97 protein-coding genes, 7 tRNA genes, 1 other RNA gene and 1 pseudogene (2 of these 106 only partly in view) are annotated in these 115,343 nt (G+C 71.4%); 49 read left to right on the plus strand and 57 right to left on the minus strand.

The window, feature by feature from the left end; all coding sequences use genetic code 11:
• The 10 genes from DFJ68_RS12960 to DFJ68_RS13000 all read right to left on the minus strand — a co-directional run.
• Window positions 1-213, minus strand: partial view of a DNA topoisomerase IB gene (locus DFJ68_RS12960; protein ID WP_170165767.1) — the 5' portion only. It extends 825 nt beyond the left edge of the window; only the first 213 of its 1,038 coding nucleotides appear in the window; its start codon is at window positions 211-213; the stop codon falls past the left edge of the window.
• Between the two features lie 84 nt (window positions 214-297).
• Window positions 298-456, minus strand: a complete 159-nt coding sequence (locus DFJ68_RS18325; protein WP_170165768.1) for a hypothetical protein — start codon at window positions 454-456, stop codon at window positions 298-300.
• A gap of 122 nt (window positions 457-578) precedes the next feature.
• Window positions 579-1,715 (minus strand): WD40/YVTN/BNR-like repeat-containing protein, encoded by a 1,137-nt coding sequence (locus DFJ68_RS12965; protein WP_121033818.1) that lies wholly within the window; start codon window positions 1,713-1,715, stop codon window positions 579-581.
• Window positions 1,716-1,875: 160 nt separating this feature from the next.
• Entirely contained in the window at window positions 1,876-3,147 is a 1,272-nt protein-coding gene (locus tag DFJ68_RS12970) for an aspartate kinase (protein ID WP_121033820.1), read from the minus strand.
• A 163-nt stretch (window positions 3,148-3,310) separates the two neighbouring features.
• Complete coding sequence (locus tag DFJ68_RS12975; RefSeq protein ID WP_121033822.1) at window positions 3,311-3,874, minus strand: DUF5063 domain-containing protein; 564 nt, start codon at window positions 3,872-3,874, stop codon at window positions 3,311-3,313.
• An 87-nt stretch (window positions 3,875-3,961) separates the two neighbouring features.
• The gene (gene recR / locus DFJ68_RS12980; protein WP_121033824.1) at window positions 3,962-4,561 is read right to left on the minus strand and encodes a recombination mediator RecR; all 600 of its coding nucleotides are present in this window, start codon (window positions 4,559-4,561) and stop codon (window positions 3,962-3,964) included.
• 9 nt (window positions 4,562-4,570) lie between these two features.
• The gene (nicT, locus tag DFJ68_RS12985; protein WP_245963638.1) at window positions 4,571-5,749 is read right to left on the minus strand and encodes a Nickel transporter NicT; all 1,179 of its coding nucleotides are present in this window, start codon (window positions 5,747-5,749) and stop codon (window positions 4,571-4,573) included.
• 56 nt (window positions 5,750-5,805) lie between these two features.
• On the minus strand, window positions 5,806-6,474 hold the full coding sequence (locus DFJ68_RS12990; RefSeq protein ID WP_121033826.1) for a lysophospholipid acyltransferase family protein: 669 nt from the start codon (window positions 6,472-6,474) through the stop codon (window positions 5,806-5,808).
• Window positions 6,475-6,573: 99 nt separating this feature from the next.
• Entirely contained in the window at window positions 6,574-7,377 is an 804-nt protein-coding gene (locus tag DFJ68_RS12995; protein ID WP_121033829.1) for a class I SAM-dependent methyltransferase, read from the minus strand.
• 106 nt (window positions 7,378-7,483) lie between these two features.
• Complete coding sequence (locus tag DFJ68_RS13000; protein ID WP_121033831.1) at window positions 7,484-10,270, minus strand: DNA polymerase III subunit gamma and tau; 2,787 nt, start codon at window positions 10,268-10,270, stop codon at window positions 7,484-7,486.
• Between the two features lie 153 nt (window positions 10,271-10,423).
• Here DFJ68_RS13000 and DFJ68_RS19105 point away from each other — a divergent pair.
• The 5 genes and pseudogenes from DFJ68_RS19105 to DFJ68_RS13025 all read left to right on the plus strand — a co-directional run.
• A pseudogene (locus tag DFJ68_RS19105) lies at window positions 10,424-11,082 on the plus strand (L-histidine N(alpha)-methyltransferase); the annotation flags it as partial.
• A 223-nt stretch (window positions 11,083-11,305) separates the two neighbouring features.
• Entirely contained in the window at window positions 11,306-11,767 is a 462-nt protein-coding gene (locus DFJ68_RS13010; RefSeq protein ID WP_121033833.1) for a DUF3817 domain-containing protein, read from the plus strand.
• A 230-nt stretch (window positions 11,768-11,997) separates the two neighbouring features.
• A complete protein-coding gene (locus DFJ68_RS13015; protein ID WP_121033835.1) occupies window positions 11,998-12,654 on the plus strand; it encodes an ABC transporter ATP-binding protein in 657 nt (218 codons plus the stop codon).
• A complete protein-coding gene (locus tag DFJ68_RS13020; RefSeq protein WP_121033837.1) occupies window positions 12,651-14,111 on the plus strand; it encodes a hypothetical protein in 1,461 nt (486 codons plus the stop codon). The genes DFJ68_RS13015 and DFJ68_RS13020 overlap by 4 nt, the downstream gene beginning before the upstream one ends.
• Before the next feature lie 32 nt (window positions 14,112-14,143).
• Window positions 14,144-15,388 carry a GNAT family N-acetyltransferase gene (locus DFJ68_RS13025; RefSeq protein WP_121033839.1) on the plus strand — a complete coding sequence of 415 codons (1,245 nt, stop codon included), beginning with the start codon at window positions 14,144-14,146 and terminating at the stop codon, window positions 15,386-15,388.
• On the opposite strand, the gene DFJ68_RS13030 is transcribed toward DFJ68_RS13025, so the two are convergent.
• Complete coding sequence (locus DFJ68_RS13030; RefSeq protein WP_121033841.1) at window positions 15,372-16,598, minus strand: MFS transporter; 1,227 nt, start codon at window positions 16,596-16,598, stop codon at window positions 15,372-15,374. The two genes, DFJ68_RS13025 and DFJ68_RS13030, sit on opposite strands and share 17 nt — an antisense overlap.
• A gap of 167 nt (window positions 16,599-16,765) precedes the next feature.
• On the opposite strand from DFJ68_RS13030, the gene DFJ68_RS13035 reads away from it, so the two are divergent.
• Window positions 16,766-17,848: a LacI family DNA-binding transcriptional regulator gene (locus DFJ68_RS13035; RefSeq protein WP_121033844.1), complete on the plus strand. Its 1,083-nt coding sequence runs from the start codon at window positions 16,766-16,768 to the stop codon at window positions 17,846-17,848.
• A 61-nt stretch (window positions 17,849-17,909) separates the two neighbouring features.
• On the opposite strand, the gene ffs is transcribed toward DFJ68_RS13035, so the two are convergent.
• Window positions 17,910-18,008: signal recognition particle sRNA small type (ffs, locus tag DFJ68_RS13040), an RNA gene on the minus strand.
• A gap of 156 nt (window positions 18,009-18,164) precedes the next feature.
• Between ffs and DFJ68_RS13045 the strand changes: the two genes are divergently transcribed.
• Together DFJ68_RS13045 and argF are read left to right on the plus strand one after the other, a co-directional pair.
• Window positions 18,165-18,249: transfer RNA gene (locus DFJ68_RS13045), tRNA-Ser, on the plus strand.
• Between the two features lie 118 nt (window positions 18,250-18,367).
• Window positions 18,368-19,537 (plus strand): ornithine carbamoyltransferase, encoded by a 1,170-nt coding sequence (gene argF / locus DFJ68_RS13050; RefSeq protein WP_121033846.1) that lies wholly within the window; start codon window positions 18,368-18,370, stop codon window positions 19,535-19,537.
• A gap of 128 nt (window positions 19,538-19,665) precedes the next feature.
• Here argF and DFJ68_RS13055 read toward each other — a convergent pair whose 3' ends face one another.
• Together DFJ68_RS13055 and DFJ68_RS13060 are read right to left on the minus strand one after the other, a co-directional pair.
• Window positions 19,666-20,196, minus strand: a complete 531-nt coding sequence (locus DFJ68_RS13055; protein WP_121033848.1) for a LytR C-terminal domain-containing protein — start codon at window positions 20,194-20,196, stop codon at window positions 19,666-19,668.
• Between the two features lie 129 nt (window positions 20,197-20,325).
• Entirely contained in the window at window positions 20,326-20,622 is a 297-nt protein-coding gene (locus DFJ68_RS13060) for a type II toxin-antitoxin system VapB family antitoxin (protein WP_121035358.1), read from the minus strand.
• A gap of 43 nt (window positions 20,623-20,665) precedes the next feature.
• Between DFJ68_RS13060 and DFJ68_RS13065 the strand changes: the two genes are divergently transcribed.
• Entirely contained in the window at window positions 20,666-22,243 is a 1,578-nt protein-coding gene (locus DFJ68_RS13065) for a helicase HerA-like domain-containing protein (RefSeq protein ID WP_420823660.1), read from the plus strand.
• Between the two features lie 39 nt (window positions 22,244-22,282).
• Here the strand turns inward: DFJ68_RS13065 and DFJ68_RS13070 are convergent, their stop codons facing one another.
• The 6 genes from DFJ68_RS13070 to DFJ68_RS13095 form a co-directional block, all read right to left on the minus strand.
• Window positions 22,283-22,819 carry a VanZ family protein gene (locus DFJ68_RS13070; protein ID WP_121035359.1) on the minus strand — a complete coding sequence of 179 codons (537 nt, stop codon included), beginning with the start codon at window positions 22,817-22,819 and terminating at the stop codon, window positions 22,283-22,285.
• Between the two features lie 78 nt (window positions 22,820-22,897).
• Window positions 22,898-23,899, minus strand: coding sequence for an aldo/keto reductase (locus DFJ68_RS13075; RefSeq protein ID WP_121035360.1), 1,002 nt, complete (start codon window positions 23,897-23,899; stop codon window positions 22,898-22,900).
• 142 nt (window positions 23,900-24,041) lie between these two features.
• The gene (locus DFJ68_RS13080; protein ID WP_170165769.1) at window positions 24,042-24,908 is read right to left on the minus strand and encodes a helix-turn-helix transcriptional regulator; all 867 of its coding nucleotides are present in this window, start codon (window positions 24,906-24,908) and stop codon (window positions 24,042-24,044) included.
• A gap of 185 nt (window positions 24,909-25,093) precedes the next feature.
• Window positions 25,094-25,450 carry a hypothetical protein gene (locus DFJ68_RS13085; protein ID WP_211333362.1) on the minus strand — a complete coding sequence of 119 codons (357 nt, stop codon included), beginning with the start codon at window positions 25,448-25,450 and terminating at the stop codon, window positions 25,094-25,096.
• A gap of 165 nt (window positions 25,451-25,615) precedes the next feature.
• Window positions 25,616-25,705, minus strand: a tRNA-Ser gene (locus tag DFJ68_RS13090).
• Window positions 25,706-25,716: 11 nt separating this feature from the next.
• On the minus strand, window positions 25,717-26,202 hold the full coding sequence (locus DFJ68_RS13095; RefSeq protein ID WP_245963641.1) for a nucleoside deaminase: 486 nt from the start codon (window positions 26,200-26,202) through the stop codon (window positions 25,717-25,719).
• 17 nt (window positions 26,203-26,219) lie between these two features.
• Between DFJ68_RS13095 and upp the strand changes: the two genes are divergently transcribed.
• Window positions 26,220-26,858: a uracil phosphoribosyltransferase gene (upp, locus tag DFJ68_RS13100; protein WP_121033856.1), complete on the plus strand. Its 639-nt coding sequence runs from the start codon at window positions 26,220-26,222 to the stop codon at window positions 26,856-26,858.
• A gap of 10 nt (window positions 26,859-26,868) precedes the next feature.
• Here upp and DFJ68_RS13105 read toward each other — a convergent pair whose 3' ends face one another.
• Window positions 26,869-27,852 carry a small ribosomal subunit Rsm22 family protein gene (locus DFJ68_RS13105; protein WP_121035362.1) on the minus strand — a complete coding sequence of 328 codons (984 nt, stop codon included), beginning with the start codon at window positions 27,850-27,852 and terminating at the stop codon, window positions 26,869-26,871.
• 167 nt (window positions 27,853-28,019) lie between these two features.
• Between DFJ68_RS13105 and DFJ68_RS18330 the strand changes: the two genes are divergently transcribed.
• The 4 genes from DFJ68_RS18330 (at window position 28,020) to DFJ68_RS13120 (ending at window position 32,134) form a co-directional block, all read left to right on the plus strand.
• Entirely contained in the window at window positions 28,020-28,187 is a 168-nt protein-coding gene (locus tag DFJ68_RS18330; protein ID WP_170165770.1) for a hypothetical protein, read from the plus strand.
• A 24-nt stretch (window positions 28,188-28,211) separates the two neighbouring features.
• Window positions 28,212-29,189: a PH domain-containing protein gene (locus DFJ68_RS13110; protein WP_245963642.1), complete on the plus strand. Its 978-nt coding sequence runs from the start codon at window positions 28,212-28,214 to the stop codon at window positions 29,187-29,189.
• Window positions 29,190-29,389: 200 nt separating this feature from the next.
• Window positions 29,390-30,895, plus strand: coding sequence for an amino acid permease (locus tag DFJ68_RS13115; protein ID WP_121033858.1), 1,506 nt, complete (start codon window positions 29,390-29,392; stop codon window positions 30,893-30,895).
• Between the two features lie 318 nt (window positions 30,896-31,213).
• Window positions 31,214-32,134 carry a PDDEXK family nuclease gene (locus DFJ68_RS13120; protein WP_147431581.1) on the plus strand — a complete coding sequence of 307 codons (921 nt, stop codon included), beginning with the start codon at window positions 31,214-31,216 and terminating at the stop codon, window positions 32,132-32,134.
• Window positions 32,135-32,403: 269 nt separating this feature from the next.
• Here the strand turns inward: DFJ68_RS13120 and pntB are convergent, their stop codons facing one another.
• From pntB to DFJ68_RS13135, 3 genes are all read right to left on the minus strand, one after another.
• Window positions 32,404-33,783: a Re/Si-specific NAD(P)(+) transhydrogenase subunit beta gene (pntB, locus tag DFJ68_RS13125; RefSeq protein WP_121035364.1), complete on the minus strand. Its 1,380-nt coding sequence runs from the start codon at window positions 33,781-33,783 to the stop codon at window positions 32,404-32,406.
• A gap of 12 nt (window positions 33,784-33,795) precedes the next feature.
• Window positions 33,796-35,358: a Re/Si-specific NAD(P)(+) transhydrogenase subunit alpha gene (locus DFJ68_RS13130; RefSeq protein ID WP_121033862.1), complete on the minus strand. Its 1,563-nt coding sequence runs from the start codon at window positions 35,356-35,358 to the stop codon at window positions 33,796-33,798.
• A 252-nt stretch (window positions 35,359-35,610) separates the two neighbouring features.
• Window positions 35,611-36,564, minus strand: a complete 954-nt coding sequence (locus tag DFJ68_RS13135) for a sugar-binding transcriptional regulator (protein ID WP_245963803.1) — start codon at window positions 36,562-36,564, stop codon at window positions 35,611-35,613.
• 163 nt (window positions 36,565-36,727) lie between these two features.
• Between DFJ68_RS13135 and DFJ68_RS13140 the strand changes: the two genes are divergently transcribed.
• From DFJ68_RS13140 to xylB, 5 genes are all read left to right on the plus strand, one after another.
• Window positions 36,728-38,116, plus strand: a complete 1,389-nt coding sequence (locus tag DFJ68_RS13140; RefSeq protein WP_245963643.1) for an ABC transporter substrate-binding protein — start codon at window positions 36,728-36,730, stop codon at window positions 38,114-38,116.
• Complete coding sequence (locus tag DFJ68_RS13145; protein WP_121033868.1) at window positions 38,113-39,063, plus strand: carbohydrate ABC transporter permease; 951 nt, start codon at window positions 38,113-38,115, stop codon at window positions 39,061-39,063. The genes DFJ68_RS13140 and DFJ68_RS13145 overlap by 4 nt, the downstream gene beginning before the upstream one ends.
• Window positions 39,060-39,959 carry a carbohydrate ABC transporter permease gene (locus DFJ68_RS13150; protein WP_121033870.1) on the plus strand — a complete coding sequence of 300 codons (900 nt, stop codon included), beginning with the start codon at window positions 39,060-39,062 and terminating at the stop codon, window positions 39,957-39,959. Before DFJ68_RS13145 ends, DFJ68_RS13150 begins: the two co-directional genes overlap by 4 nt.
• Window positions 39,956-41,509: a mannitol dehydrogenase family protein gene (locus DFJ68_RS13155; RefSeq protein ID WP_420823661.1), complete on the plus strand. Its 1,554-nt coding sequence runs from the start codon at window positions 39,956-39,958 to the stop codon at window positions 41,507-41,509. The genes DFJ68_RS13150 and DFJ68_RS13155 overlap by 4 nt, the downstream gene beginning before the upstream one ends.
• Before the next feature lie 225 nt (window positions 41,510-41,734).
• Window positions 41,735-43,147, plus strand: coding sequence for a xylulokinase (xylB, locus tag DFJ68_RS13160; RefSeq protein WP_121033872.1), 1,413 nt, complete (start codon window positions 41,735-41,737; stop codon window positions 43,145-43,147).
• Between the two features lie 78 nt (window positions 43,148-43,225).
• Here xylB and DFJ68_RS13165 read toward each other — a convergent pair whose 3' ends face one another.
• The 6 genes from DFJ68_RS13165 to DFJ68_RS13190 form a co-directional block, all read right to left on the minus strand.
• Window positions 43,226-44,248, minus strand: a complete 1,023-nt coding sequence (locus tag DFJ68_RS13165) for a DUF4328 domain-containing protein (RefSeq protein WP_147431582.1) — start codon at window positions 44,246-44,248, stop codon at window positions 43,226-43,228.
• 71 nt (window positions 44,249-44,319) lie between these two features.
• Entirely contained in the window at window positions 44,320-46,080 is a 1,761-nt protein-coding gene (argS, locus tag DFJ68_RS13170) for an arginine--tRNA ligase (protein WP_121033876.1), read from the minus strand.
• 79 nt (window positions 46,081-46,159) lie between these two features.
• Window positions 46,160-47,875, minus strand: a complete 1,716-nt coding sequence (locus tag DFJ68_RS13175) for a sunset domain-containing protein (protein ID WP_121033878.1) — start codon at window positions 47,873-47,875, stop codon at window positions 46,160-46,162.
• A 123-nt stretch (window positions 47,876-47,998) separates the two neighbouring features.
• Window positions 47,999-49,735 (minus strand): AMP-binding protein, encoded by a 1,737-nt coding sequence (locus DFJ68_RS13180; RefSeq protein ID WP_121033880.1) that lies wholly within the window; start codon window positions 49,733-49,735, stop codon window positions 47,999-48,001.
• Window positions 49,736-49,973: 238 nt separating this feature from the next.
• Window positions 49,974-52,922, minus strand: coding sequence for a S8 family peptidase (locus tag DFJ68_RS13185; RefSeq protein WP_147431583.1), 2,949 nt, complete (start codon window positions 52,920-52,922; stop codon window positions 49,974-49,976).
• A gap of 220 nt (window positions 52,923-53,142) precedes the next feature.
• Window positions 53,143-53,215, minus strand: a tRNA-Arg gene (locus DFJ68_RS13190).
• Between the two features lie 452 nt (window positions 53,216-53,667).
• Here DFJ68_RS13190 and DFJ68_RS13195 point away from each other — a divergent pair.
• Window positions 53,668-55,503 carry a phosphoenolpyruvate carboxykinase (GTP) gene (locus DFJ68_RS13195; protein WP_121033885.1) on the plus strand — a complete coding sequence of 612 codons (1,836 nt, stop codon included), beginning with the start codon at window positions 53,668-53,670 and terminating at the stop codon, window positions 55,501-55,503.
• Between the two features lie 263 nt (window positions 55,504-55,766).
• On the opposite strand, the gene DFJ68_RS13200 is transcribed toward DFJ68_RS13195, so the two are convergent.
• Window positions 55,767-55,856, minus strand: a tRNA-Ser gene (locus DFJ68_RS13200).
• 267 nt (window positions 55,857-56,123) lie between these two features.
• Between DFJ68_RS13200 and DFJ68_RS13205 the strand changes: the two genes are divergently transcribed.
• Entirely contained in the window at window positions 56,124-57,716 is a 1,593-nt protein-coding gene (locus DFJ68_RS13205) for an LCP family protein (RefSeq protein WP_121033887.1), read from the plus strand.
• 301 nt (window positions 57,717-58,017) lie between these two features.
• Here DFJ68_RS13205 and DFJ68_RS13210 read toward each other — a convergent pair whose 3' ends face one another.
• The 3 genes from DFJ68_RS13210 to DFJ68_RS13220 form a co-directional block, all read right to left on the minus strand.
• Entirely contained in the window at window positions 58,018-58,221 is a 204-nt protein-coding gene (locus tag DFJ68_RS13210) for a cold-shock protein (protein ID WP_121033889.1), read from the minus strand.
• Window positions 58,222-58,522: 301 nt separating this feature from the next.
• Window positions 58,523-59,488 carry a dihydropteroate synthase gene (folP, locus tag DFJ68_RS13215; protein WP_245963644.1) on the minus strand — a complete coding sequence of 322 codons (966 nt, stop codon included), beginning with the start codon at window positions 59,486-59,488 and terminating at the stop codon, window positions 58,523-58,525.
• Window positions 59,489-59,824: 336 nt separating this feature from the next.
• Complete coding sequence (locus DFJ68_RS13220) at window positions 59,825-60,430, minus strand: histidine phosphatase family protein (RefSeq protein WP_121033891.1); 606 nt, start codon at window positions 60,428-60,430, stop codon at window positions 59,825-59,827.
• A 160-nt stretch (window positions 60,431-60,590) separates the two neighbouring features.
• Between DFJ68_RS13220 and DFJ68_RS13225 the strand changes: the two genes are divergently transcribed.
• Window positions 60,591-60,824, plus strand: coding sequence for a CbtB domain-containing protein (locus DFJ68_RS13225; RefSeq protein ID WP_121033893.1), 234 nt, complete (start codon window positions 60,591-60,593; stop codon window positions 60,822-60,824).
• Between the two features lie 31 nt (window positions 60,825-60,855).
• Window positions 60,856-61,794: a CbtA family protein gene (locus tag DFJ68_RS13230; RefSeq protein ID WP_121033895.1), complete on the plus strand. Its 939-nt coding sequence runs from the start codon at window positions 60,856-60,858 to the stop codon at window positions 61,792-61,794.
• A 77-nt stretch (window positions 61,795-61,871) separates the two neighbouring features.
• On the opposite strand, the gene DFJ68_RS13235 is transcribed toward DFJ68_RS13230, so the two are convergent.
• Window positions 61,872-61,959, minus strand: a tRNA-Ser gene (locus tag DFJ68_RS13235).
• 162 nt (window positions 61,960-62,121) lie between these two features.
• Here DFJ68_RS13235 and DFJ68_RS13240 point away from each other — a divergent pair.
• Window positions 62,122-62,874: a heme peroxidase gene (locus DFJ68_RS13240; protein WP_121033898.1), complete on the plus strand. Its 753-nt coding sequence runs from the start codon at window positions 62,122-62,124 to the stop codon at window positions 62,872-62,874.
• 20 nt (window positions 62,875-62,894) lie between these two features.
• On the opposite strand, the gene DFJ68_RS13245 is transcribed toward DFJ68_RS13240, so the two are convergent.
• The 3 genes from DFJ68_RS13245 to cysK all read right to left on the minus strand — a co-directional run bounded on the left by DFJ68_RS13245 (window position 62,895) and on the right by cysK (window position 66,305).
• Entirely contained in the window at window positions 62,895-64,559 is a 1,665-nt protein-coding gene (locus DFJ68_RS13245; RefSeq protein WP_121033900.1) for a nuclease-related domain-containing DEAD/DEAH box helicase, read from the minus strand.
• A gap of 36 nt (window positions 64,560-64,595) precedes the next feature.
• Window positions 64,596-65,177, minus strand: a complete 582-nt coding sequence (gene epsC, locus DFJ68_RS13250) for a serine O-acetyltransferase EpsC (RefSeq protein ID WP_121035367.1) — start codon at window positions 65,175-65,177, stop codon at window positions 64,596-64,598.
• 198 nt (window positions 65,178-65,375) lie between these two features.
• Window positions 65,376-66,305 (minus strand): cysteine synthase A, encoded by a 930-nt coding sequence (gene cysK / locus DFJ68_RS13255; RefSeq protein WP_121033902.1) that lies wholly within the window; start codon window positions 66,303-66,305, stop codon window positions 65,376-65,378.
• Between the two features lie 311 nt (window positions 66,306-66,616).
• On the opposite strand from cysK, the gene DFJ68_RS13260 reads away from it, so the two are divergent.
• Both DFJ68_RS13260 and DFJ68_RS13265 read left to right on the plus strand, forming a co-directional pair.
• Complete coding sequence (locus DFJ68_RS13260; protein WP_121033904.1) at window positions 66,617-68,983, plus strand: (Fe-S)-binding protein; 2,367 nt, start codon at window positions 66,617-66,619, stop codon at window positions 68,981-68,983.
• Between the two features lie 18 nt (window positions 68,984-69,001).
• Window positions 69,002-69,727 (plus strand): thermonuclease family protein, encoded by a 726-nt coding sequence (locus DFJ68_RS13265; protein WP_121033906.1) that lies wholly within the window; start codon window positions 69,002-69,004, stop codon window positions 69,725-69,727.
• Window positions 69,728-70,728: 1,001 nt separating this feature from the next.
• On the opposite strand, the gene rpmG is transcribed toward DFJ68_RS13265, so the two are convergent.
• The 6 genes from rpmG to DFJ68_RS13295 form a co-directional block, all read right to left on the minus strand.
• On the minus strand, window positions 70,729-70,896 hold the full coding sequence (rpmG, locus tag DFJ68_RS13270; protein ID WP_121033908.1) for a 50S ribosomal protein L33: 168 nt from the start codon (window positions 70,894-70,896) through the stop codon (window positions 70,729-70,731).
• 175 nt (window positions 70,897-71,071) lie between these two features.
• Window positions 71,072-71,992, minus strand: a complete 921-nt coding sequence (locus DFJ68_RS13275) for an ABC transporter substrate-binding protein (protein WP_121033910.1) — start codon at window positions 71,990-71,992, stop codon at window positions 71,072-71,074.
• Between the two features lie 76 nt (window positions 71,993-72,068).
• Window positions 72,069-72,833, minus strand: a complete 765-nt coding sequence (locus DFJ68_RS13280; protein ID WP_121035368.1) for an ABC transporter permease — start codon at window positions 72,831-72,833, stop codon at window positions 72,069-72,071.
• Window positions 72,830-73,468, minus strand: a complete 639-nt coding sequence (locus DFJ68_RS13285) for an ABC transporter permease (protein WP_121033912.1) — start codon at window positions 73,466-73,468, stop codon at window positions 72,830-72,832. The genes DFJ68_RS13280 and DFJ68_RS13285 overlap by 4 nt, the downstream gene beginning before the upstream one ends.
• Window positions 73,465-74,625, minus strand: coding sequence for an ABC transporter ATP-binding protein (locus DFJ68_RS13290; RefSeq protein ID WP_121033914.1), 1,161 nt, complete (start codon window positions 74,623-74,625; stop codon window positions 73,465-73,467). The genes DFJ68_RS13285 and DFJ68_RS13290 overlap by 4 nt, the downstream gene beginning before the upstream one ends.
• A gap of 82 nt (window positions 74,626-74,707) precedes the next feature.
• A complete protein-coding gene (locus DFJ68_RS13295) occupies window positions 74,708-75,343 on the minus strand; it encodes a maleylpyruvate isomerase family mycothiol-dependent enzyme (protein ID WP_121033916.1) in 636 nt (211 codons plus the stop codon).
• 86 nt (window positions 75,344-75,429) lie between these two features.
• Between DFJ68_RS13295 and DFJ68_RS13300 the strand changes: the two genes are divergently transcribed.
• Entirely contained in the window at window positions 75,430-75,867 is a 438-nt protein-coding gene (locus DFJ68_RS13300) for a MarR family winged helix-turn-helix transcriptional regulator (protein ID WP_245963645.1), read from the plus strand.
• An 18-nt stretch (window positions 75,868-75,885) separates the two neighbouring features.
• Here the strand turns inward: DFJ68_RS13300 and DFJ68_RS13305 are convergent, their stop codons facing one another.
• Entirely contained in the window at window positions 75,886-76,629 is a 744-nt protein-coding gene (locus DFJ68_RS13305; protein ID WP_245963646.1) for an alpha/beta hydrolase, read from the minus strand.
• A complete protein-coding gene (dcd, locus tag DFJ68_RS13310) occupies window positions 76,626-77,204 on the minus strand; it encodes a dCTP deaminase (RefSeq protein ID WP_121033918.1) in 579 nt (192 codons plus the stop codon). Before dcd ends, DFJ68_RS13305 begins: the two co-directional genes overlap by 4 nt.
• Window positions 77,205-77,328: 124 nt before the next feature.
• Between dcd and DFJ68_RS13315 the strand changes: the two genes are divergently transcribed.
• From DFJ68_RS13315 to DFJ68_RS13380, 14 genes are all read left to right on the plus strand, one after another.
• A tRNA-Gly gene (locus DFJ68_RS13315) sits at window positions 77,329-77,402 on the plus strand.
• A gap of 129 nt (window positions 77,403-77,531) precedes the next feature.
• The gene (locus tag DFJ68_RS13320) at window positions 77,532-78,857 is read left to right on the plus strand and encodes a tyrosine-type recombinase/integrase (RefSeq protein WP_170165771.1); all 1,326 of its coding nucleotides are present in this window, start codon (window positions 77,532-77,534) and stop codon (window positions 78,855-78,857) included.
• Window positions 78,858-78,951: 94 nt separating this feature from the next.
• Window positions 78,952-79,263: a helix-turn-helix domain-containing protein gene (locus DFJ68_RS13325; protein ID WP_121033922.1), complete on the plus strand. Its 312-nt coding sequence runs from the start codon at window positions 78,952-78,954 to the stop codon at window positions 79,261-79,263.
• 1,178 nt (window positions 79,264-80,441) lie between these two features.
• On the plus strand, window positions 80,442-82,511 hold the full coding sequence (locus tag DFJ68_RS13335) for a type I restriction-modification system subunit M (protein WP_245963647.1): 2,070 nt from the start codon (window positions 80,442-80,444) through the stop codon (window positions 82,509-82,511).
• 38 nt (window positions 82,512-82,549) lie between these two features.
• On the plus strand, window positions 82,550-83,713 hold the full coding sequence (locus DFJ68_RS13340) for a restriction endonuclease subunit S (protein WP_170165772.1): 1,164 nt from the start codon (window positions 82,550-82,552) through the stop codon (window positions 83,711-83,713).
• A complete protein-coding gene (locus DFJ68_RS13345) occupies window positions 83,710-84,642 on the plus strand; it encodes a restriction endonuclease (RefSeq protein ID WP_121035372.1) in 933 nt (310 codons plus the stop codon). Before DFJ68_RS13340 ends, DFJ68_RS13345 begins: the two co-directional genes overlap by 4 nt.
• A gap of 256 nt (window positions 84,643-84,898) precedes the next feature.
• Window positions 84,899-85,678 carry a DUF932 domain-containing protein gene (locus DFJ68_RS13350; protein WP_170165773.1) on the plus strand — a complete coding sequence of 260 codons (780 nt, stop codon included), beginning with the start codon at window positions 84,899-84,901 and terminating at the stop codon, window positions 85,676-85,678.
• Between the two features lie 12 nt (window positions 85,679-85,690).
• A complete protein-coding gene (locus DFJ68_RS13355; RefSeq protein ID WP_121033929.1) occupies window positions 85,691-88,753 on the plus strand; it encodes a type I restriction endonuclease subunit R in 3,063 nt (1,020 codons plus the stop codon).
• A 42-nt stretch (window positions 88,754-88,795) separates the two neighbouring features.
• Window positions 88,796-90,034 (plus strand): hypothetical protein, encoded by a 1,239-nt coding sequence (locus DFJ68_RS18140; protein WP_147431584.1) that lies wholly within the window; start codon window positions 88,796-88,798, stop codon window positions 90,032-90,034.
• Between the two features lie 32 nt (window positions 90,035-90,066).
• Complete coding sequence (locus DFJ68_RS13360) at window positions 90,067-90,867, plus strand: hypothetical protein (protein WP_121033932.1); 801 nt, start codon at window positions 90,067-90,069, stop codon at window positions 90,865-90,867.
• Window positions 90,868-91,284: 417 nt separating this feature from the next.
• Entirely contained in the window at window positions 91,285-91,653 is a 369-nt protein-coding gene (locus tag DFJ68_RS13365; RefSeq protein ID WP_121033934.1) for a hypothetical protein, read from the plus strand.
• Window positions 91,654-91,672: 19 nt separating this feature from the next.
• Complete coding sequence (locus DFJ68_RS13370; RefSeq protein WP_121033936.1) at window positions 91,673-94,453, plus strand: tetratricopeptide repeat protein; 2,781 nt, start codon at window positions 91,673-91,675, stop codon at window positions 94,451-94,453.
• Window positions 94,454-94,866: 413 nt separating this feature from the next.
• Entirely contained in the window at window positions 94,867-95,040 is a 174-nt protein-coding gene (locus DFJ68_RS13375; protein ID WP_121033938.1) for a CsbD family protein, read from the plus strand.
• A gap of 122 nt (window positions 95,041-95,162) precedes the next feature.
• A tRNA-Gly gene (locus DFJ68_RS13380) sits at window positions 95,163-95,236 on the plus strand.
• A 108-nt stretch (window positions 95,237-95,344) separates the two neighbouring features.
• On the opposite strand, the gene DFJ68_RS13385 is transcribed toward DFJ68_RS13380, so the two are convergent.
• The gene (locus tag DFJ68_RS13385; protein ID WP_121033940.1) at window positions 95,345-95,560 is read right to left on the minus strand and encodes a hypothetical protein; all 216 of its coding nucleotides are present in this window, start codon (window positions 95,558-95,560) and stop codon (window positions 95,345-95,347) included.
• A 178-nt stretch (window positions 95,561-95,738) separates the two neighbouring features.
• Between DFJ68_RS13385 and DFJ68_RS13390 the strand changes: the two genes are divergently transcribed.
• Window positions 95,739-97,601, plus strand: a complete 1,863-nt coding sequence (locus tag DFJ68_RS13390; RefSeq protein ID WP_121033942.1) for an acyl-CoA dehydrogenase — start codon at window positions 95,739-95,741, stop codon at window positions 97,599-97,601.
• A 96-nt stretch (window positions 97,602-97,697) separates the two neighbouring features.
• Here DFJ68_RS13390 and DFJ68_RS13395 read toward each other — a convergent pair whose 3' ends face one another.
• Both DFJ68_RS13395 and DFJ68_RS13400 read right to left on the minus strand, forming a co-directional pair.
• A complete protein-coding gene (locus DFJ68_RS13395; RefSeq protein WP_121033944.1) occupies window positions 97,698-99,101 on the minus strand; it encodes an acyltransferase family protein in 1,404 nt (467 codons plus the stop codon).
• Window positions 99,102-99,225: 124 nt separating this feature from the next.
• Window positions 99,226-100,269, minus strand: coding sequence for a zinc-dependent alcohol dehydrogenase family protein (locus tag DFJ68_RS13400; RefSeq protein WP_121033946.1), 1,044 nt, complete (start codon window positions 100,267-100,269; stop codon window positions 99,226-99,228).
• Between the two features lie 158 nt (window positions 100,270-100,427).
• On the opposite strand from DFJ68_RS13400, the gene DFJ68_RS13405 reads away from it, so the two are divergent.
• Window positions 100,428-100,865 carry a helix-turn-helix domain-containing protein gene (locus tag DFJ68_RS13405; protein WP_121035374.1) on the plus strand — a complete coding sequence of 146 codons (438 nt, stop codon included), beginning with the start codon at window positions 100,428-100,430 and terminating at the stop codon, window positions 100,863-100,865.
• The gene (locus tag DFJ68_RS13410) at window positions 100,862-101,266 is read left to right on the plus strand and encodes a VOC family protein (RefSeq protein WP_121033948.1); all 405 of its coding nucleotides are present in this window, start codon (window positions 100,862-100,864) and stop codon (window positions 101,264-101,266) included. Before DFJ68_RS13405 ends, DFJ68_RS13410 begins: the two co-directional genes overlap by 4 nt.
• A gap of 29 nt (window positions 101,267-101,295) precedes the next feature.
• On the opposite strand, the gene DFJ68_RS13415 is transcribed toward DFJ68_RS13410, so the two are convergent.
• From DFJ68_RS13415 to DFJ68_RS13435, 5 genes are all read right to left on the minus strand, one after another.
• The gene (locus DFJ68_RS13415) at window positions 101,296-101,772 is read right to left on the minus strand and encodes a YqeB family protein (protein ID WP_147431585.1); all 477 of its coding nucleotides are present in this window, start codon (window positions 101,770-101,772) and stop codon (window positions 101,296-101,298) included.
• Window positions 101,773-101,887: 115 nt separating this feature from the next.
• On the minus strand, window positions 101,888-102,871 hold the full coding sequence (locus DFJ68_RS13420; RefSeq protein WP_121033952.1) for a hypothetical protein: 984 nt from the start codon (window positions 102,869-102,871) through the stop codon (window positions 101,888-101,890).
• A gap of 4 nt (window positions 102,872-102,875) precedes the next feature.
• Entirely contained in the window at window positions 102,876-104,765 is a 1,890-nt protein-coding gene (locus tag DFJ68_RS13425) for an NHL domain-containing thioredoxin family protein (protein ID WP_121033954.1), read from the minus strand.
• The gene (locus DFJ68_RS13430) at window positions 104,762-105,568 is read right to left on the minus strand and encodes a carbon-nitrogen family hydrolase (protein WP_121033956.1); all 807 of its coding nucleotides are present in this window, start codon (window positions 105,566-105,568) and stop codon (window positions 104,762-104,764) included. Before DFJ68_RS13430 ends, DFJ68_RS13425 begins: the two co-directional genes overlap by 4 nt.
• A 134-nt stretch (window positions 105,569-105,702) precedes the next feature.
• The gene (locus tag DFJ68_RS13435) at window positions 105,703-107,748 is read right to left on the minus strand and encodes a bifunctional copper resistance protein CopD/cytochrome c oxidase assembly protein (RefSeq protein WP_245963648.1); all 2,046 of its coding nucleotides are present in this window, start codon (window positions 107,746-107,748) and stop codon (window positions 105,703-105,705) included.
• Window positions 107,749-107,873: 125 nt separating this feature from the next.
• Here DFJ68_RS13435 and DFJ68_RS13440 point away from each other — a divergent pair, with 125 nt between their 5' ends.
• Window positions 107,874-108,785, plus strand: a complete 912-nt coding sequence (locus DFJ68_RS13440) for a maleylpyruvate isomerase family mycothiol-dependent enzyme (protein ID WP_245963649.1) — start codon at window positions 107,874-107,876, stop codon at window positions 108,783-108,785.
• A gap of 12 nt (window positions 108,786-108,797) precedes the next feature.
• Here DFJ68_RS13440 and DFJ68_RS13445 read toward each other — a convergent pair whose 3' ends face one another.
• Complete coding sequence (locus tag DFJ68_RS13445) at window positions 108,798-109,151, minus strand: type II toxin-antitoxin system HicB family antitoxin (protein ID WP_121035376.1); 354 nt, start codon at window positions 109,149-109,151, stop codon at window positions 108,798-108,800.
• A gap of 394 nt (window positions 109,152-109,545) precedes the next feature.
• On the opposite strand from DFJ68_RS13445, the gene DFJ68_RS13455 reads away from it, so the two are divergent.
• Window positions 109,546-109,920: a hypothetical protein gene (locus DFJ68_RS13455; protein WP_147431586.1), complete on the plus strand. Its 375-nt coding sequence runs from the start codon at window positions 109,546-109,548 to the stop codon at window positions 109,918-109,920.
• Here DFJ68_RS13455 and DFJ68_RS13460 read toward each other — a convergent pair.
• Entirely contained in the window at window positions 109,888-111,213 is a 1,326-nt protein-coding gene (locus DFJ68_RS13460; protein WP_276330704.1) for an FAD-dependent oxidoreductase, read from the minus strand. The two genes, DFJ68_RS13455 and DFJ68_RS13460, sit on opposite strands and share 33 nt — an antisense overlap.
• A 204-nt stretch (window positions 111,214-111,417) precedes the next feature.
• Here DFJ68_RS13460 and DFJ68_RS13465 point away from each other — a divergent pair, with 204 nt between their 5' ends.
• The gene (locus DFJ68_RS13465; RefSeq protein ID WP_121033963.1) at window positions 111,418-112,260 is read left to right on the plus strand and encodes a sigma-70 family RNA polymerase sigma factor; all 843 of its coding nucleotides are present in this window, start codon (window positions 111,418-111,420) and stop codon (window positions 112,258-112,260) included.
• Between the two features lie 62 nt (window positions 112,261-112,322).
• Here the strand turns inward: DFJ68_RS13465 and DFJ68_RS13470 are convergent, their stop codons facing one another.
• Entirely contained in the window at window positions 112,323-113,096 is a 774-nt protein-coding gene (locus DFJ68_RS13470; protein WP_121033965.1) for a GAF and ANTAR domain-containing protein, read from the minus strand.
• A gap of 218 nt (window positions 113,097-113,314) precedes the next feature.
• Between DFJ68_RS13470 and DFJ68_RS13475 the strand changes: the two genes are divergently transcribed.
• Entirely contained in the window at window positions 113,315-113,857 is a 543-nt protein-coding gene (locus DFJ68_RS13475) for a MarR family winged helix-turn-helix transcriptional regulator (RefSeq protein WP_121033967.1), read from the plus strand.
• Between the two features lies 1 nt (window position 113,858).
• Window positions 113,859-115,343, plus strand: partial view of an MDR family MFS transporter gene (locus DFJ68_RS13480; RefSeq protein WP_121033969.1) — the 5' portion only. It continues 333 nt past the right edge of the window; only the first 1,485 of its 1,818 coding nucleotides appear in the window; it begins with the start codon at window positions 113,859-113,861; its stop codon lies beyond the right edge, outside the window.

Consider the following 115,343-nt stretch of genomic DNA (forward strand, 5'->3'; position numbering starts at 1 on the left):
CCCGGCGTCGTCGGTGCCGACGGCCTGGATGTGGCCGTTGGGGTGGGGCGCGATCCACACGCCCTTCCACGCCGGCGGGACGACGAGCGCCTTGGCCCGCTCACGGCTGCCCGCGTCGACGGGCGTGCCGTCGTCGCCGACGTACGACCACCCCTTGCCGCGGCGCACACGATGGATGCCGGGTCCGTCGATCGTGCTCCGTCGCAGTCTCACGCCGGTCAGATACCCCGACGACGCCCTCGACCCAACCGTCGAGAGGCCACGTCCCGACGCACCGGGCGCCCGTGAGGGGCGGGGTCAGGTCTCGGTCGGTGCGGCCGCCGGCTCGGGGGCGGTCGACGACACCCGGATCTCGGGCACGACGATCTCCGGCGCACCGGGCGGTGGCGGCGGGTCGGGGGTGACGGGAGGGAAGACGGTTCCGTCGTCCTGCAGCTTCGACTGGTAGATGTCCACGTGTCGTGCCTCTTCGCCCCGAGCGTTGCGGTCGATGTGGTGCCGGGAGCGTACCCCTGCCTCCCGGACGACGAACGGGTGTCTCGTCGCCGAGACACCCGTTCGTCGTCACGTGGTGCCGCTCAGTGCTGCAGGATGCCGACCCGGCCGAGCTCGCCACTGGCCCAGCACGCCCCGTCATTGGTGCACTCGACGGAGTCGAAGCTGCCGGCGTCGAACGGGGCCCACGTGCGGCCACCGTCGGTGGTGACGTCGGAGCCCGACGGCCCGACCGCGAGGGCCGTGCCGTAGGCGCCGGGCACCCAGTCGGAGCCGGAGCGGTAGCCGCTCGGGTTGCTGCGCGACTTCTGCCACGTCTTGCCCCCGTCACGCGTGAAGGCGGCGTTGTCGGCGGCCTCGTCCGGCTTGAGGTAGTCGCCGCCGACGATGATCCCGAGCCGCGGGCCGCGGTAGGCGATCGAGAAGATGCCGGCGGCGGCGCCACCGGGGATGGGGCTGTCGGCGACGGTCCAGGTGCGACCGGCATCCTTCGAGCTGAACACCCGACCCGGGTCGGCGCCGCCGCTGACGAGGTACATGCGCTGACCGGCACCCTCCTGCAGGCACGTGCCGCTGGCTGCGAAGGCGAACTCGCCGGGCTTGGCGTCGGGCATGCCGGCGCGGCTGACCTGGCTCCACGTGCGCCCGCCGTCGGTGGTCTTGACGAGGCGGAACTTGCCGTCGACCGGGTCGCTCATGGCCACGCCGTCGCGCGGCGAGGTGAAGGCCATGCAGTCGTAGAAGGCGGACGGCGTGCGGTTGCGGAAGGTCTCGGTCCACGTGGCGCCGCCGTCGTCGGTGACGAGGATGCGCGAGTCGGTGCCCTCCCCGATCGACAGGATGACGGCACGGCGGGCGTCGAAGGCCTCGATATCGCGGAACTGCAGCTCGTCGGTGCCCAGACCGACCGGGCTCACGTCGGTCCACGTCGAGCCGCCGTCGGTGGTGCGCAGGACGGTGCCCTCGGTGCCGCTGACCCAGGCGACGTCCTTCGAGACGGGGGCCAGGCCGCGGAAGCGGGCCTCCGAGCCGGTGGCCGAGAGCGACCACGAGTAGTCGTCCGCCGCCATGGACGGGGCGGACGGGGCGGACGGGGCGGACGCGACGGCCGGGCGGGCCGTGGGTGATGCTGCCGGCGAGGCGGTGGAGGCCGCCGCGGCGCCGGCGACGAGCGCGGCGGTGGCGGCGGTGACGGACAGGGTGCGCGAGAGGGTCGTCATGTCAGAGCAACCTAGTGCCGCAAGGCCGCCCGCGGGCGTCCCGGCATCCGGCATTGACCTCTCGACGGGGTTCAAATGGCCTTTCGACGGAAAGCGCTTACCGTCGAGAGGCCAAATAGGGGTCGTCGAGAGGTCAGTGCCCCCGGCCCCTGGCGTCGGGTCAGCGGCCGGTGCCGCCGTAGACGATGGCGTCCTCGGTCGAGTCGAGGCCGAAGGCCGTGTGCACGGCCCGCACGGCGTCGTCGAGCTGCTCGGCCCGCGTCACCGCCGAGACGCGGATCTCGCTGGTCGAGATCATCTCGATGTTGATGCCGGCCTCGGCGAGGGCGCCGAAGAACTTCGCAGAGACGCCGGGGTGGCTCTTCATGCCGGCACCGACGAGAGCGATCTTGCCGATCTTGTCGTCGAGCCGGAGGTCCTCGTAGCCGACCTCGTCGCGGATGGCCTGCAGCACCTGCATGCCCCGGGCCCCGTCGGCCTGCGGCAGCGTGAACGAGATGTCCGTCTTGGCCGTGGCCGCCGCCGACACGTTCTGCACGATCATGTCGATGTTGATGCCCGACTCGGCGATGGCGCCGAAGATCTTCGCCGCCACCCCGACCCGGTCGGGCACCCCGACGATGGTGATCTTGGCCTCGCTGCGGTCGTGGGCGATGCCGGCGATGATCGGTGCTTCCACAGCGCCTTCTCCTTCGTAGGGGTTGTCCTTGATCCACGTGCCGGGCCGCTGCGACCACGACGAGCGCACGTGGATGGGGATGCCGTAGCGGCGGGCGTACTCGACGCAGCGCAGGTGCAGGATCTTGCTGCCGTTGGCGGCGAGGTCGAGCATCTCCTCCATCGACAGCACGTCGAGCTTGCGGGCGCTCGGCAGCACCCGCGGGTCGGCGGTGAAGACGCCGTCGACGTCGGTGTAGATCTCGCAGACGTCCGCCTCGAGCGCGGCGGCGAGGGCGACGGCCGTCGTGTCCGACCCACCGCGACCGAGCGTCGTGATGTCCTTCGTCGTCTGGCTCACGCCCTGGAAGCCGGCGACGATCGCGATGTGACCGGCATCCAGTGCGGTCTTGATGCGCCCGGGGGTCACGTCGATGATGCGGGCGGCGCCGTGGGCGTCGTCGGTGATGACGCCGGCCTGGCTGCCGGTGAACGAGCGCGCCTCCGAGCCGAGCTGCGCGATCGCCATGGCCACGAGCGCCATCGAGATGCGCTCGCCCGAGGTGAGCAGCATGTCGAGCTCGCGCGCCGGCGGGGTGGGCGTGACCTGCTCCGCGAGGTCGAGCAGCTCGTCGGTCGTGTCACCCATGGCCGAGACGACGACGCAGACACGGTGGCCGGCCTTCTGGGTCTCGACGATGCGGCGGGCGACGCGCTTGATGGCCTCGGCGTCGGCCACGGACGAACCGCCGTACTTCTGGACGACGATGCTCACTCTGGCTCCGGTCTGGTCGGTCTGCTCGGTCTGCGGTGTCTCTCGAGGCGCCGGCCGGGGCCGGGCGAGCCGATTCTAGGCACGCGGGCAGGGCGACCGACATCCGGTCACGATGGTGAGAACTGCACCTGCGAGGCCACCGCGCCGCAGGACTTGCGCCCCATCAGGGGTGCAGCGCGTCGAACTCCGCCTCGCCGACGATTTCCTCGTCGGCGTCGAGGCGCAGGTGCCCGAGGATGCTGTGCAGCACCCGCAGCGCGCAGATCGCGCGGTCGCCCCACGCGGAGAGGTAGCTGTACTGCCACCACCACAGGGCCTCGTTGGTACGACCCGCCGCGTAGTGCTTGAGCCCATGGGTCAGCGCGAGCGCGACGTCGGCCACGTCGCCGGAGATGGTGGCTGCCGCGCGCTCCGTCGAGGTGAGCGGGTCGAGCACGTAGACGTACTCGTCGACGCCGGCCAACACGTTGGCGAGGCCGTCGCGCAGCGGGTCGACGTCGTCGTCGTAGCCCGGGTCGGCCTCGAAGCGCTCGTCGGGCACGACGTCCTGGATGGCACCGAGGCGCACACCGGCCGCGATGACCTGCGAGAGCGCGAGCGAGAGCACGGGCAGCGCGGTGGCGGGCGAGGTGCCCGAGGCCACCTCCGTCACGGAGGTGAGGAAGATGCTCGCCTCCTGCGCCGTGAGGTCGGCCAGTCCGGTGAGCTCGTCGATGTCATGGGTCATGCGGGTCCCCTGGGGTGCGGTGCGGGATGCCGGCCGGTGGTCTCCAGCTGCATGCGCGCGGTGGGTGCCAGTCTGCCCCAGCCGCCGTCAGGCGTCGACGCGGCGCCGGCCCTCGAAGGCCCGCCCGAGGGTGACCTCGTCGGCGTACTCGAGGTCGCCGCCCACGGGCAGCCCGGAGGCGAGGCGGGTGACGGTGACCCCGAGGTCACGCAGCAGCCGCGAGAGGTAGGTGGCGGTCGCCTCGCCCTCGAGGTTGGGGTCGGTCGCGATGATGACCTCCTGCACCTCGTTCGAGGCGAGGCGGGTGACGAGCTCGCGGACGCGCAGGTCGTCGGGGCCGACGCCGTCGATGGGGCTGATCGCCCCGCCGAGCACGTGGTAGGTGCCGCGGAACTCGCGGGTGCGCTCGATGGCGACGACGTCCTTCGGCTCCTCGACGACGCAGATCGCCGTCTGGTCGCGGCGGGGGTCGGCGCAGATGCGGCAGCGCTCGGCCTCGGCGACGTTGCCGCAGACCTCGCAGAAGCGCACTCGGGCCTTGACCTCGGTCAGGGCGGAGACGAGCCGGGCGACGTCCTCGGAGTCCTGCTGCAGCAGGTGGAAGGCGATGCGCTGGGCGCTCTTGGGCCCGACGCCGGGTAGGCGGCCGAGCTCGTCGATCAGGTCCTGGACCGCGCCTTCGTACACCCCCTGAGCCTAAGCCCCGCGCGGCCCGCTGCCGTGCACGTCGCCCGGCAGGGCCCACCGCTCCTCGATCCGGCCGAGGCGCCACACCGCGAGGGCGAGCAGCCACGTGACGACGAAGAGCCCGACGATCCAGAAGCCGACGTCGCCGAGGTCGATGCCGCCCACCCACGCCACCGGCCCGGTCGTGATGTCGAGGCGCTCGGTGAGGATGGAGACGATCTCGATGCCGCCGATGACGAGGGCGACGGCCACGGACAGCGCCGTGACGGTGAGGTTGTAGTAGATCTTGCGCACGGGCTTGCTGAACGCCCACCCGTAGGCGAAGTTCATGAACGAGCCGTCGATCGAGTCGAGCAGCGACATGCCGGCGGCGAAGAGCACCGGCAGGGTGAGCACGGCGTACCAGGGCAGGTTCGCCGCGGCGGCGCCGCCGGCGATGACGAGCAGCCCGACCTCGGTGACGGTGTCGAAGCCCAGGCCGAAGAGCAGCCCGACGGGGTACATGTGCCACGGCTTCGTCACGGCGCGGGTCACCCGGCCGAGCACCCGGTTGAGCAGCCCCCGGTTGTCGAGCTCGCGCTCGAGGTCGGCCTCGGTCGCCTCGCCCGAGCGCATCCGCCGGAAGACCCGCACGATGCCGACGAGGGCGACGAGGTTGATGACGCCGATGAGCAGCAGGAACACGCCCGAGACCGACGTGCCCCAGAGGCCGGTGGCCTGCTGCAGCGTCGACTGGTCGTCCTCGATGGCGCCGGCGAGCGCCCGGATGCCGAGGGCGAGCAGCATGACCATGATGAAGACGACCGAGCTGTGGCCGAGGCTGAACCAGAAGCCGACGCTCATCGGCCGCTGACCCTCGGTCATGAGCTTGCGGGTCGTGTTGTCGATCGCCGCGATGTGGTCGGCGTCGAAGGCGTGGCGCATGCCGAGGGTGTAGGCGGTGACCCCGAGCCCGACGCCGAAGAGCTGCCCGGCGACCTGGTACTGCTGCGGCGCGACGACCCAGACGAGCAGGCCCCACCCGACGACGTGCAGCAGCAGGACGAAGAGCGACATCCCGAGGATGCTGCGTCGCTCGGCCCCGCTCAGCCGCGTCCGCCACGCGCCCACGGGCCCGACCCGGCCGGCGCGGGCAGCGCCGTCACGGTCTCGGGGCGCGGGTACGGCGGGCGTGGGGGTGGAGGGCACGGCGACACGCTAGACGCGCCCTAGGACGGTGGCAAAGACGTCCGCGGGTGGCTCGTTCAGGCCGCGGACCCCGGGACGTCGTTGTACGTGTCGGCCATCTGCTGCCCGCTGAGGGCGGCGATGGCGGCCATGACCTCGTCGGTCAGCTCCCTGCGGGCCCGGCCGGCCGGCATCCCCCGGTAGCGCTCGACCCCGATGGGCTCGCCGAAGCGCACCGTGACCTTGGCCAGCTTCGGGAAGCGGGCCCCGACGGGCTGGATCTCCTCGGTGCCGATGAGGCCGACCGGCACGACCGGCACGTCGGCGGTGAGGGCGAGCCAGGCGACGCCGGTGCGGCCGCGGTAGAGCCGTCCGTCGCGCGAGCGGGTGCCCTCGGGGTAGATGCCGAAGGCGTCACCGGCGCGCAGCACCTCGAGGGCCTTGTCGAGGCTCTCCTGCGCGGCGCTCGTCGAGTGCCGGTTGACCGGGATCATGCCGACCGCGGTGAAGAAGCCCTTGCGCAGGGCGCCGCCGACACCGGGCCCGGTCCAGTACTCCTCCTTGGCGAGGAAGCGCACCTGCCGCGGGCTGGCCAGGGGGATCGCGAAGCTGTCGATGAACGACACGTGGTTGCTCGCGACGACGACCCCGCCCGTGCGCGGCATGTTCTCCTTGCCCTCGATCGTGGGCCGGTAGAGCGCGTGGGACAACGGATACAGCACGTTGCGGCCCAGGCTGTAGAACATGCGCCCACCCTAGGCCGCGCGGCAGCCGGGCGAGCGCGACGACCACCGGTCGGTTCGCGCGCGGTGGGCCGGTGGCGTCACGACCCCGTCACGACCCCGTCACGACCCCGGGACCCGGGCGCGCACCGCCCACGCCCTCGCCCGCACCGGCGCCGGCGGGTCGCCGAGCCGGTCGAGGCAGCGCCGGCGCACGGCCTCGACCGTCGCGGCGTCGGCCTCGGCCACGAAGTCGCCGGCCGGCCCGACGCCGAGGGTGTACGGCTCCCACCACTGCGCGAAGGACGGGTGGTCGACCCTCACCTCGACCGACCCCTCGTCGACGACGACGAGGCCCGCCTCGACGCACAGCCGCCCGAGGTCGCCCTCCGTGGCCCCGGGGCGGACCGACTCGTCGGGCGCGTCCGGCGCCACGTCGTGCACCGCCGCCCAGAACGGGCTGAGCGGCCCGCTGGCGCCGGCCAGGTCCCAGACGCACGCGGCGACGGTGCCCCCCGGGCGGGTGACGCGGCCCATCTCGCGCAGGCCGCCGACGGGGTCGGTCATGAAGTGGACGACGAGCTGCGCCAGCGCCACCTCGACCGTGTCGTCGGGCCACGGCAGTGACTCGGCGCCGGCCTGCACCACCTCGACGCCGGGGCACCGTTGCCGGGCGGCGGCCACGAAGGGGGCCGACGGGTCGGCGGCCAGGACGCGCGGCGCCCCGACCCGGTGCACGAGCTCGGCGGTCAGCGCCCCGGGCCCGCAGCCGACGTCGAGCACGCGGTCGGTGGAGGCGTGGGCAGACCGGGCCTTCGTGACGTGGGCGCCGGCGACGACGCCGGCGAAGTCCGCGAAGCGGGGCGCGAGCGGCACGGAGTAGCGCCCCATGAAGCGGTCGTAGGCGTCGGCGACCTCGAAGGCCATCGCCCGAAACTACTCCCGCGGTCCGGTGACGGCCAGCCCTTCGCGAGGCCGCTTCGGACGGCAACTCGGCCGTCCGCGGCGACGACCGGGCCCAGCTCGGGCGGGCCTACTCGGCCGAGTCGGACAGCACGCGCCCGCCGAACACCCTCTCGACGACGCTGCGCCCGACGTCGCCCGACACCTCGATGTCCTCGTCGTCGTCGCTCACGGCCGAGTCGTCGCCCCGCGCCTCCGGCGGGGCGGCGGCCTCGGATGCCGGTGCGCTGGGCCCGGCGCCCGCGCCCGCCTTGCGGGCCTGCGCGAACGACTCGCGGACCGCGCTCACCCCGCTGCGGGTCGTCGCGGCCTTGACCGTCGGGGAGGGGCGGCCCGCGCCGTCGGCGGGCTGGTCTTCGGCCCCGTCGCCGGACCCGACCGGGGCTCGGGTGGGAGCCGCCGGCGGGGCGCTCATGGCCGCACCGCCCGACGTGGACGGGGCGGACGGCGGCGCGGACCGGGAGGGCGAGGCGGACGGGCCCGACGGGCCCGCCGGAGGCGCCGTCGCCCAGTCGGGCGCCGGGCCGGAGGTGCTGCCCCAACCGGCGTTGGTCTGCAGGGAGCGCGTCGGCTGCTCGGCGCGGCTGCCGCCGCCCGAGACGTTGCCTCCACCGTTGGACGGCGCGCCCTGGTCTCGCGTGGGCGCGGCACCAGCGCGGGGCGCGGTCATGCCCGGGTTCTGGGCCGCGTCGGGCGCGGACCACGTCGACGGGCCCGCCCCCGGTGCGTCGGCGCCACGACCGGTGCCGGCGTGGCCGCCGCCGCCGTCGGTCGGGGCCGACGAGCCGACGAGGATGCCGAAGCCGCTGGAGCCGCTGCGGTCACCGAAGTCGCCGGAGGGACTGCCGGGGCCGAGGTCGGGGTCGCCCGACCCGGCGTCGGGCAGGGGCACCCCGTCGACCCGGGCGTCGACCCCGAGCTCGTCGATGAGGGCCTGGCGCACGAGCTCGGCGTGGTTGCCCGAACGGAACGTGTTGGTCAGCCCGACGGTTCCGATGCCGAGCGTGAGGACAGAGCCGTCGTAGCCGAGAACCTGGGCGTGCTGGGAGACGAAGGTCCACGTCGCCCGGCGCATGCCGAAGATGCGGCCGAGCACATCGGGCCAGGCCCGGCGGATCGCGTCGGTGTCCATGCCCCCGGAGGCCGCGGCCGCTCCCCCACCGGACGGCGCCGTCGCACCGGCCTGGTGCAGGGCCGCGTCGTCGTCGGTCAACGAGGGCCCGCCGACGGACTCGGTCGGCGCCGCCACCGGTGGCGCCCCCACCTCGGCCCGCGCCGCGGCGATGTCGGCGGCCTGCTCCGGCGACACCGGCGGCTGTTCACCGCCGTCGCCGCGGTGGGAGCCCGGACCACCCGGGCCGCTGGGGGCGCTCCAGCCGGCACCCGGCCGGCGGTCGCCCGTGGGCTCGCCCGTCCCGGCCCCGTCACGGGTGGCCTCCCGACGCGTCGCCTCGGGGCTGAGCGCGCCGGCCGTGACGGCGGCGTGCGGGGGCGTGAAGTCGGTCGTCGTGCGGCGCGGGGCGGTGACCGCGCCGTCGTGCCCGCCGCGCTCACCGGCATCCTGACCGGGCGCCCCCGCACCGCCGGGCTGACCGCCGGACGGGGAGCCCGGGGCACCACCGTGCGGCGCGGGGCTGACCGGCATCCGCGGCGGTGAGGTGGGATGGCCCTGCCCGGCAGCGGGCGACGGCACCCCGCCGACGTCGAGGCGACGCTCGAGGCGGTCGAGCCGGGCGGCGTAGCCCTGCTCGCCCGACGACGCAGGCAGCAGGATGCGCGCGCAGATGAGCTCGAGCTGGAGGCGCGGCGAGCTGGCGCCGGTCATCTCGGTGAGGCCGGCGTTGACGATGTCGGCGGCCCGCGACAGCGCGCCCTGGCCGAAGGCCGCCTGCTGCACACGCATGCGCTCGAGCTGGTCGTCGGGCACCCCACGCAGCACCTGGCCGGCGCCGTCGGGCACGGCGGCCACGACGATGAGGTCACGGAGGCGCTCGAGGAGGTCCTCGACGAAGCGGCGCGGGTCGTGGCCGCTCTCGATGACCCGGTCGAGCTGGCGGAAGGTGGCGGCGCCGTCACCCGCCGCGAGGGCGTCGACCGTGGCGTCGAGCAGCTCGCCGTCGGTGAAGCCGAGCAGCGAGACCGCCCCGTCGTACGTCAGGCCCTGCTCGCCGGAACCCGCGATGAGCTGGTCGAGCACCGACAGCGAGTCGCGCACCGAGCCGCCGCCCGCGCGCGTGACGAAGCTGAGCACGCCCGGCTGCACCGCGACGTGCTCGTGCTCGAGCAGCCGCTCCATGTACGCCGTGAGCTTGGCCGGCGGCACGAGCCGGAAGGGGTAGTGGTGGGTGCGCGAGCGGATCGTGCCGATGACCTTCTCGGGCTCGGTCGTCGCGAAGATGAACTTCACGTGCTCGGGCGGCTCCTCGACGATCTTGAGCAGCGCGTTGAAGCCCTGCGGCGTCACCATGTGCGCCTCGTCGATGATGTAGATCTTGAAGCGGCTCTGCGCCGGGCCGTAGCTGGCCCGTTCACGCAGGTCGCGGGCGTCGTCGACACCACCGTGGCTGGCGGCGTCGATCTCGATGACGTCGACCGAGCCGGCGCCCCCGCGGGCGAGGGCCACGCACGAGTCGCAGACACCGCACGGCTCGGGGGTCGGGCCCTGCTCGCAGTTGAGGCAGCGCGCGAGGATGCGCGCGCTCGTCGTCTTGCCACAGCCGCGTGGCCCGCTGAAGAGGTACGCGTGGTTGACCCGCCCCGTGCGCAGCGCCTGCATGAGCGGCTCGGTGACGTGCTCCTGGCCGATGACGTCGGCGAAGCTCTCGGGCCGGTAGCGGCGGTAGAGGGCGGTGGCCATTCCCGAACCCTAACGGCCCCCACCGACCGCGGCGGATGCCGTCGTGGTGCCCTGTGCACGACCCGTCGGTGACGGGTGGGTGACGTCTCACCCGCCGCAGGTGCGCTCGACGGGCGACTGTCACCGGGGCTGCCCAGAGTCGAGAGACGCTCGATGCGGCACCCGCCTGCGACCGCCAGGCCGAGGAGGCCCGATGCCCGTGACCAGCACCGCCCCCGCCCCTACCCCGCCCCCGCCCCTACCCCGCCGCTGCCCCTGGCCCCGCCGGAGTACTACCCGAACGAGAGCGAGCGCAGCATCCTGCAGGCGCACGCCGACGACATCGTCGCCGCCTGTGACGCGACGACCGTCGTCGAGCCGGGCAGCGGCACGAGCGACAAGGCGCGCACGCTGCTCGACGCCTTCGCCGAGCACGGCCGGCCCGAGCGGTTCGTGCCCGTCGACGTCTCCGAGCAGACGCTGCGCGACGCCGCCATGCTGTCGCGGCGCTACCCGGCCTCGCGGTCGAGGCCCTCGTCGGCGACTTCACCCTCCACCTCGGGCGCCTGCCCCGGGGCGGCCGCAGGCTCGTCGCCTTCTTCGGCGGCACCATCGGCAACGTCTACGTCGAGGAGCGCGCCGCCTTCCTCGGCGCGCTGCACGACAGCCTCGAGGCCGGCGACTGGTTCCTGCTCGGCACCGACCTCGTCAAGAGCGCCGACCGGCTCATCTCCGCCTACGACCACAGCCGCGGGGTGACCGCCGCCTTCGTCACCAACGTGCTGCACGTCGTCAACCGCGAGCTGGGGGCCGACTTCGACGTCGACGCCTTCTCGTACGTGCCGTTCTGGGACCCGCACGAGCAGCGCATGGACCTGCGCCTGCGGGCCGAGCTGGCCGCCGGCCGGGTTCGCCGTCAACCGCGTCTTCACCGACCCCGACGGCGACTTCGCCCTCACCCTCGCCCGGCGGGAGGGCTGAGCACCGGTTCAGCCGGCCGGGCCGTCTCTGCGACACTGGTGCCGCCAGTACGACGCACCGTAGGAGACGCCCGGCATGACCCCTCGCACGCTCTACCGCCGCATCGCCCTCGCCGAGGTGGTGACGTGGTCGCTGCTGTTGATCGGCATGGTCCTCAAGTACGTCACGAAGACGACCGACGTCGCCGTCAGCGTCTTCGGGCTCGCCCACGGCGTCGTCTTCATCGCCTTCTGCCTCGTGACGGTCGTGCTCTGGGTCAACCAGCGGTGGTCGCTGCGCACCGGCATCCTGGGCCTGCTCAGCGCGGTGCCGCCCCTGCTCACCGTCTGGTGGGAGCACCGGCTGGAGCGCCGCGGCCTCCTCGAGGGCGGGTGGCGCCTCGCCCCCGGCGGTGACACCCCCCGCAACCCCGCCGAGCGCGTCGTCGCCGCGCTCACCGCCCGACCGGCCGTCGCCGCAAGCGTCCTCGTCGTCGCCGTGGTCGCCCTCACCGCGGTCGCCCTCCTCGTCGGCCCACCCGTCGGCTCCCAGGGCTGAGTCAGACCCTCCGTCACACGCTCGGCCGTCCGAGCGGTCGCGCGACCGCGCGACCGGGCCGGATGCCGGGTGGCCCGGTCCCCTCGCAGCCGCACGGCCTACGGTGGGCGCGACAGGCGTCGCACGGGTCGACGCCGGTCGGCACGCATCGGCATCCATCGGCACGCATCGGCACGCATCGGCACGGGAGCGACACGGGTCGTCACGAGCCACCACCGGGAGGCAGGTAGATGGGCACGGTCGCGGTACTCGTCGGCGAGGTGCGGGCGGACGGCGTGGGCCGCACGGTCGACACCACCACCCTGCTGGTCCCCACGACCGTCCACGCGGACCCCGGCGAGTGCGTCGTCCTGCGCGGCCCCAACGGCTCGGGCAAGACGACGCTGCTGCGCATCGTCGGCGGGCTGCTGGCCCCGACGGTCGGCACCGCGACGATCGGCGGCCGCGAGGCCGACGAGCGCGACCGGGCGGTCCGCGCGGCGGTGGCGGCCCTGCTCGGTGCCCCGACGACCTACCGCGACCTCACTCTCATCGACCACCTCGTGCTCGTCGACTCGACGTGGGGCGGCGACCCCGACACCTCCGACGACCGCGGCCTCGAGCTGCTCGGCGCCCTTGGCATCGACCACCTCGACGACCGCTTCCCGCACGAGCTGTCCTCGGGCCAGGAGCAGCTGTTCCGCCTCGCCCTGACCTTCGCCAGACCCTCGAGCGTGCTACTGCTCGACGAACCGGAGCAGCGGCTCGACACGGTCAAGCGCCAGGTCGTCGCCGGTCTCGTCGAGCGGCGCACCGCCGAGGGGACCACGGTCGTCATGGCCTGCCACGACCCCGAGCTGACGCAGCGGCTGGCCACCACCGTCGTCGACGTCGCCCCCGCACGATGAGCAGGTGGCCCCGCCGCGCCGGATCCGAGCCCGACGATCCCGCCGGGGGGCTCGCCGCCGACGAGAGTGACGAGCCCGACACGGAGGTCGTCACGCTCGACGACGCGGCCCTGCTCGCGGAGGCCGACTGGGTCATCGGGGGTGAGGAGGCGCAGAAGGCGCGCCGCCAGGCCCTCTACGTCGCCTACGTCGTCGTGCTCCTCTCGGCCTTCTACGGCTTCCCGTTCGTGCAGGCCGTCTTCCGCACGACGGACCAGCAGACCCTGCGCGACCAGCTCACCTCGCCCGTCGCCCTCGTCGTGCTGGTCGCCGCCGTCGCGGGGATGCTGCTGGCCGCCCTGTGGGTGGGACGGTTCCGCGGGCCCGTCGTGCCCCCGCTGCCGTGGATCGACCTCGTCGTCACCGCACCGGTCGACCGGGCCCGGTCGGTGCGGCGCTGGTGGCGCTACGCGCTCGCCGGCTCCGTCTTCGTCGGGGTCCTCACCGGGACGGTGCTGGGCGGTGGGCTGGCCTTCGCGGGCGCGACGAGCCCGGTGGCCGTCGCCGTGGGCGCCGGCGCGGGACTGCTCGTCGGCGTGCTCGTCGCCCACCTGTGGCTGCACGCCCAGGTGCGCTCGTACCCCAGCCCCAACCTGCGGCTGGGGCTCGTCTGGCAGGTGCCCGACTCGCTGCGCGAGCTGCACGTGGAGAGCCTGCGCGCCCACTCGGCCAACACCTCGACGCTCTCCGGCTCGGCCATGACCGGCAACCTGCGCACGGCCCGACTCGCCCTGGCCCGCCCGGTCCGCTTCGCCCGGGCCACCCGTCTGCGCCCCGGCCGTCCGTTCCCGACGCTCGTGCGCCGCGACGCGCTCGGCATGCTCCGGGCGCCCAGCTCGTTCGGCGCTGGGCTCGGCCTCGCCGCGCTCGGTGCCGCCGTGACCGTCTGGGGCCTGATCACCCCCGCGGCGCCCGGCATCGCCGTCACCATCGGCATCGTCCCGCTCTACCTCGGCTTCGGCGCGTGGTCGGAGGGTCTTCGGCTGCAGGCCGACAACGTCGGCACCCCGTCGCTCATCGGCACCGGCCCTCGCACCGAGGCCGTGGCCCACCTCGTCGTGCCCGCCGCCTTGACGACCCTCGTGCTCGCCGCGGCGACCGCCCTCTCGGCACTGTCGCGGACCCCCGCCCCCGCGGCGCTGCTCTGCCTCGTCGCGCTCGTGCCGCTGCTCGCCGGCGGCCACCTGCTCGCCGCCTTCCGCGGCACCGCCGCGCCGACCGTGCAGTCGAAGCCGCAGGCCCTGCTGTTCTGGTACCTCACCCCGGCCCTCGTCGTGCTGCTGCTCGCCTCGCTGCTCGCGTTCATCGAGAAGTCCGACCTCGACAACCTGCTCGTCGCCGTCTTCTGGCTCGTCTACGGCACGGTGGCGTGGGGCCTGCACCGGGTGCGCCGCCTCACCCACGAGCACCGCGGCTGACGGGCCGTCCGCGCGTCGCTAGGTTCGCCCCCATGACCGTCGAACCTCGCCCCTTGGCTGCACGCGCCCGCCTGCGCACCCGCGACGCCGTGGAGGCCGACCTGCCCGCCATCCTGTCCATCCGCAACCGCTCGTTCGGCCCGCTGCGCACCGGGGAGCACGAGTGGTGGCAGCGCGTCGCCGCCGAGACCCTCGGCGGTCGCATGCTCGTCGTGGTCGACGACACCGACACGGTCGTGGCGAGCGGGCGCATCCGGCCCTTCGAGCAGGCGTGGGGCGGGCGCGTGCAACCGATGGGTGGGGTGGCCGGCGTCTACGTCGAGCCCGGCGCCCGCGGCGGGGGTGTCGGCACGACCCTGACCCGGGCCCTGCTCGCCCGCATGGCCGAGCTCGGGGATGCCGTGTCGTGCCTCTACCCGACGACCGCGGGCCTCTACCGGCGGTCGGGCTACGAGGTGGGGGGCGTGCAGCAGCGGCTCACGTGGCCCGGCCACGCGCTGAGGTCGCTGGCCCGCGGACCGGGCACCGCGGCATCCGGGCGGGTGCGGCCGGCGCGCCCCGACGACGCCGCCGGCCTCGCCGCCCTGCACCGACGCGCCCTCGCCCGTGACCGGGCCAGCGGGCCGATGCCGCCCACCGAGGCGGTGTTCGCGCGCCACCTCGCCGACCCCGACACCATCGCCTACGTCGCCGACGACGGCTTCGTCGTCTACGAGCTCGACGGCTCCGCGGTCACGTTCGAGCACCTCGTGGCCGCCGCGCCCGACACCGCTCGCGCGCTGTGGTCGCTCGTCGGATCGGGCTCGTCGGCGGCGCCGACGGTGCACGCGTGGCTCGACCCGAGGGACGCCGTCGGGCTCGTGCTCGACGAGCTGCCGGCGACCGAGGTGCGCCAGGTGCCGTGGATGGCCCGGGTCGTCGACGTCGAGCGCGCCTTCGCGGCCCGCGGGTTCGCCCCACACCTCGAGATCGAGGCCGTCGTCGCGGTGACCGACGACGTGGTGCCGGCCAACTCGGGCCGGTGGCACCTGCGGGTCAGCGGCGGCGAGGGCACCGCGTCACGGGTGGGTGGCCCCGACGACGCCGGTCACGACGACACGACGGATGCCGGCCCGCTGCGTCTGGGCGCCCGCGGCCTCGCGGCGCTGTGGTGCGGCTGGACGGTGTCGCGGCTGCGGCTCGCTAGCCTCGGCGACGGCGGCGACGGGGGTGGGTCGGACGACGACGCGCTCGACGCGATCTTCGCCGGCGCGCCCCACCTCACCGAGTACTTCTGACCTCGTCGGTCGCGGCGGTCTGCGGCTCGCGCACCGACGGCAGCACGAGCAGCGCGACGACGGCCATGGCGCCGACGACGAGGAGCGACTCGAGCACGCCGACGTGGTCGCCGAGGAAGCCGAGCAGCGGCGGCCCGCCGAGGAAGGCGGTGTAGCCGATGGTCGACACGACGCTCATCCGGGCGGCCGCGCGACGGGGGTCGTCGGCGGCCGCGCTCATCCCGACGGGGAAGCCGAGGCTCGCGCCGACACCCCAGACGGCCGCGCCGACGAAGGCGAGCCAGGGCCCGCCGAAGACGACGAGGAGGCAGCCGGCGACGGCGGCGACGAACATGATGCGCAGCACCGGCACCCGCCCGTGGCGGTCGAGCAGCCGCGTGCCGAGCAGGCGACCGGCGGTCATGGCGGTGAGGAAGACAGCGAAGCCGAGCACGCCGGCCCAGCGCGGCAGGGAGTAGCCGTCCGAGAGCGCGACGGCCACCCAGTCGTTCGCGGTGCCCTCCGTGAAGGCGGCGGCGAGCACGACGACCCCGATGAGCAGGGTGCGCGGCTCGCGCCAGGCCGCCCCGAGACCGGCCTTGCCCGACGACTGCTCGCCGTCGTCGCCGACCTCGACCTCGCGCGGCAGGAAGGCCCGCAGGAACCACGGCACGACGCAGGCCATGAGCACGACGACACCGACGAGGTGGGCGACGATCGGCACGTGCAGGAAGGAAAGGCCGGCGCCGATGAGGGCGCTGACGACGGTGCCGCCGCTGAAGGCGGCGTGGAAGTGGGGCATGATCGCGCGCCGCAGCGCTCGTTCGACGGCCGCTCCCTCGAGGTTCATGCCGACGTCGAAGATGCCGGTGCCGATACCGACGAGGAAGAGGCCCGCCATGACGGCGGCCCGGTTGTGCAGCGCGTCGACGCCGAGACCGAGCCCGACGAAGCCGACGGCCTGCACCGCGGCCGCGCCGAGAAGCGTGCGGGCCGCGCCGAAGCGGTGCACGAGCCCGCCCGAGAGGGGCAGCCCGAGCACCGAGCCGGCCGAGGCGGCCAGCAGCGTGAGACCCAGCTCGCCGGCCGAGAGACCCAGCTGGAACTTGACGTCGGGCACGCGTGACGCGAAGGCCGCGAAGGCCGCGCCGTTGACGGCGAAGGCGACGAACACCGCCGTGCGGGCGGTGCGCACCTGCGCGCTCGGCGAGGTGGGGGTGGGGCTGGACATGCGCGAACCTCGGGATGGGAGTGCGGGGCGGGCGGGTCGGGCGGGTCGTCTGACGACGGCCGGACGGTCGTGGTGCGGGGCGGCAGGTGACGCCGGACGCCGCACGACTGGCGTCAAGCGTAGCGCTCGAATCGTTTCGGTTCGAATCGTTTCGATACACTCGCCCCATGCCCACCCGCGGTCGACCCCGACCCACCCGGCCCACCCTGCGCGACGTCGCCGACGCCGCCGGTGTGTCGGTCTCGACGGCTTCCCTCGCCTTCAGCGGCAAGGGCCCGGTGGCGACCGCGACGGCCGAGCGCGTCCGGGCGGCGGCCGGCTCGCTCGGCTTCACCGGCCCCAACCCGCTCGCCGCCTCGCTGCGGCAGGGACGCTCCGGCGTGGTGGCCGTGCTCGTCGAGGGCCGACTGCGCACCGCCTTCCGTGACCCCTTCGCCATCGCCGTGCTCGACGGCCTGGCCGAGGCCCTCGAGGAGCTGCCGGCGGGCATGCTGCTCGTGGGCCAGCCCACCGACGAGGGCGCCTCGGTCGTCCCCCGTCTCGCACCCCTCGCCCTCGACGCCGTCGTCTTCTCGCTCTGCGGGCCGGGCGAGAACCCGGCGGTCGAGCACCTCGCGGCCCGCGGGGTGCCCATGTTCAGCACGGGCGTGCCGGGCGACCGCCGGGTCACCCAGGTGCGCATCGACGAGCGAGCCGCCGGCGTGCTCGTCGCGCAGCACGTCCACGACCTCGGCCACCGCCGCGTCGCCCACGTCGCGCTGCCGATGCACCCGTCGAGCACGGCCGGGCCGGTGCTCGACGCGGAGGCGACGCCCGACCAGGTCACGGTGCCGTCGGTCGGTCGCCTGCTCGGCTACCGCGACGTCTTCGGCCCCGACGCTCCCGCGGTGCAGACCGGCGACGGCTCGTCGTTCGAGGGCGGCCGCCTGGCCGGTCGGGCGCTGCTCGACGTCCCGCCCGGACGGCGCCCCACCGCCGTGGTCGCACAGTCGGACGTCATCGCCGCCGGGGTCATCGTCGCGGCGGAGGAGCTCGGCCTGCGCGTGCCCGACGACCTCAGCGTCACCGGGTTCGACGGCGTCGAGCTGCCGTGGCTCCCCCACCGCATCACGACCGTCGACCAGCAGGGTCGCGAGAAGGGCCGACGGCTCGGCGAGCTCGTGCGACGACGACTGACCGGGTCACGGCCGCGGTCGGTCACGCAGCCGGTGTCGCTGCGTCCCGGCACCACGACGGCGCCGCCGCCCTGACGGGGAGGCCGGCCCACCGGCATCCGCGCACCGACACGGGGACCACCACCGACAGCGGGCGGACATGGGGACACCCCACGTACCTGGAAGAGCCCTCCTACCCTTGCTGCATTCCTGCCCTGGGGGAGTTCGGAGAGGTACCACCACGCGGGGTGCCGACGACGAGTGTATGCGCCGTCGGGCCGCGGGGCGAAACCGGCCGACCGGCCGCGGTGGCGGTGGCGCGTGCCGGCCACGACGCCCGGCACGCGTCGACGGCGGGTGGGCCGCCCGGGCGATTTCTTGTCGCCGGACGCCCTCCGGTAGCCTCCCCCACGGAGGATTCGCATAGTGGCCTAGTGCGCACGATTGGAAATCGTGTTGGGATAAAACCCTCGGGGGTTCAAATCCCCCATCCTCCGCCCGTCGAGGGCCCCGCTCGCCCCTGGCGACGGGGCCCTCGCTCGTTCCCTGCCGGACCGGCGGCCCACGTCACGGACCGCGTTGCCGCGCCGCGCGGCCACCTGACAGCATCGCCTGATGAACGGCTCCACCACGACCACCGGGACCACTGGGACCACCGGCACCCTCGGCACCCCCGGCAGCACCCCGGGCGACGACCGTGACGGTACGGCGGCGGAGGCCGGCGACGGCACGTCCGCGGTCACCGCATCCGACACCTCGCCCGTCCTCGACGCGCTCGCCCGCGTCGAGTCGCTGCGCGGACGCAACCTGCTGCGCGAGAGCGAGCTGACCGCCGACGAGTTCCGCGGCCTGCTCGACCTCGCCGCCGCCCTCAAGACGGCGAAGCGTGAGCGGCGCGAGCCGCGCCTGCTCGAGCGGCGCAACATCGCCCTCGTCTTCGAGAAGACCTCGACCCGCACCCGCTGCGCCTTCGAGGTGGCCGCCGCCGACCAGGGCGCGGCGACGACCACGCTCGAGCCGAGCGGCACCCAGATCGGGCACAAGGAGTCGGCCAAGGACACCGCGCGCGTGCTCGGGCGGTTCTACGACGGCATCCAGTACCGGGGCACGGAGCAGGCCGTCGTCGAGACGTTCGGCGCGTGGTCGGGCGTGCCCGTCTGGAACGGCCTGACCGACGACTGGCACCCGACGCAGTCGCTGTGCGACATGCTGACGATGCGCGAGCACTCCGGCAAGCCCGACGGCGAGATCTCCTTCGCCTACGTCGGCGACGCCCGGTTCAACATGGGCAACTCGCTGCTCGTCACCGGCGCCCTGCTCGGGATGGACGTGCGCATCGTCGCGCCGCGGCCGCTCTGGCCGGCTGACGAGGTCGTCGCCCTCGCCGGTCGCCTTGCGGCAGAGTCCGGTTCGCGCGTCACCGTGACCGACGACGTCGCCGAGGGCGTGCGGAGGGTCGACTTCGTGCACACCGACGTCTGGGTCTCGATGGGCGAGCCCGCCGAGGTCTGGGGCGAGCGCATCGAGACGCTGCAGCGCTACCAGGTGAACGCCGGGCTGCTCGCCGCGACCGGCAACCCCGAGGTGCGCTTCATGCACTGCCTCCCGGCCTACCACGACCTCGAGACCGAGGTGGGGCGACAGGTGCACGAGCAGTTCGGCCTGAAGGAGCTCGAGGTGACCGACGACGTCTTCGAGTCGGCCGCCTCCGTCGTCTTCGACCAGGCGGAGAACCGCATGCACACCATCAAGGCCCTCATGGTCGCCACGCTGGCCGACGTCTGAGCGGACCGGCCTCTGCCCTCGTCTCAAGCCGAACGGGCCGTGGCCCGCTCGTGGACGGCCGGATGCCGGGCAGCCGGCCCCGCGCCGGCCGTCATGTCCGCGGCGGACCGGGCCCACCGGCATCCGGGCTACGGGGTGACCGTCGGGCAGATCGGGGCGCCGGAGGTCGCGGTCGCGGCGGGCGGCTCGGCCCGGATCGCCTTGAAACCGTTGCCGAGGACGAGGTCGACGCTGTCGTCGGCGCGCTTGTCGTTGACGAGCACCGCACCAGCGACGCGCGACTGGACGAGCCGGGCGGACGCGGCACCCGAGGGCCCGAAACGGATCTGCGCCGACTGCTTGATGCTCGCCTTCTTCGGGTCGTTGGCGACGGCCTTGACCTTGAACCCGCGCTCGCGCACGACCTTGGCGGTGCTCGAGGCGAGTCCCTTGCGGGTGGTTGCGTTGTAGACGTTGAGCGTGACGTCGATCGGCTTCAGTACCGGGGCGGGGACGACCGTCGTGCACGGCACGGCCTGGGGCGTGGTGTCGCGGAAGTAGGTCGACGCGTAGTAGAACGCGCCGGCGAGTGCGAGCAGCACCACGATGACGACGATGGTCGACCGTCGTTGGCGGCGCACCCGGTAGGGGGTGGCCTCGCGTTCCTGGGTCTGGGTCATCCGCTCGCCTTGCCTCGTCGCGTCGGGCGGCGGCGCCGACGGTCCGGAGGGGTCTCAGGTGGGGCGGGCTGGGGGTCCCGCCGGGTACGGCGGCCCCACACCACCCTCCCGGTCGAGACCGAGGGTACGTCAGTCGAGCACGAGAACGCGGGCGTGCAACACCGGGCGTCCGGCCAGGGCCGCGCGCAGGGCCCGGTGCAGACCGTCCTCGAGGTAGAGCTGCCCCTCCCACTCGACACAGTGCGGGAAGAGGTCGCCGTAGAAGGTCGAGTCGTCGGCGAGCAGGTCACGCAGGTCGAGCGTGGCCTTCGTCGTGATGAGGTCGCCGAGCTGGACCACCCGGGGTGAGACGTTCGACCAGTCCTTCGTGCTCTCGACGCCGTGGTCGGGGTACGGGCGGGAGTCGCCGACGGCCTTGAAGATCACGCCGGACAGCATAGACACCGCTGCGCAGGGCCCGACGACTACAGTGCGAGAGGTGACTGACGCACCGGCAACCAGGTCCCAGATCGACGAGATCCGCGACGGCTACGCGAGCTCCGACGGCGTGCTCAAGCTCGGCGCCGCTGTCATCGACGGCACGGCGTATGCCGACGCCCCCGTGCAGATCCCGCTCAGCGTGCTCAACCGCCACGGCCTCGTCGCGGGCGCCACCGGCACCGGCAAGACGAAGACGCTGCAGCTCATGGCCGAGCAGCTGAGCGAGCAGGGCGTCCCGGTGTTCCTCGCCGACATGAAGGGCGACCTCTCCGGCATCGCGACCCCGGGCGAGAGCGGCGACAAGATCACCGAGCGCGCCACCGACGTCGGGATGCCGTGGACCGCGTCGGGCTACCCCGTCGAGCTCTACACGTTGGGCGGCAAGGGAACCGGCATCTCGATCCGCTCGACCATCACGAGCTTCGGGCCCACGCTGCTGGCGAAGGTGCTGGGGCTCAACGCGACCCAGGAGAGCAGCCTCGGCCTCATCTTCCACTACGCCGACAAGAACGGCCTGGCGCTACTCGACCTCAAGGACCTGCGGGCGGTCATCAGCCACCTGACGAGCGACGAGGGCAAGGCCGACCTCAAGGAGCTCGGTGGCCTGTCGAGCGCGACGGCCGGCGTCATCCTGCGCAACCTCATCACGTTCCAGGACCAGGGGGCCGACGCCTTCTTCGGTGAGCCCGAGTTCGACACCTCCGACCTGCTGCGCACGGCCTCCGACGGTCGCGGGATCGTCTCGTGCCTCGAGCTGCCCGGGGTGCAGGACCGCCCCCAGCTCTTCTCGACCTTCCTCATGTGGCTGCTCGCCGACCTCTTCCACGACCTACCGGAGGAGGGCGACGTCGACAAGCCCAAGCTCGTCTTCTTCTTCGACGAGGCGCACCTGCTCTTCAACGACGCGAGCAAGGCGTTCCTCGACTCGATCGAGCAGACCGTCCGACTCATCCGCAGCAAGGGCGTCGGAGTCTTCTTCGTCACGCAGTCGCCGAAGGACGTCCCCTCGGGGGTGCTGGCCCAGCTCGGCAACCGCGTGCAGCACGCCCTGCGCGCCTTCACCCCCGACGACGCCAAGGCCCTCAAGCAGGCCATCGCGACCTACCCGCACACCGAGTACGACATGCAGAAGCTGCTCACCAGCCTCGGCACCGGCGAGGCCGTCGTGACGGTGCTCTCGGCCAAGGGCGTGCCGACGCCGGTCGCGTGGACGCGCATGAAGGCGCCGAACTCGCTCATGGACCCCTCGCCCCAGGCCACCCTCGACGCCCTCGTGGCCGACTCCCCGCTCAAGGCCAAGTACGCCGACGTCGTCGACCGCGAGTCGGCCTACGAGCTGCTGACCAAGCGCCTGGAGGCGCAGACCCCGGCGGACGCGCCGGCCACACCGGCCCAGGAGCCCGCTCCGACGGCCGCCGAGCCCAAGCCCGCCCGCGCGCCCAAGGAGGAGCCCGGCCTCATCGCCCAGGTCGCCGGCAGCTCGGCCTTCAAGTCGATGCTGCGGTCGGCCGGCACGGTGCTCGGCCGCGAGATCACACGCAGCATCTTCGGCACGCGAAAGCGCTGACAGGGCAGGGATGCTCGCAGCCGGAGAGGTGTCCGGTTCTCAACGCCAACGAAACCGGTCGACCAGTCCGCGCACCGCGGGGATACGGGTCGCCGTCGACAGCAGCACGTAGCCCACCGCGCCGCCGACCACGTTCGAGGCGAGGTCGTCGACGTCGGCGATGTGACCGCCGCCCAGCACGTTCGCGGCGACGTACTGGGTCGTCTCGATGGCCAGGCTGGTCACGGCCGTGACCGACAACACGCGCCACCACGAGGGCCTCGTGAGCACGAGGGACACCAGCATCCCGAGCGGGACGAAGAGCGCGACGTTGAGCAGCGCGTCGGAGACCTCGTAGTCGGCCAGTGGCGCCAGGTCGAGGAACGCCGACCACGGCACGTCCCTGTCCGTCTTCCCGACGAAGACGGGGAACACGGTGTTCGCGATGATCCCGCCCAGGTAGACGCACAGCGCAGCGGCCACGGCGGCGCGGGGCACGGTCAGCCGTCCGCGTCGCCGCAGACGCCAAAGCAGCACGACGAACGCCGTGAGGGCGACGGGGAGCACGACCGGCAGGGCCGGTACCTCATGGAACACGGTGCTCCGGTCCTCGGTTCGGCTCACGGCGACGGACAGGCCGACGGACGGCCAAGGACGGGCGGCCCACCCGCCGGGTCACCAGCGGGGGTGGATGCTCTCGCGCAGGTGCTTGTCGTAGATGCGGCGCACACCGCCGTCGAATCCCTTTCCGAGAGCGTCGATCTCGCCCGCAGCCGCGTTGGCGCGGGCCTGCTCGACGTTGCGAGCGCCGGGGATGACCGACGACACCTGCGGCTGCTGCGCGAGCCAGGCGATGGCCGCCTGCGCCGGCGTCGTGCCTTCGGGCGCCTCGGCGCGGACGAGGTCGGCGAACTCCCGAGAGGCCCGCACCCCCGTCTCGAAGTCGACGCCGGAGAACGTCTCGCCGACGTCGAACGCGCTGCCGTCGCGGTTGTAGCTGCGGTGGTCGTCGGCGGCGAAGGTCGTGTCGAGGTCGTACTTGCCGGTGAGCAGCCCCGACGCGAGCGGGACCCGCGCGATGATGCCGACGCCGGCCTCGGCCGCGACGGGCAGCACCTCGTCGACCGGCTTGAGCCGGAAGGCGTTGACGATGATCTGCACGGTCGCGACGTTCGGTCGGGCGATGGCGGTCAGGGCCTGGTCGACGGTCTCGACGCTGACGCCGTAGTGCCGCACGGCGCCGCTCGCGACGAGCTCGTCGAGGGCCTCGAAGACCGCGTCGTCGGTGAAGACGTCGCTCGGGGGGCAGTGCAGCTGCACGAGGTCGAGGGTGTCCACCCCGAGGTTGCGCCGCGAGCGCTCCGTCCAGGCCCGGAAGTTCTCGGCCGTGTAGTTCTCGGCGACCTGGTCGACGCGCCGGCCCATCTTCGTCGCGACGGTGATGCCGGATGCCGGCCCGCCCCGGCCGGCGAGGAAGCGCCCGATGAGCTGCTCGCTGCGCCCGTCACCGTAGACGTCCGCGGTGTCGAAGAACGTCACCCCCGCGTCGGCCGACGCCTCGAGCACGGCGAGCGCGTCGGCATCCGACACCTCGCCCCAGTCGGCGCCCAGCTGCCACGTGCCCAGCCCGACGACCGACACCTCCGCGCCCGTGCGCCCGAGAACCCGCTGCTGCATGTGTCCGCCCGTCATCGTGGTGGTCATCGTGGTGGTCATCGTGTGGTCGTGGTGGCCCCGAGGGATCCCTCGGCGATCGGTGTGACCCCGGCCCACAGGGCCACGTACCCGGATGCCGGGTCGCGGCCCTCGTGACGCCGGCTCAGATCTCGTCGAGCTCGTCCAGGTCGTCGAGCTCGTCGGGGTCGACGCCGTCGGGGTCGCCGTCGGCATCGGCGAAGTAGCTGATGACGCGGATGTCGGGGGTGTCGCTGACGAGCATGACGAGCTGGACGAGCTTGACCACCTCGCCGCTGTCGAGACGGATCCGCTTGGTACGACCGCGGGTCGGGTCGGTGTCGTGCCGTTCCCACCAGTCGACGGCGGCGGGGTTGTCGGCGAAGACCTGGTCGAGCAGCGCGCTGAAGCCGGGGTCGTCAGGGTGGCGGGCGTAGGCCTCGCGGAAGAGCGCGAGCTGGTCGGCCGCCTCCTGCTCCCAGTCGACGAAGAGGGAGCGCGCCGCCGGGTCGCAGCAGTAGTACCAGAGCAGGTTGCGCTCGTGCTTCCGGCGCCGGCCCTCCCAGTCGCTGAAGAGCTGACGGGCGGTGTGGTTGGCCCCGAGCACGTCCCACCGGGCGCCGACGACGTAGGCCGGGTTGGGGTCGATGGCGTCGAGCAGCTCTTCGAGCTCGTCCGTCAGCATTTCGGGTTCGCTGCCCAGGCGCGGTGTGTCGCCGCTCGCGAGCGCGTGCAGGTGCGTGCGCTCGTCGGCCGTCAGGCGCAGCGCTCGGGCGAGCCCGTCGATGACCGACCGGCTCGGGTGCAGGTCCCGCCCCCGCTCGATGAGGTCGTAGTAGGCCACCGAGATGTTGGCCAGCTCGGCCACCTCGGTGCGGCTCAGACCCACCCGCCGGCGCCCCTTGTCGCGGCGGATGCCGACCTCCTCCGGCGCGATCTCGTGCCGTCTGGCGCGCACGAACTCCCCCAGCAGGGAGGGGGTTCGCACGCTGAGCGGGACCTCGGTCGTCATGGCGCACATCCTGCCAGCACGGCCACCACGGCGGGGGGCCGCTCACCCGGGTGACGCGGCCCACCGGCATCCGGCCCGCACGGCGTCTGGGCCCCGCGACGCGACAGGGGTGGTGAAGGGTTCGCGCCCCCCTGGGGGCCCATTCCCTTCACCACCCCTCCGGCCGCCACCGTCCGGCGTCCGGCTCAGCGACCGAGGTGCACCTCGGCGCCCTCGACGGCCTTGGCCAGCTGCCGCCCGAGGTCCTGCACCTGCGACTGCAGCACGTCGCGGACGGTGTCGTCCTCGACGGTGGAGACGATGTCGGCGACCGCGGACAGCCGGGCGACGTCCTGCGCCCACCGCGCCGGCTCACCGTCGATCTCGATGGTCGGGATGACCCGGGGGTCGAAGAGGTCCGAGAAGCGGTACGGCCCCGGGTCGGGGTCCGGGCCCGGCCAGGGCCACTTCCGCTGGACCTCCACGTACAACGGGATGCACACCCGCCTGCCGTCAGGCAGGTCGAAGCAGACCTTGCTCGCCATGACTTCCCCTTTCGTCACGGGTCGTTCGTGACCCGTGACGACAGAGGCGCGGCCACCCCGCGCTGATACCGGCGGCCCCGGGCGTGCCGGCCCACCGGCATCCGGCGTGTGGTCGGTGAGACGACGAGAGCCGGGCCCACACGCGGGTGGGCCCGGCTCGTCGGCGATGCGAAGGCATCGAGCTGGCGGTGGCGGTGGGATTTGAACCCACGGTGGAGTTACCCCCACACACGCTTTCGAGGCGTGCTCCTTAGGCCGCTCGGACACGCCACCGAGAGGAGACCTTACCGGAGCCTGCGGCCGGCGAAGAAATCGCCCAGCAGGTCGGCCGACTCCCGTTCGCGGATGCCGCCGACGACCTCGACGCGGTGCAGAGACAGGGGGTCGCGGGTGAGGTCCCAGACCGAGCCGCACGCACCCGCCTTGGCGTCCCAGGCCGCGAAGACGACGCGCGAGACCCGCGCCGCCATGGCCGCGCCCGCGCACATGACGCACGGCTCGAGGGTGACGACGAGGGTGCAACCGTCGAGCCGCCACGCACCGAGCGAGGCGGCGGCGTCGCGCAGTGCGACCACCTCGGCGTGGGCCGTGGGGTCACCGAGCCGCTCGCGGGCGTTGCGGCCCCGCCCGACGACGTCGCCGTCCGCGTCGACGACGACCGCACCCACCGGGACGTCCTCGCCGGCGAGCGCCTCCTGCGCCTGGGCGAAGGCCTCCCCCAGCCATACGGCGTACGCGGTCTCGTCAGGGGTCCGGGGGCCAGGGGTCACGCGCTAAGTTTCCACCCATGGACGTCCACGTCGCAGACCACCCGCTCATCGCCCACAAGCTGACGTACCTGCGCGACAAGCGGACCGACAGCCCGACGTTCCGGCGTCTCGCCGAGGAGCTCGTCACCCTCCTCGCCTACGAGGCCACCCGCGAGGTGCGCGTCGAGCCCATCGAGATCGAGACGCCCGTCGCCGCGACGACCGGCATCAAGCTGGCCAACCCCAAGCCGATCATCGTGCCCATCCTGCGCGCCGGCCTCGGCATGCTCGACGGCATGGTCAAGCTGCTGCCGAGCGCCGAGGTGGGCTTCCTCGGCATGGTGCGCGACGAGGACACCCTCGAGGTCACGACGTACGCCAACCGCCTGCCCGACGACCTCACCGGTCGCCAGGTCTTCATCGTCGACCCGATGCTCGCCACCGGCAACACCCTCGTCATGGCGGTCGACTACCTCGCCGGCAAGGGCGCGCGCGACATCACCGTCGTGTGCCTGCTCGCGGCGCCAGAGGGCATCGCCCACCTCGAGAGCGAGCTGGCGTCGACCGACATCCCGGTCAAGGTCGTCGTCGGCACGGTCGACGAGCGCCTCGACGAGAAGGGCTACATCGTGCCCGGGCTCGGTGACGCCGGCGACCGCCTCTACGGCGTCGTCTGACGGAAACCGTTCAGGCGAGGGGCAGCTCGTCGCCCCACGCCACGTCGCGGGCGAGCCGGTAGCGCTCCCCCGCGCGCTTGCTCACGACGTCACGGCCGGCGGATCCGTCTGGTCGGCAGAGCGTCAGCTCGACGAGCCCCTTGCGCTTCAACGGGTGTCGCAGCACGCGCCCCCGGTCCTGTTGCGGCACAGCGACATCCGGGGCGACGGCCGCCACCCACGAGAACTTCTCGTCCTCGTATGACAGGGTCCCGCCCTTGATGCGCCGGTGCTCCGCGCTGCGGTTGACGCGTGCCGCGAAGTGGCACCAGTCCGAGCCGACGAGGGGGCAGCGCGCCTCGTGGGGGCACGGGCCGAGCAGCGACCAGCCGGAGGCGAGCAGCCGGCCCCGCGCGTCGAGCACCCGCCGGTACCCGTCCGGCGTACCCGGCTCCACGACGACGACCACCCGCCCCCGCGCCATGGCGTCGTCGACGAGGCGTTCCTGCTGGATGCCGGTCAGCTCGCTGAGCACGTACGAGACGGTCACGAGGTCGGCGCCGTCCGCCGGCCACGCCCCGGCGAGGGCCCGGTCGAAGCGTGCCCGTCCGAGGGCGCCCGGGGCACCGGCAACGAGCCGGCGGCCCAGGGCGAGCGCCGGCTCGACCTGGTCGAGCACGGTGACCGACTCGAGGTCGCCCCAGACCTCGGCGGCCGCCCAGGCCGCGGCACCGGTGCCGCCCCCGAGGTCGAGCACCGACCGGGGCGTCGCCGTCTCCGGCAGGTGCTGGGCCACGTCGCGCAGGACCCGTCGCAGCGCGGCGTGCGTGGCCGGCATCCGGTAGGCCGCGTAGGCGGCGACCTGGGTCGCGGTGGTGAGGATGGGCGACCCGGCCGGGCGCACGTCGCGGTACCGGGCCACGAGCGCGGCCGTGGCGTCGGCCAGCTCGCGGGAGGGGACCGCCGCCAGCGCGGCGTCGAGGGCCGAACGCAGACCGTCCGGCGGGGTCGTCATGGCGCCGACGATACCGACGCGGGCCGCGCGCACGAGGCGGGCGGGCGGCATCCGGTCGACACACCCATCGCCCTGTCGAGTCACAGGCGCCACGTGCGGCACACTGTCACCATCGCTGTGCCCTGGGACCGTCCTGCGCAGCCCGACACCGGAGGAGCCCGAGACCGATGGCCAAAGCCCGCAAGGTCATCCTCATCATCGTGCTCGTGTTCTTCGTGTACGCCGTGTTCCAGTCGCCGACCAAGGCCGCCGACATCGTCATGAACATCTGGGGCGTCATCGTCGACGGGTTCGACGCGATCATCGTCTTCTTCAACTCGCTGCTCAACCGCTGAGCGGTCGCGGCGTGACGGGCTGACGTGGCGGGCAGGCGGCAGGCCGACGAGGTCCCGGCCGGGCTGGGGCCGATCCTGCTGCCCGGTGAGAACCTCGTCGTCGCCGTGCACATGCACTGGGCGAAGCTGACCGAGCCCGTGCTGTCGACGGTGGCCGCCCTCGTCGTCGCCCTCGTCGTCGACGCCAACGTCACGCAGTCGACCCAGGTCATCGGCACCGTGTTCTGGTGGGGCTTCCTCGCCGTCGTCGTGCGGCTGCTCTGGGTGCTGACCGACTGGTACCACAACTGGTTCGTCGCCACCGACAAGCGGCTGCTGCTGCGCTACGGCCTCATCACGCACAAGGTCGCGATGATGCCGCTGTCGAAGGTCACCGACATGAGCTACGAGCGCAGCATCGTCGGCCAGCTGGTCGGGTTCGGCCGCTTCGTCATGGAGAGCGCCGGCCAGGACCAGGCCCTGCGCGTCGTCAACTGGGTGCCCGACCCCGACCGCACCTACCGGCTCATCTGCGCCGAGATCTTCCACATCGTGCCGCCGCCCCTCGACCTGGCCGACGACGTCGATGACCTCGACGACCGTGACGTCGTGGCGCCGCCGCGACGTGGTCGGGGTGAAGACGACGGCCGGCGTGGCCGGCGCGGGGGCGACGCCGGGCCCGACGGCGGCGACGGTGACGACGACGGTGTGGATGCCGGGTGGCGCGGTGACGCGTCCCCCTCGCGGCCCGCCACCGGGCCCGTGTCACGACCGACGGCGTCCGCCCCGTACGCCGAGCACCGCGACCCGCTCGCGGACGCCTGGCACGACGAGCAGCCCGGGTACCCCGACGTACCGCCCGTCCACAACCCGCTGCAGGACCGCCTCGACTCGTACTCGCGCGCCGTGCCGGTGCAGCGGCGCGAGGAGGGCGAGTCCATCTACGAGAGCGAGGACCTTCGCCGCCGCCGGCGCGGGGCCGACACCGGACCGCTGCCGATCACCGAGCGCGACCAGTGGTGAACCCCGCCCGTCGCTGACGGCGCGACGGCGCGGGACGAGGACGCCCGGCATCCGGCCGAACTCGGGGACGCAGGGCGACGGCACGGCCGCGACCACCACACGGCGACACGGCGTTTCATGACACGGACCCTGACGCCGCGGCGGCCCCGGGTCTAGGTTGTGGGAATCGTCCCGTGACCGACCAGCCGCCGGAGGTTCGTATGAGCATCTTCCGCACGAAGTCGATCGAGGCCTCGATGGCCTCGGCCGACGACTCCGAACACCAGCTCAAGAAGAACCTGAGCGCCCTCGACCTGACGGTGTTCGGCATCGGCGTCATCATCGGCGCCGGCATCTTCACCCTCACCGGCCGTGCCGCCCAGCAGTACGCCGGGCCGTCGATCGCCCTGTCCTTCGTCCTCGGCGCGGTCGTCTGTGGCCTCGCGGCGCTCTGCTACGCCGAGTTCGCCTCGACCGTGCCCATCTCGGGGTCGGCGTACACGTTCTCGTACGCCACGCTCGGCGAGATCATCGCGTGGATCATCGGCTGGGACCTGCTGCTCGAGCTCATGCTCGGCGCCTCCGTGGTGGCGCAGGGGTGGTCGCAGTACTTCGTCACGCTGCTCGGCCAGCTGGGGGTCACGTGGCCGTCGGGCGTCGCGCCGGGCTCGGTGTTCGACCTGCCCGCCTTCGTGCTCGTCGTCGTGCTGACGCTGCTCATCGCCAAGGGCATCAAGGAGTCGATGCGCGTCAACCTCGTGCTCGTCGCCGTCAAGCTCTTCATCGTCCTGTTCGTCATCTTCGCCGGCATCGGCTTCATCAACCGTGACAACTGGACCCCGTTCATCCCGCCGTCGGAGCCCGGCAAGAGCACCTCGGGCCTGACCACGCCCCTGCTGCAGGCCATCACCGGCATGGAGCCTGTCACCTTCGGCATCCTCGGCATCATGTCGGGTGCGGCGGTCGTCTTCTTCGCCTACATCGGCTTCGACGTCGTGGCCACCACGGCGGAGGAGGCCAAGAACCCGCAGCGTGACCTGCCCCGCGGCATCCTCGGGTCGCTGGCGATCTGCACGGTGCTCTACGTCGCCGTCACCCTCGTGCTGACGGGCATGCAGAAGTACACCGAGATCGACCCCGACGCCGCGCTCGCCTCCGCCTTCACCGCGGTGGGCAAGGACGGCTACGCCACCCTCATCTCCGCGGGCGCCGTCGCCGGTCTGACGACCGTCGTCATGACGCTCATGATCGGCGCGACCCGCGTCACGTTCGCCATGAGCCGTGACCACCTGCTCCCGGAGAAGCTCGGTCGCACCAGCCCCACGACCGGCACACCGGTGCGGCTGACCCTCATCATCGGTGGCGTCGTCGCCCTCATCGCCGCCTTCACGCCGATCGGCAAGCTGGAGGAGATGGTCAACATCGGCACGCTGACCGCCTTCCTGCTCGTCTCGCTCGCCATCCCGATCCTGCGCAAGCGTCGCCCCGACCTCAAGCGGGCGTTCAAGGTGCCGGGCAGCCCGTTCATCCCGTACCTGTCGGCGCTGATGTGCTTCTACCTGATCCTCAACCTGTCGGTCGAGACGTGGATCCGCTTCGTCGTCTGGATGGCGCTCGGCTTCCTCATCTACTTCGCCTACTCGCGCAAGCACAGCAAGCTCGAGAACGGCGAGGACCAGGCCGGACCCGGACCCCAGGGGTCGCCCGAGGTCATGTCCGAGCGCTGAGCCGGCCACCCGGCATCCGCGCCACCGCCTGAATCCCGCACCACCCGAACGCGTCGGCCCACGAGGGCCGGCGCGTTCGGCGTGAGAGGCTCTCCTCCCGCCGCAGGCCCGCACCAGGTCTTCGCCCGCCGGACTGCTGCCTCGAACGAACCGTTCGGGGTCGAACTCACGGTTGGCCCTCCAACTCGTTGGTGCACCGAAGCGTTCGGCACCCTGCACCGCGTTCGGCCTCGAACGGTTCGTTCGGCGAGGTAGCCCCGGACCCGTTGTCCACAGGGCCTCGGCGCGAGACGCCCGATGCGGTCCACCATGGGCGTCATGGACCTGGCGCTCATCGCTCGCGACGGCGTCTTCGCAGCCGCCAAGGCGCGCGCCTTCGGCATCGACAGCTCGTCGCTGCGCCGCGCCGTGGCCGCCGGGCAGGCTTTCCCGCTGTGCCGCGGCTGGTACTCCACCCGGGCGCCCACGACACCACGCGACCACCACCTTCTGCGCACGACGGCACTCCTGCAGGAGTACGGCGGCCACGTCGTCGCGTCCCACGGCTCGGCCGTCATCCGGCTCGGGCTGCCCGACGTCGCGCTGGACCTCGGCACGGTCCAGCTCATGTGGAGGGGCGACAAGCCTGACTTCCGCTCCTACAGCCGCGTCCACGTTCACGAGGAGGTCGCCAACCCTCGGCTTACCGCCTGGGTCACGACCGTCCACCCGGCCCTGGCCGTGGTCCAGGTCGGGCTCCGTGACGTGCGCTCGATGCTCGTCGCCGGCGACGCCGCCCTGCGCTTGAGAATGGTGGATGCCGGCCAGCTGACCGCCGCCGTCGACGCCCTCCGCGGGCAGCGGGGTCTCACGCGGGCCCGGGCAGCGGCCGGATGGTTCGACGCTCGGCACCAGTCCCCCGGCGAGACACTGACCGCCTTTGTGCTGCGAGGGCTGGGCTACTCGTTCACGCCGCAGTTCGAGCCGGGCACCCAGGGCAAGAACGGCGGCCCGGAGCAGACCGACTTCGTCATCGACGGCACCCGGGTGCTGGTGGAGTTCGACGGTCGCTCGAAGTACTCCGCGGCATCCGAGGATGACGCGCAGCGGCTCCTGTTCGCCGAGAAGCGTCGGGAGGACCGCATCCGCGACCTCGGGTACGAGATGGTGCGGGTGACCTGGGCCGAGGTACACCAGCCCGAACGGGTCAGGGCCAAGGTCGAGAAGGCCCTGACCCGGTGGAGGTCCCGGGCCGTCTGACCGCCTCCGGGTGGCGTCGAGGGGCCTGCAAGCCCTGCGACCCGGTCGAACCAATCGTTCGAGGTCCAACCACAGCCAAACCGCCGAACTCACCGGTGCACCGGCGAGTTCGAGACCCGGCACCCAGTTCGACCTCGAACGGTTCGTTCGGCGAAGCTGGGGCGGGTGATGCTGGGGCGGGGTGCTCCGGCGGCTCGAGTCCGGCCGCGACCTCGGCTCGTCAGCCCCGGCACCGGGACCCGTGAGTCCCGCGTCCGGGCCGCCGTGCGTCAGAGGGCGCGGATGATGTCCTCGACCCGCTCCTTGGCGTCGCCGAAGAGCATGGCGCTGTTGTCACGGAAGAAGAGCGGGTTCTGCACCCCGGCGTACCCGGCGTTCATCGACCGCTTGAAGACGACGACGTCGCGGGCGTTCCAGACCTGGAGCACCGGCATGCCGGCGATGGGCGAGGTCGGGTCCTCGGCGGCGGCCGGGTTGACGGTGTCGTTGGCGCCGATGACGAGCACGACGTCGGTCGAGGCGAGGTCGTCGTTGATCTCGTCCATCTCGAGCACGATGTCGTACGGCACCTTGGCCTCGGCGAGCAGCACGTTCATGTGCCCCGGCAGGCGGCCGGCGACGGGGTGGATCCCGAAGCGGACGTCGATGCCCCGCTCACGCAGCTTGGCCGTGAGGTCGGCGACGGGGTACTGCGCCTGCGCGACGGCCATGCCGTAGCCCGGCGTGATGACGACCGAGGAGGCGTCCTTGAGCAGGTCGGCGACCTCGACGGCACTGGTCTCGCGGTGCTCGCCGTAGTCGACGTCGGAGTCGGACACCGCGCCGTCGGAGCCGAACCCGCCCGCGATGACCGAGACGAACGAGCGGTTCATCGCCTTGCACATGATGTACGAGAGGTAGGCGCCCGAGCTGCCGACGAGCGCGCCGGTGACGATGAGCAGGTCGTTGCCGAGCATGAAGCCCGCCGCGGCCGCGGCCCAGCCGGAGTAGCTGTTGAGCATCGACACGACGACCGGCATGTCGCCGCCGCCGATGGAGGCGACGAGGTGCCACCCGAAGGCGAGCGCGACGAGCAGCATGAGCAGCAGCGGCACGATCGACGGCGTGGCCACGAACCACACGAGCAGCGCGGCCGAGACGACGAGCGCCGCCAGGTTGAGCAGGTGGCGACGGGGCAGCATGAGCGGTGTGCTCGGCATCCGGGCCGACAGCTTGAGGAAGGCGACGATCGAGCCGGTCAGCGTGACGGCACCGATGAAGACGCCGAGGAAGATCTCGACCGAGTGCACCCCGTCGATCCCCTCGGGCGTCTCGAGGTAGGTGTTGACGCCGACGAGCACGGCCGCGGCACCGACGAAGGAGTGCAGTAGCGCGATGAGCTCGGGCATGCCCGTCATCTCGACGCGGCGCGCACGCCAGATGCCGACGGCCGCACCGATCGCGATGGCCACGACGACGGCGACGACGTTGCCCCAGAACGCATCCCGCAGGGACAGGTAGAGCGTGGCGACGAGGGCAAGGCCCATGCCGATCATGCCGAAGACGTTGCCCTCGCGCGCCGTCTCGTGCTTCGACAGACCTGCGAGGGAGAGGATGAAGAGCAGGGCCGCGACGACGTACGCGCCCTGCGCCAGCGAGGTGGCGCCGATGGTGTGCACGGTTCAGCCCTTCCGGAACATCGTGAGCATGCGGCGAGTGACGGTGAAGCCACCGAAGATGTTGATGCTCGCCACGAGCGTCGCGACGAACGACAGCACGATGATGACGATCTGCGACACGGGCGACGTCTGCGCGGTCCCGAGCTGCAGCAGCGCCCCGACGACGATGATGCCGCTGATCGCGTTGGTCACCGACATGAGCGGCGTGTGCAGCGCGTGGTGCACGTGCCCGATGACGTAGTAGCCGATGACGACGGCGAGCACGAACACCGTGAAGTGGCCGAGGAACTCGGGCGGCGACGCCCACGCGACGAGCCCGAACAGCACCGCCCCGAGCGCCATCAGCGCGTAGCGCCGTCGTGGGTCGGGTGGCCGCTTCTCGGGCGCGGCTACCGGTGCGGATGCCGTGGCGGCCGGCTTCGCGGCTGCGCTCACCTGGATCGCGGGCGGGGGCCAGAGCAGCTCGCCGTCGCGGGTGACGGTCATGCCGCGCTGGACGACGTCGTCGAGGTCGAGCACGAGCTGCCCGTCCTTGCCGGGCGTCAGCAGCTTCATGAGGTTGACGAGGTTGGTGCCGTACAGCTGTGACGCCTGGGTGGGCAGCCGCGCCGCGAGGTCGGTGTAGCCGATGATGGTCACGCCGTTGTCGGTGACGACGCGCTCGTCGGCCACCGCGCCCTCGACGTTGCCGCCGTTGCTCGCGGCCATGTCGACGATGACCGACCCGGGCTTCATCGTGGCCACCATCTCGGCCGTGATGAGGCGCGGGGCCGGGCGGCCGGGGATCAACGCCGTCGTGACGACGATGTCCACGCTCGGCAGCTGCTCGGCGTAGAGCTCGGCCGCGCGTCGGTTGTAGTCCTCGCCCATCTCCTTGGCGTAACCGTCGCCGGGGCCGTGCGCCGGGTCGGCCTCCGGCAGGCGGACGGCGAGGAACTCCGCCCCCATGGACTCGACCTGCTCGGCCACCTCGGCCCGGGCGTCGGTCGCGAGCACGACGGCGCCGAGCGACCGGGCCGTCCCGATCGCCGCGAGGCCCGCGACACCGGCCCCGGCGACGAGCACCCGCGCCGGCGGCACCTTGCCGGCGGCCGTGACCTGGCCGGTGAAGAACGACCCGAACTCGTGGGCGGCCTCGACGACGGCGCGGTAGCCGGCGATGTTCGCCATCGAGCTGAGCACGTCGAGGGACTGGGCCCGGCTGATGCGCGGCACGGCGTCCATCGCGAGGGCGGTGACACCCGCCGTCTGCATCCGCGCGACGAGCTCGGGGTCGAGCGCCGGCGCCATGAGGCTGACGAGCACCGTGCCGGGGCGCAGCCGGCGCATCTCGAACTCGTCGGGGGCGTTGACCTTGTGCACGACGTCGCTGCCCCACACCTCGTCGGAGGGGGCGACGCGCGCGCCCGCCGCCGTGTACGCCGCGTCGTCGAAGGTCGCGGCCAGCCCGGCCCCCGACTCGATGACGACGTCGTAGCCGAGCGCGACGAGCTGTCCGACGGTCTTGGGCGTCGCCGCCACCCGGGTCTCGCGGGCTCGGCTCTCGCGGGGGACGCCGATCTGCACGGCTCGCTCCTTCGGCTGGGGGCACTTGGCACCTGAACCTAGGCCACCGGATGCCGCTCAGCGCGGTGACGAGGCCCCCGCCGTCCGATTCGTGACCCACGCCTTGGCGCCGTCTCACGCACTGGGACCGCCGTCTCACCCCCACCGTCGAGAGGCCACGTCGCGTCACCCACGCCGTCACGAACTGGCCACTCGACGTGGTGCACCCCGTCGGGAAGTGGCCTCTCGACGGGTCAGGTGGTGGGGGGGGCGTCAGTCGGCGAGGTCGAGCAGGGCGTCGGCGTGCTCGGTGTCGACGACGAGGGCGTTGACGAGGCCGCCGCGCACGGCCGCGGCCACGGCCGCCGCTTTGGGGCGTCCCGAGACCACCCCGATCACTTCGGGGATGGCGCGCAGCTCGTCGGCCCCGATGGTGACGATGCGGTCGGCGAGAGGCGGGTCGACGAGCCGGCCCTCGGCGTCGAAGCAGCGGCCGCCGGTCTCCCCCACGACGCCGAACTCGAGCGCCTCACGCCGTTCGGCCGGGGTGGCGGCGTCGTACACGGTCGACAGGCCGTCGGCCCAGGCCCCGATGCCCATGACGGCGTGCGTGATGCGGCGGGCCTCGGCGAGACCGCGGGCGACCTTTCCGTCGCGGCGCAGGGTGCTGGCGGTGACGACGTCGTCGGTCATGAGCGGGGCGTGGAAGATCGACGAGGAGCCGCCGGTGAGCCGAGCGGCCCGGCGCACGATGTCGACGGCGCTGCTGTCGACCCCCGGGATCTCCATCGCGCCCGTCATCTGCACGACGTCGACGGGGGGCAGGCCGGTGAGGGCGTGGCTCATGATGTCGATGGTGCGGGCCCACGGCAGCCCGAGGACATCGTCGCGGGTCAGCACCTCGCGCAGTAGTCGGGCGGTGGCGTCGCCGAGGTGCACCGCGAGCGCGTGCGGGTCGAGGGCCGCGCCGTCGACGACGACGCTGTGGCGCAGCGAGTAGGCCTCCTGCAGCCGGGCGGACCGGTCGAGGTCGACCTCGCCGTCGGCGACGATCTCGATGCGCACCATGCCGCTGTCGCGGGCGAAGTCGAGCAGGCGGGCGACCTTGAAACGACTGACGTTCAGCTCGTCGGCGATCTCCACCTTGGAGCGGCCCTGCAGGTAGTGACGGCGCGCGACCGTGGCGGCGAGCACGAGCTCGGCCGGGCCGCGGCCCTCTCTCGTCATCTCGCTCACCCCCGCAGTGTCTCGCGTCGCCGTGCACTCCGGGCGCGGCCCCCGAAATCCGGCGCCGAGGGCCGGAGGGGTGGTTGACAACCCGTGACGTGAGTCACTTTACTCATATGTGCAAGGTGGCGCTCATATGAGCGGACTCGACGAGGAGGACGGCGTGCGACGCAGCAGACACGGGACCCGGGGCCGGGCGACGAGGGTGGGCGCCATCGCCCTGACCGGAGGGCTGGTGGCGAGCCTGTCGGCCTGCGCCGGCTGGGGCGGCGGAGGCCTCGGCGGTGGCGGGGCCGACAGCATCAACGTGCTCATGGTCAACAACCCGCAGATGGTCGACCTGCAGCAGCTGACAGCCGACAACTTCACCGCCAGGACCGGCATCAACGTCAACTTCACGGTGCTGCCCGAGAACGACGTGCGTGACAAGATCAGCCAGGAGTTCTCGAGCCAGGCGGGCCAGTACGACGTCGCGACGGTGAGCAACTTCGAGATCCCGATCTACGCGCGCGCAGGCTGGCTCAGCCCGCTCGACGGGTTCCTCGCCAAGGACGCCGCCTTCGACCAGGCCGACATCCTCAAGCCGATGCAGGTCTCGCTCAGCGCCGACGGCAAGGTCTACGGCGAGCCGTTCTACGGCGAGAGCTCGTTCCTCATGTACCGCAAGGACGTCCTCGCGGCGAAGGGCATCACGATGCCCGAGAAGCCGACGTGGCCGCAGGTGGCGGACATCGCGGCGAAGGTCGACGGGGCCGAGCCCGGCATGAAGGGCATCTGCCTGCGTGGACAGCCCGGCTGGGGCCAGATCTTCGCCCCGCTGACGACGGTCGTGAACACCTTCGGCGGCACGTGGTTCGAGAAGGACTGGACGCCGGGCGTCAGCTCACCCGCCTTCAAGAAGGCCGTCAACTTCTACGTCGACCTCGTGCGCGCCCACGGTGAGAACGGCGCACCGCAGGCCGGCTTCACCGAGTGCCTCAACAACCTCACCCAGGGCTCGGTGGCCATGTGGTACGACGCCACGTCGGCCGCCGGCTCCCTCGAGGCCGACGGCTCGCCCGTCAAGGGCAAGCTCGGCTACGCCCCCGCCCCCGTCGTCGAGACGGCGAGCTCGGGCTGGCTCTACGCGTGGTCGTGGGGCATCCAGGCCGCGAGCACGAAGCAGGAGAACGCCTGGAAGTTCGTCTCGTGGGCCTCGAGCAAGGAGTACGAGCAGCTCGTCGGCGAGAAGCTCGGCTGGTCGCGCGTCCCCGCCGGCAAGCGGGCCTCGACCTACGAGAACGCCGACTACGTCAAGGCTGCGGAGGCCTTCGCCGCGCCGACCAAGGCCGCGATCGAGGCGGCCGACCCCGCGAACCCTGGCGTGCAGCCCCGCCCGGCGATCGGCATCCAGTTCGTCGACATCCCCGAGTTCCCCGACCTCGGGACCCAGGTGAGCCAGGACGTCAGCGCCGCGATCGCCGGCAAGACCACCGTCGACGAGGCGCTCGACAAGGGACAACAGCTCGCCGAGGACGTCGCCGAGCGCTACCGCACCCGGGAGGGACAGTGAGCACCGCCACCGAGACCCGCGAGCCCGCCACACCGGCATCCCCCTCGCCGGGGCGCTCGACCCAGCTGGCGAAGGCGGGTGACTGGGCCCGCCGCGCACCGCTGCTGCCCGCACTGATCTTCGTCATCCTCATGACGCAGCTGCCGTTCCTGGCCACGCTCGTCATCTCGTTCATGAACTGGAACGCCTACTACCCCAACGAGCGCGGCTTCGCCGGCTTCGACAACTTCCGCCGCGTCTTCACCGACGTCAACGCCCGGCAGGCCGTCATCGTCACGATCCTGCTCACCGTCGCCGTCGTGCTCATCAGCCTCGTCCTCGGGCTCGGCATCGCGATGCTGCTCGACCGCAAGTTCCGCGGGCGGGGCGTCGTGCGCACCCTGATGATCACGCCGTTCCTCATCGTCCCCGTCGCCGCGGCACTGCTGTGGAAGCACGCGCTCTACAACCCGGAGTACGGCCTCTTCAACGGCCTGCTCAAGTTCGTCTTCGGCGAGAACGCCCCGCAGCCCGACTGGATCACGAACAACCCGCTGTGGGCGATCATCGCGTCCCTCGTGTGGCAGTGGACGCCGTTCATGATGCTCATCCTGCTCGCCGGTCTGCAGAGCCGCCCGCTCGACGTCGTCGAGGCCGCGCGCATCGACGGTGCGAGCAGCTGGCAGATCTTCCGCAGCATGACGCTGCCGCACCTGCGCCAGTACATCGAGCTGTCAGGGCTGCTCGGCGCCATCTACGTGGTGCAGAACTTCGACGCCGTCTTCACGATCACCTCGGGCGGGCTCGGCACGGCCAACCTGCCCTACTTCATCTACCAGACCTTCTACACCGCGCAGGACTACGGCCGGGCCTCGGCCGCCGGCGTCGTCGTCGTGATCGGCACGATCATCATCGCGACGCTCGCCCTGCGCTCCGTGTTCAGCCTGTTCAAGGAGGAGACCCGATGAGCGCCGCCACCCCGGCCCCCTCGACGACGCCGGAGCGCGTCGGCGGCCCCCAGCCCATGGAGCCGTCCGAGATCCGCCACCGCAAGCCCGCGCGCAGCGGCTCGCTGCTCAGCCTGCTCGCCTGGGTCATCGGGTTCCTCTTCGCGCTGCCCGTGCTGTGGATGATCCTCACGTCGTTCCACTCCGAGACGGATGCCGCGACGAACCCCCCGAGCGTCTTCGCGCCGCTCAGCCTCGAGGGGTACAAGTCGTTCTTCGCCGCCGGCCCCTGGCCCTCGCTGCTCAACTCGCTGACGGCCAGCGTCGTCTCAACCGCCCTCGTGCTGCTGCTCGCCTTCCCTGCGGCGTACGCGCTGTCGATCCGTCCGGTGAAGAAGTGGACCGATGTCCTCTTCTTCTTCCTCAGCACGAAGATGCTGCCGATCGTCGCCGGCATCCTGCCGCTCTACCTCTTCGCGCAGAAGGTGCACCTGCTCGACAACATCTGGTGGCTCATCCTGCTCTACACGTCGATGAACCTGCCGATCGCGATCTGGATGCTGCGCAGCTTCCTCGCCGAGGTGCCGGTCGAGATGCTCGAGGCCGCCCAGGTCGACGGCGCCAGCCTCACCCGCACCCTGCGTGACGTCATCGCCCCGGTCGTCATGCCGGGCATCGCGTCGGCGGCCCTGATCTGCTTCATCTTCAGCTGGAACGAGCTGCTGCTCGCCCGCGTGCTCACCGGCACCGTGGCCGGGACGGCGCCGGTGTTCCTCACCGGGTTCGTCACCAGCCAGGGCCTCTTCCTGGCCAAGGTCTGCGCGGCCAGCCTCATCGTGTCGCTGCCCGTGCTCGCCGCGGGCTTCGCCGCCCAGGACAAGCTCGTGCAGGGCCTGTCGATGGGGGCCGTCCGGTGACGACGACCTCCACCACGCCCCTGCGCCAGGACGCCCTCGACCACCTCGACGAGGTCGCGGTCCCCCGGTACGACCGTTCGACGGTCACCCGCGGCATCGTGCACTTCGGAGTCGGCGGCTTCCACCGCGCCCACCAGGCGATGTACCTCGACCGGCTGATGAACGACGGGAAGGCCCTCGACTGGGGCATCTGCGGCGTCGGCGTGCTGCCGCACGACCGCCGCATCGTCGAGACGCTGACCCGGCAGGACGGCCTCTACACCCTCGTCGTCAAGCACCCCGACGGCCACCGCGAGCCCCGGGTGGTCGGCAGCGTCGTCGAGGCCCTGCTCGCGCCCGACGACCCCCAGCTCGTCGTCGACCGGCTGGCCGACCCCGCCACGCGGATCGTGTCGCTGACGATCACCGAGGGCGGGTACCTCGTCAACCAGGTGACGGGTGAGTTCGACCCGAGCGACGAGAACATCCAGCACGACCTGCAGGCGGATGCCGTGCCCCGCACCGTCTTCGGCTTCGTCGTCGCCGGGCTCGCCGCCCGGCGCGCGGCGGGGACGACCCCGTTCACGGTGATGTCGTGCGACAACCTCCCGGGCAACGGCGACGTCGCGCGGGCCATGATCACCGCCTTCGCCCGCCTCAAGGACCCCGGGCTCGCCGACTGGATGGACGAGCACGTCCACTTCCCCAACTGCATGGTCGACCGCATCACCCCGGTGACCGCGCCCGACGACATCGCCCGTCTCGCAGAGGAGTTCGGGGTCGACGACGAATGGCCCGTCGTGTGCGAGCCCTTCACCCAGTGGGTGCTCGAGGACCACTTCACCGACGGCCGACCACCGTTCGAGGACGCCGGGGTGCAGCTCGTCGAGGACGTCGTGCCGTACGAGCTGATGAAGCTGCGGCTGCTCAACGCCAGCCACCAGGCCCTGACCTACCTCGGCTACCTCGCCGGCTACCGGTACGCCCACGAGGTGTGCCAGGACCCGCTCTTCGTCGACTTCCTGCTCGGCTACATGGAGCGCGAGGGCAGCCCCACGCTGCCCGAGGTGCCGGGGGTCGACCTCGACGCCTACCGCCACGAGCTCATCGCGCGCTTCGCCAACCCCGAGGTGCGCGACACCCTCGCCCGCCTCTGCGCCGAGAGCAGCGACCGCATCCCGAAGTGGCTCGTGCCCGTCATCACCCACAACCTCGAGCACGGGGGCGAGATCGAGCGGTCGGCCCTCGTCGTGGCGTCGTGGGCCCGCTACGCCGAGGGCACCGACGAGCAGGGCGAGCCCATCGAGGTCGTCGACCGGCTCAAGGAACGCGTCATGGCCGCGGCCTCCGAGCAGCACGACGACCCGCTCGCCTTCCTGCGTGACCGCGACCTCTTCGGCGACCTCGTCGACGACGAGCGCTTCACGACGGCCTACACCCGCGCGCTCGACGACCTCCACGAGCACGGTGCGCGGGCCACCCTCGAGGCCCGCGCGTCGGCGTCCTCAGGGGCCTCAGCGGCCTCTGAGTCCTCGAAGGCGTCGGATACCGGTGGGCCGGGCGAGGGGTGACGCCGCCTCTTCGCACTCCTCCGGCTCCCCCGACTCCCCCGTCGAGAGGGCACTCGGACCCGGTCGAGTGGTCACCCGCGCCGTTACGCGTCGCGGTCGCGTGACGGTTCGACATACCCTCGAGCCGACGGCGGACGCGCTCGTGCGCGGCACGCACCCGTGCCGCGCACGACAAGGCAGTCGTCCCGACCTCAGCGCCGAGCCCACCCACCAGGAGGACCCCCGATGAGCGACCGCACCCTCGTGGCCGGAGTCGACAGCTCGACCCAGTCGACGAAGATCGTCGTCTGCGACGCCGAGACCGGCGAGGTCGTGCGCACGACGCGCGCGCCGCACCCCGACGGCACCGAGGTTCACCCCGACCGGTGGTGGGAGGCCTACACCGCCGCGTCGCAGCAGGACGGTGTGCTCGACGGGGTCGAGGCCATCGCGGTCGGCGGCCAGCAGCACGGCATGGTCGCGCTCGACGAGGACGACGAGGTCGTGCGGGATGCCCTGCTGTGGAACGACACCCGTAGCGCCGACGCCGCCGCCGACCTCACCGCGGAGCTCGGTGGCGTCGGGGCCTGGGTGGATGCCGTGGGGCTGGTCCCCGTGGCCAGCTTCACCGTCACCAAGCTGCGCTGGCTGGCCGAGCACGAGCCCGAGAACGCCGCCCGGGTGGCGCGGGTGGTGCTGCCCCACGACTGGCTGACCGGGCGGATCCTGCAGCAGGGCAACGGTTTCGAGCGCTGGACCACCGACCGCGGTGACGCGTCGGGCACCGGCTACTGGTCCGCGGCCACCGACGGGTACCGCACCGACCTGCTCGAGCGGGCCTTCGGCCGGGTCGTCGAGCTGCCCGAAGTGCTGGCGCCGACCGCCGCAGCGGGGCGGACCGCCGACGGCGTGCTCGTCGCCGCGGGCACCGGCGACAACATGGGGGCGGCGCTCGGGCTGACGCTCGAGCCGGGCGACGTCGTCGTCTCCCTCGGGACGAGCGGCACCGTCTTCACCCCGCACGACAAGGCGATCCGCGACGAGAGCGGGGCCATCGCCGGCTTCGCCGACGCGACCGGCAACCATCTGCCGCTCATGTGCACGCTCAACGCGGCGCGCGTGCTCAGCGCCACGGCATCCATGATGGGCGTCGACCTCGCCACCCTCGACCGCCTCGCGCTCGAGGGTCCGGTCGGGGCGGGTGGGCTGAGCCTGCTGCCCTATCTCGACGGGGAGCGCACGCCCGACCTGCCGCACGCCACCGGCACGCTCAGCGGCCTGACCCGGTCGAACGCCACCCCCGAGAACCTCGCGCGCGCGGCCGTCGAGGGGATGCTGTGCAACCTCGTCGCGGGCGTCGACGCGTTGCGCGACAACGGGGTCCGCGTCGAGCGGGTGCTCCTCATCGGGGGCGCGGCCGCCTCGCGGGCGGTGCGCGAGATCGCCCCGGGGCTGTTCCGGGCCCCGGTCGTCGTGCCCACGCCGGCCGAGTACGTCGGTGTCGGCGCCGCCCGGCAGGCCGCGTGGGCCCTGTCGGGCGCGAGCGACGCGCCCTCGTGGTCGCTCACCCTCGACTCCGAGTACGCGGTGCCGGAGCAGGACTGCTCGGACGTCGTCGCCCGCTACGGCGCCCTGCTGCACACCGTCCACGGCCGCTGACCTCCCCGCAGAACGACGGCGCCCTCCCGACCCCGAGGTCGAGAGGGCGCCGTCGTGCGAGGCGGTCCGGCCCGTCGGTCAGGCGGGGGGCCGTCGGGTGAAGCCGCGCACCCGGTTGATGACGACGATGAGCAGCACCGCCGCGACGACGGAGAACACGAGGCTGGTCCGCTCGGTGCTCACCGCCGAGCGGAGGGCGTCGAGGTACTCGTTCAACGAGTCACCGCCGGCCGCCGCGTTGACCTGACCGGTCCAGCTGCGCGTCGCGAGGTTGCCGAGGAACGAGAGCACGAAGAAGACGGTGTAGGCCTTGACGAGGCCCGGCATCTTGCGGTTCTCGGCGGACGGCGGGGTCGACCCGGGTGCGAGCGGCGCCGCCCCCGACCACGCGTCGTGCCGCAGCCGGGCGGCGAGGGCGCCGTTCCACAGGTCGCGCAGCGCCCGGGGGCCGAGCACGAGCTGCGCGAAGGGGATGAACCAGCCGCCGACCGCGAACCCGGCCGAGCGGGTGTGCAGGGCGGGGTCGCTGCGGTCAGAGGTCCAGACCCGGTGTAGCCAGACGACGAAGACCGCCGCCGTCCCGAGGTAGAGCAGCACCTGCAGCACCGTCGTCGACGACGAGCTGCCGAGGGCCGCGTCCGCCGCCTCGTAGTCGCGGGCGTCGAGGGCCGAGAGCACCCGGGAGTCGTTGACGATCCCGCTGAGCAGCACCGGCACCTGGATGCCGAGCAGCACCATTGCGGCGAGGCCGAGCCGGTCGGTGGCGGGGCGCCACGGCTGGCGGGGGGCGGTGGCCCAGGCCGGCTGACCCGTCGGCACGCCCTGACCCGCGACGGCCGGGCCGGGCGGCGGGGCGGCCGGGTAGGGCTGCCCACCCGGGTACGGCTGCCCACCCGGGTAGGGCTGGCCGGGTGGCGGCGCGGCCGGGTAGGGCTGGCCACCCGGGTAGGGCTGGCCGGGTGGCGGCGCGGCCGGGTAGGGCTGTCCGGCCGGATAGGCCTGGTCGGCCGGCTGCGGTGGCCCTGCCGGCGGTACGTACGGGGCACCCGCGGGTGGCTGGTCGCGGTGGGCGTCGCCGGCATCCGGCGTCTGGTCAGTCATCGTTCTCCCCTGTCTGGTGGCGGACGAACCCTACCGGCCACCCGACACCGGTCGAGGCGCTTCCGGGCGTGCTACATCTGCTCCGGGGCCTCGACACCGAGCAGGTCGAGACCGGTCACCATGACCCGCAGCACGAGGGCGCTCAGGGTCAGGCGCGACTGCTTGAGCTCGTCGGTCTCGGCCTTGAGCACCGGGCAGCTCTCGTAGAACGCCGAGAACGACTGGGCCAGCTCGAAGAGGTAGCCGGCGAGCCGGTGCGGCTCGTACGTCGCGCCGACCTCGGCGACGACGTCGCCGAACCCCAGCAGCTTCAGGGCGAGCGCGCGCTCGGTGGGCTCGCCGAGGGTGACGGCGGTGCGCTGCGCCTGGGGGTCGAGGCCGACCTGGCGGAAGATGGAGCGGATGCGGGCGACGACGTACTGCAGGTAGGGGCCGGTGTTGCCGGTGAGCGAGACCATGCGGTCCAGGTCGAAGACGTACTCGCTGTCGTGGGCGACGGAGAGGTCGGCGTACTTGACCGCACCGATGCCGATCTGGCGCGCAATGGTGGCCCGGGTGTCGTCGTCGAGGTCGGGCCGCGTGCCGTCGATGACGGACCGGGCCGTCGTCACGGCGTCGTCGAGCAGGGCCACGAGACGCAGCGGCTTACCCGAGCGGGTCTTGAGGATCTTGCGGTCGGCCCCGAGCACGTTGCCGATCTGCACGTGGGTGACCTCGACGTCGTCGGTGAGCCAGCCCGCCTTGCGCGCGGTGTCCCACACCATGCGGAAGTGCAGGGCCTGGGTGGCGCCGACGACATAGAGGACGCGGTCGGCCCCGAGCTTCTGCACCCGGTGGCGGATGGTGGCGAGGTCGGTCGTGGCGTAGCCGTAGCCGCCGTCGGACTTGCGGATGATGAGCGGCACCGGCTTGCCCTCGCGGCCCGTGTAGCCGTCGAGGAAGACGCAGAGGGCGCCGTCCGACATCGTCGCGATGCCCTTGGCCTCGAGCTCGTCGCAGATGTCGGCCAGCACGTCGTTGTACATCGACTCGCCGGCGAGGTCGTCGTCGGTGAGCGTGACGCCGAGGGTGCGGTAGACGCGGTTGAAGTACTGCTTCGACAGGTCGAGCAGCTCGTGCCAGTGGCGCAGGGTGTCGGGGTCGCCCGCCTGCAGCTTGACGACGCGGCCGCGGGCCCGCGTGTCGAAGTCGCCTGCGCTGCCGGCCGGCTCCGCCTTCTCGGCGGCGTCGAACTTGACCCGTGCGGCCTGGTAGAAGGCGTTCGGGTCGGTGCCGAGCAGCTCGGCCTCGCTCGAGTGCTCACCGACCTCGAGCAGGTGCTCGATGAGCATGCCGAAGGGCGTGCCCCAGTCGCCGACGTGGTTCTGGCGCACGACCCGGTGGCCGAGGTGCTCGAGGGTGCGGGCGAGGGAGTCGCCGACGACGGTCGTGCGCAGGTGGCCGACGTGCATCTCCTTGGCCACGTTGGGGGCGGAGTAGTCGATCGGGATGGTCTGTCGCGCCTCCGTCGGCACACCCACCCGGTCGTCGGCGACGACGTCGGCGAGCAGCCCGGCCAGCCAGTCGTCGCTGTAGCGCACGTTGACGAAGCCGGGGCCGCTCACCTCGACCGAGTCGGCGAGGCCGTCGACGTCGAGGTGCTCGACGATCGCGGCGGCGACGTCACGGGGCGCACGCCCGACCTTCTTGGCGAGGGCGAGCGCCGCGTTGACCTGCACGTCGGCGAACTGGGAGGGGCGCAGCACCGGGTCGGCGTCGCGGTACTCCTCGCCCAGCGCGGCGGCGATGGCGGCGGAGACCGTGGGGGTGAGCGCGACGAGCGGTGAGACCATGCGCGCCAGTCTAGGAGGGGCGCACGAACGCCCGCGCACCCCTTTTGCGGTCGGGGTGCGCGGGCGTCCGGGATGCCGGTCAGTCGGCTCGCGTGAAACCCGCCCGCCGGGCGGCGTCCTCGGTGTAGAACCACACGTCGGGCTCGGGGCCGTCGTAGCCCTCGTCGCCGGGGGCGACGAAGGTCATGCGGTCGCGCCAGGCCTTGACGGCGTGGCCCAGCGGCTGCGCCCCGTCGGAGATGGGCGCGGCCGAGCCGAGCCCGAAGCCGCCGTCGGTGACCTCGTCGAAGCCGCTGACGCGTCGGCCGTCGGCCCCCGACTCGTGGCCCTCGCCGGGGTGGACGTCGTCGTGCGAGTCCTGCTGGTCCGAGCCGACGCCGGTCGCGTCGGCGCCCTCGGCCACGCCGGCCTGCTCGGCGCCGACGGTCTCCGGGCCGGGCGTCTCGGTGACCTCGCCGCCGCCGCCGTGCTCCGGCTCGCCGTCGGTGCCGGCGGGCTCGTCGGTCGTGCGCGGGTCGACGTCGACGTCGCCGCGCTCGGTCACGGTGTCCTCGACCTCGTCGGTGCGGTCGAGCGGGGGCTGGCCCGGGCTCGTCGACCACGGCTGACCGCGGTGGTCGCCCGGGTCGCCGGCCGACGGGCCACCGTCGGTCAGGACGTCGCTCGTGTCGTCGAGGGCGGGCACGTGGACCTCGCCCTCCTCGACGGTGGCGGACGAGGCACCGACCGGCTCGGCGTCGCCGCCGTCACGCGACTCGGGCTCGACGACCGGGTGGGCGTCGTCGGTCGGTTCGTCGGACCCCTGGTCAGCCGTGCGTGCGGTGGCGTCGTCGACGGGGGCCGCGTCCCCCGTGACGGCCTGGTCACGGGCGTCGTCGTCGGTGGCGGTGTCGCGCTGCCGGGTGGTCGGTCCCGAGCTCGACTCCGAGGTCGGCGCGGGGGCCATGTCGCCGTCGGAGGTGTCGGCGTCGCCGGTGCCGGCGGTGGGTCCGCTGCTCGACTCGCTCGTGGAGGCCACGGCGGCGGGGGCGGACGTGGTGGTGGAGGGTGTGGTCGAGGCGGTGCTCGACGAGGAGGAGGGCGAGCCCTCGGACGCTGACGTGGGCGCGTCGTCGCGCTGCGGCGTTTCGGTCATGCCGCCCTCGTACCCGTCGCGGTCCCCGCTGGTCGCGCGGTCGTCATCGGCCCCCCGACGACCGAAGGGGTCGTCGGCGTCGGCGAGGTCGGGCTCGTCGTCGTCGAGGGAGCGGGCGGCCGCGAACGGTGCCGCGGAGGCGGTCGCCGAGGACGTCGACACGTCAGGCGAGTCCGACACGTCCGCGTCGGTAGGTGCGTCGGCGGGTGCGTCGTCCTCCGACGCCGCCGACGGCCGGTCGGTCCCTCGCTCGGCGGTCGCGCTGGCGGTGCTGGTCGCCGGGGCGGACGGGACGTCCGCGGCATCCTCGGCTGCCTCGTCGGCCTCGTCGGAGGCCGACGACGGCGTCGGCTCGGAGGCGGACCCCGCCTCGGGCCCTGTCGGGGCGGTCGGAGCAGCGGGCTCGGCGGAAGCAGGAGCAGGAGCCGCAGGCGCGGCGGCCGGAGCAGCGGCGGCAGCAGCGGGCGACGTGGCGGTCGACGCCTGAGTCCGTTCCGCGGCCTGGCTACGCACCGCGGCGGCCTCGGCCGCCCGGCGGTCGGCGTCACGCCGCTCCTCCTCGAGGCGACGACGGCGCGAGCGGGCCACGAGCGCGAACACCGCCGCGACGACGAGCAGCAGGACGACGACGATGACGATGGTGCGGGTGGAGTCCGACATGGTTCCCCTTCAGCTCGGGCGGCTGGAGGGCCGCCACTCACCGGGCAACCTACCGCGCGGCCGACGCCTCCGACGGCATCCGGCCGCTGGGCGACCGCGCCCGTCGCGGCGACCCCGGCACGGTCAGGCGAGACCGAGCCGGGCGGCGGTCACCTCGCGCATCTCGACCTTGCGCACCTTGCCCGTCACCGTCATCGGGAACTCGTCGACGACCTCGACGTAGCGGGGGATCTTGTAGTGGGCGAGCTTGCCGCTGCAGAACGCCCGCACTGCATCGGCGTCGAGCGGCGTCGACCCCTCGCGCATGCGCACCCACACGCACAGCTCCTCGCCGTAGCGCTCGTCGGGCACCCCGATGACCTGGGCGTCGACGATGTCGGGGTGGGTGTAGAGGAACTCCTCGACCTCGCGCGGGTAGATGTTCTCGCCGCCGCGGATGACCATGTCCTTGATGCGGCCGGTGACCTCGACGTAGCCGTCGTCGTGCATGACGCCGATGTCGCCGGTGTGCATCCACCCGTCGACGAGCACCTCGGCCGTCTTCTCCGGCTGCTCCCAGTAGCCGAGCATGACGGAGTAGCCCTTCGTGCACAGCTCGCCAGCCGTCCCTCGCGGCAGCGTGTCACCGGTGACGGGGTCGACCACCTTGACCTCGAGGTGCGGACCGACCCGTCCGACGGTGCCGACCTTCTGCTCGAAGGTGTCGTCGGTGCGGTTCTGCAGCGACACCGGCGACGTCTCCGTCATGCCGTAGCAGATGGTCATCTCCTCGATCCCGGCCGCGATGAGCTTCTTCATCATCTCGGCGGGGCACGGCGAGCCGGCCATGATGCCCGTGCGCACGCTGCTGAGGTCGTACGTGTCGAAGTCGGGCAGGTTCCACTCCGCGATGAACATCGTGGGCACGCCGTAGAGGCTCGTGCAGCGCTCGTCCTGGGTGGCCCGCAGCGTCGCTGCAGGGTCGAAGCCGGGGGCGGGGATGACGATGCAGGCGCCGTGGGTCGTGCACGCGAGGTTGCCCATGACCATGCCGAAGCAGTGGTAGAAGGGCACGGGGATGCAGACGCGGTCGGCCTCCGTGTACCGGCACAGCTCACCGACGAAGAAGCCGTTGCCCAGGATGTTGCGGTGGCTGAGCGTCGCGCCCTTCGGGAACCCCGTGGTCCCCGAGGTGTACTGGATGTTGATGGGGTCCGTGTTCGACAGACCCGACTGGATGCCGGCCAGCTCGCTCTCGCTGACCTCGTCCGCACGCGCCAGCACGTCGTCCCACTCGGAGGTGCCGAGGTGGACGACCCGGGTCAGGTCGGGCACCTCCGCCCGCACCTCCTGCACCATGCCGCGGTAGTCGCTGGTCTTGAACGACTCGGCGGTGACGAGGGTGCTGACACCGGCCTGCTGGAGCACGTACCGCAGCTCGTGCGAGCGGTAGCTGGGGTTGATGTTGACGAGGATCGCGCCGATCTTCGCGGTCGCGTACTGCACGAGCACCCACTCCGAGCAGTTCGGAGCCCAGATGCCGACCCGGTCACCGGTCCCGACCCCGATGGCCAGCAGGCCGCGCGCCAGCCGGTCGACGTCGCTCTGCAGCTCGGTGTAGGTCCAGCGTCGACCTGCGGCCACGTCGACGAGCGCCTCCCGGTCGCCGAACCGTGCGACGGTGGCGTCGAAGTCGTCGCCGATCGTCGTCTCGAGCAGCGGCGGCGTCGTCTCGCCGCGGGTGTGCGACAGCGTGGGGTCGAGCGCACCGGCGCCGGCGCCTCCGTCGGTCACCGCGTCGGTCACCGACCCCGTGGCCGTGTCCGTGTCCGTGGCACTGCCGCTGCCGCTGCCGCTGTCGCTGCCGAGGTCGCTCGTCATGGTGCTCCTGCTCGTCGTCGGTCCGGGAGGGCGGGCCTGACGCCACGCGCTTCCACCCCCGTCACCCAATACCGAGCAGGCCTGTCGTGCAAGGCCCGCCACGACGGCATCCTGCCGAGTCACCCGGGGGGGGCCGACGCACGGACGGCCCGGTCCCACGAGGGGACCGGGCCGTCCGGCTGTCACCGGGGCGAGCCCGGTGGTGTCATGGGGGCCACCGCGGGCCGCCCCCACGACCTCACTTCACGGTGACGATGGTCTTCTGGTTCGAGATCGAGTAGCCGACCCAGCCCAGGTACCGCTTGCTCGCGTCGAGACCGGTCCACGACGCGGTGACCGTCGCCGACGCTCCCTGCACGAGGTTCGCCGGGTTGGGGCTGACCGTGAACGAGCCGACCGCGGTCGCCGGGTTCACGTTGTAGGCGTCCATGCGGTAGTCGACCGTCGCGCCGGCGGTGTCGTAACCGTCGACGAGCGCGATGTACTGGCCCGCCGCGAGGTTCGGCAGGTCGATGCGCTCGTCGCCCGAGCTCGTCGCCGACTGCGCGACGAGCGACGCCTGGCCGCCCACGACGCGGTAGAGGAACAGGTCGAGGTCGACGTTGTCGACGGTGTCGAGGTCGAACCGCGAGAACGTCGTGCCCGCCGCGACGGTGACCGGCACCTGCACCTGGTCGCCGGTCGTGATGGTGCCCGTCTTGGCCTGGCTCTCGTTGAGGCCCTGCGTCGTCATGGTGACGGCGGCGTCCTCACCACCGGTGACGGTGTAGCCGACCGAGCCCGCCGCGACGTCACCGGTCACCTCGGCCGGGGCCGCGAGGGCGACCGGCTTCAGCGACACGGGCAGGCGCACGAACTTCGGGCCGGTGAGGAACACGTGGCCCTGCGCCCACTGGTCGACTGGGGCCGACGTGCGGGTGAAGGTCATCTCGACCGTCTTGGCCTGACCGACCTTGGTGAAGGTCACCTTGGCCGGCTTGGCCGTCACCTTGAAGCCGGGGATGTCGGCCTTGACGGTCCACGTGCCCTTCTGCGTCGCGGTGAAGGTGCGCTTCGTCGTCAGCGAGCCGGTGACGGCACCGGAGGCGACCGAGGGTCCGTTGAAGTCGGTGGCGCTGATGGCGGGGACGCCCGTGTCGAGGCCCTGGCCGGTGATGAAGCCACGGAAGTCCGCGGCACCGGAGTCGACGACGAGGCCCGGGTCGAAGAACGCCTTGGGCTGGACGAAGCCGGCGCCCTGGGCGAAGTTGTCACCCTCCTTGCCGCCGGTGCTCGTCTTGGCGTCGACCGAGGTCGTCATCATGGCCGACTTGACGGCCATCGGGCTCCAGTTGGGGTGCTCACCGAGGTAGAGCGCCGCGAGGCCGGCGATGTGCGGGGCGGCCATCGACGTACCCGAGTAGAGGTCGAAGTCGCGACCGCTGTTGCTCGGCGGCGCGACGGCGGCGAGCACCGACGAGCCGGGCGCCGAGATGTCGGGCTTGAGCAGGTCGGAGCCGTTGGCGAGCGCCGGGCCGCGCGACGAGAACGAGCTCACCTGCGGCAGCGGCGTCGGCGTGCCGCCGGTGGTGTCGCCGAGCTGGAAGCTCGCCGTCGCACCGGCCGTCGCCGCGTAGGCCTTGATGGCCGCACCGGCGACCTCGTCGACGTGCACGGTCGGCACGCTGTGGAAGTCGGCGTCGAGGCTGTTGGGCGTCGCGTTGGCGAGGACCATGCCCACGCCACCGGCCCGCTTGACCTCGGCGGACTTGGCGACGCGGTCGTAGGTGCCGCGCGTGCAGACGACGATCTTGCCCGCGGTCTTGGCGGGGTCGAGGACGTCGGGGCCGCAGAGGTTGAGCGCCGTCGCGTCGGCGCCGGGCAGGCCGGCAGCCGTCGAGTTCACGAGCGGCGAGCTGGGCAGGGCGGCGCGGGCGATGCTCGCGCCCTTGTACTTCTGGCCGTTGCCGAGCACGACGGTGTTCTCGAAGTTGAAGTGCGTCGTGCTCGCCACCGTCGTCAGCCAGGGGCTGTTGTGCGCGACGGTCGAGCTGGTCGGGCCGCTGTTGCCGGCGGAGACGGCGACGAAGATGCCGGCCTCGGCCGCACCCTCGAACGCGAGCTCGACGGCGTCGATGACGGTCGTCTGCGACCCGGAGATCGAGTAGTTGAGGACGTCGACGCCGTCCTCGATGCTGTCCTCGATGGCCGCGACCGAGCCACTGGTGTAGCAGTCACCGGTGTCGGGGTCGCCGTCGTCGAAGCACGTCTTGTAGACGGCGATCTTCGCGCCCGGGGCCATGCCCGAGCCCTTGCCGAAGTCGATGCCCTCGACCGACATGGGCACGCCGTTGTTGCCGGCCGCCGTGGAGGCGGTGTGCGACCCGTGGCCGCCACCGTCGCGGGGCGAGATGTACTCGCTGTCGGGGCGGTTGGCCTCGGGCACGTTCGCGAGGTAGGTGTCGGGGTAGTAGCGGGCGGAGATGAGCTTGCTGTTGCAGTCGTCGACCGTCCACTCCTCACCGGTCTGGCAGGGAGCGGTGAAGACGTCGCCGTCGGCCTTCTTCATGACGGTGAGGCCGTTGGCGCGCTTGAGGCCCCACTTGCCCTGGGGGGTGCTCGTGATGGGGGCGCCCGCGAACGACGGGTTCTCCGGCCAGGCGCCGGTGTCGATGACACCGACGACGACGCCGTCGCCGGCCTCGTTCGGGCCGCCGAGCTGGCTCCAGACCGACTTCTTGCCGCCGTCGAGACCGAGGAACTTCGGCGTCTGCCAGGTGTCGACCTGCATGGCCTCGTCCTTCTGCACGAGCAGGACGTCCTTGTTCGTGGCCAGCTTCTGCGCCTGCGCCCGGGTCAGCCTGGCGGAGAAGCCGCTGACGGCGAGCGAGTAGCTGCGCTCGACCTTCGCCCCGACCGACTTCGCGATCGACCCCTGCTTCGCGCGCAGCGTCTGGCGGTAGCTGCTGACCTCGGAGCGCTTCGCGTCGAAGCCCTTGCCCGGAGCGGCCCGCGTGCCCTTGAACGTGGTGGCACCCTGGTCCTTCGTGACGACCACGTAGTTGCCATCGGTGAAGCTCGCAGCGGCCGACGCCTTCGTCAGCGGTGCGGGCTTCGCATCGCTCCCCGCCGCCGCGTTCGCGGTGACGGAGACGGCGCCCCCGGCGACCAGTGGCACCACGGCCACGGCCGCGACGCGCCTGAGCACGCGTCGACGCCCTCGTGTTGAGTTCCTCAAACCAAACCCCCATGTCGTGCCCGTGGGCAGATGACGGCACGCCCCCTCAGGCGCACCCGGCGGGGTCAGACAACGGGGTCGAGGCCTCCCCCGTCAAGGGTTCTCGGAATGTCGGCACGATCGTGACCGAACAGCAAGCGACCCCGAGCGCCATGGGCGTCGGGGTCGGTGCTCCTGTCTCAACACAGAGTGCACCCGAAGGGATTCGAACCCCTAACCTTCTGATCCGTAGTCAGATGCTCTATCCGTTGAGCTACGGGTGCGGGTCGTCCGCGCGAGGCGGCCGAACGAAGAGAAACAGTAGCGGCTGCACCCCGGTTCCATGAAATCGGATGCCGGGCACGTCCTTCTCCGGCTCCGCGCGGCCCGGACCCGCCCCGCGCCGCCCCGCTGGGAAAAGTCCGCCGGCCACCGACCGGCATCCGGCCCGTTCTGGACTCTGCGTCGCCCCTGACCGTCACCCTGACTGCAAGAACTGCAAGGAACCGGCAGGTTCTCGTCGGGTCCACGGCGGCGCCCGCAGGGGTGTGGCCCGGGTCACCGGGACGCCCGGCCTAAGTGGTCGGTGGACGTCAGGGGTGCGGTCTACCTTGAGCCATCACGTCATGTGTTCACCATGTGGACAGGCGCTGGACTCCGACGAGGGAGCGCCGGTCGGCACGGTGGCACCCACCGGCACGACGGGGCAACGACGCCCCGCGAAGGGAAGGGCCCGATGACCACGACGCAGGCGAAACCGACCACGCACACGACCAACTCCCGACTGGAGGCGTGGGTGAGCGAGGTCGCCGCGCTGACGCAGCCGCGCGACGTCCGGTGGGTGACCGGCACCGCCGAGGAGTGGGCCGAGCTGACCGACGAGCTGGTCGCCGCCGGCACCTTCGTGCGCCTCGACGAGCGGCGCAAGCCGAACTCGTTCTACTGCGCCTCCGACCCGAGCGACGTCGCCCGGGTCGAGGACCGCACGTACATCTGCTCCGTCGAGGAGAAGGACGCCGGCCCCACGAACAACTGGATGGCGCCCGACCGGATGAAGGCGACCATGACCGAGCTGTACCGCGGCTGCATGCGCGGCCGCACGATGTTCGTCATCCCCTTCGTCATGGGCCACCTCGAGGCGAGCGAGCCGATGTTCGGCGTGGAGATCACCGACTCCGCCTACGTCGTCGTGTCCATGCTCGTCATGGCCCGGTGCGGCGACGCCGTGCTGCGCGCCATCGAGGAGCAGGACGCGCCCTACGTGCCCGCGCTGCACTCGGTCGGGGCACCGCTCGCCGAGGGTGAGACCGACGTGCAGTGGCCCTGCTCCGACACGAAGTACATCGTCCACTTCCCGGAGGAGCGGACCATCTGGAGCTACGGCTCCGGCTACGGCGGCAACGCCCTGCTCGGCAAGAAGTGCTACTCGCTGCGCATCGCCTCGGCCATCGCGCGTGACGAGGGCTGGCTGGCCGAGCACATGCTCATCCTCAAGCTCACCTCGCCGAAGGGGGCGGTGCACTACGTCGCCGCCGCCTTCCCCTCGGCCTGCGGCAAGACCAACCTCGCCATGATCCGTCCCACGGTGCCGGGCTGGACCGCGGAGATGGTCGGCGACGACATCGCCTGGATGCGCTTCGGCGCCGACGGCCGCCTGTACGCCGTCAACCCCGAGTTCGGCCTCTTCGGGGTCGCCCCCGGCACGGGCGAGTCGACGAACCCGACTGCGATGGAGACGATCGCCCGCGGCAACAGCGTCTTCACCAACGTCGCCCTCACCGACGACGGCGACGTGTGGTGGGAGGGCATGACCGACGAGCCGCCGGCGCACCTCACCGACTGGCTCGGCAACGACTGGACGCCCGCCGACGGCGAGGCCGGCACGAAGGCCGCCCACCCCAACAGCCGCTTCTGCACCCCCGCGTCGCAGTGCCCGGTGCTCGCGCCCGAGTACGACGACCCCGACGGCGTGCCGATCAGCGCGATCCTCTTCGGCGGTCGTCGCAAGACGACCGTGCCGCTCGTCTACGAGGCGCGTGACTGGGCGCACGGCACCTTCGTCGGCGCCACCCTCTCCTCCGAGACGACGGCCGCCGCGACGGGCGCGGTCGGAGTCGTGCGTCGTGACCCGATGGCGATGCTGCCCTTCCTCGGCTACGACGCCGGCGACTACTTCGCCCACTGGCTGCGCATCGGCGAGCAGCACGACCCGGCGAAGCTGCCCCGGGTGTTCGGGGTCAACTGGTTCCGCCGCGACCCCGAGGACGGGTCGTTCCTCTGGCCGGGCTTCGGCGAGAACAGCCGGGTGCTCGAGTGGGTCGTCGACCGGCTCGAGGGCGAGGCGGATGCCGTCGAGACCCCCGTCGGGCTCGTGCCCGCCCCGGGCGCGCTCGACGTCGACGGCCTCGACATCACCCCGGAGGCGGTCGAGAAGGCCCTCGCCGTCGACGCCGACGAGTGGCGCGCCGAGCTGCCCCTCATCGACGAGTGGTTCGACCTCTTCGGCGACCGGCTCCCGGCCGCGCTGCGCGACGAGCTCGACACGCTCAAGGGCCGCCTCGCGGCCGACTGACCACCGCCTGGGCAGGCAGGGCAGTGAGCGGCGCGTCACCGACGCACCGCCGTGGCGGGCCCGGCATCCGTTCGTGGGATGCCGGGCCCGCGCGTTCCCGGGGTCGACGGCCGACCGCTGGGCGCTGGGCGAACACACCGAGCAATGGCGAGGTCTGCGCGTTGCAACTCGCCGATCTCGACACTGCTCGGTGTGTCGGCCCGAACGGTAGGGCCGGGGGGCCACGACGACGAGAGCCCCGAGCGGATGCTCGGGGCTCTCGGTGGCGGAGGCGGCGGGATTTGAACCCGCGAGAGGTTTTATCCTCAACCCGCTTAGCAGGCGGGCGCACTAGGCCACTATGCGACGCCTCCGTGCCCGGCCGGGGTGCGGACACACCGGTCCCGAGCGGTGCACACGCTACCGGGCGGGTCGGCTGTCACCCAAACCGGCCCCCCGCGCGTCTTCTCCGGGGGGTGGTCGTCAGTTGGACGGGTGGCTGACCAGTGGAGGGTAGAGCGCTCACGAGCCGCCGGTGAGGCTGCTCCCACGTCGCACCGGGCCGCCTCACAACTTCAGCGGTGCACAATGTGGGACGGTGCCGCGCCCCAACCCGATACGGCCGGTGACGAGAGGACGACATGACCGACCACGAGGCCCCCACCGAGGAGCGGTCCCCCGGCCGTGGGTCGCAGCGCGACCGACGACGCGCCGACTTCCGCAGGGCCATCGGGCTGACCGCCCTGGGCACGGTGCTGCCCGGCGCCGGCCTCACGCAGACGCGCAACCGCCGGCTGGGCTGGGTGCTGCTCGGCGTCACCCTCGTCGGCATCGTCGTCCTCACATATCTCGTGCTGACTAAGGGCCTGACCGACACCGCTCTCGGGGTCGTCAGCCGCTCGAGCAACCTGCAGCTGCTCGTCGTCGGGTTCGTCGTCGTCGGCGTCCTCTGGTGCGCCTCGATCGTGCTCACGGCCGTGCGGGCCCGCCCCCGCCGGCTCGACCGCTCCCACACCCGGTGGCTGGCCGCCTTCACGACCGTCATGGTGCTCGTCATCGCGACCTTCTCGTACAAGGCGGCCGAGTACGCCACCATCACGAAGGACACCGTCGCCGGCATCTTCACCGGCAAGAACGACGCGACCGGCGGGCCGGACCTCAACCCCGACGAGGGCGAGGACCCGTGGGCGAACACCCCGCGCGTCAACGTCCTGCTGCTCGGGTCGGATGCCGGCGTGGGACGTGAGGGCACCCGCACCGACTCGATGGTCGTGGCCAGCATCGACACCAAGACGGGCCGCACAGCGCTCATCTCCTTGCCCCGAAACCTCGAGAACGCGCCGCTGCCGGCAGACAGCCCGTTGCGCGGCCTCTACCCCAGCGGGATCTACGGCTCGCCTGTCTGCATCAGGGCCCAGACGAACGCCAGCGACCGGTGCACCCTCAACGCGATCTGGACGGAGACCGACCAGTACCGTCAAGACCATCCCAGCGCCTTCAAGGGCGAGGCGGTCCCGGGCCGAGATGAGACCAGAGACGTCATCTCCGAGATCCTCGGCCTGCGGATCGACCACACGGTCGTCATCGACCTCAAGGGCTTCGAGCAGCTCATCGACGCCATGGGCGGGCTCGACGTCAACGTCAAGCTCAGCGGCAACGACACGAAGCTGCCCATCGGCGGCCACCTCAACGAGGTCACCGGCCGCATGGAAGGTACGGTGCTCGGCTACTTCGAGCCCGGCCTGCAGCACCTCGACGGCTCGCGCGCCCTGTGGTACGCCCGCACCCGAGCCGCCGACTCCGACAGCTACCGCCAGGCCCGCCAGCGCTGCGTCGTGCAGGCGATCGTGCAGCAGGTCAACCCCGCGAGCATGGTGGCGAAGTACGCCGACATCGCCCGTATCGCGAAAGACAACATCTACACCGACATCTCCTCGGACAGTCTTCCCGCGTACGTCGACCTTGTGCAGCGAGTACAGCGGGCGAAGATCACCAGCGTCGCGTTGACCTCGACGCAGAAGATCTACTCGAGCAATCCCGACTACGACCGCGTCCGTGCCCTGGTGAAGAAGGCGATCACCACGCCGCCGGCCCCCAAGCCGAGCCCGAGCACCTCGAGTGGCTCGTCGTCCAGCTCGTCGTCCACCCCGACGGGGTCGGCCACGGCGCCGTCGGGCTCGGCCACGACCGAGCTCACGCCTGAACAGAAGGCCGAGGCCTACAACGCCTGCTGACGCCCACCGCCGGCGCTGCCGGGGCTGACCGCGCCAAGCCGGCCCCCGCGCGTGCCGCCAGCACCTGAACGGTCACGACGTCCTCAGGTACGCCCGCCCCGACGGCATCCGGCACCATCTCGACCCCGCGGCCCGACCCCTCGCTGCTGCCCGACGGCATGGTGCCGATCTCCGACTACGGCCGCTGCTGGCGTCGGGTCGAGAAGGGGCCGACGACTGCCCCGAGACGAACGAGACCCCCGGCCAATGGCCGGGGGTCTCGTCACAAACGACTATGGGTGTCGCTCGTTGCGATGTCTGCTCAGAGCGGACGAACTGCGTCAGCCTGCGGGCCCTTCGGACCCTGGGTGACCTCGAACTCCACGCGCTGAGCCTCGTCGAGCGAACGGTAACCGTTCGACTCGATGGCCGAGTAGTGGACGAAGACGTCGGGGCCGCCGCCGTCCTGGGCGATGAAGCCGAAGCCCTTCTCAGCGTTGAACCACTTGACGGTGCCCTGTGCCATACGGGTGACTCTTCCTTCTTTAGCGTGTGGGACGACGCACCTCGCGTCTCCCAAGCTGCCGCTTCTACTCCGCTCGCAGGGTCGAAACCCTTGTCTTTCACAAAAACCCGACACCGTGGTCGATGACGGGTACCTGCGTGACTGCGAGGAACTGCAACTGCAACCGCGACGAACCTAGCAGACTACCGACGGGTCGTCCTGTCGGAGACGCGGCCGTTTTTCCGCCCCTTCCAGCGGCCGCACCTGGCCTCTCGACCGATGCGTCCGGTCGGCCCGGACGACGTGACGCGGCGGCCGGGTCTCACGTCCCCGCGACGCCCGCCGAGGGCGTGCCCGCCACCGCTGCGGTCCCCCGCTCCGCCCGCAGCGGAGGCCGGTCGCCCCGGATGGTGGCCACCATGTCGAGCACCCGGCGGGTGGCCCGCACGTCGTGGGAGCGGAACACCGCGGCCCCGAGCCAGGCGGCCACTGCGGTGGCGCCGAGCGAGCCCTCGAGGCGGTCGTCCGCGAGCAGGTCGAGGGTCTCGCCGACGAAGTCCTTGCGTGAGATCGCCTGGAGGACGGGGTGACCCAGCGCCACGACGTCGGCCGTGCAGCGCAGCACCTGCAGCGAGTGCGCCGTCGTCTTGCCGAAGTCGAGGGTGGGGTCGACGAGCACGCGTTCGCGGGGGATGCCGGCCGCCTCGGCCGCCGCCGCACCGTCGGCGAGGGTGCGCAGCACGTCGCGCACGACGTCGAGCGGGTCGTCGCCGTACGTGACGTCGACCGGGTCGGTGCGAGGGGGCAGGCCACCGGTGTGCGAGACGACGTAGCCCGCGCCGAGCCGAGCCGCCACGTGGACGAGCTCGGGGTCGTGGCCGGCCCACGTGTCGTTGACGAGGTCGACGCAGTCGGCCCCCGCGGCCAGCGCGACCTCGCAGCGCCACGTGTCGAGGCTGAGCACGGCGTCGGGGTGCGCCCCGCGCGCCCACTCGAGGAAGGGGACGACACGACGGATCTCTTCGTCGGCGTCGACCCGCTCCCCCTCCTGCCCGGCCCGCACGCCGCCGATGTCGATGATGTCGGCGCCCTGCTCGAGCGCCGTGTCCACGGCCCGACGGGCGTCGTCGAGGTTCGCGTGACGGTTGCCGCCGTAGAAGGAGTCGGGCGTGCGGTTGACGATGGCCATGACCCCGGGATGGGCGGCGTCGAGACGCCGACCACGCAGGACGAGCGCGGTCGGCGCCGGGGGGACGGGCGCCGTCGACCCGGGCGAAAGGGGCATCATGCACGTCCCTGTCGCAGGGTCAAGACCGTCTCATCGTCTGTCATAGAACTGTTATGATGAGAGAGCAGCAGACGCCCCCCTCCGAGGAGGCGTCCGGAGGCCAGAGTCGACCGCCGCCCGGTCCGGTTCGTCCCGCAACGACGACCCACCACCTCGGCCCGTCGGGCCGTTGGCACCAAGGAAACTGAACAGCTCATGTCGTACATCGTCGCCCTTCTCACCGTCATGAACCGCCCCGCCGCCGTCACGGCCGTCGGGCAGTACCGCGCCGGCACCACCAACGAGGAGATGCTCGGTCTGCGCTGACCCCGGTCGGCACGCTCGAGAGCGTCCTCATCAGTCAGGGACTCCGCTCACGCGGGGTCCCTTTCTCGTGCCCCGGGCTGCCCGGGCCGCGGGCGGCACGAGGGCGCTGAGGCGCCAGGTGCCGCCCGTGCGGGCGAGGCGCAGCGCGGCGCCGGGAGCGACGTCGAGGTGCAGCACGGATGCCGGTGGGCCGGCGAGGGCGTGGACGGCCAGCGCCCGGGCGGCGAGGGGCGTCACGCTCAGGGTCGCCCCGGCATCCGGCCAGGTCGTGCCGTCGAGGACGTCGCCCACGCGTGCGAGAAGGGCGGTCAGGGACTCACCGCCGTGCGGCGCCGCCCCCGGGTCGGTGAGCCAGGTCGCCAGGCCCGCGGGGTCGGTGGCGATGACCTCGTCGAGGGGGCGACCCGCCCAGGCACCCAGGTCGGGGCCGCGGAGGCCGTCGAGGACGGCGACCGCAGTGGGGTCGTCCGCGAGCGCCGACGCCGTTGCGGCGCAGGCGGGTTCGGGCGCTGACCACCACCGGCCGGGCGTCCGTAGCGCGGGGGCTGCAACCTCGTCGACGAGGTCACCGACGTCCCCGAACACCGCGGCGCGGGTGCCAGTGGTCTCTGCGTGCGCGACGACGACGAGCCGCACGGTTCTCCCTCTGCTACGTTGACGGACGTTCGCGAGTGACCTGGAAGTCGGTGGGATTCCGACACGGTCGCGCCACTGTGAGGGACGAGCTCCCGAGTCAGACCCGGTCACCCGCCAACTCCGCATTCACATGGGTCGCACGAACCCTTCAGGAGGAAACATGGCACACGTCCACGTCCAGGACGCCACCGCGTCCGCACCGGCCCGCCCGCTGGTGCTCCCCGTCGTCTCCCTGCGCTCGGCCGCCCCGTGGCTGCTGCTCGCGGTGGTGCTCGTCGGGCTCGTCGGCTACTTCGTCGGCGCCGAGCAGGGCGCCACGTCGGTCTTCGCCGGCAACGCCGTCCACGAGTGGGTGCACGACGCGCGTCACCTGCTCGGGTTCCCCTGCCACTGAGGCGAACTCGGCGACTGACAACCACATACCGATGATCTCCATCCGCGACTTCCTGGTCCGCGGGCTGCTGGCGGGTCTCGTCGGGGGGGTGCTCGCCTTCGGCGTCGCCTACCTCGTCGGCGAGCCGTCCGTCGAGTCCGCTATCTCCCTCGAGGGGTCCGCCGCGACCGCTCCGGTCCACTCTCCCGACGTGTCCACCCACCGGGCTGCTTTGCACGACAGCGTGGTCGGCTCGGTGACCACCGGAACTGCCGCTGACACAGCGCAGTTCGCGACAGCTTCTCTGCTGCCCCCGCCTTCGGCGGCCCCGTCCGTCGACGCAACCCTCGTCGCGGCTCCCGCTCACGGGGGTGAGCACGGCGACGAGGAGGGCACGATGGTGCCCCGTTCGCTGCAGTCGACCCTGGGCCTGCTGACCGGCACCCTGCTGCTCGGTCTGGCGCTCGGCGGCCTCGCCGGCGTCGGCCTCGGCGTCGCCGTCGGTCGCCTGGGCCGGCTGACCGTGCGGGCCACCGCCCTGTGGCTCGCCGGAGGCGCGTTCGTCGTGCTGCACGCCGTGCCGTTCCTCGCCTACCCGCCCAACCCTCCGGCGGTGGGCAGCGGCGAGACCATCGGCAGCCGTACCGGCCTGTTCTTCGGCATGGTCGGCCTCTCCGTCGTCTTCGCCGCCCTCGCCCTCGTGGTGGGGCGGCAGGTGCACCGGACGCACGACGGCTTCACCGCCGGCGTCGTCGGCGTCCTGCTCTACGCCGTGCTCAGCCTCGTCACCGTCGCCGTCGTGCCCTCGTACGACGAGGTGCCGGCCGGGTTCCCGGGACAGGTGCTCTTCGAGTTCCGCCAGGGCAGCCTGCTGACGCAGCTCGCCCTCTGGGTGGGCATCGGCCTGACCCTCGCGGTGACGGCGAACCGGCTCGTCGCCGGTCACGACGCGGCCCACGCCGACGGCAGTCGCGAACACGTGCCCGCCTGACGGCATCCGCCACGACGACGGCCCGGACCACGACGTGGTCCGGGCCGTCTCGTACTCAGCCCTTCGGGGCGACGACGCGGAGGGCGTGGGATTCGAACCCACGATGGGCTATGAACCCATAGCGGTTTTCAAGACCGCCGCACTCGGCCACTATGCGAGCCCTCCAGTGCGCCGCTGAGTCTAGTGTCCCGATCGAACGAGGCCCGCGCGCGCGTCGGTCGTCGCAGCCGCGCGTCTCGTCATCGACGAGAGATCGGCCGCCGGCTGTGCCAGCATGACCGTCCGGGCCGCCGCCGTCGTGCCCGTCATCGCAACGAAGGAGCGGCCGTGACCGACGAGACCCCCAGCGGCGGGACCGACCTCGAGCGACTGCGAGAGGCTGTCACCCAGGACGCCGGGACGGACCCTGGCAGGTGGCACATCCCGGCTGGCTACCCGGCGCTGGCCCTGTGCGTCCTCGACTCGATCTACTCGACCGGCAACCGGTACACCGCCGTCGTGCGCATGCTCGACAGCTACCGGGGGCTCCGGTCCGCGGAGGGTGCGGATGCGTCGGCCGACGGCCCGTCAGACCTCGTGGCCGTCGGCGAACGCTGGGGCGGCGCCGAGGGCTTCGCCGAACGCACCGGGTACAGGTGGCGCGCCTGGGCGAACCAGTCAGCTCCGCTCAAGGCCGCGGTGGCACTGGAGGCCGCAGCGCTTCTCGACGCCCACGGACTGCGCACGGTGGACGACGTCCGCGCTGCCCTCACCGACCCGGACGACCAAGAACGGTCAGAGGTCAAGAGATGGTGGCTGCGCCTGCCCGGGCAGCGCAGCGGCATCACCTGGGGCTACTTCCTCATGCTCGCCGGAGTGCCGGGCGTCAAGGCGGACCGCATGGTCGTCCGCTACACCGGTCGTGCCCTCGGCCGCACGGTGTCGTCCACCGAGGCCGCCGCCCTCGTGGGCGCGATGGCCGACGAGCTCGGTGTCTCACGCACCCTGCTCGACCACGCCATCTGGCGTCTCGAGTCGGGTCGCTCCGTCTACGTCGAGGCAGAGGACGCCCCCGTCGACCGAGTCGACCACGACGACTGATCCAACCGGGTCGACGGCCGTCAGGTGATGCCGAGGCGGCTGGCCACCTGCGGGCCCCCGATCTCCCGGACGAGCTCGGGGTCGCCCACGACGACGAGCTCGTCCGTGGCGCGGGACATCCCGACGTAGAGCATCTCGCGGGCGCGCTCGGGCTTGAGCGTGTTGACGCACAGCACGACCGCCCGCCGCTCGAGGCCCTTGCACCCGAGGACGTGGCCGTAGAAGACGTCGTCGCCGTCCCAGAACGAGCGCCAGTAGCCGACGTGACCGTCCGCCTGCTGCCGCTCCACCTGGGCCGGGTGTCGTGACCCCATCGTGAGCAAGGCGACGTGCTGGGGCTCCCATCCGGCCGCGAGCAGCTCGTCGACGAGGTCGTCGGACGTGTCGACGGCATCCTCGGTCGCGCAGGGGACGAAGCGCACGTCGGCGCCGGCCCCACCGCGCAGCTGCATCCGCATCGGGGCGAGCGGGCCGAAGGCGCGGGCGATCTGCTGGGTGTTGCGCAGGTTGTGGTCGAGCACGAGCGGCACGAGCGGCACCGGGGGCTGGCCGAACCGGGCGAAGATGCGCTGGTTCTCGTCGCTGTAGACGAAGAGCCCGCCCTCGTCGGGGTCGCGCAGGGCGGCCATGAGCGGGTGCCACCAGTGGTCGGCGAAGTCCTGCGCCTCGTCGACGATGACGGCGTCGAACTTCTTGCCGTCCGGCAGGGCCGCCGCGGCCTCGGTCATGCGCGCGGCGAGGTCCCGTTCCCAGAACCCGGCGTCGTTCCGGTCATGGGACGCGGTGTCGATGTCCCATGCGTTGGCGAGATCCTCGAACGACCCGACGAAGGCGGGCCGGTGGTGGCGGGGCACACCCTCGAGCTGACGGGTGAAGTACTGCGACAGCCCGATGGAGTAGCAGACGAGCGCCACCCGCTGGGCCTTGCGCTCCCCCTGCCCCCGCGTGAGGTCCTTGGCCTGCGTCAGGGCGAGGATCGTCTTGCCGCTGCCGGCCCCTCCCCTGATCTCGACACGACGCAGCAGGCGGGTGACCGACAGCAGCGACGCCTGCTCCTGGGTCAGCCGGTCGGCGGCCACCTCCCGCTCGTCGGCCTCGCCCGTCCGGTCGTAGGCGGGTAGCGCCCGCCCGGTGAGGATCTCGAGGACCAGCTCGACGTCGTCGGCCTGCGGCGTCCGTTGCGAGTTCTCCTGCAGGGCGCAGACGTCGTGCAGGCGTCCGGCGAGGTCGTCGAGGTCGTAGCGCCCGCTCACCATCCAGCGCGGACAGTCCGGCGTCGCGAAGTCGGACGCGACGTCCGTGTAGGGCAGCACGATCGCGTGGCCCCACCTCACCCGGCTGTGCAGTCCTCGCCACCGGGGGTCGGCCTCGACGAACTCCCGCAGGACGTACTTGCCGTCCCTGCACTGCTCGACCGGGCGGATCGGGCTGCGACGGCTGCCTCCTCCGGTCCACCAGCGACCGTCGGCGTCGACGGACACGCTGCCCCCCTTGACCTCGACGACGACGATGCCGACCCCGGGCATGAGCACGACGACGTCGAGCTCATGGTCCTTGAGGGCTGACGTCAGCCGCAGGTTGGGCAACAGCACCGTGTCGTCGGCGGCCGTGCGGCACAACCGTTCCCACACGACCCGTTCTGACTCGTGCGCGAACCTCGGAGTGCCGCCGACCACCCTGACCATGGGCCGAACGCTAACGGCCCGCCGCCGCCCGCGCGCTCAGATGAAGATCGCCGGGTCGACCCACTGGTTGGTGGCGTCGCGCTTCGGGAAGCGCACGGTCGCCGGGATGCCGGTGGCCACCGCGCCGGACGGGACGTCCTTGACGACGACGGAGTTGGCGCCGATCTGGACGTCGTCGCCGATGTCGAGCGGACCGAGCACCCGCGCGCCGGCGCCGATCGTGACGCGGTTGCCGACGGTCGGATGCCGCTTGACCGGGTGGAGCGACCGCCCTCCGAGGGTGACGCCGTGGTAGAGCATGACGTCGTCGCCGACCTCGGCGGTCTCGCCGATGACGACGCCCATGCCGTGGTCGATGAAGAAGCGGCGACCGAGCGTGGCACCCGGGTGGATCTCGACGCCGGTGGCGAAGCGGACCCCCTGGGCGAGGACCCGCGCCGGGAGCCGACCACCGGGCCGGCTCCATAGCGCGTGGGTGGCCCGGTGCGCCCAGATGGCGTGCAGACCAGGCGAGGTCAGCAGGATCTCGAGGCGCGACGTGGCCGCGGGGTCACGCGCCAACGCCGCGTCGAGGTCCTCGACCGCGCGGTCGCGCACCAGTCGTGCCGCTGCCGCCAGCCGCGCCGCCCGGCGCACGGTCCGCGCGGCAGGGGCGACGTGACCCGGCCCACCGGCATCCGTCGCTGATAAGGACGCCGACCGCGCGTCGGTCTCCCGGCGCACGAGGGACAGGGCCGGCGGCCCGGGTGGCGGAGCGGTGGCGGCCTCGGTCGTGCCGACAGCCGGGTCGGGGGTGCTGCGGGCGGCGCTCACGGGTCAGTCGACCAGGCCCTCGAAGAGGATGGTCGAAAGGTAGCGCTCGCCGAACGAGGGGATGATGACGACGATCGTCTTGCCCTCGTTCTCGGGGCGCTGGGCCACCTCGACGGCGGCGGCGACGGCGGCACCCGAGCTGAGGCCGACGAGCAGGCCCTCCTCGGTGGCGGCGCGGCGCGCCCACGCGACGGAGGTCTCGGCGTCGACGTCGATGACCTCGTCATAGATCTCGGTGTCGAGGATCTCCGGCACGAAGTTCGCGCCGATGCCCTGGATCTTGTGAGGGCCGGGCTGGCCGCCGTTGAGGATCGGGCTCTCCTTGGGCTCGACCGCGATCATCTGCACCGAGGGCTTGCGCGACTTGAGCACCTGCCCGATGCCGGTGATGGTGCCGCCGGTGCCGATGCCAGCGACGACGATGTCGACCTCGCCGTCGGTGTCCTTCCAGATCTCCTCGGCCGTCGTGCGGCGGTGGATCTCGGGGTTGGCCTCGTTGGCGAACTGCCGGGCCAGCACGCCGCCGCGCTCGGCGACGATCTCCTCGGCCTTCGCGACGGCGCCCTTCATGCCGAGCGACGGGTCGGTCAGCACGAGCTCGGCACCGAAGGCGCGCAGCAGCGCGCGGCGCTCCTTGCTCATCGACTCGGGCATCGTCAGCACGACGTGGTAGCCCCGGGCGGCCCCGACCATGGCGAGCGCGATGCCGGTGTTGCCCGACGTCGCCTCGACGACGGTGCCGCCGGGCTTCAGCTCACCGCTCGCCTCGGCGGCGTCCATGATGGCGACGCCGATGCGGTCCTTGACGGAGTTGGCCGGGTTGTAGAACTCGAGCTTGGCCGCGACGGTGGCCTTCGCGCCGTCGGTGACGCGGTTGAGGCGCACGAGCGGCGTGTTGCCGACGAGCTGGGTGACGTCGTCGTGGATCGGCATGAGTGGCCCTTTCGGTGGTGCGTGGCCCCGCTCGGCGGCGCGGGCCGTGGTCGGCTCGATTGTCGGCGACAACGGGGTCGTCGTTATGAGTATTCCAACATCTCGTTATCGACGGTGGCCCGGGACCGGCATCCGAACGTCGCGGATGCCGGTGCGCCGCCCCCAGGGGCCCCCGCGGTCGTCGCGTGGCCGGCATCGCCACGGGTGGGAGGCAGCGGGCCGCCGGAAGGCAGCGGGCCGCCGGAAGCCAGCGGGCCGCGAGCCGCGTCACATCCACTAAGCGCTTGCTCACCAGACCGTAGACTGCGGCCATGAGCGCCCTCCAGATCGTGGCCGCGGTCGTCTGCATCGCCGTGACGGCCGTGGCCGTGGCCCTGATGGCCAAGACCGTGGTGCGGTTCGTCGCGACGTTCCGCCTCGGTCAGCCCGACGACCGCAGCGACGACAAGGGCGCCCGCACCCGCACCCTGCTGCGTGAGTTCCTCGGCCACACGCGCATGTCGCGGCTGCCCGTCGTGGCGGTCGCGCACTGGTTCACGATGGTGAGCTTCGGGGTCCTCTTCCTCACCCTCGTCAACGCCTTCGGTCAGCTCTTCAAGCCCGACTTCGCGCTCCCGCTCGTCGGCCACTTCCCGCCGTACGAGTGGGTGACCGAGCTGTTCGCGTGGACCGGGCTGCTCGGCATCCTCGCCCTCATCGTCATCCGCCAGCGACGGCACCCGCGCTCGGCCACCGGGCGCGACGGGCGCGACAGCCGCTTCTTCGGCTCGAACTGGTGGCAGGCGTACTACGTCGAGGCGACCATCCTCGGCGTCACGCTCTGCATCCTCACGCTGCGCGGTCTCGAGTACGCCCTCGCCGACGCGGTGGCGGCCGACCCGTCGGCCGCGTCGAGCGCCGTCAGCGAGGCGACGCTCGTGCACTACCCGCTCACCGCCTGGCTCGGTGGGCTCTTCTCCGGGATGGGCGTCTCGGCGCTCGAGAACACCATCGTCGTCGTCGCCGCGGTGAAGATCCTCATCTCGTTCGCCTGGATGATTACCATCGCGCTGCGGCCGACGATGGGCGTGGCCTGGCACCGCTTCCTCGCCTTCTTCAACATCTTCTTCAAGCGCCACGCCGACGGCCGCACGAGCCTCGGCGAGCTCCAGCCGATCAAGGTCGACGGCAAGCCGCTCGACTTCGAGGCCGTCGACGAGCTGGACGAGGACGCCGCCCTCGGGGTCGGCAAGGTCGAGGACTTCACGTGGAAGGGCCTGCTCGACTTCTCGACGTGCACCGAGTGCGGCCGCTGCCAGAGCCAGTGCCCGGCCTGGAACACCGAGAAGCCGCTCTCGCCCAAGCTGCTCGTGATGACCCTGCGCGACCACGCGCACGCCAAGGCGCCGTGGCTGCTGGCGAGCGAGGAGGTGCGCGCCGCCGGCATCGAGGCCGCCGACGCCGGCGCGTTCGGGGCCGCCACCCGCGGCGCCGTCGCCACCGAGTCGCTCATCGGCTCGACCGGCTACGACATCACCGAGCCGCTGAAGGCCTACAACCCGCACGGGCCGGACGCCGTCATCGACGAGGACGTCCTCTGGTCGTGCACGACGTGCGGCGCCTGCGTCGAGCAGTGCCCGGTCGACATCGAGCACGTCGACGCGATCGTCGACATGCGCCGCTACCAGAACCTCATCGAGTCGGCGTTCCCCTCCGAGCTCAACGGCCTGTTCAAGAACCTCGAGAAGAACAGCAACCCGTGGGGGCTCGCCCCGCGCCTGCGCATGGACTGGGCCAAGGACCTCCCGTTCGAGGTCAAGCAGGTCGGCGCCGACATCGAGGACCTGGACGAGGTCGACTACCTCTTCTGGGTCGGCTGCGCCGGCGCCTTCGAGGACCGCGCCAAGAAGACGACCCGTGCCGTGGCCGAGCTGCTGCATACCGCCGGCGTCACCTTCGCCGTGCTCGGCGACGGCGAGGCCTGCACCGGCGACTCGGCCAGACGGGCCGGCAACGAGTTCCTCTTCCAGATGCTCGCCCAGCAGAACGTCGAGACCCTGAACGAGGTCGGCGCCACGAAGATCGTCGTGACGTGCGCGCACTGCTTCAACACGCTCAAGAACGAGTACCCCCAGCTCGGCGGCCGCTACGAGGTGCTGCACCACACGCAGCTGCTCAACCGGCTGGTCCGCGAGAAGCGGCTCACGCCGGTGGCCCGGCCCGACGAGGCGGCGGAGGCCGGCACGCTGACCGGGGCCGCCTCGACCGGTACCAAGGTCACGTACCACGACCCGTGCTACCTCGGCCGCCACAACCAGGTCTACTCCCCGCCGCGCGACCTGCTGCAGATCCTGCCCGGCGTCGAGTACGCCGAGATGCAGCGCAGCAAGGAGACCTCGTTCTGCTGCGGCGCCGGCGGCGCGCGCATGTGGATGGAGGAGAAGCTCGGCACCCGCATCAACACCAACCGCACCGAGGAGGCGCTGGCGACCGGCGCCGACCGCATCGCCATCGGCTGCCCGTTCTGCAAGGTGATGCTGAGCGACGGCCTCAACGCCGCCATCCAGGACGGCAAGGCGACGGATGCCGTCGAGGTCGTCGACGTCGCCCAGATGCTCCTCGCGGCCGTGCGACGCCGCGACGACGGTCAGCAGGACGCCGAGGCGAACACACCCGAGCCGGAGCCCGCCCCCGCCTGAGCGCGTTAGCGTCTCTACATGGCGACGCGCCGGGCCAGTGCGAGGGACGGCATCATCTCGATGCTCGTCGTCGTGGTGGCCGGCGGCTTCTGGTGGTGGACCTCGCGGACGCCGGACGACCTCGTGAGTGCTGACGCCCGCCCCACGGCATCCGCGACGCCGCACCCCACGACTGCGAAGCCCACCTCCGTGAAGCCGACGACTGTGAAGCCACCCCCACCCGGGCCCACGAGCACGCGACCCGCCTCACCGCGGCCCACCTCGACGTACACCCCGCCCTCCTTCGCCCCCGTGAAGGCGGGACGCTACCCCGTGCGCCGGGTCAGCGACGGCGACACCTTCTCGATCGACGACGCCACCGGAGCGCAGCTCGCGAACGTGCGCATCATTGGGTTGAACGCACCGGAGATCGCCCACGGCGTCGCGAAGGCCGAGTGCTACGGCCCGCAGGCGGCGGCAGAGCTGAGGCGTCTCCTCGCCGGCACGACGGTCACCCTCGTCGACGACCCCCGGGCACCGATGTTCGACCGGTACGGCCGGCGCCTCGCGTACGTCGAGGTGGGCGGCCGGGACGTCGCGACCCTCATGATCCGGGGCGGTTGGGCCACCGAGCTGCACCTGCCGTCGGCCGGCCCGAGCGTGCGCACGCCGACCTACCTCCAAGCCCAGGCCCAGGCGCAACGCGAGAAGCGCGGTCTCTGGGGTGCGTGCCCGGCACGCCCCGACGCGACCCGCGCGACCTGACCGCCGACGTACTGCCCCCTGACCACGCGTCGCCTCCCACGTCACTGCGCACCTCACTGCGCACCTCACCGGACCCCACCCCTGTGGAGCACCTCTGGCGCAACGGCCCGCGGGCGCGCATGCTGGATTAAGGCACACGACGTCTGGGAGGAACCCACCATGCTGCGACGACCCACCTCCGTTCCTGACGGCGTCCCGGTGCTGTCACGCGGCCGCCACCGCAACGCCCGTCGTGGCGCGTGCTTCATGGAGATGGCCTCCTTCCTCGCCGGCGAGAAGTGGAGCGACCACCCCGCCTGCACGCACCCGCTGCTCGCGACCGTCGCTCGCTGCGTCAATGACCTCGCCGACAACGGCACCCGTCAGCGGCTGACGCCGATGATCAACGACGTCATCGGCCTCTACCCGACCGATCCGCGCGTCGACGCGGCCATCGTGCTGCGCGCCGCGCAGTCGGCCCTGCCCGTCGCCTCGCAGGAACGCCAGAACCTCATGGCCATCGCCATCCTGCAGGCCGAGGTCTCGCTCAACCCGGCCGTCGCCCGCGGCGCCGAGCTGAGCGCCGGCTCCCGTCACGCCTTCGACCACGCCCCCGCGGCCGAGCGGTGGGCCCGCCGCTTCATGGCCCAGGCGGGCACCACCGGCCAGCCCCTGCGCGAGCGGGCGACCTCCAAGCTCGCCGCCCTGGCCGTCGAGAGCGTCGCCACGGCCTGCACGCCCGACGTCGACGACCGGCTTGTGCACCTGCTGCGCGACTGCATCACCGTCACCTCGCTGTACGTGCGTGACGACGCCGTGGCCACGACGACGACGGCGGCGACCACGGCGGCATCCGAGGTCGGCACGTCGCGCGAGGTGCGCGTGACGGCCGACAGCGCCGCCCGTACGGAGCCCGCCACCGCCGAGCCCGCCTCCCTGCGGCCGGCCGGACACGCGAACGGCCCCTCCCCCGTGTGGGGAGGGGCCGTCTGCGTCGTCGCGTCAGACGTGGCGGATGCCGGTCAGCGGGTCTCGCGGAAGTCGACGTGCGCGCCGGCGACCGGGTCGAACTTGCGCAGCACGAGGCGGTCGGGCTGGTTGCGACGGTTCTTGCGCGTCGTGTAGGCGAACCCCGTGCCCGCGGTCGACCGCATGGTGATGACGGGGCGAAGATCGGTGTGCTTGGCCATGAGTGGCTCCTCTCGTCCGCGGGCTCCCGCCCGCTCGGGTATGAGAACCGTTCTCGTGGCCGGTTCATTCCCCCGTCACCGCGCCACCACGTGACGATGCCGGCCGAGGATGCCGGCCGAGGATGCCGGAAGGGGCCGGCCCCGCTGGGACCGACCCCTCCGCACGTGGTGACCGTCAGCTGATGCCGGCGCCGTCGACCCAGGTCTTGGCGACCTCGCTGGCGTCCTTCTTGTCGACGACGACCTGCTTGACCATGTCGGCGAGCGAGCTCGTGTCGAGCTTGGCCGACACCTGGTTCAGCACACCCTTGACCGCGTCGGCCGACTGGTCGCGCACGAGCGGCACGATGTTGTCGGAGCCGAAGAGGCTCTTGGGGTCCTCGAGCACGACGAACTTGTTCGCGGCGATCGACGGGTCGGTGCTGAAGATGTTGGCCGCCTTGACCTGGCCGTTCTTCAGGGCGTCGACGGCGGCCTGGCTCTGCAGGGCGCGGAACTCGCTCGGCACGATGTTGTAGACCGACTTGAGGCCGACGAGGCCCTGCTGGCGGGTCTTGAACTCGGCGGGGGCGCCGATGGTCAGCTCGCTCTGGTGCGACGCGAGGTCCTCGATGGACTTCAGCGACCACTGGCTGGCCGTGTCGGCGCTGACGACCATGGCGTTCTTGTCCTCGGCAGCCGACTTGTCGAGCACCGTGAGCCCCGCCGGCAGCGCCTTCTGCAGCTCGGCGTAGACCTCGTCGGGCGAGGTGACCTTGGCGTCCTTGTTGTAGAAGTTGAGCAGCGACCCGGTGTACTCGGGGAGCACGTCGACCTCGCCACCGGTGATGGCCTTGAGGTAGGTCTCGCGGCTGCCGATGTTGAACTGCTTCTTGACGCTGACACCCTTCTTCTCCAGGGCCTGCGCGTAGATCTCGCCGAGCAGGGTCGCCTCGGGGAAGTCGGCCGAGCCCACCGTGATGGTGCCGGAGTCCGCCGTCGAGCCGCCCCCGGCCTGGGAGGGCGTGGCGAGCGGGTCGCTGCCCCCGCCGCAGGCGGCGAGCGGACCCACCGCTGCCAGCAGCAGGCCGGCGGTGATGGTGCGCGTGCGATTCATGGTGGTGTCCTTTTCGACGGCGGCCGGACGGGCGTCCGGACGGGTGAGCGGTGCGTGAGGATCTGACGGCGGGGCGTCAGGCGGTCTTGGAGGGGACGGCCGCCGTCGACGCCGCCTCGCCCCGGTGCAGCCCCCGCCTGGTGCGGGCAACGCGCTGGGCACGACCGGAGATTCCCGGCGACACTGCGTAGCGCTCGAGGGCGGCGAGGACGAGGTCGGCGACGAGGGCGAGGGCGGCCACGATAATCGCCCCGCACACCATCTGGAGGGAGTCGCGTGAGGCGAGGCCGTCGATGAGGTAGCGGCCGAGGCCGCCGAGGCTGACCGACGCCGCGATGGTCGCGGTGGCGATGACCTGCAGGGTGGCGCTGCGCAGGCCGGACAGGAACAGCGGCAGCGCGCACGGCAGCTCGACCGACCGGAGCACCTGCCACCCGGTCATGCCCATGCCCCGGGCGGCGTCGCGGGCAGCGGGGTCGACGCTCTCGATGCCGGAGTAGGTGCCCGACAGCAGCGGCGGGATGGCGAGCAGCACGAGCACGACGATGCTCGGCACCGTGAAGGCGAGGCTGCTCGTGAACCACGGCGAGACGATCATCGACACCGCGAACAGCAGGCCGAGGGTGGGGATCGCGCGAGCCGCGTTCGCGACGGTGACGAGCCAACGCAGGCGGCCGGTGTGACCGACGACGGCGCCGAGCGGCACCGCGACGACGAGGGCGATGAGCAGGGTGAGGGCGGTGTAGACGAGGTGCTCGCGCACCCGGGCGGGCACGCCGTCACCGCCCTCCCAGTTGGCCGGGTCGGTGAACCATGCCCAGATGGTCGCCGCGGTGATCATGCGGTCACCCGCGTCCACGGCGTGAGCAGCCGGGCCAGCCCCTGGATGACGAGGTCGAAGACGATGGCGAGCAGCAGACAGGCGACGATGCCGACCCACACCTCGGTCGGGAACGAGCGGGCGTAACCGTCGGTGAGGAAGTAGCCGAGCTGCGAGATCCCGATGAGCGAGGCGACGCTGACGATGCTGACGTTGCTCACCGCGGCGACCCGCAGCCCCGCCGCGACGACCGGGACGGCGAGAGGGAGGTCCACGGCGCGGAAGCGCCCGAAGGTGCTGTAACCCATGGCGACCGCGGCCTGTCGGGTGCTCGCGTCGACCGACGAGAGCCCGTCGGCGACGGTACGGGTGAGCAGCGCGACGGTGTACACCGTCATGGCGATTATGACGTTGATCGGGTCAAGGATCTTCGTCCCGAGGAAGGAGGGCAACAGGATGAACAGGGCGAGCGACGGAATCGTGTAGAGCAGCCCGGTGACCGTCAGCAGCGTCGTTCGGATCCACGGCGTGCGGGCGGCCAGCCAGCCGAGCGGCACCGAGATCACGAGGCCGAGCAGCAGCGGCAGGCCGGCCAGCCAGGCGTGCTGCCCGGCGCGGGTGAGGATGTCACCGAGGTGGTCGAGGGCCCAGGTCACGTCGTGCCGCCGTCGACGTGACGGATGCCGGTGGGCCCGGTGGCGATAACACGCGCGGCCCCGCGCTGGCGGGCCTCGATGACGGGCACGACCTCGGACGCGGTGATGGTGCCGAGCAGCCGCCCGTCGGGGTCGGCGACGACGCCGCGACCGCTGGGCGAGCTGAGGGCGGCGTCGAGCAGGGCCCGCAGCGAGCCGTCGCTCGTGGCCACGGTGCCGCCGCGCTGCAGCAGGTCGCGCGTGACCTCGCGCTCGACCGCGGCCACGCGCACCCACCCGAGCGGCTCGCCGTCGTCGCCGACGGCCAGCACCCAGTCGTCGCCGGCGGAGCGCACGTCGTCGACCGACGCACCGAGCCGCACCGTCGTCTCGCGCCGCAGCTCGAGCTCGGGGGCGTCGGCGAAGGCGAGAGCCCGGTAGCCGCGGTCGCGCCCGACGAAGCCGGCGACGAAGTCGTCGACCGGGTCGGCGAGCAGCGTCTCGGGCGGCGCCAGCTGGGCCAGCCTGCCCCCGACCCTCAGCACCGCGACCTGGTCGCCGAGCTTGACGGCCTCGTCGATGTCGTGGGTGACGAAGAGGATGGTCTTGCCGAGCTCGCCCTGCAGGCGCAGGAACTCGTTCTGCAGCTGCTCGCGCACGACCGGGTCGACGGCCGAGAACGGCTCGTCCATGAGCATGACGGGCGGGTCGGCCGCCAGCGCTCGGGCGACGCCGACGCGCTGCTGCTGGCCGCCCGACAGCTGGGCGGGGTAGCGCTTGGCCATCGACGGGTCCAGGCCGACCCGCTCGATGAGCTCCATGGCCCGGCGGCGGGCGGTGGCCTTGTCGGTGCCGAGCAGCCGCGGCACCGTGGTGACGTTGTCGAGCACGGTGCGGTGCGGGAACAGGCCGGCGTGCTGGATGACGTAGCCGATGCCGCGCCGCAGCTCGGCCGTGTCGAGCGAGGCCGTGTCGGTGCCGTTGATCGAGATCGTGCCGCTCGTCGGCGTGATCATGCGGTTGACCATGCGCAGGGTCGTCGTCTTGCCGCAGCCGGAGGGCCCGACGAGCACGGTGATCTGCCCGGTCGGCGCCTCGAGAGTGAGGTCGTCGACCGCCACCGAACCGGAGTTCGCGGCCGACGCGTAGGACTTGGTCACGCCGTCGAAGCGGATCATGGTCACCAACGTACCCAGCGGCACCGACAGGCTCTCGCACGCGCGCCCTCACAAATCGGTCTCGAACGCCACGTGCCTCTGCTCAGCGCGGTCCACGCGCGTCGAGCGTCGCCACCCCGGGGCCGTCCAGGCCCAGGGCCGACATCGGGCGACCGGTGCTCAGCAGCAGCAGCTCACCCGTCTCGCCGCGCACCTCGTCCCCCTCCCCTCGGGTCCAGCCGGTGTCGGTCGCCACGAGCCGGAGACCGGCCAGGGCCCGTTCCGGGTGGAAGGGGGCCCGGCGCTGCCAGACCCACTCGACGGCCTCGCGGGCCGCCTCCGGCGGCAGGGGCAGGTCACGACCCAGCGGTCGGGCGATGTCCTGCGAGTGCACGAGGGCGTCGATGAGCGGGTCGCGCCACGTCGTCGTCGGGGCCAGTCGCCGTGAGCCGACGGTGCCCCGCAGCTCGGCGACGATGGTCGTGGTCGGCCGCTTCCCCCGGTCACGGGTGGCGAGGTCGATCATCCGGTCGAAGCTGCCCCGCGCCGCCACCACCCACCGGATCGTCTCGAGCGTGCCCATGGTCGCGGCCATGGACAGGTGCGCCCCGACGTCGCGCACGGTCCAGCCGTCGCACCACGACGGACTCGCCCAGCCGTCGTCGTCGAGCGCCTCGAGCAGGTCGGCCACCGTTACGCGCACGTCGTCGATCACGGCCCACGACTCGTCCTTGTCCATCGCCCGCCTCCGTCATATCGTCAGAGTGACTGACCATATGGTCAGAGACACTGACGACCTCTGTCAAGAGGTCGCGAGAGGATGCCGTGACCGAGACCCCCAGCGTGGGCGTGCTGATGTTCGTGGCCCACCGCCACCTCGAGGACCGGATCATCACCGAAGCCCGCGCGCACGGCTTCCCCGCGACCCTGGCGCAGGGTCGCCTGCTCGCCCGCATCGGCCCCGACGGCACTCGCGTCACCGACCTCGCCGCGGCGGCCCAGGTGACGAAGCAGACCGCCGCCTACCTCGTCGACCAGCTGGAGTCGATCGGCTACGTCGAGCGCGTCCCGCACCCCGACGACGCCCGGGCCCGCCTCGTCCGCCTGTCGGCGCGGGGGGTCGAGGCGCAGGGCTTCGCCCGGACCGTCGAGGCGCGCGTCGAGGCTCAGTGGCGGGCCCACCTCGGCGACCAGAGGTTCGACGAGCTGCACGCCACCCTCGCCCGGCTGCGCGAGATCACCGATCCCTGGCTCGACACCTGACGAGCACCCTGCCGCGGGTCAGACGTCGACGACGCCCTCGCCGAGGGCCGCGACGGTGACGGCGGCGCCGACCGGCCCGGCCGGCGGCTCGTAGGGCACGCCGAGCTCGGCGGCGAGGGCGGCCTGCACCGTGCCGACGGCGATCACGGTCCACAGGCGGGCCCGCACGAGCATGGCGTGGTCGGCGCGCGCGATCCGCACGAGGGCGGCCGGATGCCGGTCGGCACCGAGCTGCTCGACGAGCCCCCGGGCCATCCACAGCGGGCAGAGGATGTCGCGGTCGCCGTGCAGCAGGGCGATGCGGCTCGTGCCCGACGGGACGGGGTCGCCGTCCTCGATCCAGGCCGAGAGCCCGACGACGAGGCGCACGTCGGGCTCGTCGGCGAGGTGCAGCGCGACCCGCCCGCCCATGGAGTGGCCGACGAGCACGATCGGCACGCCGGGGTGCGTGGCCCGCACCTGCGCGAGCGCCCACCGTGCGTCGACGACGGGGTCCTGCTCCGGCCCGTTCCACCCGCGGTGGCGGAAGGTCAGCCGCGCGACCGCCGCGTCACCCGGCATCCGGGCGAAGGCGCGCGCGAAGGGCACGAGGCGGGCGACGTTGTGCGACCACGGGCGGTTGCGCTGTCGGCCCTCGACGGCCCCGCCGTGCAGCACGAGCACGACGACGCCGGCGTGCGCGGGGCCGGCGTGCCAGTGCAGGGTCGCGACCGGCATCCCCTCGGTGCGGTGCAGGCCCGCGCGGGCCAGGAGGCCGCTCACACCCGCGTGCGGTGGAAGTTCTGGAACGACCGGCTCGCGGTCGGGCCCCGCTGGCCCTGGTAGTGCGAGCCGTACTGGCCCGAGCCGTAGGGGTGCTCGCTCGGGCTGCTGAGGCGGAAGAAGCAGAGCTGGCCGATCTTCATGCCCGGGTAGAGCATGATCGGCAGCGTCGCGACGTTCGACAGCTCGAGGGTCACGTGACCCGAGAACCCCGGGTCGACGAAGCCGGCCGTCGCGTGGGTGAGCAGGCCGAGGCGGCCCAGCGAGCTCTTGCCCTCGACGCGTGCCGCGAGGTCGTCGGGCAGCGACACCGTCTCGAGCGTCGACCCGAGCACGAACTCGCCCGGGTGCAGGACGAAGCTGTCCTCCTCCTCGCCCACCTCGACGAGGCGCGTCAGCTCGGGCTGCTCGGCGGCCGGGTCGATGTACGGGTACTTGTGGTTGTCGAAGAGGCGGAAGTAGCGGTCGAGGCGCACGTCGACGCTCGAGGGCTGGACCATCGCCTCGTCCCACGGGTCGAGGGCGACGCGCCCGGCCGTGACCTCGGCGCGGATGTCCCTGTCGGAGAGCAGCACGGGTCGAGGCTATCGCGTGGGCCTGAAGGCGGGTCCGGGGGCCGTTCGGGGCTCTCGGACGGTCCGTTACACTCTCGACTCGGACCTCACGGCCGACGCTCACGGGCGCCGTCCCGAGGGCCGCGCGAGCGTAGCTCAATGGTAGAGCGCCAGCTTCCCAAGCTGGATACGCGGGTTCGATTCCCGTCGCTCGCTCCACGTCATATGCGCAGGTCAGTGGCTGTTTTGGTCCCTGAGCAGGCGGTGACTTGGGGCACAGCGCGACGCTAACGTGCCAGATCGTGCCAGATGTGCGGGTCAGATGACCCCCGCACCCAGGAGCACCCCGTGGCACCCAAGAAGCGCAATTTCGGCAGCCCTCGCCCACTAAAGTCCGGCCGTTGGCAGGCGCGCTACACCCCGCCCGGCGGCGGCAAGATGGAGAACGCTCCAGACACGTTCGCCACGAGGCGAGAAGCCGACCGCTGGCTTGCTCGGCGAGAGGCCGAGCTGACGCTGGGCCTGTGGCGACACCCGAGCACAGGCAGCGAGTCCCTCCTCGACTACGTCCATGCATGGCTCGTCATGGATCACAACCTGCGTGCGAGCACTCGGGCACTCGATACAAGCCTCACCGAACGCTTCATCATGCGTGCGGGGGCAGACCTTGGGAGCGGGCGCGGCGTCGCCCTCGGTGACCAGCAGCTGAGCCAGATCACCCCGCTCGTCGTCCGCCGGTGGCATTCATGGGTCGTGGCCACCTCGCGGGCGGGCGCCTTGGCCAAGAAGGCGCCCGCTGCAGAGGGCAGCACGCGGTGGAACCGTGCCCTGCGCGCATGGGCCGAGGCGCAAGGGATCTCGGTCAAGCCCACTGGCCGGGTACCCGCGTCCGTGCGGCAGCACTGGGAGCGCGCCGGTCGCCCAGCCCTGCTGCCTCCACCCAAGATCAGCGGCCGTGAGGGCAGTGCCCAGGCGGCGCAGGCATACCGCCTGCTGCACGCCATCCTCGAGCAGGCCGTGGCTGATGGTCTCATCGCGTCGAACCCCTGCCAGATCAAGGGCGCCAGCACGGCGAAAGCTCCAGAGCGCACACCTGCGACGCCCGAAGAAGTAGCAGCGATAGCCGCGGCAGCGCCGCCGCGCTATCAGGCGGCCGTGCTCATCGCCGCGTGGGGCGGACTTCGCGCGGGTGAGGTGTTCGCTCTCGACCGACGAGCCGTGGATGTGGAAGCTGGGTTCGTCGTCGTGGAGCGCACGCTCTTGTCCGTGCAGGGCAAGCTGTCGTTCGGTCCACCTAAGTCCGACGCGGGTTATCGCAAGGTGTACCTGCCGGCTCACGTCTGCGAAGCGGTTCAACGACACATGAACGAGTTCACGGCGCCCGGACCTGATGCGCTGCTCTTCACCACCAGCACTGGGGGTCCCTTAGCGTCGTCAGGGCGGACCGTGTGGTTCCGCCGCGCCGCGGCCTCCGCAGGCCGTGATGACCTCCGCTTTCACGACCTCCGGCATACCGGGGCAACCTTGGCCGCTCAGACCGGAGCCACTCTGGCCGACCTGCAGCGGCGATTCGGGCACACGACCGTCGCCGCAGCCATGCGATACCAGCACAGCTCCGAAGCCGCGGATCGTGAGATCGCGAAGCGGCTGGGGCCCATGACGGTCGCCTCCTGACCCTTCCACTCCCGACGGCGCGACAGTAAGCCGAGAGAGCCCTCAGTCTTCCGACACCCGGCCAGCACAGGCGTCGGAAACAGCGAGGAAGATCATGAAGAATCACAACACCGCAATGGCCTCCACGATCGAGGAGTCCAGCGACTGGAATCGCGAAGGCGCTGTCCTGCAGGATGATTCGTCGGCGCCGTGGCACAACCCGAATCCTCTCTGGGAGGTGGAGCAGTTCGCGCGCTACCTGAACCAGAAGCCTGAGTTCATCAGGCAACTCATCAAGCAGCAGCGCATCGCGAGCGTCAAGATTGGCCGCAAGGTCATGCTCGAGAAGTCGGAGGCGGACCAGCGCATCGCCAACGGACGACGACCAGCCGCGCGGCCTCTCAACCCCGACAGGTTCGGATACTGACCTCGCCGACGTGAGACGGAAGGGCCCTCCCCGCACCGGGGAGGGCCCTTCGTCGTCCAGGAAGCGACGTTAACCCTCACGCCCTTCCACTCTGCCCCGCGCCGGCGCACCCGCGCCGACGCCTCACAGAGTCGAAGGACACCCCCGTGATCTCTACTTCCCCTGCAACCAGCGGCTTTGCGTGTGCTGCCCTCTCGCCCGTTGCTGCCCCGCACGACATCCCCTTCCCGCCTACCGGAGAGACCGCCCTGATGGGAAGGCCCGCGAGGGCCACTGTTCTTGATCTCTACGGTGAATCACAGACAACCACTCCTGTGCGCGACCGCTGGCCCGTCTGCCCTGTCAGTGGCGACTTCCTCATGAGACACCTCCGCACAGGGGAGGTAACCCGCGGCCGGTGTCTCGACTCTTCCTGTTACGCGTGCGTCTGGCCGGTGGCCCTCCGAGTTGGCGGCGCCATCGGCCTCGCACGCCCGGACCGGCTGATCACCTTGACGCATGTCGGCAGGACTTGGGCGACCATTCAGTCCCGGATGACGTACTTCCGCAGGGTGCTCACCCGCCGGGATCTGCCCTTGGAGTACGCGTGGCACGTGGAGCCGGACCCTGATCCTGCCTCGCCGGAGCACCACGTCCATCTGTGGTCGCACGGAGCTGATCCGTCGCGCGGTGACATCGCTGCCGCAGCGATCGCCGCGAGTATGGGGCCTGTCTGTGACGTGCGGTCCGTCGAGGTCCCCACTGACGGCCGCATCCCCACACTGGCGTACGGCATGAAGACCTGCGAGCCGCCCCATGGGCTCATGTCACAGCTCTGGCCCGAAGCTGAGCGGTACCTCGCCGCCAACGGGGGGCGTCTCGTCCACCCCACGCGTGGCTTCTGGCGGGACCTCCTTGGGCATCCCGTCAACCGCATGCGTGAAGCCATCCGATTGGCCCGCCAAGCCCAGGGCTTTGGCAACTGGGTGCCCGCGACATGACCCCTTCGTGTGGTTTCTGCGGCGACCTACACGCACGCGCGCGTCCGTGCCCCCCCCTTCCCACTTGGCCGCGGACCCCACCCCCCTTCGGGCGGAGGAGGGGCTTGATCCAGGCGTCAAAGTTCTCATCGCCAAGTGTCGGTTTTCGTGGGTGCACGGCTCGTGGTTCCGGATGTCCGCCTCTCCGATATGGTCCCAATGTCGAGCACGGCCAAAGGTGAGGACGGCATGCAGGTACAGGGGTTCGGGGACAAGGTCTCCTTTATTTGGTCGGTCGCCGATCTGCTCCGTGGCGACTTCAAGGCGCACGAGTTCGGGCAGGTGATCCTCCCGTTCACGGCTCTGCGCCGGCTGGAGTGCGCGCTGGCGCCGACCAAGGACGCGGTCGTCGCACGGGCGCTCGCGCTGGAGGGCAAGGTCGCCAACGTCGAAAGCATCCTGTGCGCCACGTCCGGACATGACTTCTACAACGTGTCGCCACTGAGCCTCACGAAGCTGCTCAACGATCCGGCGAACGTGGGAAAGAACCTCAAGACCTACATCGCCGGCTTCTCCCCAGGTGCCTCAGAGGTTCTCGAGCGGTACGGGTTCGCGGACAAGATCGAGCGGCTCGACAAGGCCGGACTGATCTACCAAGTGACGGCCAAGTTCGCCGAACTCGACCTGACGGAGAAGTCTGTCTCCAACGACGCGATGGGTTACATCTTCGAAGAGCTGCTCCGCCGCTTCTCGGAAATGAGCAACGAGACCGCCGGTGAGCACTTCACCCCGCGTGAGGTCATCAAGCTCATGGTCAACATCCTGTTTGCCGAGGACGACGACGCGCTGCGCGGCGCCAAACCGATCCGAACGATCTACGATCCCGCCTGCGGCACAGGTGGCATGCTCACCGTCGCCCAAGCCCATCTGAAGCACCTGAACGACAAGGCAGAGCTGCACGCCTACGGCCAGGAGCTCAACCCCGAGACCTGGGCGATCGCCCGCTCTGACCTGATGATCAAGGGACAAGATCCTCGCAGGATCGTGCTGGGGAACTCCCTCACTGATGACGACGGACACCAGCGGGAGCGGTTCGATTACATGCTCGCCAACCCGCCGTTCGGGGTGGACTGGAAGAAGTACCAGGCCCCAATCGTCGCCGAGCGCAACGCCCTCGGGTTCCGCGGCCGCTATGGGCCGGGACTGCCGCGTTCTTCGGATGGGTCCCTGCTGTTCCTCATGCACATGCTGAGCAAGATGAAGCCTGTCGCTGCCGATGGCTCCGGCGGCTCGCGGCTGGCGATCGTCTTCTCCGGCAGCCCGCTCTTCGCCGGCGCGGCCGGTGGTGGTGAGTCCGAGATTCGCCGCTGGATCATCGAGAACGACTGGCTCGAGGGCATCGTCGCCCTCCCGGACCAGATGTTCTACAACACGGGGATCTCGACATACTTCTGGGTGCTGTCGAACCGCAAGGCCCCTGAGCGGCGCGGCAAGGTCGTGCTTCTGGACGCTCGTCAGTCGTTCGAGAAGATGCGGAAGTCGCTGGGCGACAAGCGCAAGTACATCACCGACGCCCAGATCACCGAACTGACCCGGCTCTACGACGAAGCGATCACGCTCGAAGGGACGGACAAGCGGGTCAAGGTCTTTGACCGAGAGGCGTTCGGCTACCAGCGCGTCACGGTAGAGCAGCCCACGCGCCGACGCTGGGTTATCACCGACGAGACCCTCGAACGGCTTGCGCGTTCGAAGGCTTGGGCCAAGTGGCCCGATGCAGTAGCCACACCAAATGTCGCCGCGCTCGAGTCCGTTCGGGCTGTGTACGGCGACAAGGTTGGGTCGGAGTTCACTACCGAGAGGGACTGCAAGGCGGCCCTAACGGGGAACATGGGTGCCGGGGTGCCGATCGGGGTGATCAACGAACTCCTGAAGCTCAGCGCCGTCGCCGATCCTGAAGCCCCAGTAGTCACGGTCCGTGGCAAGCCTGTCGCGGACACAGATCTGCGCGACCAGGAGAACGTCCCGTTTCCGAGCGGGCTCCTCTCGCTGCCCGAGCACGAGCGGCAGAAGGTGCTCGACAAGGACGCCGAACGCCACATGGACGCGGAGATCAAGCCTTACGTCCCCGAGGCCTGGGTCGACCTCACCCGGACGAAGATCGGCTACGAGATTCCTTTCACCCGCCACTTCTACGAATACGTCCCGCCGCGCCCTCTTGCGGAGATCGACGCCGACCTCGCAGAAACCGAAGGTCGTATCCAAAAGCTACTCAGTGGGCTTGCACGATGAGGTGGCGGTCTGCTCCTCTCTGGAGCGTTGCCCCACCGGTGCGCGAGGTTGTGAGCGCGGAGCAACTGCCCTCGGAGGTGCTGCATTACTCAATCCCTGCCCTGGAGGAGAGGGGATTGCCATCACTTGAGTTGGGCGAGACTGTTTTGTCAGCCAAGCTCGCAGTTCAGAAGGGTGACGTTCTGATAGGTCGGCTCAATCCCAGGAAGGCGCGGATCGCTCTGGTCGATCGCCACATGCCTGGCGCCACAATCGCATCAACCGAGTTCGCTGCGCTCCGCCCGCATTCCGTCGATACGCGGTTCTTGCTCTACGTCCTGCAGAGCGAGTCGACTCGTCAACGGTTGGACTCGCTCGTGAAGAGTGTGACGAGAAGCCATCAGAGGGTCGACGCGGCAGAAATTACGCACCTCCCCGTGCCTCTCCCTCGGACCGAGGAGCAGCGACGGATCGCGAACTTCCTCGACGACCAAATCGGCTTGATCGACCTCCTGATTAGCGAACGCCGCCGACAGATCGGGCTGGTGAAAGAGCGCGTACGGGCAGGCTTGGAGGAGGTTCTCGTCAGCGATACTGCGGACACGGTACCGCTGCAGAAGTTGACCGATCCAGCCCGGCCTGTGCAGTACGGCATTGTGCTTCCCGGGCCTGACTTCCCAGGCGGCGTTCCCATCGTCAAGGGCGGCGATGTGGCAGCGCACCGGATGTCACGGGATGAGCTCAATCGCACTAGCCCCGAGATCGAAGCGGGATATCCCCGGTCACGGCTGGTAGGCGGGGATATTCTGATCGCGATCCGGGGGAGCGTCGGCGAGTTGGCGGTCGTGCCTTCTGAACTCGACGGCGCGAACATCACTCAGGATGCAGCGCGGATCGCCCCCTTCCAGTGTGACCCGCGTTGGCTTCGCTGGGTGCTGGCGACTCCGACAGTCCAGGGCGCCATCCAACGGATGGTCACTGGGGCTACCGTTAAGGGCATCAACATCGGCGACCTGCGCCGAGTCCTGATTCCTACGCCGAACCTAGCGCGGCAAGCTGTCCTTGGACTCGAGGCCGAGCGCCTTGCCGCACACGCAGCACAATCGCTGTCCGTTCTCTCCGAGTCGATTTCCCTCCTCGACGAGCGAAAGCGCGTTCTTATCACCGCAGCGGTGTCAGGAGATCTGAGTCCTTCAGCTGTGTGGGGACGGGGCGTGGCGTGACAGTTCCCGACTACCAGACGATGATGCGGCCCGTGCTTGAGACGCTGGAGGCGCTCGGGCCGCAACAGTTCCGTGACCTCGTCGTCCTCGTCGCGGACCGACTCTCGCTCACGGAGGAGGATCGCTCCGAGATGATTGACAGCGGCCAGCCGGTGTTGTCGAACCGCGCTGGTTGGGCGGTGACGTATCTCGTCCAGGCCGGCGCGGTTCGCCGACCGAAGCGGGCTGTCGCGGAGATCACCGACCGCGGTCGGGCACTTGTCGCATCGGTGGACGGTCCAATCGGCAACGCGCACCTGGCGGAGTTCGAGGAGTTTCAGGCGTTCAAACGGCGCACCCGGCCTTCGAAGGCTGCGGCGACGCCGCCCAGCGCAGGCTGGACGGAGTCCGAAAGCGACCTGTCCCCGCGTGAGGTCATCGAGGTTGCCTCGAAGTCGCATCGCGCGGCGGTCACCGGCGACCTGCTGGACCGCGTCATGGAACTCAGCCCGGCGGCTTACGAACGACTCGTCCTCGACCTCCTCGGCGCGATGGGCTACGGGACGGCAGGCGCCATCGAGTCCACGGCGAAGTCGGGCGACGCCGGCATCGATGGGGTGATCAGTCAAGACCCGCTTGGGTTGGATCGGATCTACGTGCAGGCGAAACGGTATGCGCGTGATCGGACGGTGGGCCGTCCGCTGATGCAGGAGTTCGTGGGTGCCCTCCATGGGCAGCAGGCCGACCGGGGCGTGTTTATGGCGACGTGTCCGTTCACGCGCGAGGCGCTGGACTACGCCGAGCGTGTTGGCGCCCGCATCATCCCGATCGATGGCGATCGGCTCGGCGAGCTGCTCCTGAAGTATGCGGTCGGAGTCCAGCCGGACTTCACGGCTGTGCTCCACCGCGTCGACGACGACTTCTTTGAGACACTGGAAGAACGGGTCTGAGGCGCTGTCCATGGTTAGCTTCCGTGACTCCAAGCCCGGCGAGTTTTATCAGGACCGCGATCGCAGGCGGCATGTCGAGCGGTTACCTGCTCCGCCCTTCATGCGCTTCGCCGCACGGAGGGGGACCTCCGCTGACCTATGGTCGGATGACTCGCTTCCCAAGGAGATTGGCCCAATGCTGCATGTGGCCAGACTCGCGTGGCCAGTGGAGGCGAGGCCAGTGTCGGCACCTACTCAAGATGGGCAAGTCCGACGCGTGAACGGTTACAACGCGCTGGTTCGTCCCGACAGCGACCAAGTCATGTCGATCGTGACGACCGCCTACGTTCCCGCCGACAACGACGAGGTGGCCGATGCCGCAGTGTCCATGGCCCATCGCATCGACCCGCAGGCGAGACTCGTGGCGGCCGCGTCGTTCGGGCGTACCAACGAGCGCACTCTGTTTGTCATACGCGTGACTCGCGACGAGAACGAAGCCCTTTGCCTGCTGGCCTACAACTCTCATGGCGGCGAAGGCGCAGTGCGGTTCCAGGTGGTTGAGGCGAGCCGATCCATGTGCACAATCTTCGTCACCTCATCGACAAACTCAGCCAGCGCCGTGCCGCACGTCGGGAAGGTGCGGGAAAGCCTAAAGCGCGCGGGTAAGCACAGTTCTCTCTTGGAACGGTATCTGTCCGAGGTGCCTCCCCTATGGGGCAGACTGGCCGATACCCTTTGGAGCCCGCGTCACACTCGCGCCCTGATCCAAGAACTATGGGGCGAGACCCCCACACTCCGACCCAAGACCTCAGAAGGTCGAGACCTTGAGCCAAACGAGTCGGTCTTCCGACACCCGGGGAACGTGCTGCCCTCACGAATGGATCGCTGCGACGATGCGGCAAACGCGTTCAGGCTTCTCTGCGACTTCATCGACAACGAGTCGGACGCATGCGAGCGTGGCGACTTCACGAAGGATCGCGACGAGAGGCTTGCCCTCGGCGCCGGAAACAAGCTGAAGCAGCGCGCGTGGCGCTGGATCATCGACAACACGATGTGAGACAGGGGACAGATGAAGGCGCACCGGGAGAGCGCGTTCGAGGAGTGGATCGAGCAGCAGCTCGCAAAGGTCGCATGGCTCAAGGGTGACCCGGCGGCGTACAACCGGAGCCTTGGACTGAGCGAGCGCGAGTTGATGGCGTTTGTGCGGGCCAGCCAGCCGGAGAAGTGGGAACGACTCGTTTCTCTCCACGGCTCCGAGATCGTCGCCGAGCAGAAACTGGTCCGCCGGGTGGCTGATGAGCTGTCCGCGCGAGGTACTGTCGACGTTCTACGCCGCGGCGTGAAGGACATGGGCGTCAACGTCGACTTGGCCTACTTCGCTCCTGCGCACGGGCTTACGTCGGAGCTGCAGGAGGCTTACGACGCAAACCGTCTCACCCTGGTGCGACAGCTGCACCACTCCGAGTCCAACCCGGCTGCCTCCCTGGACCTGGTGTTGTTCGTCAACGGGGTCCCGACTGCCACCGCGGAGATCAAGACGCACACCGCGGGGCAGCGGGTTGAGGATGCGATCCGGCAATACCGGACGGACCGGAATCCGACCGATCTGATCTTCCGGGCACGGACCGTCGTGCACTTCGCTGTGGACCAAGACGAGGTCTACATGACCACGCGCCTGCAGGGGCCGGACACGGTCTTTCTGCCGTTCAATATGGGTTCCACGCCGGGAAGCCCTGACTGCGGCAAGGGCAACCCTCTCAATCCGCATGGGCACCGCACGGGATACCTGTGGGAGCACGTATGGACCCGCGAAACTTGGCTGGATCTCCTCGGCTCTTACGTGCACGTCGAGCACGTGCGGGACGAAGCCGGCAAGAAGACCGGCCAGACCCGGACGATCTTCCCGCGCTACCACCAATGGGACGCTGTCTCGAAGCTGCTCGCCGCCGCGCGAGAACAAGGGCCAGGGCACAACAAGTTGGTTCAGCACTCAGCCGGGTCGGGCAAGTCGAACACCATCGCGTGGTTGGCGCACCGACTCTCCCGACTGCACACGGCGGTAGACGACGCAGGGCTCGGTGAAGGTGCCCGGGCGGCCGGTTTGGGACCTAACGAGCCGGTGTTCGACAAGGTCGTCATCATCACGGACCGGACCGTGCTCGACCGGCAGTTGCAGGACACGGTCGCCTCGTTCGACCACACGCCCGGGATGATCGTCAAGATCGACAAGGACTCCCGGCAGCTGCGTGACGCGCTCGAGGGCAAGCAGGCGCGAATCATCATCACGACGCTGCAGAAGTTCCCCGTCGTCGCCGAGTCCGCCAACACCGTGGCCGGGACCCGGTTCGCGGTCATTGCCGACGAGGCGCACAGCTCGCAGACAGGCGATGCAGCCAAGGACCTCAAGGCGGTGCTCACCGGTCAGACCCGCGCCGAAATCGAGGCCGAAGACGAGCAAGAGGTCGATGGCCAAGACCTCCTCGTCGCGTCGGTGGAGGCGCGAGGGAAGCAGAAGAACTTGACCTTCTTCGCGTTTACCGCCACTCCCAAGGAGAAGACGCTCGGACTTTTCGGTGAACGCGTGATCGATAGCGCGGGAGAACCACGGTGGGCCCCGTTCCACCTGTACTCCATGCGCCAGGCCATCGAGGAAGGCTTCATCCTGGACATGCTGGCGAACTACACCACGTACGCGACCTACTACCGGCTCGCGAACGGTCTCGGCCTGGACGATGATCCGGAACTGCCCAAGGGCAGGGCCGCGTCGGCACTGGCCCGATGGGTGTCGCTGCACCCGTCGAACATCAAGCAGCGCGCCGAGATCATCGTCGAGCACTTCCGCCACCACACCGCGAGCAGGATCGGCGGCCGGGCCAAGGCCATGGTCGTCACACCGTCACGAATCCACGCCGTGCGCTACCACCGGGCGATCAGCGAGTACATCCGGGAGAAGGGCTATGACCGCGGCGATGGTGCTCTGCGTGCCCTGGTGGCGTTCTCAGGGACATTGACCGACCCAGACAACCCAACCGTGGTCTGCCGGGAGTCCGCGATCAACGGCTTCTCCGAGTCGCAGCTGCCGGAACGGTTCGGGGGGCCGGAGTACCAAGTGCTCGTGGTGGCGGAGAAGTACCAGACCGGCTTCGACCAGCCGCTGCTGCACACCATGTACGTGGCCAAGAAGCTCGCTGGCGTCAACGCTGTCCAAACGCTCTCACGACTAAACCGTACTCATGCTGGGAAGGAGGACACCTTCGTCCTCGACTTCGTGAACAGGGGCGAGGAGATCCGCGAGGCGTTCCAACCTTGGTTCACAGAGACCACAGCCACCCCGGCGGACCCGAACCTGCTCTACAACCTGCAGCGCCGAATCCTTGATGCATCGATCATTGACTCAGCGGAGATGGCCGCAGCTGTGGACGCCGTGCTGCGCGGAGGGCCGGCTGCGAACGCCACCCTCAACCGGTACACCGACCCGGCGGTCGCCCGATGGCACGACCTCGACGAGGACGACCGCGAGGGCTTCCGGACCGCCGTTCGCGACTTCGTCCGCGCTTACGCCTACCTCGCGCAGATCGTGCCCTTCCGAGATCCTGAGCTCGAGCAGCTCTACTACCACGGCAAGTACCTCATCACCCGTCTGCCGCGCACGGACAGCAGCGGCTCGGTCGACTTGGGCGATGCCGTAGTCCTGACCCACCTGCGCACGGAACTGCTCGCGGAGCAGGAGGTGCTTTCGCTCACCGAGGGATCAGACGAACCCCTTCCAGGGCACTTGGGAGAAGGGCGCGGTAAGCAGCACGAAGAGCCGATGGACAGGCTATCCGAGCTGATCAATGCCCTGAACGAGCGGTTCGGGATGGATCTGGGCGAAGGCGATCGGATCTGGTTCGAGCAGCAGCAGGCTGCCCTCGCCGAGGACGAGGACGTGCGCCTGGTCGCTCTCAACAACGACTTCCGCCAGTTCGAGGTCTACCTCGAGCCCAAGGTCCAGGAGAAGGTCGTCCAGCGCCACGAGGCCAACGACAGCCTCTTCCAAGCGTTCTTCGACAAGCCCGAGTTCAAGGAACAAATGCTCAGGTGGATCGGCCGCGCCCTCTACGACGGCATCCGTGACGACCGCACAGGATAATGATCTCACCGCCAGGGCCCGACTTCGCTGAAAGGCAACACTATGATTTGGACGGATGCTCGGCGGCGAGTCTCTGGAGAAGACGACCTCATTCTGCTGAACGAGTGCCAACTCTGCTACGAGGCTGGCGCGTGGCGGGCCGCTTACGTCATGGCATTCTTGGCCGCAATTGAGGCCCTCGAGGCTAGGCTCAAGCAGATGGCAGTAGGCCACACTGCGCTGGGACAGGGATTAGCAGCGGCACTGAAGTCTGGGAGTTCCAAAGAGGCCGAACTGATAGACCTCGCGGCAAAACATGAGTTCTTCACCTCCAACGAAAAGAAGCGCCTTCACTCCATCCGTGAGATGCGCAACGATTACGCGCACGCTAGCCACCTCTCCCCACAGGCCTACGAAGTCGAGATCGCCGTGCGAACCGCGATCGACCTAGTGCTTACCCGCGAAGCGCAGGTCCTTCCTGGACGAGCAAAAGCATTGGCGAATGAACTCGCAACGGATATTCACAGGCTCGCGCCCGGCGAGGAGGCAGAGAAGCGGTTCGCAAAAGAGACAGCGCCAGTCGTCCACCGGACTGCACGTGCCGTGATGTTTAGAGAGCTCCTCGCGCGACACGGGGACGCGGACGCTATTGCGGGTAGTTTGGCGTCACGGGTTGTCAGGGTGGCCCGTCACCTGCTCGACATCTGGCGGCCAGACCTCGCCGGCGCGGAGTGGCACCTGGGTGAGATACTCGCGGAGAGTCCGGGTCCTCTCGCAGAGGCCCTTCTTCGTCCTGAAGTGTGGCTCCTCGTCCCAGTGGACTTTCGATCACGCGTCGTGGGAGCAGCGGAGCGGTCCAGCGAGGACTTGCTGGATGCGATTGTGGCACTCCACCGGTCCGGCGTTGATCCCGAGAGTGCCCAGGTCTTCCTCAAGCAGATCCGATCCGTTCGCCTCAAGGACTGGCTCTCTTCATCAAGCTCCCCACTGCGCGAGCTGATGCCTGACGTAATCGACACGTTGAATGGTTGGAACGTTGCCGACGCCAAATGGACCGCTGACAGGCTCACACGAATACCGGCTTCAGAGTTCGACCGCTTAGACTCGGCGGAACTGACTTCTCTTGCCCAGGCATTGGAGGGTGCAGCTGATCCGGGTGGCCTCGACAGTTGGGGGGTTCGCGCTGACATTCCAGCCCTGCTGGAGAGAACCGATCTCCCCCCGGAGTTTCTACTATCCCTCAAAGACGGTTGGGGTCGAATCAAGCCTAAGATACCCACGGAACCAACTGACGGCGGCTAACCATGACATATCCCCAGTGATCAGGAGTGCATATGCGCCCTAAGTTCTCGGAGTTCTCCTACGGGTATTCAGTAACGCGAGAGCTGGAGCTTCTCGCTAAGCTCGCATTGGGCGGAGTGAGCGCGCCACCCATGCTGCCGTCACTCAAGGCCGAGAAGGACTTAGGGTTTGACGTGGGGGTGCTCACTGTCCGACTCGCGATCTTTGTCCAGTTCAAATTGGGCGAGTACGTTTCACGCGCGGCCCCGGGAAGTCCCACTTGGCCCTACCTAGGCAAGGAACACTACCGCGTCAGGATCGACACCTCGGACCACCAGTTCTTGGCGCTGCTCGATCTGGAAAAGCGGGGTGTCCACAAGGGCAGGCCCCTCCTGGTGATGTACACCGCTCCAGCGTTTTGGACGCGTGAGACTTTCTGGATGCATTACTCGGCCGACGAAGTCCTGCAGCACTCCTATGGGTTCGCTCCATCGGACCTCCCCTGCGATGGTCAGGAGCATCACCGCGTGGTTACAGCTGATCACTCCATGAACGGAGTCCTATCAGAACTGCGTGAGGTTCAGGACCGCCTGGAGCGGCAAACACTGGATGCGGAGTTTCGGCAGCTGGCCGAGTATCGGGGAACTGAGTTCAGCCTCGTGTCCCTAGAACAACAACTTAGGGCGGCATGCGCCAGTGCCGGCATCGCACAGTTGGGTCAGTTGGACGCTCTCGACGCCCCAGACCGAGGAGTCTGGGACCAGATTCAGGTTTGGAGTCAGATGCTCGAGGTGGTCCCGCTGATCTGGTACGAGGGTGCCACCGCAGATCCGGGCTCCAGCGACAGAGGTTGACGGCCGGCGAGACGGGCGGCCACTCGACCCATCATCAGCACGGTCCGTGCCAGATCGTGCCAGACAGCCACACCTATGGGCACCTTCCCACACCACTCAACGAGAGACCGGATATCATGTTTGTGCAGGTCAGGCGCCTCTCCGTGCTTGGCCAGCACCCGTCAGAAACCACCATCGTCTGATTCCCAAACAGTGGCGCGGGAAGGCGGCGATATGCCGAGCAGTGCCGGCCGATCACGTGCCCAGCGGAGGCGTTTGGACCACTGCGCGGTTTTTCGGCCTTCGGCCCAGGACTGCGCCCCGTTGTGCTGATCGCGCGCGGCGTCGCGCTAAAGCATGGATGATGGCCAGGGCGAAGGCAGGATCGCCGTGCTTGTCGGTTCAGTGAGTGTTGAGGCAGCGTAGGGAGAGGGTGACATGGATCCGGTGACGTTGATTCTGGCGGCCTTGGCGGCCGGGGTGGCTGCGGGTGTGGGCGAGACAGCCACTCAGGCAGTCAAGGACGGATACGCCAGCCTGAAGGGCCTGCTTCAAAGAAAGTTCGACGACAACCCCAGAGCGAAGCAGACCCTGGCGGATCACGAGGAGGATACCGAGACATACGAGAAGCCGCTCGCGAAGCAGCTACGCGAGACCGGCGCTGACCAGGATCCAGACATTGTTGCCGCGGCAGAGCAGGTAGCGGTGGCCGCCGATAGTGCTGGCATCAAGACAAAGTACAACGTGACCGTGACCGGTGGGAAGGTCGGCAACATCGGCGACCACGGCAACGTCACCATGCACTAGTACGCGCTCGGGGCCTTGCATGGACGACCAAGAACCAAGTGCGGCGGACGGGGTGGAAGCGGCGAAGCCTGACATTGCCGTGACCGGAGGCATAGTCGGCAACATCGGCGATAACGGCACGGTGAACATGGTGATGCCGCGCAGACAGGTCAGCTGGCCGGTGGTGGTGGGGTCACCGCCGCCGTTGGCGTCGGCGTTCCGCTCCCGGTCGTCCGTCCTGGATCTGATGGCGGGACAGGCAGACGTCGTGCTGCGGCAGGTGCTGTCCGGCGACGGGGGGGTGGGCAAGTCACAGATTGCCGCCGGCGCGTTCGACTCCACGACCGTGGATCTGCGGGTGTGGGTGGCTGCGGAGTCCCGCACCGCTGTGATCACCGGATTTGCGCAGGCGGCGGTCCAGTTGGACCTGGCGGATCCAGGGGTGGATCCGGAGCGGCTGGCGGCGCTGTTCCTAGGGTTCGTTGCGGGGACGGACCGGTCGTGGCTGGTGGTGATGGACGATGTGGCCGATCCGGCCGACCTGGCCGGGTTGTGGCCGGCCGGAACTGGACGGGTGGTCGTCACCACCCGGCGGCGGGATGCGTCGTTGTCCGGGGGCGGGCGAGTGATGATCGATGTCGGGGTGTACACGAACCAGGAGGCCCGCGGGTACCTGGTGGACCGGTTGACGCCGATGGGGGACCGGTTGCCGGGCGACGTGCTAGCAGAGGCCGACGCGCTTGCCGATGACTTGGGCCGGTTGCCGCTGGGGCTGGCGCACGCGGCGGCCGTGATCATAGACCAAGGGGTCGGTTGCGCGCAGTACCGTCGATGGTTCGCCGACAGGTCCCGCGCCCTGGAGGAGCTGTTTCCGGCCGATGCGGACGCCGACGGCTACGCCAAGACGGTCGCCACGACGTGGGCGTTGGCGGTCGAAGCCGCGGACCGAATGGAACCGCGTGGGCTGGCTTCCCCGATGGCGGCGTTGGTGGCTGTATTCGACCCGGCCGGCGCGCCCGAGACCGTCTTCACCAGCAAGCCCGCCCGGGATTGGCTCACCGCCCGGACCAGCCGTGGAGACGTCACGCGAGATGTGGCGCGGGGGGCGCTGCGGGCGCTGGACCGGCTGTCACTCGTCAGCCACAACCCGGGCCAAGACGCGCAGGCAGTGCGGATGCACAACCTCACCGGCCGGGCAATTCTTCATGCGTTTCCCGCCGCGGACATCCAGACTCTCGCTCTCGCTGCCGCCGAGAGTCTGCTCGAGGTCTGGCCTGCCATCGAGAACACGCCGACGCTGTCCGAGTCCCTCAGGGCCAACACTGCGTCGGTCGAACGGGTCAGCCCGGCGGCTCTATGGGACGCCGAGTCGGGTGGTCACCCCGTGCTGTTCCGTGCGGGTCACTCCCTACAGGAGGCGGGGTTGGCCCGCGACGCTGTCGCATTCCACGAACAGCTGCTCAACCGGGCGCGCGGCCACCTCGGCCCTGACCACCCGGACACGCTGAGCTCGCGGAACAACCTCGCCGGCGCCTACGAGTCGGCCGGGGACCTGGCCCGGGCGATCCCGCTGCACGAGCAGACCCTCACCGACCGCGAGCGGGTCCTGGGCCCCGACCACCCCCAGACGTTGACCTCGCGGAACAACCTCGCCGGCGCCTACGAGTCGGCCGGGGACCTGGCCCAGGCGATCCCGCTGTACGAGCAGACCCTCACCGACCGCGAGCGGGTCCTGGGCCCCGACCACCCCCAGACGTTGACCTCGCGGAACAACCTCGCCGGCGCCTACGAGTCGGCCGGGGACCTGGCCCGGGCGATCCCGCTGCACGAGCAGACCCTCACCGACTCCGAGCGGGTCCTGGGCCCCGACCACCCCCAGACGTTGACCTCCCGGAACAACCTCGCCGGCGCCTACGAGTCGGCCGGGGACCTGGCCCAGGCGATCCCGCTGTACGAGCAGACCCTCACCGACTCCGAGCGGGTCCTGGGCCCCGACCACCCCCAGACGTTGACCTCGCGGAACAACCTCGCCTACGCCTACGAGTCGGCCGGGGACCTGGGCCGGGCCATCCCGCTGTACGAGCAGACCCTGACCGACTCCGAGCGGGTCCTGGGCCCCGACCACCCCCACACGTTGACCTCGCGGAACAACCTCGCGAGCGCCTACCGGTCGGCCGGGGACCTGGGCCGGGCCATCCCGCTGTACGAGCAGAGTGTGACGGACTCCGAGCGGGTCCTGGGCCCCGACCACCCCCAGACGCTGGCCTCCCGGAACAACCTCGCGAGCGCCTACCGGTCGGCCGGGGACCTGGGCCGGGCCATCCCGCTCTGCGAGCAGACCCTGACCGACTCCGAGCGGGTCCTGGGCCCCGACCACCCCCACACGTTGACCTCGCGGAACAACCTCGCGATCGCCTACCGGTCGGCCGGGGACCTGGGCCGGGCCATCCCACTGTACGAGCGGACCCTCACCAACCGCGAGCGGGTCCTGGGCCCTCACCACCCCCAGACGCTGATCTCCCGGAACAACCTCGGGAGCGCCTACAGGTCGGCCGGGGACCTGGGCCGGGCCATCCCGCTCTGCGAGCAGACCCTGACCGACTCCGAGCGGGTCCTGGGCCCCGACCACCCCCAGACGCTGGCCTCGCGGAACAACCTCGCGATCGCCTACGAGTCGGCCGAGGACCTGGGCCGGGCCATCCCACTGTACGAGCGGACCCTCACCGACTCCGAGCGGGTCCTGGGCCCTCACCACCCCCAGACGCTGATCTCCCGGAGCAACCTCGCGAGGGCCTACGAATCCGCCGGCGAACTGGGATAGCAGTGCGAGGAAAGCGCGTGCGTGCCAGATCGTGCCAGATGTGCAGACCCAACCACACCCAACCGCACCCGACGTCGGCTCACGGTCTACTCTGTTGGTGCAGGTCAGAGCACATTGTGTGCGTGACCGGCGTCAGTCAGATTCCAGTGTTGTCTGATTCCCAAGCTGGATACGCGGGTTCGATTCCCGTCGCTCGCTCCGCATCCTGACCGGCCCGTCGCGGCCGTGACGACACCCTCCCCTCACCACGGGCCGGCCCGTGGCGGCCCGCCGCATCGCGCCGACGAGCCGAGAGGGACGGGGGTTCGAAGATGTTCAACAAACCACCCCAAGGGGTATCTCCGTCGTACCGGAACCGATACGGGACGCCAGTAGTTGGCCCTGTGTCACTTCGTCTACAGAAGGAGATCACCATGGGACTCATGGACAAGGCCAAGAACGCCGCCGAGGACCTCACGGGCAAGGCCAAGGAGGCCACCGGCAAGGCGACCGACAACGAGCGCCTCGAGGCCGAGGGCCAGGCCGACCAGACCAAGGCCGACGCCAAGCAGGCCGGCGAGAACGTCAAGGACGTCTTCAAGAACTGAGGCTCCCCTCGCGTTGCGACGCCCCGTCCCCGTGCGGACGGGGCGTCGTGCTGTCCGGGGGGTGCGCCCCAGCGCGCCGGTTTCGACCCGAGCCGCCGCCTCCGCTATGGTGGGCAGCGCTCGCGGGTGTAGTTCAGTAGCAGAACAGCCTCCCTCCAGGAGGAAGACGTACGTGCGATTCGTGCCACCTGCTCCATCGCCGAGAGGGCCTGGTCACCATGACCGGGCCCTCTCGCACGTCCGGGGTCGGTAACCGCCGCCCGAGCCGCCCGGGCCGCACGCGGCGTCAGCCCCATCACCGCCGTCAGCGCTCGTTGCCACGCTTGTAGTTGCCGGTAGCCCGGGCCAGCGCGTGCTGGATCGCCCCATCGTCGCCACCGTCGAGCACGCGGTCCAGTCGCCGGGCGGCGGCGCCCGCGACGACGGCCACCAGGCGTCCACCTCGCGACACCCGTACCTGTCCGGATGCCGTGCGCTGCCAGTCGAAGGGGTCCGCGGTGAGGCGGTCACGGGCGTCCACCACCCCATCGTCCCGCGCGTCCACAGCCCGCGTCGAGCGCAGTGCGCGCCGACCGTCTCCCGATCGTGACGTCGGCGCGTCGATTTTCTTACCGACGAGTAGCATCATGGAAGTGACCGGCCGGTAACCCCCGACCGTCACGCCAGACCACGGCACCAGCAGCGACGCGGAGGACCCCATGGGCCACTACAGGAGCAACGTCCGAGACCTCGAGTTCAACCTCTTCGAGGTGCTCGGCCGGCAGGAGGTGCTGGGCCGCGGCATCTACGAGGACGTCGACGTCGACGCCGCCCGCGACATCCTGCGCGAGGTCGCCCGCCTCGCCGAGCACGAGCTCGCCGACAGCCTCCTCGACAGCGACCGGCATCCGCCCGTCTTCGACCCGGCCACCCACTCGGTGACGCTGCCCGAGTCGTTCCACCGCTCGTTCCGCGCGTACGTCGACGGCGACTGGGGCAACCTCGACGTGCCCGCCGCGCTCGGCGGCATGGTCGTCCCGGCGTCGCTGCGCTGGGCCGTCGCCGAGATGGTCTGCGGCGCCAACCCGGCCGTGCACATGTACACGGCCAGCTACTCCTTCGCGAACCTGCTCTTCCACTACGGCACCGACGACCAGAAGAAGCTGGCCAAGCACATCGTCGACCACGCCTGGCACACGACAATGGTGCTCACCGAGCCGGATGCCGGCAGCGACGTCGGCGCCGGACGCGCCCGGGCCGTGCAGCAGCCCGACGGCACGTGGCACGTCACGGGGGTCAAGCGCTTCATCACCTCGGCCGAGAGCGACCTCGTCGACAACGTCGTCCACTACGTGCTCGCCCGTCCGGAGGGCGCCGGCCCGGGCACGAAGGGGCTCAGCCTCTTCATCGTGCCGAAGTTCCACGTCGACCTCGAGACCGGACAGCTCGGCGAGCGCAACGGCGTCTACGTCACCAACGTCGAGCACAAGATGGGCCTCAAGGTCAGCACGACGTGCGAGGTCACCTTCGGCGAGCACGAGCCGGCGGTCGGCACCCTGCTCGGCGACGTGCACGACGGCATCGCACAGATGTTCACGATCATCGAGAACGCGCGGATGTTCGTCGGCACCAAGGCGATCGCCACGCTGTCGACGGGCTACCTCAACGCGCTCGACTTCGCCAAGCAGCGGGTGCAGGGCGCCGACCTCACCCGCAGCGGCGACAAGACCGCCCCGCGCGTGACGATCACGCACCACCCCGACGTGCGCCGGTCGCTCATGCTGCAGAAGGCGTACGCCGAGGGGCTGCGCGCGCTCGTGCTCTACACGGCATCCCAGCAGGACGTCGTCAACCAGGCCCAGTCGGGCGACCCGACGGCGCCCCTCGAGAAGGGCTCCGACGCCGAGCTCGCCCACCGTGTCAGCGACCTGCTCCTCCCCCTCGTCAAGGGCCTGGGCTCGGAGCGAGCCTGGGTGCTGCTCGGCACCGAGTCGCTGCAGACGTTCGGTGGCTCCGGCTTCCTGCAGGACTACCCCGTCGAGCAGTACGTCCGCGACGCGAAGATCGACACGCTCTACGAGGGCACGACGGCCATCCAGGGCCTCGACTTCTTCTTCCGCAAGATCGTGCGCGACCAGGGCCAGGCACTCGCGCACGTGGCGGCGCAGGTGCAGGAGTTCGCCAAGGACCTCGGCGGCTCGCTCGACCGCGAGCGCGAGCTGCTCGGCCGCGCCCTCGAGGACGTGCAGGGCATCGTCGGCCACATGGTCGACGACGCGATGAAGAGCGACCCGCGCCTCGGCGGCGACCCCGCCAACGTCTACAAGGTCGGGCAGAACACGACCCGCCTGCTGCTCGCCGCCGGCGACCTCGTCGTGGGCTGGCTGCTGCTGCGCCAGGCCGAGGTGGCCCAGCGGGCCCTCGACGCCGGCGCGACCGGAGCCGACGCGGACTTCTACACCGGCAAGGTGGCGGCGGCCTCGTTCTACGCCCGCACCGTGCTGCCGAAGCTGGCCGCCGAGCGCGCCATCGCCGAGGCGACCGACAACAGCCTCATGGACGTGCCCGAGTCGGCCTTCTGAGGCCCGCTGCTACCGGCCGCGACCGACCCGGGGCGGCTGGCGGGGCGAACACACCGAGCAGTGCTCAGGTCCACGAGTTGCAACCCGCGGATCTCGTCATTGCTCGGTGTGTTCGCGCGCGAGGGTGAGCAGGGCGACCCCCGCCGCCAGCACCGCGAGGGCGGCGCCCGGCGTGACGTCGGCGACGAGGAAGAACACCGGCCGGGCGCCGAGCACGTCGACCCCGACCACCGACACCATGAGCACGCCCAGCACGGTGACGAGCGCCCCGAGGCGGGCGAGCGGGTCGGCCCGGTGTGAGGATGCCGGGTGGTCGGCGCCCGCCCGGACACGCTCGTCGCGCGCAGGGCGGGGGCGGTCGAAGCGGGCGAAGACGGCGACGAAGACCGCCGTGAGGGCCGCGAGCCCGACGAACAGCACGGGCCGGGTAAGCCACCAGGCGGGGCCGGCCACTTCGGGCTGGTCGATGCCGGCAGCGCGCAGCCCGAGCAGCACGAGCAGCAGGGCCGTGAGGTGCCAGAGAAAGGCCGTCATGGCGAAGGCGCCGGCGACGACGACCGCCCGCCACACTTTCGGCCTGGCCAGCAGCCGGGTCATGGGGGCGCGGAGCACGACGGCCAGCCCGCAGATGCCGACGCCCTGGGCGAGCAGCGCGACGGTGGGCGGGGCCATGTTCGACAGTGCCTCCCCGGGCAGCCCGACCATCGACGTCGGGTAGGGCCCGACCGTGACGCAGAGCAGCATGGTGCCGAAGCCGCCGACCAGCATCAGCCGGCCGACAGCAGGCGTGAGCAGCCCGTCGCGCCAAGCGAACCCGAGCTGGTGCAGCGCCAGCCACACGAGGGCGAACTGCAGGTTGGCGAGCAGCCCCGCGCCGGCGCTCGACCCGCCGCTGAACCGCAGCAGGTCGACGACGACCGACAGCACGACGAGCACGGCGACGACGGCGAGCCCGTGGCGACGGTGCAGCGCGAGCATGCCGGGGGCGCAGGCCGCGACCCCGAGGTAGATGCCGACGAACCAGAGCAGCTGCGGCACCATGACGAGGGCGTCGCGCGTCAAGGCCCCGTCGGCGCCGGGCGTGCGGGTGAGGCCGGAGAGGTGGGCGGCGACACCGACGACCAGCCACACGGCGAGGAACACGAGGGTCGGCCGCAGCAGGCGCCTCGCCCGCTGCCGTACGAAGGCGGCGTACCGGCCCGGCCCCGACGGCATCCGCCGTGCCAGCGACTCGAGGGAGTGGGCGTGCGCCACCCCGCCGACGAGGAAGAACAGGGGCATGACCTGGAGCAGCCACGTGACCGGCTGCAGCGTGGGTGCGAGCGAGAGGGCGTTGGTGATGGTGCCGCCGGCCGTGAGCGTGACCATGAACCAGTGCCCGAGCACGACGACGAGCAGCGACCCGACCCGCAGCGCGTCGACCCAGCGGTCGCGGTCGGCGGGCGTGAGGCGGTCGACGTCGGCCGCCCGGTGGGCGGCGGGGGCAGGGGTGCTCGACATGGCGCCATGCAAGCAGCGCGCGAGTCCCCGACGCCTGAGCGTGCGTGCTCACTCGCGCCCCGTGCGAGCGTCGGGAGGTGGCCACTCGACGGTCAGGGGTGTCGGGACGTGGCCTCTCGACGGTTCAGGAGGGGGTGAGGCGGACGACGGTGAGGCCGGGGCCGGTCGGACCGTCCATGGCGGCGAGCGCGTCACCGGCCTCGTCGAGCCCGATGACCCGGCCGACGAGCGACGCCGGGTCGAGCCGGCCGTCGGCGACGAGCGCCATCATGACCGGGTAGTCGGCCGCGGCCATGCCGTGTGAGCCGAGCACCTCGAGCTCGCGGGAGACGACGAGGTCCATCGGTAGGGCGGTGGCGGCGTCCGGACCGAGCAGCAGCCCGACCTGCACGTGCCGACCGCGCGGTCGCAGCAGCCGCACCGACGCCGCGGCGACGGAAGGCGACCCGATCGCGTCGACGCCGACGTGCGCGCCACCGCCGGTCACCTCGCGCACCCGCTCGACGAGGGCCGACAGGTCGGCGGCGTCGAGGGTGAGCTCGGCGCCCAGCTCGCGGGCCCGGGTGAGGGCAGCGGGCGAGAGGTCGACCGCGACGACCCGGGCCCCGAGGGCCACGCCGACCATGACGGCCGACAGCCCCACGCCGCCGCAGCCGAGCACGACGAGCCACTGGCCCGCCCCGACGCGGCCCTGGCCCTGCACGGCCCGGAAGGCGGTGGCAAAGCGGCAGCCGAGCGCCGCCGCGGCCGTCGTGTCGACCTCGTCGGGCAGCACGACGACGTTGGTGTCGGCCGCCGGGACCATGACGAGCTCGGCGAACGAGCCGGGCCCGGTGAAGCCCGGCTGGTACTGGTCGGGGCAGACCTGCGCCTGACCGGTGCGGCAGAAGTCGCACACCCCGCAGCCGCACGTGAAGGGGACGGTGACCCGGTCGCCGACCTGCACGCGCGTGACGCCGCCCCCCACCCGGTCCACCACCCCGGCGAACTCGTGGCCCGGGGTGTGCGGCAGCGCGACCGGGTCGTGGCCCTTCCACGCGTGCCAGTCCGACCGACAGACGCCCGTGGCCTCCACCCGGACGACTACGGCACCGGGCGGGCAGCCGGGCTCGGCCACCTCACGCACGTCGGGGGTCTGCCCGTACTCGTCGAACACGACGGCGCGCATGGTCCTCTTCCTTCCGTCGGACGTCCCGTCACCGGATGCCGTCGAGGGCCTCGCCCCCTCGCCGCGGTCGCGGACCCGCTGAGGCTACCCAGCCGAGCGCACCGGCATCCGGGCCGTTCGGTGTACGGCGACGGATGCCGCTGCGCGAGGATGGGCGCGTGAGCCGGGCGAGCGAGGAACGCAACCGCGCCCTGCTGCGGGCCAAGGACGCCATGGACGCCTCGTACGCGCAGGCGCTCGACGTCGATGCCCTGGCGCGCCTGGCGTGCTGCTCGCCGAGCCACTTCATCCGCACGTTCGCGGCGACGTTCGGCGAGACGCCGCACCGCTACCTCCAGCGCCGCCGGGTCGAGCGCGCCATGCACCTGCTGCGCTCCACCTCGATGCCGGTGACGGAGGTGTGCTGGGCGGTCGGGTTCGCCAGCCTCGGGACCTTCACGCGCACCTTCACGCGGGTGGTCGGTGAGACCCCGACCGCGTACCGCGGCCGGGGGCCGCTGCCGCCGACCCCGTCCTGCTTCGCCATGGCATGGCTGCGGCCGAGCAGTTTCGGAGAAGCGCGGCCGGGCCCCGGCGCCCTAACGTCGGCGCCATGATCACCTCGCTCGCCATCACGTCCCTCTACGTCCTCGACCAGGACGAGGCCCTCGACTTCTACGTCGGCACCCTCGGCCTCGAGATCGGCACCGACGCCGACCTCGGCTTCATGCGCTTCCTCACCGTCCGCGTCCCCGGCGAGACCCGCGAGGTCCTGCTCGAGCGGCCCGGCGCACCGTCGATGGACGACGCCACCGCGGGCCAGGTCCGCGACCTCGTGACGAAGGGCGCGGCCGGCACGCTCTTCTTCCAGACCGACGACGTGCAGGGTCTGTGGCGCGACCTGCAGAGCAAGGGCGTCGAGCTGCCCGAGGAGCCCGTCGACCGCGGCTACGGCACCGACTTCGGCTTCCGTGACCCGTTCGGCAACCACGTGCGCGTCTCGCAGCCGCCCCGCTGACCCGCTGACCGGCTGACCGGCTGCCGCGCTCAGCGGTCCTCGAACGGGTAGCCGAGGCGGCGGAACGCCGCGGGCAGCGCCTCGCGGTCACCCTCGACCGTGCCGGAGAAGAGGTCGCGCCCGTCGAGCCCCTCGACGACGACGGTGCGCCGGGTGCGGTGGACCGACGCGACGCGGTCGCGCGGGATGCGCCGCACCCGGCGCGTCCCGCGTCCCCGGCTGACGAGGATGCGCTCGCGGGAGACCTCGACGCGGTGGGCGTGACCGACGAGCAGCCCTCCGGCGAGCACACCGACGGCGGCGCCGATCGCCGGCCTCCCCCACGTCCACCCCGACTCCCACGCGGCGACGGCGGCCAGCCAGCCCGGCAGGGCCGCCCCGTGGTCCTCGGTCCACCGCGCCACCGTGGGCAGTGCGGCCGTCATGACGAGCCCGAGCAGCGCCAGCCCCACGACGACGAACGTGCGGTCGGCCGGCGAGAGCTCGAAGGTGCGGGCGTCGTCCATGCCCCCAGCCCACCGCAGCCGGGCGGGCGGGCGCATCGGTCGCCGGTCTACCCCTGCAATCGTCGCGTACGACTTTGGTCGTAGCTGACAGCCACACGCAGGTCCGGCGGGCGCCTCAGGCGCGCCGGCGGCGCGGGCGCGTCACGGCCACGACGAGCCACGTCAGCAGGCACAGGGCCAACAGCACGCCGATCTCGAGGTGGATGCCGTCCTGCGCGGCCCCGTAGGCGGCGTCGACGAACGCGCGCACCGTCGACTCGGCCGAGACCAGGTCGGCGACCGCGCCGACGAGCAGCGGTCGGGCGAGGGCGAGCGCCGCTGCGAGCAGGGCTGCGCCGACGGCGAACCCGAGCGCGAGCAGGCCTGCGGTGAGCCGTCGCCGGTTCGCGACCGCGACCGCGAGCACCGCCAGCCCGAGGGCGACGACGGGGACCCAGAGGCCGTAGGCGTCGAGCAGCTGGAATGGCCCACGCAACGCGTCGGCCTGGCTCGCCGACAGCACCGGCACCTGCACGGTGGGGGCGATGTCGGAGGGCAGGTCGACCCCGAACGACGCGAGTCGCTCGCGCAGGGCGGGCACCCGCACCTGCAGGTCGACGGTGAGCCCGTCGGCCGCCGACCCCGTCGCGGGTCGGCGCAGCTCGTCCACGAGCTGCGCGTGCGCCTGGCGCAGCGACGACCGCCAGACCTGGGCGAACTCGTCGCTGGCGACGACCGTCTGCACCGCCTGCCGCACGGGGGCCTGCACCTGCTGGCGCAGCCGCTCGCTCGACAGGTCGAGCTGCTGCACGACGGCGGCGCTCGCGTCCGACGCGATGGAGCGCTGCACCTCGGCCCGCTGCACGAGCGGCGCCGCCGTGTCGACGAAGGCGTCCGTCTGGGTCACCGCGTACGCCGTCCAGGCGGTGACGAGCCCCAGCGGCATGAGCAGCACGGCGACGAGCCCGAGCACGAGGCTGAGCAGGGTCCGCAGGAAGCTCGGGTGCCGTTCGACGCGGCCCGTGCTGCCGTAGCCGTCCGGATGCCGGGTGGCGGTGGCGCGGCGGTCGTCGTACCGGCTGTCGTCGCGGTCGTACGGGTCGTCGCTCGCGCGGCTCACGGGGTCACGCCCCGCGCAGGTCGAGCACGAGGCGGGCGGGGGCGGACGGGTCGATGGTGACGGGGATGCCCCAGTCCTGCTGGAAGAGGTGGCAGGCGGCGTGCTCGGGCACCTCTCCCGTCTCGGGGTCGCCGTCGCAGGCGGCCGCCTGGACCGACACGTGCAGCGTCCCGGTGGGCCCGGCACCCTCGGTGGGGATGTCGGAGGCCAGCCGGATGGTGCGACGCAGGCCGCGCGACCGCCCGGCGCCCTCGACGACGAGGTGCTCGGGCGTCGCCGACACCTGCAGCATCGTCGGGTCGCCCCAGCGGTCGTCGAGCTTCTGACCGGCAGGGGGCACGAACGTCACCTCGAGCTCGACCTCGCCGGACGGGAGCGGCGTCGGGGGCCGCTGGGTGCGGTGCGCCGCCCCGTCGACGTGCTCGCCGTGCCGGGCGTCGGCCGGTAGGGCCACGCGGGTCAGGCGGTGGGCGGCCGACTCGACGACGACGAGACGGGCCTCGCCGTTCTCCGCGTCGGTCTCGGCGACGGCGTCACTCGGCTCGGCCAGTCCCTGCGCGATCGTGCTCACGAGGCCCGTGGCGGGGTCGAAGCGGCGGACCGCCCCGTTGTACGTGTCGCTGACGGCGACGGAGCCGTCGGGCAGCACGGTCACGCCGAGCGGGTGCTGCAGCAGCGCGTCGGCGGCGGCGCCGTCGCGGTGGCCGAAGTCGAACAGGCCGGTGCCGACGTGCGTCGTGACGACGAGCGCCCCGGCCTCGTCGGTCGTGACGGAGCGCAGCGCCGACGTCTCGCTGTCGGCCACCCACACCGTGCGGCCGTCGGCCGAGGTGGCCAGGCCCGACGGCTGGGCGAACCACGCATTGTCGAGCCGGCCGTCGCGCAGCCCCTCGTTGGTCGTGCCGCCGATGACCTCGACCGTGCCGTTCTCGGGGGTGTTGCCCGGCGTCCACGCCCACAGCTGATGGGTGCCGGCCATGGCGACGACGACGCGGTCGCCGAGCGGCGCGAGGTCCCACGGGGTCGACAGGGCCTGCTGCAGGGCCGGCCGGGCGCCCGCGCCGACCCGCTCGCGCAGCTGGTCGCCCGTGCCGGCGAGCACACGGACCCCGCCGTCGGCGAACGTCAGGCCGAGCAGGAGGTGGGCGCCGGCATCCGCGACGACGACGTCGACCCCCAGCCGCTCGCGCACGGCCGGGTCGGGGAGCAGGACGCCCTGCGGCTCACGCAGCGGGCCGCCGGCCCAGCGGTGGCGCTCGGTCTCGAGGTCGCCCTCGAGGTGGACGATGGCGGCGTTCGCGCTGTCGGAGACGACGAACGAGCCGTCGGGCAGGGCGGCCACCTTGCCCGGGAAGCGGAGTGCGGTGTCGGCCGGCGGCGGCGCGACGTAGGGGTCGTCGCCGGGCTGCAGGGTGCCCTTGGCGCCGTGCTCGGCCACGAGCTCGTCGACGAGCGAGACGAGACCGGCGGCGTGGCCCTCGCCCGACATCGACGCGACGACGTAGCCCTCGGGGTCGACGACGACGAGCGTGGGCCAGGCCCGCGCGGTGTAGGCCTTCCACGTGACGAGGTCGGGGTCGTCGAGCACCGGGTGGTGCACGCCGTACCGCTCGACGGCGGCGGCGAGGGCGTCGGGGTCGGCCTCGTGCTCGAACTTGGGCGAGTGCACGCCGACGATCGTCAGCACGTCGGGGAAGCGGGCCTCGAGCTCGCGCAGCTCGTCGATGACGTGCAGGCAGTTGACGCAGCAGAAGGTCCAGAAGTCGAGCAGGAGGACGCGGCCGCGCAGGTCGGCCAGGCTCAGCTCACGCCCACCGGTGTTGAGCCAGCCGCGTCCGACGAGCTCGGGGGCGCGCACCTTGACGCGGGCCCGCTCCGAGGCCGGGGTGGTCACGACAGCCTCCGGTCGGCGAGGACGGGGAAGTCGCGGCGCCAGATGTCGACCGCCGCGGTGTCGATGTCGATGCTCAGCACCTCCTGCTCAGCGCCCGCGGCGGCGAGAACGTTCCCTGTGGCGTCGACGACCTGCGAGTGTCCGCCCATCTCGTGGCGGGCGTGCGTGCCGGCGGTGTTGCACTGCACGACGACGCACTGGTTCTCGACCGCCCGGGCCTGCCCGAGCAGGGTCCAGTGGGCGACGCGACGCATCGGCCACGCGGCGGGCACGACGAGCACCCGGGCGCCGTCGTCGAGCAGCCGGCGGTAGAGCTCGGGGAAGCGCAGGTCGTAGCAGGTGGACAGACCCACGCGCACCGGCGGGCCGTCCGCCGTCGGGACGTCGAGCACGACGAGCTCGTGACCGGCGTCCATGAGCATCGGCTCGCCCTCGCCGAACCCGAAGCGGTGGATCTTGCGGTAGCGCGCGACGAGGGTGCCGTCGGGGCCGAAGACGAGGCTCGTGTTCCACACCCCGTGGTCACCGTCCCCGACCGGCGTGCCGCGCTCGACGATCGAACCTCCGTGCAGCGTGACGCCGGCACGCCGGGCCGCGGCCGAGAGGGCCGTCGCGACGGGGCCGTCGAGGGGCTCGGCCCGCTCCGACCAGCGCCCGTAGTCGAAACCTCCGGCGGGCCACAGCTCGGGCAGCACGACGAGGTCGTGCCCGGCCTGGGCCTCGACGAGGGCGACGACCCGGTCGGTGCGCTCGGCCACCGACTCGTCGTCGCCGTAGGCGAGCTGGATGACGGCCACCTTCATGGGGCCACTGTCCCACGGCCCACGGCGCCGACCCCGTGCCGCCCGGTCAGCGCGCCGGGGGCCGACCGCGCCCGAGTGTGAGGATGCCGGTCGGCGCACCGGGCGCACCGGCATCCGTCACGGGTGGCTGCGGGTCAGGCGTCGTCGCGGCGGCCGGCCATGCGCGCGAGGCGCTCGTTGTACTCGTTGAGCTCGGCGTCGCCGTCACGGTCGGCGCGACGGTCGCGGCGCACCCCCTCCGCCCTGTCGCTGCGGAACCACTGGGCGGCGACGACGAGGGCGAGCGCGAGGGCGGGCAGCTCACCGATGGCCCACGCCACCGAGCCGCCGTTGCGCTGGTCGGCGAGCAGGTCGGGCACCCAGGCGATGTCGATGGTGCGGAAGAAGTCGGGGGCGATGACGTCCGTGCCCGAGATCATCGCGACGCCGAAGAAGGCGTGGAAGGCGATGGTGGCGAAGAGCACGATGAGGCGCAGCGCGGGGCTCCAGCGCTTCGGGCCGGGGTCGACGCCCACGAGCACCCACGCGAAGAGGTAGCCGGCGAGCACGAAGTGGGCCGTCATGAGCAGATGGCCCGTGTGGGTGGTGAGGGCGAGCTCGAAGAGGCCGGTCCAGTAGAAGGCGACGAGGCTGGCGAAGAAGAAGACGGCGGCGAAGATCGGGTTGCCGGCGACGGCGAAGACCTTCGAGTGCACGACCCGCAGGACGATCTCGCGGGGTCCGACGGAGCCGTCCTTGCGCGCGGCGAGGGCCCGCAGGGCGAGGGTGACCGGCGCGCCGAGGACGAGGAAGATCGGCACGACCATCGCCTCGACCATGTGCAGGGTCATGTGCCACGAGAAGGCGACCCGGCCGTAGATGCCGAGCGCGCCGTTGGTGGCGTAGAGGAAGACGAGCCAGCCGACGACCCAGTTGACGGTGCGGCCGACGGGCCAGCGGTCGCCGCGGCGGTGCAGGCGCACGACCCCGGCGACGTAGAGGCCGATGGCGAGCAGGCCGGTGGCGAGGAAGAGCCACTCGACGCGCCAGGCCGTCACCCACGACAGGGCGGTCGGGGCGTCGGGCGCAGGGAAGCCGGTGAGCGCCAGCGCCGCCGTCGGGTCGGCCGTCGTCTCGGGCACGGGCGGGGCGCTGCGGGCGAGGGCGGCGGCGACGCCGAAGGCCAAGGCCATGACGACGCCCTCCCCGAGGGCGAGCCGCACGAAGGGTCGGCCGAGGCGCGACCCGCCTGCCCCCGCGCCCGTCTCCATGGCGGTCAGGGTCGAGCGGCGGTGCCACCACCCGGCGACGCCGAGGGCCACGAACGCGAGCACCTTGACGACGACGAGGATGCCGTAGTCGGTCGTGAGGTCGGACAGCCCGGCCAGACGCGTGCTCGCCACCATGACGCCCGAGACACCGAGGGTGACGAACGACCACAGCGCGAGCGAGGAGTAGCGGCGGGCGACGACCGCGAGGGTGGGGCCGAGGGTGGGACGCAGCACGAGCAGCGCGAGCAGGCCGCCGACCCACGTGGCGGCGCTCAGCAGGTGGGCGCCGAGGGCGTTGACGGCCGTCTCGTGGTCGGCCGACCCGCCGGCGTGGCCGGCCAGGCCGAGGACGAGGATGCCGAAGAGTGCGACGGCGGCCAGGCCGAGGGCGGCCCAGCGCGACCGGGCGAGGGCGCAGCCGGTGGCGACGACGAACGCGCAGCCGGCGCTGATGATGCCGACCCGCAGCGCCTCGAGCGACCACACCGACGCCATGAGCTCGGAGGCGAAGGCGGGGTGCCCCGGGGGCAGGGCGGCGGCGTCGCTGAAGCCGAGCACGACCCCGACGAGGCCGGCGAGCGCCCAGACGAAGCCCGAGAGCATGGCGAGGCGCAGGCCCTGGGCGACGCGGGGGTCGTCGAGCGCACCGGCGCCGCGCCAGCGCGGCACGAGGGCACCGACCAGCAGCAGGGCCCCGAAGGTGAGGGAGGCGGTGACGTCGTGCACGACACGCACGGCCGGCAGGGCCCAGCGCACGACGGCACCGGCGTCGTTGATGCCGACCGGAGGGGCGGCCGCCGCGCCGGAGAAGGCGGCCGCGACGACGGTGGCCAGGAGACCCACCGCCACGACCGCGAGCACGGGTCCGTAGGCGAGTGGGCGACCGGGGCGGGAGACGCCCTCGGGTCGGGTGCCGGTGCGTCCCGGCACGCCGTCACCGCCGGACCGTCCCGGACCGTCCCGGCCCGTCCGTGCCGTCGACACCGACCGCACGGAGGTGCGGGAGGCGGGTCGCGACGAGGTCGACATGTCCCAAGGGTAAGTAGTGTGGCGCCATGCCCATGCATCCGGCCGCACCCGATGACCGCTCAGGGCTGCTCGACGCCTTCGAGCAGATCGTCAACTCCATCATCGGCCTCGGCCTGTCGTGCCGGGAGGCCGACTTCGAGAAGCCGACCGAGTACACGGGTTGGACCGTGAAGGACCAGATCGCCCACGTCGTCGGCGCGCAGAAGGCCTTCGCCGGCATCCCGCGCCAGCAGGTCGACGTGCCCGAGTACGCCCACGTGCGCAACGACCTCGAGCGCATCGTCGAGATGGACGTCGAGGCCCGGCGCCCGCAGCCCGGCCGCATGGTCGTGCAGGAGCTCGCGGCGTTCCACCCCGAGCGCATGGAGGCGCTGCGCCGCTCGAGCCTCGAGCTCGACTCCCCCATCACCGTCGACGTCAGCGGCGTCGGCGGCATGGGGGTCGACAGCTGCAGCGCCGACGGCATGCAGACCGGGGAGACGACGTTCGGGCAGCAGCTGCGCCTGCGCACCATCGACTCGTGGACCCACGAGCAGGACCTCCGGGCCGCGCTCGACGCCCCCGGCGACCTCGACTCGGCCGGCGCCGCCCTCTTCACCGAGGAGATCCTCGGCGCCCTCCCCCGCATCGTCGCCCGTGAGGCGAAGGTGCCGGCCGGTCACGACGTCGTCATCGACGTCTCCGGCCCCGTCGTCGCCCGTGAGGGCGTGCGGGTGCGCGAGGGGGAGGACGGCCGCCCCTTCGGCGAGCTGCTCTACAGCGGCGTCGACCGGCCGGAGGGCCAGGAGTCGCACGAGGTGACGACCATCCACCTGACGACGGAGGCCCTGACCCGTCGGGCGGCCGGTCGCCGGTCGGTCGACGAGATCCACTACTCGGTGACCGGTGATCAGGACGTCGCCCGTCGCGTCCTCGAGGCGCTCGTCCTGCTCACCTGACGGCCGGGCGGGTCAGCCGTCGGCCATGAGCTTCCGGACGACCCACTGGTTGATGCTCAGGTCCTCCTCGGCTGCGCGCAGGGCCACCTCGCGGTGCAGCTTCTGGCCAAGCCTCAGGTTGAACCGGCCGGAGTACGCCCGTTCCGAGAGTGGCTCCGGCACGGTGTCACCGTCGGACTGCAGGTCGACCACGACATCCGCGAGCACGGCTTCGAGGCCGTGGAGGGCCTCCATCTGCGATGGTGCCAACCAGGACAGCGACGGAAACTCGACCACAGTGGCCACGAACTCGCTGTCCTCCGGGGACCACGTGACGCGGTAGGTGTAGTGAGAAACGTCGACGTCCGGCCGATCGAGAGTGTCCATCACATGGCCCCCTTCTTGTCGATTGCCGCGATCACCTGGCGAACCTGGTACGCCTTGGCCTTGCCCTTGTCGTTCTGGATGTTGACGCGGGGGTCGCCGGCCACGGTGTCGTGAAGACCACGTGGGACGACCCCGAACGCCGTGGTGTGCCGAAGTAGTGCTCGCACACCCGCTCGAGGTCCTTGAAGGTGACGTCGCGCGGGTTGGTGCGCATCGCTGCGAGGGTCGACTCCACGGAGGCCACTCGCTCATGGTACTACCCGTGGTACCATTTTTCCCTGCGATCGCCGTGTATCGAGTGCGGTCCCAGTCGTGCCGGTCCCACCCCTCATGGGCGCGTGGCCGAGGTCGGCCTGCGGTCCCGGGCGACGACTGCACTGGTTGGGTGGGTGTCGTGCGCACCCGAGTCCCCGTCCTGCTGCTGGCCACCGGTCTGACGACCGTGGTGCTCGGCGGCTGCCAGGTCGACCGGTGGAGTTCGAGCTGCACCACCGACACCGGGCTGCGCCGCTGTGAGATCTCGGTGTCGGGCGACGGCTTCCACGACCTGCCGTTCCCGGTCTCGGGGCCGGTGCAGGGAAGCGTCGGCGACCGCTTCCGTCTCGAGTCGGCGAGCCCGGGCGGGTCGGCCACCTTCTCCGCCGGCGACACCGAGGGCGGGACCTTTACCTGCACTCAGGGTCAGACGGTCTCGGTCGGGGACAGCTCTGTGCTGTGCCGGTCCGTCGGTGACGGCTCACTCGATCTCACCATCAGCCGGGTGCGCTGACCGCAGCAGCAGCGGGCTGGGATGCTCGGGCAGGAAGCCGACGCCGACGAAGTGCGCCACCCGTCGCCTCAGGCGGGGCGTGACGACGCGCAGCACGGGCCCGACCCAGCGGGGCGCGAAGCGGTCGCCCCGCGGTGGCCTCGCGATGCGGCGGTGCCCGAGCACCTGCAGCCGCTGCATGCGACGCACCGGTCGCTCGCGACGCCGTTGCACGGCGGCGAGCGCGGAGTCGAGCTCGCCGGCAAGCCTCTCGGCGAGCCGACGGTCGGGTGGTGTTGCGCCAGAACGGTCGTCGGCGGCTCGGTTGCGAGCCTCCTTCAGCCGCAGCAGGACCAGGGCGAGCGCGTTGGCCAGCGCCACGGCATCCTGAACGGCATAGTTGACGCCGACCCCGAACATCGGCGACATGGCGTGCGCCGCGTCGCCGATGGCGATGAACCCCGGACGGTGCCACTGAGGCAGCCGGTTGACCTGGACCGACAGCAGCTTGACCTGGCTCCAGTCGGTGAGGGTGCGGGCGGGACCCTCGAGGTGGGGCGCGACGCGCGCGAGACGGTCCCGGAAGGCGGGCAGGCCGGCGGCACGCAGGGCGTCGAAACCACCCTTGGCGATGATATGCCCGGCCTGGTAGCGGTCGCCGCGCTCGATCGTCAGCACCAGGCCGTCGCCCCCGACGTAGGCGAGCGTGTCGGGCGGCGCGTCCGGCGGCTTGGGCAGGTGGAACCACAGCACGTCGACGGGGACGCCCGACTCGACCGGTGGCGCACCCGTCACCTCGCGCAGCCGTGAGCCGCGACCGTCGGCGGCCACGGTCAACGCGGCACGCAGAGTGCGCTCACCGTCGGGACCGCTCACCTCGACGCCGACCACGCGACCGCGCTCGACGACCGCGCGCTCGACCGTCGTGCTCATGAGCAGACGGAACCCGGGCAGCCGTCCGGCCCGGCGGGCGAGGAAGTCGAGCAGGTCCCACTGGGGCGCGAGGACGAGGACGGCGTCCGGCCCGGGCAGCGCGCCGAAGTCGGCGACGGTGACCCGCGTGCCGTCGACCACCGCGTCGAGGGTCGTGACTCGGTTCACCGGCAGTCGGAGGAAGTCCTCGACCAGGCCCAGCTCGCGCAGCAGGGTCAGCGTCGAGGGGTGGATGGTGTCGCCGCGGAAGTCGCGCAGGAAGTCGGCGTGCTTCTCCAGCACGGTGACCCGCAGCCCGGCGCGCGCCAGCAGATAGCCGAGCACCATGCCCGCCGGGCCACCTCCGGCGACGACGCAGTCGAGCGTGTCCTCGTCGGTCACAGGTCCCTCCTCGGTCGTGGCGGCGGTGCAGGGCCGACCTCCGTTGTACCGACACCGGCCCGGGCTGGGAAGGGTCCCGGGCGCCCTCCGCGTGCAGACACCTCACAGCGCGAGCCCTTGCGGATGCCAGCCGGTGGGCCTAGCGTCGTGAGCACCGGTCAAGCCAATGCCGTTTCGTCGATGTTCCGTCGACTGGAGTGCCCCATGACCGTGACGAGCCCTTCCCCCACCGTGACGAGCGCCCGCTCCGGAGCCCGCGTCCTGCGACTGCCCACGACCCGCCGACGCTCCGACGCCAGCACCCGGGCGCTCATCACCACCTTCCGCACGAGCACCGACGAGGCCGAGCGCCACGACGCCCTCGAGGCGGTGACGACCGCGCACATGCCCCTCGCCCGGTCGCTGGCCCACCGGTACGCCGGTCGCGGCCTCGACCGTGAGGACCTCGAGCAGGTGGCCTTCCTCGCCCTGCTCAAGGCGATCTACCGCTTCGACCTCGACAAGCCCACGGAGTTCGGCGCCTACGCCACCCCGACCATCACCGGCGAGCTGCGCCGCCACTTCCGCGACCGCGGCTGGCTCGTGCGCCCGCCGCGCGAGCTGCAGGAGCGGCGTCAGCTCGTCGCCCAAGCGCGGGATCGCCTGGAGCAGAAGGTCGGTCACGCACCGGCCGTCGCCGAGCTGGCCATCGACCTCGGCCTGACCGAGAACGCCGTCCGTGAGGCACAGGTCGCGAGCTCGAACCTGCGACCGGCCTCGCTCGACGCCCGCACCGCCGACGGCGACCGCCCGGTCATCGACCTGCCCGACGTGCACGGCGACGACCCCGACCTCGACAACGGGATCCTGCTGCGGGCGGCCATCGACCGCCTCTCGCCGCGCGACCGGCGGCTCGTCTCGCTGCGGTTCTCGGCCGACCTCACGCAGGCCGAGATCGGCGAGGACATGGGCCTGTCGGCCATGCAGGTCAGCCGCCTGCTGCGCCGCGTCCTCGGTGACCTCCGGCGCGACCTCGGCGCCGACGGCATCACCGCGCGGTCGTCCTAGGTCCGTCCGGGGTCGACGGCCCGGGGCACCGGGTCGGCCGGGCGCCACCCCGTCCGTCGGCGTCAGCCGTCGGAGCGGCGACCGGCGTACTGGTCCTCCTGCCCGGCGACGACCTGGGCGGCCACCTGGGCGAGCTTGACGTTGAGCTCCTGGCTCGTGCGGCGCAGGATGCCGAAGGCCTCGTCGGCGCCGACCCGGTGGGCGGCCATGAGCAGCCCAACCGCCTTGCCGATCTCGCGATTGCTTTGCAGGCCCTCGCGCAGCGTCGTCGCCTCGGTGCGGGCCCGCAGCGCCATCATCGCCACCGACGAGAACGAGGCGAGCACCGCGCCGACGTCGGCGGCCTTGCGGGTCAGCCCGTTCGGGCTGTCGCTAAAAAGGTTGAGGGCGCCGACCTTGTCACCGTCGAGCATGAGCCGGTAGCCGATGGCCGACCGCACCGGGGTCTCGGCGACGATCGCGGCCGTGAACCGCGGCCACGGGCCGACGCTGTCGGACAGGTCGGGGTCGTGCTGGTAGGCCTCGTCGCGGATGGCGTCGAGGCACGGCCCCTCACCGACCCGCAGCTCGAGCCGGTCGATCTGAGCCGCGACGGCGTCGGTCGCCGCGGCGGTGCGGTAGCGGTCACGCTCGCGCAGCATGATGGCCGCGCGGTCGCAGCCCTCGACGAGCGTGGGGCAGGCGTCGACGAGGGCCTGGTGCACCGACTCCGAGTCGGCGCCGGAGTAGAGCATGGCGGCCAGCCGGGTGAACACCTCGTTGATCGTGCGGTCCTCCGGGGTGGTCACGCTGCCCTCGTGGGCCGACGTGTCGTCAGACGGGTCCTGCGGGGCCATCGGCCCTCCTTCCCTGCTCGGGGCGTCGCCGCGGCGAGCGCCCCGGTCCTGCTCGACGGGGTGGCCACCACCCGGCATCCGGCCCCGGGTGGGGAGACGGAGACCGACGCCGTGACGCGTGGCACATCCTGCCACGTCGCGCTCCCCCGACGGTTTGACGGACGCGTCCCGTCGTCGGATACTTGCTTGTCGCAAGCAACTAGTTTCGAGGAGACCGAGTGACGGTGAGCAAGGACGAGGCCAACGACCTCTTCCACGCCCTGATCCGCCTGCAGAAGCTGTTGCTGGCGGCCAAGTCGTCGGCGCCTCGGGTCAACGCGGCCCTCGACGCGGGCGCCTACCCGACCCTGTTCACGATCGCCCGCCTGGGGCCCGTCGGCATCTCCGACATCGCCTCGCTCGTGCACAGCGACGTGTCGACGGTGAGCCGTCAGGTGAGCTCGCTCGTCGCGCACGGGTTCCTCGCCAAGCAGTCCGACCCCTCCGACGGCCGAGCCTCGCTCGTCAGCCTCACGGATGCCGGTCACGACGTCCTCGGTCACGTCCAGCACGTGCGTGGCACGTGGTTCCAGGGCCTGCTCGACGACTGGGAGTCGGACGAAGCGCACGAGTTCACCACCCACCTGCAGCGCCTCAGCGAGGCGCTAGACCGCAACCTTCGCGACCGCGGGGACGCACCCCCGGCCGCCTACACCGCCTCACCCGCAGCCGCGGGGCGAGGCACAGCGACACCGGCACGACCTGTCACCAAGGAGAACTGACATGACCACATCGGCTGAGCCGCCCGCTCAGATCCGCACCCGGGCGGAGGCGAAGGCGGCCTGGGAGTACGCGCGCAAGCATCCCGCCCCGGCCTCCGACCCGGCGTCCGACGCCACCTCCGACGCCACCGGCCACGGTGACGCCCGCACGGCCCCCGGCGGCGGCCCCGCCCTCTCGCACCGCGAGATCGTCACCATCCTCATCGGCCTCATGATGGGCATGTTCCTCGCCGCGCTCGACCAGACCATCGTCGCGAGCGCCATGCGCGTCATCGCCGACGACCTGCAGGACCTCGCCGGCCAGGCGTGGGTCACGACGGCGTACCTCATCACGAGCACGATCGTCACGCCGCTCTACGGCAAGCTCGGCGACATCTACGGGCGCAAGAAGCTCTTCCTCTTCGCCATCTCGATCTTCACCATCGGGTCCGTGCTGTGCACCCTGGCGTGGTCGATCCCGTCGCTCGCCGGCTTCCGGGCCATCCAGGGCCTCGGCGCCGGTGGCCTCTTCTCGCTGTCGCTCGCCATCATCGGTGACATCGTGCCGCCGCGTGAGCGCGCGAAGTACCAGGGCTACTTCCTCGCCGTCTTCGGGACCTCGAGCGTGCTCGGCCCGGTCATCGGCGGCTTCTTCGCCGGTCAGGACACCCTGTTCGGCGTCACCGGCTGGCGCTGGGTCTTCCTCGTCAACGCCCCCATCGCCGTGGCCGCGCTGATCGTCGTCACGCGCACGCTGCACCTCAAGCACACCCGCCTCGACCACCGCATCGACTACTGGGGCGCGGCGACCTTGTCCATCGCCCTCGTGCCGCTGCTCATCGTGGCCGAGCAGGGTCGCGAGTGGGGCTGGGGCTCGGCGAGCTCGATCGTCTGCTACGCCATCGGCGCGGCCGGTGCGACCGCCTTCTTCGTCATCGAGAAGCGCATGGGTGACGAGGCCCTCATCCCGCTGCGCCTCTTCAGCAACCGCACCATCGGTGCCGCGTCGGTCAGCTCGGTCTTCATCGGCATGGGCATGTTCGGCGGTCTCGCCGCCCTGCCGCTCTACCTCCAGATCGTCAAGGGCGCGACCCCCACGGAGGCCGGCCTCATGCTGCTCCCGATGACGCTCGGCATCATGAGCGGGTCGATCACCTCGGGCCAGATCATCTCCCGCACCGGGCGCTACCGGAAGTTCCCCATCATCGGCGCCGCCCTGCTCGTGCTCTCGCTGTACGCGTTCCACTGGGTCAACGCGGACACCGAGCTCTGGAAGACGATGATCGTCATGTTCTTCTTCGGCATCGGCCTCGGCTTCAACTTCCAGCCGCTGACCCTCGCCGTCCAGAACGCCGCCGCGCGCCGCGACATCGGGGTGGCGACGTCGTCGGCCACCTTCACCCGCCAGATCGGTGGCACGCTCGGCACCGCCGTCTTCCTGTCGATCCTCTTCTCGCAGGCGGGCAGCAAGATCGGTGACGCCTTCCAGCGGGCCAGCAGCGACGCC

Origin of the sequence: Terracoccus luteus, assembly GCF_003635045.1 — a bacterium.
GTDB lineage: Bacteria > Actinomycetota > Actinomycetes > Actinomycetales > Dermatophilaceae > Terracoccus > Terracoccus luteus.

Coding starts and splice junctions, on each gene's coding strand:
- DFJ68_RS12965 (WP_121033818.1), bottom strand. CDS start 1,715: ATGACGACCCTCTCGCGCACCCTGTCCGTCACCGCCGCCACCGCCGCG.
- DFJ68_RS12975 (WP_121033822.1), bottom strand. CDS start 3,874: ATGACCCATGACATCGACGAGCTCACCGGACTGGCCGACCTCACGGCG.
- DFJ68_RS12990 (WP_121033826.1), bottom strand. CDS start 6,474: ATGTTCTACAGCCTGGGCCGCAACGTGCTGTATCCGTTGTCCCACGCG.
- DFJ68_RS12995 (WP_121033829.1), bottom strand. CDS start 7,377: ATGGCCTTCGAGGTCGCCGACGCCTACGACCGCTTCATGGGGCGCTAC.
- DFJ68_RS13000 (WP_121033831.1), bottom strand. CDS start 10,270: ATGGCCACCGCCCTCTACCGCCGCTACCGGCCCGAGAGCTTCGCCGAC.
- DFJ68_RS13010 (WP_121033833.1), top strand. CDS start 11,306: ATGACCCCTCGCACGCTCTACCGCCGCATCGCCCTCGCCGAGGTGGTG.
- DFJ68_RS13015 (WP_121033835.1), top strand. CDS start 11,998: ATGGGCACGGTCGCGGTACTCGTCGGCGAGGTGCGGGCGGACGGCGTG.
- DFJ68_RS13020 (WP_121033837.1), top strand. CDS start 12,651: ATGAGCAGGTGGCCCCGCCGCGCCGGATCCGAGCCCGACGATCCCGCC.
- DFJ68_RS13025 (WP_121033839.1), top strand. CDS start 14,144: ATGACCGTCGAACCTCGCCCCTTGGCTGCACGCGCCCGCCTGCGCACC.
- DFJ68_RS13030 (WP_121033841.1), bottom strand. CDS start 16,598: ATGTCCAGCCCCACCCCCACCTCGCCGAGCGCGCAGGTGCGCACCGCC.
- DFJ68_RS13035 (WP_121033844.1), top strand. CDS start 16,766: ATGCCCACCCGCGGTCGACCCCGACCCACCCGGCCCACCCTGCGCGAC.
- argF (WP_121033846.1), top strand. CDS start 18,368: ATGAACGGCTCCACCACGACCACCGGGACCACTGGGACCACCGGCACC.
- DFJ68_RS13055 (WP_121033848.1), bottom strand. CDS start 20,196: ATGACCCAGACCCAGGAACGCGAGGCCACCCCCTACCGGGTGCGCCGC.
- DFJ68_RS13075 (WP_121035360.1), bottom strand. CDS start 23,899: ATGCAGCAGCGGGTTCTCGGGCGCACGGGCGCGGAGGTGTCGGTCGTC.
- DFJ68_RS13080 (WP_170165769.1), bottom strand. CDS start 24,908: ATGACGACCGAGGTCCCGCTCAGCGTGCGAACCCCCTCCCTGCTGGGG.
- upp (WP_121033856.1), top strand. CDS start 26,220: ATGGACGTCCACGTCGCAGACCACCCGCTCATCGCCCACAAGCTGACG.
- DFJ68_RS13105 (WP_121035362.1), bottom strand. CDS start 27,852: ATGACGACCCCGCCGGACGGTCTGCGTTCGGCCCTCGACGCCGCGCTG.
- DFJ68_RS18330 (WP_170165770.1), top strand. CDS start 28,020: ATGGCCAAAGCCCGCAAGGTCATCCTCATCATCGTGCTCGTGTTCTTC.
- DFJ68_RS13115 (WP_121033858.1), top strand. CDS start 29,390: ATGAGCATCTTCCGCACGAAGTCGATCGAGGCCTCGATGGCCTCGGCC.
- DFJ68_RS13120 (WP_147431581.1), top strand. CDS start 31,214: ATGGACCTGGCGCTCATCGCTCGCGACGGCGTCTTCGCAGCCGCCAAG.
- DFJ68_RS13135 (WP_245963803.1), bottom strand. CDS start 36,564: ATGACGAGAGAGGGCCGCGGCCCGGCCGAGCTCGTGCTCGCCGCCACG.
- DFJ68_RS13150 (WP_121033870.1), top strand. CDS start 39,060: ATGAGCGCCGCCACCCCGGCCCCCTCGACGACGCCGGAGCGCGTCGGC.
- xylB (WP_121033872.1), top strand. CDS start 41,735: ATGAGCGACCGCACCCTCGTGGCCGGAGTCGACAGCTCGACCCAGTCG.
- DFJ68_RS13165 (WP_147431582.1), bottom strand. CDS start 44,248: ATGACTGACCAGACGCCGGATGCCGGCGACGCCCACCGCGACCAGCCA.
- argS (WP_121033876.1), bottom strand. CDS start 46,080: ATGGTCTCACCGCTCGTCGCGCTCACCCCCACGGTCTCCGCCGCCATC.
- DFJ68_RS13175 (WP_121033878.1), bottom strand. CDS start 47,875: ATGTCGGACTCCACCCGCACCATCGTCATCGTCGTCGTCCTGCTGCTC.
- DFJ68_RS13180 (WP_121033880.1), bottom strand. CDS start 49,735: ATGACGAGCGACCTCGGCAGCGACAGCGGCAGCGGCAGCGGCAGTGCC.
- DFJ68_RS13195 (WP_121033885.1), top strand. CDS start 53,668: ATGACCACGACGCAGGCGAAACCGACCACGCACACGACCAACTCCCGA.
- DFJ68_RS13205 (WP_121033887.1), top strand. CDS start 56,124: ATGACCGACCACGAGGCCCCCACCGAGGAGCGGTCCCCCGGCCGTGGG.
- DFJ68_RS13210 (WP_121033889.1), bottom strand. CDS start 58,221: ATGGCACAGGGCACCGTCAAGTGGTTCAACGCTGAGAAGGGCTTCGGC.
- folP (WP_245963644.1), bottom strand. CDS start 59,488: ATGATGCCCCTTTCGCCCGGGTCGACGGCGCCCGTCCCCCCGGCGCCG.
- DFJ68_RS13225 (WP_121033893.1), top strand. CDS start 60,591: ATGGCACACGTCCACGTCCAGGACGCCACCGCGTCCGCACCGGCCCGC.
- DFJ68_RS13230 (WP_121033895.1), top strand. CDS start 60,856: ATGATCTCCATCCGCGACTTCCTGGTCCGCGGGCTGCTGGCGGGTCTC.
- DFJ68_RS13245 (WP_121033900.1), bottom strand. CDS start 64,559: ATGGTCAGGGTGGTCGGCGGCACTCCGAGGTTCGCGCACGAGTCAGAA.
- cysK (WP_121033902.1), bottom strand. CDS start 66,305: ATGCCGATCCACGACGACGTCACCCAGCTCGTCGGCAACACGCCGCTC.
- DFJ68_RS13260 (WP_121033904.1), top strand. CDS start 66,617: ATGAGCGCCCTCCAGATCGTGGCCGCGGTCGTCTGCATCGCCGTGACG.
- DFJ68_RS13265 (WP_121033906.1), top strand. CDS start 69,002: ATGGCGACGCGCCGGGCCAGTGCGAGGGACGGCATCATCTCGATGCTC.
- rpmG (WP_121033908.1), bottom strand. CDS start 70,896: ATGGCCAAGCACACCGATCTTCGCCCCGTCATCACCATGCGGTCGACC.
- DFJ68_RS13275 (WP_121033910.1), bottom strand. CDS start 71,992: ATGAATCGCACGCGCACCATCACCGCCGGCCTGCTGCTGGCAGCGGTG.
- DFJ68_RS13280 (WP_121035368.1), bottom strand. CDS start 72,833: ATGATCACCGCGGCGACCATCTGGGCATGGTTCACCGACCCGGCCAAC.
- DFJ68_RS13290 (WP_121033914.1), bottom strand. CDS start 74,625: ATGATCCGCTTCGACGGCGTGACCAAGTCCTACGCGTCGGCCGCGAAC.
- DFJ68_RS13295 (WP_121033916.1), bottom strand. CDS start 75,343: ATGGACAAGGACGAGTCGTGGGCCGTGATCGACGACGTGCGCGTAACG.
- DFJ68_RS13325 (WP_121033922.1), top strand. CDS start 78,952: ATGAAGAATCACAACACCGCAATGGCCTCCACGATCGAGGAGTCCAGC.
- DFJ68_RS13335 (WP_245963647.1), top strand. CDS start 80,442: ATGTCGAGCACGGCCAAAGGTGAGGACGGCATGCAGGTACAGGGGTTC.
- DFJ68_RS13355 (WP_121033929.1), top strand. CDS start 85,691: ATGAAGGCGCACCGGGAGAGCGCGTTCGAGGAGTGGATCGAGCAGCAG.
- DFJ68_RS18140 (WP_147431584.1), top strand. CDS start 88,796: ATGATTTGGACGGATGCTCGGCGGCGAGTCTCTGGAGAAGACGACCTC.
- DFJ68_RS13360 (WP_121033932.1), top strand. CDS start 90,067: ATGCGCCCTAAGTTCTCGGAGTTCTCCTACGGGTATTCAGTAACGCGA.
- DFJ68_RS13365 (WP_121033934.1), top strand. CDS start 91,285: ATGGATCCGGTGACGTTGATTCTGGCGGCCTTGGCGGCCGGGGTGGCT.
- DFJ68_RS13370 (WP_121033936.1), top strand. CDS start 91,673: ATGGACGACCAAGAACCAAGTGCGGCGGACGGGGTGGAAGCGGCGAAG.
- DFJ68_RS13375 (WP_121033938.1), top strand. CDS start 94,867: ATGGGACTCATGGACAAGGCCAAGAACGCCGCCGAGGACCTCACGGGC.
- DFJ68_RS13390 (WP_121033942.1), top strand. CDS start 95,739: ATGGGCCACTACAGGAGCAACGTCCGAGACCTCGAGTTCAACCTCTTC.
- DFJ68_RS13395 (WP_121033944.1), bottom strand. CDS start 99,101: ATGTCGAGCACCCCTGCCCCCGCCGCCCACCGGGCGGCCGACGTCGAC.
- DFJ68_RS13400 (WP_121033946.1), bottom strand. CDS start 100,269: ATGCGCGCCGTCGTGTTCGACGAGTACGGGCAGACCCCCGACGTGCGT.
- DFJ68_RS13410 (WP_121033948.1), top strand. CDS start 100,862: ATGATCACCTCGCTCGCCATCACGTCCCTCTACGTCCTCGACCAGGAC.
- DFJ68_RS13415 (WP_147431585.1), bottom strand. CDS start 101,772: ATGGACGACGCCCGCACCTTCGAGCTCTCGCCGGCCGACCGCACGTTC.
- DFJ68_RS13430 (WP_121033956.1), bottom strand. CDS start 105,568: ATGAAGGTGGCCGTCATCCAGCTCGCCTACGGCGACGACGAGTCGGTG.
- DFJ68_RS13440 (WP_245963649.1), top strand. CDS start 107,874: ATGCCCATGCATCCGGCCGCACCCGATGACCGCTCAGGGCTGCTCGAC.
- DFJ68_RS13445 (WP_121035376.1), bottom strand. CDS start 109,151: ATGGACACTCTCGATCGGCCGGACGTCGACGTTTCTCACTACACCTAC.
- DFJ68_RS13465 (WP_121033963.1), top strand. CDS start 111,418: ATGACCGTGACGAGCCCTTCCCCCACCGTGACGAGCGCCCGCTCCGGA.
- DFJ68_RS13470 (WP_121033965.1), bottom strand. CDS start 113,096: ATGGCCCCGCAGGACCCGTCTGACGACACGTCGGCCCACGAGGGCAGC.